Source organism: Pedobacter sp. SYSU D00535 (assembly GCF_017355855.1).
GTDB lineage: Bacteria > Bacteroidota > Bacteroidia > Sphingobacteriales > Sphingobacteriaceae > Desertivirga.
Genome location: NZ_JAFEWD010000004.1, coordinates 115,344 through 230,686, shown reverse-complemented (window position 1 = coordinate 230,686; position 115,343 = coordinate 115,344). Strand labels below are relative to the sequence as shown.

Annotated in this window: 105 protein-coding genes and 1 tRNA gene (1 of these 106 only partly in view); 60 read left to right on the top strand and 46 right to left on the bottom strand. The window is 43.2% G+C overall.

Going from position 1 to position 115,343, the window contains the following annotated elements:
- Nucleotides 1–16, bottom strand: partial view of a serine hydrolase gene (locus tag J4N23_RS11560; protein ID WP_207427425.1) — the start only. 1,727 nt of this gene lie to the left of the window's left edge; the window shows 16 of its 1,743 coding nt (coding positions 1–16); its start codon is at nucleotides 14–16; its stop codon lies beyond the left edge, outside the window.
- A gap of 320 nt (nucleotides 17–336) precedes the next feature.
- Nucleotides 337–1,506, bottom strand: coding sequence for an acyltransferase (locus J4N23_RS11555; RefSeq protein WP_207427424.1), 1,170 nt, complete (start codon nucleotides 1,504–1,506; stop codon nucleotides 337–339).
- Nucleotides 1,507–1,636: 130 nt separating this feature from the next.
- Between J4N23_RS11555 and J4N23_RS11550 the strand changes: the two genes are divergently transcribed.
- Together J4N23_RS11550 and J4N23_RS11545 are read left to right on the top strand one after the other, a co-directional pair.
- Complete coding sequence (locus tag J4N23_RS11550) at nucleotides 1,637–2,677, top strand: hypothetical protein (RefSeq protein ID WP_207427423.1); 1,041 nt, start codon at nucleotides 1,637–1,639, stop codon at nucleotides 2,675–2,677.
- 27 nt (nucleotides 2,678–2,704) lie between these two features.
- A complete protein-coding gene (locus tag J4N23_RS11545) occupies nucleotides 2,705–3,442 on the top strand; it encodes an MBL fold metallo-hydrolase (protein ID WP_207427421.1) in 738 nt (245 codons plus the stop codon).
- Nucleotides 3,443–3,452: 10 nt separating this feature from the next.
- Here J4N23_RS11545 and J4N23_RS11540 read toward each other — a convergent pair whose 3' ends face one another.
- Nucleotides 3,453–4,346: an aldo/keto reductase gene (locus J4N23_RS11540; protein ID WP_207427419.1), complete on the bottom strand. Its 894-nt coding sequence runs from the start codon at nucleotides 4,344–4,346 to the stop codon at nucleotides 3,453–3,455.
- A gap of 97 nt (nucleotides 4,347–4,443) precedes the next feature.
- On the opposite strand from J4N23_RS11540, the gene J4N23_RS11535 reads away from it, so the two are divergent.
- The 5 genes from J4N23_RS11535 (at nucleotide 4,444) to J4N23_RS11515 (ending at nucleotide 11,547) form a co-directional block, all read left to right on the top strand.
- Entirely contained in the window at nucleotides 4,444–5,049 is a 606-nt protein-coding gene (locus tag J4N23_RS11535) for a TetR/AcrR family transcriptional regulator (RefSeq protein WP_207427417.1), read from the top strand.
- 223 nt (nucleotides 5,050–5,272) lie between these two features.
- The gene (locus tag J4N23_RS11530) at nucleotides 5,273–5,854 is read left to right on the top strand and encodes a TetR/AcrR family transcriptional regulator (RefSeq protein ID WP_207427415.1); all 582 of its coding nucleotides are present in this window, start codon (nucleotides 5,273–5,275) and stop codon (nucleotides 5,852–5,854) included.
- Between the two features lie 17 nt (nucleotides 5,855–5,871).
- Nucleotides 5,872–7,239, top strand: coding sequence for a TolC family protein (locus J4N23_RS11525; RefSeq protein ID WP_207427413.1), 1,368 nt, complete (start codon nucleotides 5,872–5,874; stop codon nucleotides 7,237–7,239).
- Between the two features lie 8 nt (nucleotides 7,240–7,247).
- Complete coding sequence (locus J4N23_RS11520; RefSeq protein WP_207427411.1) at nucleotides 7,248–8,312, top strand: efflux RND transporter periplasmic adaptor subunit; 1,065 nt, start codon at nucleotides 7,248–7,250, stop codon at nucleotides 8,310–8,312.
- A gap of 67 nt (nucleotides 8,313–8,379) precedes the next feature.
- Nucleotides 8,380–11,547 carry an efflux RND transporter permease subunit gene (locus J4N23_RS11515; protein ID WP_207427409.1) on the top strand — a complete coding sequence of 1,056 codons (3,168 nt, stop codon included), beginning with the start codon at nucleotides 8,380–8,382 and terminating at the stop codon, nucleotides 11,545–11,547.
- Between the two features lie 222 nt (nucleotides 11,548–11,769).
- On the opposite strand, the gene J4N23_RS11510 is transcribed toward J4N23_RS11515, so the two are convergent.
- The 3 genes from J4N23_RS11510 to J4N23_RS11500 form a co-directional block, all read right to left on the bottom strand.
- The gene (locus tag J4N23_RS11510) at nucleotides 11,770–14,667 is read right to left on the bottom strand and encodes a sugar-binding domain-containing protein (RefSeq protein WP_207427407.1); all 2,898 of its coding nucleotides are present in this window, start codon (nucleotides 14,665–14,667) and stop codon (nucleotides 11,770–11,772) included.
- Nucleotides 14,668–14,745: 78 nt separating this feature from the next.
- The gene (gene map, locus J4N23_RS11505) at nucleotides 14,746–15,510 is read right to left on the bottom strand and encodes a type I methionyl aminopeptidase (protein WP_207427405.1); all 765 of its coding nucleotides are present in this window, start codon (nucleotides 15,508–15,510) and stop codon (nucleotides 14,746–14,748) included.
- A gap of 63 nt (nucleotides 15,511–15,573) precedes the next feature.
- A complete protein-coding gene (locus J4N23_RS11500) occupies nucleotides 15,574–17,592 on the bottom strand; it encodes an ATP-binding protein (protein WP_207427404.1) in 2,019 nt (672 codons plus the stop codon).
- A 300-nt stretch (nucleotides 17,593–17,892) separates the two neighbouring features.
- On the opposite strand from J4N23_RS11500, the gene J4N23_RS11495 reads away from it, so the two are divergent.
- The 8 genes from J4N23_RS11495 (at nucleotide 17,893) to J4N23_RS11460 (ending at nucleotide 26,747) form a co-directional block, all read left to right on the top strand.
- A complete protein-coding gene (locus J4N23_RS11495; RefSeq protein ID WP_207427403.1) occupies nucleotides 17,893–19,512 on the top strand; it encodes a peptidase domain-containing ABC transporter in 1,620 nt (539 codons plus the stop codon).
- A gap of 2 nt (nucleotides 19,513–19,514) precedes the next feature.
- Nucleotides 19,515–20,861, top strand: coding sequence for an HlyD family secretion protein (locus J4N23_RS11490; protein WP_207427402.1), 1,347 nt, complete (start codon nucleotides 19,515–19,517; stop codon nucleotides 20,859–20,861).
- Entirely contained in the window at nucleotides 20,851–22,254 is a 1,404-nt protein-coding gene (locus J4N23_RS11485) for a TolC family protein (protein WP_207427401.1), read from the top strand. The genes J4N23_RS11490 and J4N23_RS11485 overlap by 11 nt, the downstream gene beginning before the upstream one ends.
- 249 nt (nucleotides 22,255–22,503) lie before the next feature.
- A complete protein-coding gene (gene asnS, locus J4N23_RS11480; RefSeq protein WP_207427400.1) occupies nucleotides 22,504–23,949 on the top strand; it encodes an asparagine--tRNA ligase in 1,446 nt (481 codons plus the stop codon).
- Between the two features lie 50 nt (nucleotides 23,950–23,999).
- Entirely contained in the window at nucleotides 24,000–24,251 is a 252-nt protein-coding gene (locus J4N23_RS11475) for a KTSC domain-containing protein (protein ID WP_207427399.1), read from the top strand.
- Between the two features lie 10 nt (nucleotides 24,252–24,261).
- The gene (locus J4N23_RS11470; RefSeq protein WP_207427395.1) at nucleotides 24,262–25,317 is read left to right on the top strand and encodes a 2Fe-2S iron-sulfur cluster-binding protein; all 1,056 of its coding nucleotides are present in this window, start codon (nucleotides 24,262–24,264) and stop codon (nucleotides 25,315–25,317) included.
- Nucleotides 25,318–25,356: 39 nt separating this feature from the next.
- Nucleotides 25,357–25,977: an L-threonylcarbamoyladenylate synthase gene (locus tag J4N23_RS11465; RefSeq protein WP_207427393.1), complete on the top strand. Its 621-nt coding sequence runs from the start codon at nucleotides 25,357–25,359 to the stop codon at nucleotides 25,975–25,977.
- Between the two features lie 263 nt (nucleotides 25,978–26,240).
- Nucleotides 26,241–26,747, top strand: a complete 507-nt coding sequence (locus J4N23_RS11460) for a 2'-5' RNA ligase family protein (protein WP_207427391.1) — start codon at nucleotides 26,241–26,243, stop codon at nucleotides 26,745–26,747.
- A 254-nt stretch (nucleotides 26,748–27,001) separates the two neighbouring features.
- Here J4N23_RS11460 and J4N23_RS11455 read toward each other — a convergent pair whose 3' ends face one another.
- Nucleotides 27,002–27,619 (bottom strand): hypothetical protein, encoded by a 618-nt coding sequence (locus J4N23_RS11455; protein ID WP_207427390.1) that lies wholly within the window; start codon nucleotides 27,617–27,619, stop codon nucleotides 27,002–27,004.
- A gap of 197 nt (nucleotides 27,620–27,816) precedes the next feature.
- Between J4N23_RS11455 and J4N23_RS11450 the strand changes: the two genes are divergently transcribed.
- From J4N23_RS11450 to J4N23_RS11440, 3 genes are all read left to right on the top strand, one after another.
- Complete coding sequence (locus J4N23_RS11450; protein ID WP_207427389.1) at nucleotides 27,817–29,673, top strand: LTA synthase family protein; 1,857 nt, start codon at nucleotides 27,817–27,819, stop codon at nucleotides 29,671–29,673.
- Nucleotides 29,674–29,942: 269 nt separating this feature from the next.
- Nucleotides 29,943–31,664: a lysine--tRNA ligase gene (gene lysS, locus J4N23_RS11445; protein ID WP_207427388.1), complete on the top strand. Its 1,722-nt coding sequence runs from the start codon at nucleotides 29,943–29,945 to the stop codon at nucleotides 31,662–31,664.
- 149 nt (nucleotides 31,665–31,813) lie between these two features.
- Nucleotides 31,814–32,029 carry a hypothetical protein gene (locus tag J4N23_RS11440; RefSeq protein ID WP_207427387.1) on the top strand — a complete coding sequence of 72 codons (216 nt, stop codon included), beginning with the start codon at nucleotides 31,814–31,816 and terminating at the stop codon, nucleotides 32,027–32,029.
- 109 nt (nucleotides 32,030–32,138) lie between these two features.
- On the opposite strand, the gene J4N23_RS11435 is transcribed toward J4N23_RS11440, so the two are convergent.
- A complete protein-coding gene (locus tag J4N23_RS11435) occupies nucleotides 32,139–32,699 on the bottom strand; it encodes a lipopolysaccharide assembly protein LapB (protein WP_207427386.1) in 561 nt (186 codons plus the stop codon).
- A gap of 71 nt (nucleotides 32,700–32,770) precedes the next feature.
- On the opposite strand from J4N23_RS11435, the gene ung reads away from it, so the two are divergent.
- Nucleotides 32,771–33,445, top strand: coding sequence for a uracil-DNA glycosylase (ung, locus tag J4N23_RS11430; protein ID WP_207427385.1), 675 nt, complete (start codon nucleotides 32,771–32,773; stop codon nucleotides 33,443–33,445).
- A 14-nt stretch (nucleotides 33,446–33,459) separates the two neighbouring features.
- Here the strand turns inward: ung and J4N23_RS11425 are convergent, their stop codons facing one another.
- Nucleotides 33,460–33,933 carry an Lrp/AsnC family transcriptional regulator gene (locus J4N23_RS11425; protein ID WP_207427383.1) on the bottom strand — a complete coding sequence of 158 codons (474 nt, stop codon included), beginning with the start codon at nucleotides 33,931–33,933 and terminating at the stop codon, nucleotides 33,460–33,462.
- Nucleotides 33,934–34,031: 98 nt separating this feature from the next.
- Between J4N23_RS11425 and J4N23_RS11420 the strand changes: the two genes are divergently transcribed.
- Entirely contained in the window at nucleotides 34,032–35,900 is a 1,869-nt protein-coding gene (locus J4N23_RS11420; RefSeq protein WP_207427381.1) for an Nramp family divalent metal transporter, read from the top strand.
- Here J4N23_RS11420 and J4N23_RS11415 read toward each other — a convergent pair.
- Nucleotides 35,875–36,372 carry a thioredoxin family protein gene (locus J4N23_RS11415; protein WP_207427377.1) on the bottom strand — a complete coding sequence of 166 codons (498 nt, stop codon included), beginning with the start codon at nucleotides 36,370–36,372 and terminating at the stop codon, nucleotides 35,875–35,877. The two genes, J4N23_RS11420 and J4N23_RS11415, sit on opposite strands and share 26 nt — an antisense overlap.
- On the bottom strand, nucleotides 36,369–38,591 hold the full coding sequence (locus J4N23_RS21105) for a TonB-dependent receptor (RefSeq protein WP_207427376.1): 2,223 nt from the start codon (nucleotides 38,589–38,591) through the stop codon (nucleotides 36,369–36,371). Before J4N23_RS21105 ends, J4N23_RS11415 begins: the two co-directional genes overlap by 4 nt.
- Nucleotides 38,592–38,662: 71 nt before the next feature.
- On the opposite strand from J4N23_RS21105, the gene J4N23_RS11405 reads away from it, so the two are divergent.
- Together J4N23_RS11405 and smpB are read left to right on the top strand one after the other, a co-directional pair.
- Nucleotides 38,663–39,337, top strand: coding sequence for a metal-dependent transcriptional regulator (locus J4N23_RS11405; protein ID WP_242689196.1), 675 nt, complete (start codon nucleotides 38,663–38,665; stop codon nucleotides 39,335–39,337).
- Between the two features lie 34 nt (nucleotides 39,338–39,371).
- Complete coding sequence (smpB, locus tag J4N23_RS11400) at nucleotides 39,372–39,821, top strand: SsrA-binding protein SmpB (protein WP_207427375.1); 450 nt, start codon at nucleotides 39,372–39,374, stop codon at nucleotides 39,819–39,821.
- Nucleotides 39,822–39,825: 4 nt separating this feature from the next.
- On the opposite strand, the gene J4N23_RS11395 is transcribed toward smpB, so the two are convergent.
- Entirely contained in the window at nucleotides 39,826–40,485 is a 660-nt protein-coding gene (locus J4N23_RS11395; RefSeq protein ID WP_207427374.1) for a protein-L-isoaspartate(D-aspartate) O-methyltransferase, read from the bottom strand.
- 136 nt (nucleotides 40,486–40,621) lie between these two features.
- Here J4N23_RS11395 and J4N23_RS11390 point away from each other — a divergent pair, with 136 nt between their 5' ends.
- Nucleotides 40,622–41,359, top strand: a complete 738-nt coding sequence (locus J4N23_RS11390) for a hypothetical protein (protein WP_207427372.1) — start codon at nucleotides 40,622–40,624, stop codon at nucleotides 41,357–41,359.
- Nucleotides 41,360–41,367: 8 nt separating this feature from the next.
- Here J4N23_RS11390 and priA read toward each other — a convergent pair whose 3' ends face one another.
- The gene (priA, locus tag J4N23_RS11385; protein ID WP_207427371.1) at nucleotides 41,368–43,848 is read right to left on the bottom strand and encodes a primosomal protein N'; all 2,481 of its coding nucleotides are present in this window, start codon (nucleotides 43,846–43,848) and stop codon (nucleotides 41,368–41,370) included.
- Nucleotides 43,848–44,231 (bottom strand): DUF423 domain-containing protein, encoded by a 384-nt coding sequence (locus J4N23_RS11380; protein WP_207427370.1) that lies wholly within the window; start codon nucleotides 44,229–44,231, stop codon nucleotides 43,848–43,850. Before J4N23_RS11380 ends, priA begins: the two co-directional genes overlap by 1 nt.
- Nucleotides 44,232–44,309: 78 nt before the next feature.
- Between J4N23_RS11380 and J4N23_RS11375 the strand changes: the two genes are divergently transcribed.
- The gene (locus J4N23_RS11375) at nucleotides 44,310–46,934 is read left to right on the top strand and encodes a hypothetical protein (protein ID WP_207427369.1); all 2,625 of its coding nucleotides are present in this window, start codon (nucleotides 44,310–44,312) and stop codon (nucleotides 46,932–46,934) included.
- The gene (locus J4N23_RS11370) at nucleotides 46,931–48,409 is read left to right on the top strand and encodes a DUF5723 family protein (RefSeq protein ID WP_207427368.1); all 1,479 of its coding nucleotides are present in this window, start codon (nucleotides 46,931–46,933) and stop codon (nucleotides 48,407–48,409) included. Before J4N23_RS11375 ends, J4N23_RS11370 begins: the two co-directional genes overlap by 4 nt.
- Before the next feature lie 6 nt (nucleotides 48,410–48,415).
- On the opposite strand, the gene tsaB is transcribed toward J4N23_RS11370, so the two are convergent.
- From tsaB to rpmH, 4 genes are all read right to left on the bottom strand, one after another.
- The gene (gene tsaB, locus J4N23_RS11365) at nucleotides 48,416–49,102 is read right to left on the bottom strand and encodes a tRNA (adenosine(37)-N6)-threonylcarbamoyltransferase complex dimerization subunit type 1 TsaB (RefSeq protein WP_207427367.1); all 687 of its coding nucleotides are present in this window, start codon (nucleotides 49,100–49,102) and stop codon (nucleotides 48,416–48,418) included.
- Nucleotides 49,103–49,145: 43 nt separating this feature from the next.
- Nucleotides 49,146–49,391, bottom strand: coding sequence for a membrane protein insertion efficiency factor YidD (gene yidD, locus J4N23_RS11360; RefSeq protein WP_207427364.1), 246 nt, complete (start codon nucleotides 49,389–49,391; stop codon nucleotides 49,146–49,148).
- Entirely contained in the window at nucleotides 49,372–49,764 is a 393-nt protein-coding gene (locus J4N23_RS11355) for a ribonuclease P protein component (protein ID WP_207427362.1), read from the bottom strand. Before J4N23_RS11355 ends, yidD begins: the two co-directional genes overlap by 20 nt.
- A gap of 69 nt (nucleotides 49,765–49,833) precedes the next feature.
- On the bottom strand, nucleotides 49,834–49,992 hold the full coding sequence (rpmH, locus tag J4N23_RS11350) for a 50S ribosomal protein L34 (RefSeq protein ID WP_013632808.1): 159 nt from the start codon (nucleotides 49,990–49,992) through the stop codon (nucleotides 49,834–49,836).
- A 172-nt stretch (nucleotides 49,993–50,164) separates the two neighbouring features.
- Here rpmH and J4N23_RS11345 point away from each other — a divergent pair, with 172 nt between their 5' ends.
- The 4 genes from J4N23_RS11345 (at nucleotide 50,165) to purE (ending at nucleotide 52,978) form a co-directional block, all read left to right on the top strand.
- Nucleotides 50,165–50,761 carry an NADH-quinone oxidoreductase subunit A gene (locus J4N23_RS11345; RefSeq protein WP_207427361.1) on the top strand — a complete coding sequence of 199 codons (597 nt, stop codon included), beginning with the start codon at nucleotides 50,165–50,167 and terminating at the stop codon, nucleotides 50,759–50,761.
- Entirely contained in the window at nucleotides 50,751–51,236 is a 486-nt protein-coding gene (locus tag J4N23_RS11340) for an NADH-quinone oxidoreductase subunit B (RefSeq protein ID WP_207427360.1), read from the top strand. Before J4N23_RS11345 ends, J4N23_RS11340 begins: the two co-directional genes overlap by 11 nt.
- A gap of 67 nt (nucleotides 51,237–51,303) precedes the next feature.
- The gene (locus J4N23_RS11335; protein ID WP_207427359.1) at nucleotides 51,304–52,443 is read left to right on the top strand and encodes a 5-(carboxyamino)imidazole ribonucleotide synthase; all 1,140 of its coding nucleotides are present in this window, start codon (nucleotides 51,304–51,306) and stop codon (nucleotides 52,441–52,443) included.
- A gap of 43 nt (nucleotides 52,444–52,486) precedes the next feature.
- Nucleotides 52,487–52,978 (top strand): 5-(carboxyamino)imidazole ribonucleotide mutase, encoded by a 492-nt coding sequence (gene purE, locus J4N23_RS11330; RefSeq protein ID WP_207427358.1) that lies wholly within the window; start codon nucleotides 52,487–52,489, stop codon nucleotides 52,976–52,978.
- A gap of 53 nt (nucleotides 52,979–53,031) precedes the next feature.
- Here purE and J4N23_RS11325 read toward each other — a convergent pair whose 3' ends face one another.
- Nucleotides 53,032–53,595 carry a YqgE/AlgH family protein gene (locus J4N23_RS11325; protein ID WP_207427356.1) on the bottom strand — a complete coding sequence of 188 codons (564 nt, stop codon included), beginning with the start codon at nucleotides 53,593–53,595 and terminating at the stop codon, nucleotides 53,032–53,034.
- A 94-nt stretch (nucleotides 53,596–53,689) separates the two neighbouring features.
- Here J4N23_RS11325 and pdxH point away from each other — a divergent pair, with 94 nt between their 5' ends.
- The 3 genes from pdxH to J4N23_RS11310 all read left to right on the top strand — a co-directional run bounded on the left by pdxH (nucleotide 53,690) and on the right by J4N23_RS11310 (nucleotide 56,056).
- Nucleotides 53,690–54,343, top strand: coding sequence for a pyridoxamine 5'-phosphate oxidase (pdxH, locus tag J4N23_RS11320; protein WP_207427355.1), 654 nt, complete (start codon nucleotides 53,690–53,692; stop codon nucleotides 54,341–54,343).
- Between the two features lies 1 nt (nucleotide 54,344).
- Nucleotides 54,345–54,839 carry an NADH-quinone oxidoreductase subunit C gene (locus J4N23_RS11315; protein WP_207427354.1) on the top strand — a complete coding sequence of 165 codons (495 nt, stop codon included), beginning with the start codon at nucleotides 54,345–54,347 and terminating at the stop codon, nucleotides 54,837–54,839.
- Between the two features lie 92 nt (nucleotides 54,840–54,931).
- Nucleotides 54,932–56,056, top strand: a complete 1,125-nt coding sequence (locus J4N23_RS11310) for an NADH-quinone oxidoreductase subunit D (RefSeq protein ID WP_370527268.1) — start codon at nucleotides 54,932–54,934, stop codon at nucleotides 56,054–56,056.
- A gap of 95 nt (nucleotides 56,057–56,151) precedes the next feature.
- On the opposite strand, the gene J4N23_RS11305 is transcribed toward J4N23_RS11310, so the two are convergent.
- Both J4N23_RS11305 and J4N23_RS11300 read right to left on the bottom strand, forming a co-directional pair.
- Nucleotides 56,152–57,252 carry a S1C family serine protease gene (locus tag J4N23_RS11305; RefSeq protein WP_207427350.1) on the bottom strand — a complete coding sequence of 367 codons (1,101 nt, stop codon included), beginning with the start codon at nucleotides 57,250–57,252 and terminating at the stop codon, nucleotides 56,152–56,154.
- A gap of 13 nt (nucleotides 57,253–57,265) precedes the next feature.
- Nucleotides 57,266–57,832, bottom strand: coding sequence for a sigma-70 family RNA polymerase sigma factor (locus J4N23_RS11300; protein WP_207427349.1), 567 nt, complete (start codon nucleotides 57,830–57,832; stop codon nucleotides 57,266–57,268).
- A 146-nt stretch (nucleotides 57,833–57,978) separates the two neighbouring features.
- On the opposite strand from J4N23_RS11300, the gene J4N23_RS11295 reads away from it, so the two are divergent.
- On the top strand, nucleotides 57,979–58,194 hold the full coding sequence (locus tag J4N23_RS11295) for a hypothetical protein (protein WP_207427348.1): 216 nt from the start codon (nucleotides 57,979–57,981) through the stop codon (nucleotides 58,192–58,194).
- 142 nt (nucleotides 58,195–58,336) lie between these two features.
- On the opposite strand, the gene J4N23_RS11290 is transcribed toward J4N23_RS11295, so the two are convergent.
- From J4N23_RS11290 to J4N23_RS11275, 4 genes are read right to left on the bottom strand one after another with little or no spacing between them, the layout of a single operon-like run.
- The gene (locus J4N23_RS11290) at nucleotides 58,337–61,720 is read right to left on the bottom strand and encodes an efflux RND transporter permease subunit (protein ID WP_207427347.1); all 3,384 of its coding nucleotides are present in this window, start codon (nucleotides 61,718–61,720) and stop codon (nucleotides 58,337–58,339) included.
- 35 nt (nucleotides 61,721–61,755) lie between these two features.
- The gene (locus J4N23_RS11285) at nucleotides 61,756–62,844 is read right to left on the bottom strand and encodes an efflux RND transporter periplasmic adaptor subunit (RefSeq protein WP_207427346.1); all 1,089 of its coding nucleotides are present in this window, start codon (nucleotides 62,842–62,844) and stop codon (nucleotides 61,756–61,758) included.
- Between the two features lie 21 nt (nucleotides 62,845–62,865).
- The gene (locus tag J4N23_RS11280; RefSeq protein WP_207427345.1) at nucleotides 62,866–64,266 is read right to left on the bottom strand and encodes a TolC family protein; all 1,401 of its coding nucleotides are present in this window, start codon (nucleotides 64,264–64,266) and stop codon (nucleotides 62,866–62,868) included.
- Nucleotides 64,267–64,278: 12 nt separating this feature from the next.
- A complete protein-coding gene (locus J4N23_RS11275; protein WP_207427343.1) occupies nucleotides 64,279–64,893 on the bottom strand; it encodes a TetR/AcrR family transcriptional regulator in 615 nt (204 codons plus the stop codon).
- Nucleotides 64,894–65,040: 147 nt separating this feature from the next.
- On the opposite strand from J4N23_RS11275, the gene purB reads away from it, so the two are divergent.
- Complete coding sequence (gene purB / locus J4N23_RS11270; RefSeq protein WP_207427341.1) at nucleotides 65,041–66,390, top strand: adenylosuccinate lyase; 1,350 nt, start codon at nucleotides 65,041–65,043, stop codon at nucleotides 66,388–66,390.
- A 92-nt stretch (nucleotides 66,391–66,482) separates the two neighbouring features.
- The gene (locus J4N23_RS11265; protein WP_207427667.1) at nucleotides 66,483–67,034 is read left to right on the top strand and encodes a NifU family protein; all 552 of its coding nucleotides are present in this window, start codon (nucleotides 66,483–66,485) and stop codon (nucleotides 67,032–67,034) included.
- 74 nt (nucleotides 67,035–67,108) lie between these two features.
- On the opposite strand, the gene J4N23_RS11260 is transcribed toward J4N23_RS11265, so the two are convergent.
- The 5 genes from J4N23_RS11260 to rlmB form a co-directional block, all read right to left on the bottom strand.
- Nucleotides 67,109–67,903 carry an inositol monophosphatase family protein gene (locus tag J4N23_RS11260; RefSeq protein WP_207427339.1) on the bottom strand — a complete coding sequence of 265 codons (795 nt, stop codon included), beginning with the start codon at nucleotides 67,901–67,903 and terminating at the stop codon, nucleotides 67,109–67,111.
- A gap of 1 nt (nucleotide 67,904) precedes the next feature.
- Nucleotides 67,905–69,065 carry a prolipoprotein diacylglyceryl transferase gene (locus J4N23_RS11255; protein WP_207427337.1) on the bottom strand — a complete coding sequence of 387 codons (1,161 nt, stop codon included), beginning with the start codon at nucleotides 69,063–69,065 and terminating at the stop codon, nucleotides 67,905–67,907.
- A 34-nt stretch (nucleotides 69,066–69,099) separates the two neighbouring features.
- Nucleotides 69,100–70,419 carry a tRNA (N(6)-L-threonylcarbamoyladenosine(37)-C(2))-methylthiotransferase MtaB gene (mtaB, locus tag J4N23_RS11250; protein ID WP_207427336.1) on the bottom strand — a complete coding sequence of 440 codons (1,320 nt, stop codon included), beginning with the start codon at nucleotides 70,417–70,419 and terminating at the stop codon, nucleotides 69,100–69,102.
- 265 nt (nucleotides 70,420–70,684) lie between these two features.
- On the bottom strand, nucleotides 70,685–71,251 hold the full coding sequence (locus tag J4N23_RS11245) for a UbiX family flavin prenyltransferase (protein ID WP_207427331.1): 567 nt from the start codon (nucleotides 71,249–71,251) through the stop codon (nucleotides 70,685–70,687).
- Between the two features lie 22 nt (nucleotides 71,252–71,273).
- Complete coding sequence (gene rlmB / locus J4N23_RS11240; protein WP_207427329.1) at nucleotides 71,274–72,053, bottom strand: 23S rRNA (guanosine(2251)-2'-O)-methyltransferase RlmB; 780 nt, start codon at nucleotides 72,051–72,053, stop codon at nucleotides 71,274–71,276.
- 266 nt (nucleotides 72,054–72,319) lie between these two features.
- Here rlmB and dnaB point away from each other — a divergent pair, with 266 nt between their 5' ends.
- The gene (gene dnaB / locus J4N23_RS11235) at nucleotides 72,320–73,909 is read left to right on the top strand and encodes a replicative DNA helicase (protein WP_207427328.1); all 1,590 of its coding nucleotides are present in this window, start codon (nucleotides 72,320–72,322) and stop codon (nucleotides 73,907–73,909) included.
- Between the two features lie 54 nt (nucleotides 73,910–73,963).
- Here dnaB and chrA read toward each other — a convergent pair whose 3' ends face one another.
- Complete coding sequence (gene chrA / locus J4N23_RS11230) at nucleotides 73,964–75,163, bottom strand: chromate efflux transporter (RefSeq protein ID WP_242689194.1); 1,200 nt, start codon at nucleotides 75,161–75,163, stop codon at nucleotides 73,964–73,966.
- Between the two features lie 2 nt (nucleotides 75,164–75,165).
- Nucleotides 75,166–75,501: a tetratricopeptide repeat protein gene (locus J4N23_RS11225; protein ID WP_207427327.1), complete on the bottom strand. Its 336-nt coding sequence runs from the start codon at nucleotides 75,499–75,501 to the stop codon at nucleotides 75,166–75,168.
- Between the two features lie 430 nt (nucleotides 75,502–75,931).
- Here J4N23_RS11225 and J4N23_RS11220 point away from each other — a divergent pair, with 430 nt between their 5' ends.
- Both J4N23_RS11220 and J4N23_RS11215 read left to right on the top strand, forming a co-directional pair.
- A complete protein-coding gene (locus J4N23_RS11220; RefSeq protein ID WP_207427326.1) occupies nucleotides 75,932–76,528 on the top strand; it encodes a bifunctional nuclease family protein in 597 nt (198 codons plus the stop codon).
- Between the two features lie 111 nt (nucleotides 76,529–76,639).
- Entirely contained in the window at nucleotides 76,640–77,899 is a 1,260-nt protein-coding gene (locus J4N23_RS11215) for a nucleoside permease (protein WP_207427324.1), read from the top strand.
- A gap of 82 nt (nucleotides 77,900–77,981) precedes the next feature.
- On the opposite strand, the gene J4N23_RS11210 is transcribed toward J4N23_RS11215, so the two are convergent.
- The gene (locus J4N23_RS11210) at nucleotides 77,982–79,268 is read right to left on the bottom strand and encodes a citrate synthase (protein WP_207427323.1); all 1,287 of its coding nucleotides are present in this window, start codon (nucleotides 79,266–79,268) and stop codon (nucleotides 77,982–77,984) included.
- A gap of 221 nt (nucleotides 79,269–79,489) precedes the next feature.
- Complete coding sequence (locus J4N23_RS11205) at nucleotides 79,490–80,002, bottom strand: outer membrane beta-barrel protein (protein ID WP_207427320.1); 513 nt, start codon at nucleotides 80,000–80,002, stop codon at nucleotides 79,490–79,492.
- A 635-nt stretch (nucleotides 80,003–80,637) separates the two neighbouring features.
- Here J4N23_RS11205 and J4N23_RS11200 point away from each other — a divergent pair.
- From J4N23_RS11200 to J4N23_RS11160, 10 genes are all read left to right on the top strand, one after another.
- Nucleotides 80,638–81,030 (top strand): two-component system response regulator, encoded by a 393-nt coding sequence (locus J4N23_RS11200; RefSeq protein WP_207427319.1) that lies wholly within the window; start codon nucleotides 80,638–80,640, stop codon nucleotides 81,028–81,030.
- A complete protein-coding gene (locus J4N23_RS11195; RefSeq protein ID WP_207427318.1) occupies nucleotides 81,008–82,096 on the top strand; it encodes a sugar transferase in 1,089 nt (362 codons plus the stop codon). Before J4N23_RS11200 ends, J4N23_RS11195 begins: the two co-directional genes overlap by 23 nt.
- Before the next feature lie 7 nt (nucleotides 82,097–82,103).
- The gene (locus tag J4N23_RS11190; protein ID WP_207427314.1) at nucleotides 82,104–82,781 is read left to right on the top strand and encodes a TolC family protein; all 678 of its coding nucleotides are present in this window, start codon (nucleotides 82,104–82,106) and stop codon (nucleotides 82,779–82,781) included.
- Between the two features lies 1 nt (nucleotide 82,782).
- On the top strand, nucleotides 82,783–85,026 hold the full coding sequence (locus J4N23_RS11185) for an AAA family ATPase (protein WP_207427313.1): 2,244 nt from the start codon (nucleotides 82,783–82,785) through the stop codon (nucleotides 85,024–85,026).
- On the top strand, nucleotides 85,019–86,233 hold the full coding sequence (locus J4N23_RS11180; protein ID WP_207427311.1) for a glycosyltransferase: 1,215 nt from the start codon (nucleotides 85,019–85,021) through the stop codon (nucleotides 86,231–86,233). The genes J4N23_RS11185 and J4N23_RS11180 overlap by 8 nt, the downstream gene beginning before the upstream one ends.
- 1 nt (nucleotide 86,234) lies before the next feature.
- Nucleotides 86,235–86,363, top strand: a complete 129-nt coding sequence (locus J4N23_RS21100) for a hypothetical protein (protein ID WP_255534811.1) — start codon at nucleotides 86,235–86,237, stop codon at nucleotides 86,361–86,363.
- Nucleotides 86,363–87,886 carry an O-antigen ligase family protein gene (locus J4N23_RS11175; RefSeq protein ID WP_370527263.1) on the top strand — a complete coding sequence of 508 codons (1,524 nt, stop codon included), beginning with the start codon at nucleotides 86,363–86,365 and terminating at the stop codon, nucleotides 87,884–87,886. Before J4N23_RS21100 ends, J4N23_RS11175 begins: the two co-directional genes overlap by 1 nt.
- Nucleotides 87,887–88,176: 290 nt before the next feature.
- Nucleotides 88,177–88,794 carry a DapH/DapD/GlmU-related protein gene (locus J4N23_RS11170; protein WP_207427309.1) on the top strand — a complete coding sequence of 206 codons (618 nt, stop codon included), beginning with the start codon at nucleotides 88,177–88,179 and terminating at the stop codon, nucleotides 88,792–88,794.
- On the top strand, nucleotides 88,794–89,993 hold the full coding sequence (locus tag J4N23_RS11165; RefSeq protein ID WP_207427308.1) for a glycosyltransferase: 1,200 nt from the start codon (nucleotides 88,794–88,796) through the stop codon (nucleotides 89,991–89,993). The genes J4N23_RS11170 and J4N23_RS11165 overlap by 1 nt, the downstream gene beginning before the upstream one ends.
- A 15-nt stretch (nucleotides 89,994–90,008) precedes the next feature.
- Nucleotides 90,009–90,743, top strand: a complete 735-nt coding sequence (locus J4N23_RS11160) for a bifunctional 2-polyprenyl-6-hydroxyphenol methylase/3-demethylubiquinol 3-O-methyltransferase UbiG (RefSeq protein WP_207427307.1) — start codon at nucleotides 90,009–90,011, stop codon at nucleotides 90,741–90,743.
- A gap of 70 nt (nucleotides 90,744–90,813) precedes the next feature.
- Here the strand turns inward: J4N23_RS11160 and J4N23_RS11155 are convergent, their stop codons facing one another.
- Both J4N23_RS11155 and J4N23_RS11150 read right to left on the bottom strand, forming a co-directional pair.
- A complete protein-coding gene (locus J4N23_RS11155) occupies nucleotides 90,814–91,593 on the bottom strand; it encodes a glycosyltransferase (RefSeq protein ID WP_207427306.1) in 780 nt (259 codons plus the stop codon).
- A 1-nt stretch (nucleotide 91,594) separates the two neighbouring features.
- Entirely contained in the window at nucleotides 91,595–92,380 is a 786-nt protein-coding gene (locus J4N23_RS11150) for a glycosyltransferase (RefSeq protein WP_207427304.1), read from the bottom strand.
- Between the two features lie 366 nt (nucleotides 92,381–92,746).
- On the opposite strand from J4N23_RS11150, the gene J4N23_RS11145 reads away from it, so the two are divergent.
- On the top strand, nucleotides 92,747–93,427 hold the full coding sequence (locus J4N23_RS11145) for an outer membrane beta-barrel protein (RefSeq protein ID WP_207427302.1): 681 nt from the start codon (nucleotides 92,747–92,749) through the stop codon (nucleotides 93,425–93,427).
- Nucleotides 93,428–93,547: 120 nt separating this feature from the next.
- Nucleotides 93,548–94,081: a hypothetical protein gene (locus J4N23_RS11140; protein WP_207427301.1), complete on the top strand. Its 534-nt coding sequence runs from the start codon at nucleotides 93,548–93,550 to the stop codon at nucleotides 94,079–94,081.
- Here the strand turns inward: J4N23_RS11140 and J4N23_RS11135 are convergent.
- The gene (locus J4N23_RS11135) at nucleotides 94,078–96,432 is read right to left on the bottom strand and encodes a BamA/TamA family outer membrane protein (protein ID WP_207427298.1); all 2,355 of its coding nucleotides are present in this window, start codon (nucleotides 96,430–96,432) and stop codon (nucleotides 94,078–94,080) included. The two genes, J4N23_RS11140 and J4N23_RS11135, sit on opposite strands and share 4 nt — an antisense overlap.
- On the opposite strand from J4N23_RS11135, the gene J4N23_RS11130 reads away from it, so the two are divergent.
- The 3 genes from J4N23_RS11130 (at nucleotide 96,423) to J4N23_RS11120 (ending at nucleotide 97,500) form a co-directional block, all read left to right on the top strand.
- Nucleotides 96,423–97,190, top strand: a complete 768-nt coding sequence (locus tag J4N23_RS11130; RefSeq protein WP_207427296.1) for an RNA methyltransferase — start codon at nucleotides 96,423–96,425, stop codon at nucleotides 97,188–97,190. The two genes, J4N23_RS11135 and J4N23_RS11130, sit on opposite strands and share 10 nt — an antisense overlap.
- Before the next feature lie 31 nt (nucleotides 97,191–97,221).
- Nucleotides 97,222–97,292, top strand: a tRNA-Cys gene (locus tag J4N23_RS11125).
- A gap of 28 nt (nucleotides 97,293–97,320) precedes the next feature.
- Nucleotides 97,321–97,500 carry a spore protein gene (locus J4N23_RS11120; RefSeq protein WP_207427294.1) on the top strand — a complete coding sequence of 60 codons (180 nt, stop codon included), beginning with the start codon at nucleotides 97,321–97,323 and terminating at the stop codon, nucleotides 97,498–97,500.
- A gap of 142 nt (nucleotides 97,501–97,642) precedes the next feature.
- Here the strand turns inward: J4N23_RS11120 and J4N23_RS11115 are convergent, their stop codons facing one another.
- Both J4N23_RS11115 and J4N23_RS11110 read right to left on the bottom strand, forming a co-directional pair.
- A complete protein-coding gene (locus tag J4N23_RS11115; RefSeq protein ID WP_207427292.1) occupies nucleotides 97,643–98,293 on the bottom strand; it encodes an outer membrane lipoprotein carrier protein LolA in 651 nt (216 codons plus the stop codon).
- Between the two features lie 20 nt (nucleotides 98,294–98,313).
- Nucleotides 98,314–100,977 (bottom strand): DNA translocase FtsK, encoded by a 2,664-nt coding sequence (locus J4N23_RS11110; RefSeq protein WP_207427291.1) that lies wholly within the window; start codon nucleotides 100,975–100,977, stop codon nucleotides 98,314–98,316.
- Nucleotides 100,978–101,102: 125 nt separating this feature from the next.
- Between J4N23_RS11110 and J4N23_RS11105 the strand changes: the two genes are divergently transcribed.
- A complete protein-coding gene (locus J4N23_RS11105; RefSeq protein WP_207427290.1) occupies nucleotides 101,103–101,756 on the top strand; it encodes an ankyrin repeat domain-containing protein in 654 nt (217 codons plus the stop codon).
- Here J4N23_RS11105 and J4N23_RS11100 read toward each other — a convergent pair.
- The 3 genes from J4N23_RS11100 to pyrF are packed head-to-tail and all read right to left on the bottom strand — an operon-like array spanning nucleotide 101,753 to nucleotide 104,145.
- Nucleotides 101,753–101,974 carry a PspC family transcriptional regulator gene (locus J4N23_RS11100; RefSeq protein ID WP_207427289.1) on the bottom strand — a complete coding sequence of 74 codons (222 nt, stop codon included), beginning with the start codon at nucleotides 101,972–101,974 and terminating at the stop codon, nucleotides 101,753–101,755. The genes J4N23_RS11105 and J4N23_RS11100 overlap by 4 nt on opposite strands.
- 1 nt (nucleotide 101,975) lies before the next feature.
- The gene (locus J4N23_RS11095) at nucleotides 101,976–103,259 is read right to left on the bottom strand and encodes a DUF2851 family protein (RefSeq protein WP_207427288.1); all 1,284 of its coding nucleotides are present in this window, start codon (nucleotides 103,257–103,259) and stop codon (nucleotides 101,976–101,978) included.
- Nucleotides 103,260–103,317: 58 nt separating this feature from the next.
- Nucleotides 103,318–104,145, bottom strand: coding sequence for an orotidine-5'-phosphate decarboxylase (pyrF, locus tag J4N23_RS11090; protein ID WP_207427282.1), 828 nt, complete (start codon nucleotides 104,143–104,145; stop codon nucleotides 103,318–103,320).
- Between the two features lie 226 nt (nucleotides 104,146–104,371).
- On the opposite strand from pyrF, the gene rho reads away from it, so the two are divergent.
- Together rho and pssA are read left to right on the top strand one after the other, a co-directional pair.
- Nucleotides 104,372–105,988 carry a transcription termination factor Rho gene (rho, locus tag J4N23_RS11085; protein WP_207427280.1) on the top strand — a complete coding sequence of 539 codons (1,617 nt, stop codon included), beginning with the start codon at nucleotides 104,372–104,374 and terminating at the stop codon, nucleotides 105,986–105,988.
- 53 nt (nucleotides 105,989–106,041) lie between these two features.
- Nucleotides 106,042–106,767 carry a CDP-diacylglycerol--serine O-phosphatidyltransferase gene (gene pssA / locus J4N23_RS11080; protein ID WP_207427278.1) on the top strand — a complete coding sequence of 242 codons (726 nt, stop codon included), beginning with the start codon at nucleotides 106,042–106,044 and terminating at the stop codon, nucleotides 106,765–106,767.
- A gap of 229 nt (nucleotides 106,768–106,996) precedes the next feature.
- On the opposite strand, the gene J4N23_RS11075 is transcribed toward pssA, so the two are convergent.
- The gene (locus J4N23_RS11075; RefSeq protein ID WP_207427277.1) at nucleotides 106,997–107,371 is read right to left on the bottom strand and encodes an Hpt domain-containing protein; all 375 of its coding nucleotides are present in this window, start codon (nucleotides 107,369–107,371) and stop codon (nucleotides 106,997–106,999) included.
- A gap of 9 nt (nucleotides 107,372–107,380) precedes the next feature.
- Nucleotides 107,381–107,875, bottom strand: a complete 495-nt coding sequence (folK, locus tag J4N23_RS11070; protein WP_207427276.1) for a 2-amino-4-hydroxy-6-hydroxymethyldihydropteridine diphosphokinase — start codon at nucleotides 107,873–107,875, stop codon at nucleotides 107,381–107,383.
- Nucleotides 107,876–107,938: 63 nt separating this feature from the next.
- Here folK and sppA point away from each other — a divergent pair, with 63 nt between their 5' ends.
- Nucleotides 107,939–109,705: a signal peptide peptidase SppA gene (gene sppA, locus J4N23_RS11065; RefSeq protein WP_207427275.1), complete on the top strand. Its 1,767-nt coding sequence runs from the start codon at nucleotides 107,939–107,941 to the stop codon at nucleotides 109,703–109,705.
- A gap of 34 nt (nucleotides 109,706–109,739) precedes the next feature.
- On the opposite strand, the gene J4N23_RS11060 is transcribed toward sppA, so the two are convergent.
- A complete protein-coding gene (locus J4N23_RS11060) occupies nucleotides 109,740–110,810 on the bottom strand; it encodes an AI-2E family transporter (RefSeq protein WP_207427274.1) in 1,071 nt (356 codons plus the stop codon).
- A 102-nt stretch (nucleotides 110,811–110,912) separates the two neighbouring features.
- Between J4N23_RS11060 and J4N23_RS11055 the strand changes: the two genes are divergently transcribed.
- From J4N23_RS11055 to J4N23_RS11045, 3 genes are all read left to right on the top strand, one after another.
- Nucleotides 110,913–112,589 carry a DNA polymerase/3'-5' exonuclease PolX gene (locus J4N23_RS11055; RefSeq protein ID WP_207427273.1) on the top strand — a complete coding sequence of 559 codons (1,677 nt, stop codon included), beginning with the start codon at nucleotides 110,913–110,915 and terminating at the stop codon, nucleotides 112,587–112,589.
- Between the two features lies 1 nt (nucleotide 112,590).
- Nucleotides 112,591–113,556 (top strand): glycosyltransferase family 9 protein, encoded by a 966-nt coding sequence (locus J4N23_RS11050; RefSeq protein WP_207427272.1) that lies wholly within the window; start codon nucleotides 112,591–112,593, stop codon nucleotides 113,554–113,556.
- An 87-nt stretch (nucleotides 113,557–113,643) separates the two neighbouring features.
- A complete protein-coding gene (locus J4N23_RS11045) occupies nucleotides 113,644–114,156 on the top strand; it encodes a histidine phosphatase family protein (RefSeq protein WP_207427270.1) in 513 nt (170 codons plus the stop codon).
- On the opposite strand, the gene dprA is transcribed toward J4N23_RS11045, so the two are convergent.
- Nucleotides 114,141–115,232: a DNA-processing protein DprA gene (gene dprA, locus J4N23_RS11040; RefSeq protein ID WP_207427269.1), complete on the bottom strand. Its 1,092-nt coding sequence runs from the start codon at nucleotides 115,230–115,232 to the stop codon at nucleotides 114,141–114,143. The genes J4N23_RS11045 and dprA overlap by 16 nt on opposite strands.
- Nucleotides 115,233–115,343: the final 111 nt, after the last annotated feature.

Below are 115,343 nucleotides of genomic sequence, written 5' to 3'. Positions count from 1 at the left end.
ATAAGCTAGTTTTCATTATTGAATGTTTAAATTTTCCAGTTTCGAAAACCTGCCCTTACTCTACTATCCCCGCAAGGAGTTGAAACCGACGGTGTTTCTGTAGATGATTTCCCGCCGAAAATTCCATAAGGATGGTTAGAGATAAAACTCAGAATCTAAAAACGATGGGTGGGATTAGTAGGCTTGCTTATTAGGTGAAAAGAAAAAACATGCTCTTCCGAAAAAGAGGCATGTTTTTTTCATAGGTAAGATAGAAGGGTCCTGATCTGCAACGCTTTTTTGCAGCGATGGTTTTATAAAATTTAAATTAGTTTGAGCTCAGGTATACATGGATGATTATGACGCTTTGGTAGCCTTTTCGAAAAAGTTTATCCGGGCAAAGCGGGCTTTTCGGCTGTAAGGTACATTGGGTGCAATTCTGCTTCGTAAATAGATCCGATTTACTACAGCTATTAATCTTTTTTCGAAAAATCGATAAAAATAGATGCTTGAGACGCAGACAAAGACAAGGGTCGCCAGGATATAAAAGTCTCCGTTATTCAGACCAAAAAGCAGATAAATCTTCCGGGCGATGGGTATTAACAACAGCGCATGGATGAGATAGCAGGAATAGGAAGCGTCGCCGAGTTCCGTAAAAAAACGAGGGATTTTTAAACCCTGTTGCGACTCCAATAGTACAACCCCTGCAAGAAACAGGGCAGAAGGAACACCCCAAACCATCACTCTTATTAAAGCTGCGGCTGCATCTGATGAAACATATTCTGCATCGCCCACTCCAAAGTACCCGGTAAAAATGGTACCAATCATCAGGCAAAAACCTGAAAGCATGGCTGCTTTAGCTAGAAACCTTATTTTGGCTTCGCTCATGATGTTTGATGCTGAACGATATAAAAGACCAACCAAAATACCCAGTGCAAATTCTATCAGCAGAGGTGAGAACAGAAAACTAAGCATTGGATGTTGCGGCTCGAAGAAGTAGCCGATACCCGAGCAGATAAAGAGCACCATGAGCAGATACGTATAAATGCGTTTCGCTGCGAATACCAGTAACAGGGCAATAAGAAAATAAAAATAGATCTCCAGCGAAAGGGACCAACCAACAGGGATAATGGGAAAGACAAAGGCACTGTCAAAAATGGGAAAGAAAAAAAGCGTTTTCATCACCTTTTCAAAGCTGTAATAATTCCCCTTTATTAATTGTAGAACGATAGAAAAAACGGATAGCACCCAGTAAAGCGGGATGATACGCAACACTCTTTTCATCGCAAAGTCTTTCCAGTCCCGACTTGTAACATACGAGGGGGTGACTATGGTCATGATAAAACCACTGATAATATAGAACAGATCCAGACCGATGGCGCCCCAGTTTTCCAGAAAAAAGAACTTAGACTGAGAGGGACTAAAGTCTGATGCGGAATCGATGATATGGACGTAAACGACGAGAAGTACCGCAACAGCGCGTAAAAATTGAATGGAATCAATTTTTTTGTTGTGAGAAGCATTCATAGGACCCTTGAAAATGTAAAAAATTAAAACATCGAGGAGCTTTTTTTGTACTACAATGGATTCAACAATAAATAGAAGCTTTTGTTGTTTTATTTAATTTTTTTTCATCCTAAACATCATTTTTAAGCCTATGACGTTTTTTACACTTATTCATGTTTCCGAAACAGAGGAGAGTATCCACAACACCTTCGTTACGGACACCAGAAAACAGATCTCCCTCTATCTTTCCTGCGCAATCCAACTCTCGAAAAGTGTAAAAAAACAGGGATTTAAGCTGGTGGTATTAACAAACAACAAAGCTTATCTGGAGAGTTTAATAGACGACGCTGACCTATCCATTACAGAGTTAAGGTTCCTGTCGGTAGTACCCTCTGGTATTATGTTTTTTTCTGCTCATTTCAAGCTTCAGGTATTTAACTATTTGAGTAAGCTGCAAGACGACTACGTAGCACTTGTTGATTCGGATATTGTTTGCATTAACCAACTTCCGGAAAGTTTGAAAAAAGCGATTTTGGAAAAAACTCCGTTGTACTACGACATTACGAAACAGGTAGTACCAGCCTACGGTCAGGCAACTATTATTGCAAATAAACAAAGATTGGATACTTCGAGCGATTCCGCCTTTTGGGCAGGTGGTGAGTTTATTGCAGGACCGCCAGCGTTTTTCAGCAGGCTTGATAAAGAAATAAACCAATTAACAGATTCCTATTTCGCCAACTATAAAAACTTCCATCACCAAGGCGACGAAATGCTGACGACAATAGCCATTGAGAAGCTAAAAAAATCTGAAGAGATTCTAGATGCGGGCAGCTTAAATATTATTGGCCGCTTTTGGAGTGTTAAGCCCAAACACGAGCAAGCAAGAATTAATAATTACAGTGGTCACTTTCTTTTGCATTTACCATCCGACAAGCCGTTTATTTTCCGGCACAGTAAAACGAAAAGCGAAAGTGATTTCTTAGAAAGCTATAAAAAGTATTTGATCAGGAAAAAGACCTTCCGGTTTTTATTCGGATCCTTCATTCCAGTGGCCAAAGTAATACTGAAAAAAGTGACCAGGCTACGGAAAGATTTGACTCAGGAGGAAAAACTTGTAATTTCGGGACAAGCTCCTGTTCAGCTGCAGGAAGCTGCATCGGCACCTTTGGTTTCTTCAGCGCAGGACAATTAAAATAACTTTAAGCCCAAAACAATTGGGATGAACGAAACAACTTTAACCGTTATTGGCAGCGGCGATGCTTTTGGAAGCGGCGGGAGATTTAACACCTGTTTTCACGTAGCCAGCTCCTCCTACAAGTTTCTAATCGATTGTGGTGCGACCAGCCTGCCAGGCTTGAAACGGCAAGATCTGAGTGTTGATGATGTTGATCTAATCATCATAACACATTTCCATGGAGATCACTACGGTGGTCTCCCTTTTTTCTTGCTGGAATGTGCCATTTATCAGCGTACTTCCCCATTGACCATTGTCAGTCCAACCGGCTGCCGGGATAGGATTAGTGCTTTACTGGAGCTGCTCTACCCGGGCACTGCAGTGCTGGAGAAACTGGACCTTCGCTTCATAGAATTTCGGCAGGAGGAGACAATCGAACTCGAAGGTTTGAAAATCACTGCATTTCCGGTTGTTCATAACGAGGCTGCACAATCTCACGGGGTAAAAATAGAGCTGGACGACAAAATAATCAGTTATTCCGGGGATACCGAATGGACAGACAACTTGGTGGCTCTTTCGCGAAACGCAGACATGTTCATTTGTGAGTGCAATTTTTTCAACTATCAGGTGAAGGGACATTTAAACTACCAGGTACTTTCTGAGAAACTATCCCTTCTTAACTACAAGAAAATCCTGCTTACCCACTTTGACACAGAAATGCTTAACAAACTGGATCAGGTACAGCTCGACTGCGCATCTGACGGTCAAAAAATTCTTATATAACGTTGGCTATTCAGCGGTGGTCTGCATAATAGTTTCGCCGGACGCCTTTCTGCAACAGCTCCAGCTCCTCTCCAGTTAACGGTGCTGCATTCATCGCGCCAACTACCTCTTCCAGCTGCTCCAAAGTCCTCATTCCTACCACTACTGATGTAACAGCAGGATTAGCCAGGGTATATAAAAGTGCTGTTTGAGTATTAGTTCGAGATTGGGAAAGGTGCTTTATCAGCTCTGCAGCTGCACGCACCTCCCCTTCTGACCGGTCGAGATATTGTTTCGCTGGTTTGTTAATCAACAGGCCCTGTGCCACAGCTCCCCGCACCATCACCCCTACCTCGTTCTGCTTCAGCAGGTCCAGTGTCGCTTCTTCCGGCCGTCGGTCCAGCAGGCTGTATTGCGTCATCACACTAACGATATTTGAGCGCTGTACATATTCTCTGATCACCGTGGGACGGATGGACGAGATCCCATAAAAACGAATTTTGCCCTGCTGTTTTAAAAGTTCAAAGGCTTCTACCGTTTCATCTATCGGATCTTCCATAGTCCCCCCGTGGAGCTGATACAGATCGATATAATCCGTTTTCAGGCGGCGCAAACTCTGTTCTACCGCCCTTAAAATATACTCCTTCCTCGGATTCCAATCCCAGCCCTTACCGTCGGCCCTGACTTGATTGCCCACCTTTGTGGCGATGATAAGTTTATCACGATAAGGTTCGAGGCATTTTCCCAACTTCGCTTCATTGGCTCCATTCTCATAAAGGTCTGCAGTATCAAAGTAATTTACCCCCAAGTCGACCGCCCGGAGAAGAACCCTTCTGGCTTCTTCGAGACTTCCTGTTAAAGACATACATCCAAAACTGATCTTACCTACTTTGATATCGGATTTGCCTAAATGTGTATATTCCATATTTTCTTAACCAAAAGCTGTTTGATAAGTTTAAGCCCTGCTCACAAAGCTCTCCTAATATGATGCAAGCATCAATAGTATTTTTATTTTTGCAAGAATGGAAAATCAGGACAAAAAAAGAGAGTTAATCATCGAAGCCGCGTTAAAAAGGTTTGCTCATTTTGGCTTGGCAAAAACAACAATGACAGAAATTGCTTCAGATCTCTCCCTGTCCAAAGCCTTACTCTACTACTATTTTCCGGACAAAATTAATTTATACGCCGCTGTACTGGAGCGGATCATAGACCAGGTGGAAGCCGATATGAAACAGGATCTGGAGACCACCAGCGATAGCAAAGCCGCCCTTAACCGCTATCTTGAAAAGCGCCACTTTTACATTAAAAAATACTACAACATCTTTGAATTTCTTCGTCTATCGGGCCCCGACTTGGCTGGTGAACTGATTCCTGTCCTCGAAAAGGCAAAAAAGGCCGAAATCCAGCAGATCACCTTTTCAATTAAAAAAGGAAATGAAAAGGGGGAATTTACAGTTGCCGATCCTGAGCAAATGGCTTCCCTACTTTTTGACGCTTTCATTGGAATGCGGGTAGCCAGCTTCCATCAGAAAAAACAGTTTATGTTAGAAGATGCTGTTTTTGAAGAAGCGCTAGACCGGCAAAAACAGTTAGGAGAAATTTTTCTTAACGGACTGAAAAAAGCTTAAGCTCCCCCCCTCTTCCTTCTTAAAATCCTGCCTAGCCCCAGAATTTGAGCCTGACCATTTGCATCAGTCAAGCTGCTGTCATCTTGCTTTCACGTCCTATTAATTTTTTCGCAACTCTTGCACGAGAATTAAACTGTTTGTACCTTTGACTTATTAATTCATAAAGTCAGAAAGTTTAAAAGTAGAAAGGTTAAGAGTGATAGAGGCAGATAAAAAACGTGAATTGATTTTAGAGAAGGCCGTACTTCGCTTTGCACATTTTGGGATACAAAAAACAACGATGAATGAAATAGCGGAGGATCTGGCAGTTTCTAAACCGTCTCTCTACTATTATTTCCCCGATAAAACAAGCTTGGTAGTGGCCGTAACGGAGAAGATTCTGAGCGAATACTTCCAGCAATTAGAAAAAGAATTTGAAAGTACTTCAGACGTAAAAACTGCGCTTTTTGCGATGATCGAGCTGAGAAACAGCTTCTTCAAAAAGTACTTTATGTTGCACATCGGTCACCATGCAATAGATATAAACCTCGGGAACGAGGGGGTTCGGGCTTTAATACAGAAAGCCAGGGAACAGGAGACAGGACTTATAAGAAATCTTTTTGAAAAAGGAATTGAGAGAGGGGAAATCAAAACAGACGACGTAGTTGCAACTGCCACGCTCTTCCTCGACACCATGGTTGGTCTGAACATATGTATCATGGCCCAGCAGCAAAAACAACTGGTGCCCGACAGTAAAGGAGTTGACGACGTGTCGGAAAAGCAAAAAAGCTTAACTCAAATATTTCTTAACGGATTAAAAAACTAGACAAAGAATATATAGCGATGAATCGAATAAATTTTAAATCAATAAGAATAGCAGCAATGCTCATAGCGATCCTGTTTTCAGGCTTTGCGAATGCGCAAACTGTCAATCTTACATTAAAGGACGCCCTGAACTTCGCATTAGAAAACAATGCAGCGGTTAAGAAGGCACGGTTAGACATTGAAGGGGGAAAATACCGGACTGACGAGATCCGGGCTCAGGCGCTTCCACAAATAAATGGTAGTGCAAGTTTAACTGACAACTTAATTATCCAGAGAAATGCTATCCCAAATATTTTCGCGGGCAGACCTGATGAAGTGATTTTGGTAGCATTCGGACAGAAGTGGAACGCAAATGCAGCAGTTCAATTCAGTCAGCAATTGTTTAACCAGTCGGTATTTACCGGACTCAGGGCAGCGAAAGCAGGACAGAACTTCTACGAGCTAAATGCTGAAATCAGTGAGGAGACCTTACTGCAGAATGTAACAGCAGCTTATTATCAAATATTAATTACCCGGGAAAATCTGAGTGTGATTGATAGCAATATCAACTCTCTTAGCAAAATTGAGAAGACGGTAAGTAATCAGTATAGGAATGGCCTCGCCAGAAAAATTGATTTGGATCGGGTTCGGGTGAACTTAAATAATCTTCAAACCCAAAGGCAACAGGTTCAGAATGCAGTAACACTTGCGGAGAATGCACTCAAATACAATATGGGAATGGATGTGAATACGCAAATCACTATTCCTGAAGCAGCATTGTCTCAAATCAAGACAGATGTGAACTTACTTGCTTCAACCTTGAACCTTGAACAACTAAAAGAATATCAACTGGCAAAGCAACAGGAAGAACTTTTGGGATATCAAAAGAAAGCTTACCAGGCTGAATATTTTCCTTCTCTTTCTTTAACAAGTAATTACTTGTACAACGGGATCAGTAATAAACTGGATTTATTTGGAGGTAGTAACTCCACTGCCAGATGGGTAGATGCTGCTAGTATAGGCTTGAGCTTGCGAATTCCGATTTTCGATGGTAATGCCAGAAAATCAAGGGTTAGACAAGCAGAAGTTGATATCGAGCAGGCTAAAGAAGATACAAAAGATGCTGCAAATGCGCTGAAGTTGCAATTTGAGAATGCGAAACTTCAAATTCAGAACAGCATTAATACCATCAACGCGCAGCAGGAAAACGTGAAGTTAGCAGAAGACGTTTATGCAAGCACTCAGAACAACTACAGAAACGGATTGGCAACCTTAACAGATTTGCTCGATGCCGAGAACTCGTTGACAGAAGCGAAGAACAGCTACAACCAGGCTTTATTAAACTACCGACTGGCTGAGGTACAACTAATTAAATCTAACGGAAATATAAAATCATTATTGAACTAATAAATAAGATGAAAAAGAGAGGCCTAATAACAATATTATCAGTAATTGTTGTCCTGTTTCTAGTAGGATGGGTACTGAGTAACAACAAAAAGAAAAACGCGGCGGCCACAGCCGTTGTAGCTTCAGGTAATTCAGGTGCGGTAGCTGTAAATACTGAGAAAGTTGGCCGAACAGACATCAATCTGGATTTCAGCTCTAACGGCACTTTTGCTCCTAATCAGGACTTGACTCTTGCATCAGAAAACGCTGGCCGGGTGACACGTCTCCTGGTAGATGAAGGTTCAAGGGTTTCAAAAGGCCAGGTAGTTGCACGTATCGAAGCGGATCTGCTAAATGTGGATGTGGAAACGGCAAGAGCCACTTACCAAAATGCAGTAAGAGATTTAGAAAGATTTGAAAGCTCGTTTAAAACCGGCGGTGTAACTCAGCAACAGCTTGACAACGCTCGGTTAAACGTTCGCACATCAAAAGCTCGTTTAGATGCAGCAAGCATCCGATCAGGCGATGCTAACGTGAAAGCACCAATCTCCGGAATTGTGAACAAGCGATTTGTTGAGCAAGGTTCATACGTAAACGTTGGAGCCCAGCTTTTCGAAATTGTTGACGTGTCAAAATTAAAGCTGAAAGTTACAGCAAATGAGACCCAAGTGGTTAACCTTAAAATCGGCGACCGGGTGATGATTAAATCAAACGTGTTTCCTAACAGCTCCTTCAGTGGAAGAGTAAGCTTCATCGCTCCTAAAGCAGATGCAAGCTTAAACTTCCCTGTTGAAGTTGAAGTTAGCAACGGCTCTGCAGGACAATTGAAAGCGGGTATGTATGGTACCGCAGTGTTTGATTTCCCTCAGCAAAGCGCAGCGCTTACAGTTCCAAGAACAGCTTTTGTGGGTAGTGTAAACAGCAACAAGGTATATGTTCTGGAAGGAAATAAAGCCAAAGAGCGCAAGGTTACTGCAGGAAGGATTTTTGGCGAGCGCGTGGAAATCCTTGACGGACTTACTGAGGGTGAAACCGTAATTACCAGCGGACAAATTAACCTGGTAGACGGAACTGAAGTGCAGCCTGTAAAATAAGGTAAGGGGTAAGGTCAAAGGGGACGCTTTTAAATACAGAAGTTTCCCCCTATAAAGAAAAACAGAAATGAAAATAGCTGAAATATCGATAAAACGACCAACTATAGTAGTGGTACTTTTTACAGTACTCTCTTTGCTTGGCTTCATAAGCTACAAGTCGCTGAATTACGAGATGCTTCCGAAATTCTCTCCTTCAGTAGTATCTGTAGTCACAATATATCCCGGTGCTTCACCAAGTGAAGTGGAAAACACCGTGACTAAAAAAGTAGAGGACGCGGTTTCCTCTATGGAAAATATCAAAAAGATCACAGCAACTTCATACGAGAGTTTGTCCCTGGTAACCATTCAGTTGAAAACAGGAACAAACGTCGACATCTCGATGAACGATGCGCAAAGGAAAGTAAATTCGATCCTGGCAGAACTGCCGGATGATGTTGAAGCTCCTTCGGTAAATAAGTTCTCCCTTGATGATCTTCCGATCATTACTATGTCGGCTACTGCAAAGATGGATGATGCACAGTTCTTCGATCTGATCGAGAACCGCATCGTACCAACTATTTCACGTGTTGAAGGGGTAGCGCAGGTAAACATCATCGGAGGTCGTGAGCGTGAGATCCAGGTGAATATCGATGAGAACAAATTGGAAGCGTACGGACTGTCTCTACTGGCTGTTCAGCAAGCAATTCAAACCTCAAATCTGGACTTCCCTACCGGTAGTATCCGTACAGAAAACCGCGACATTCTTGTCCGTCTTTCTGGTAAATATGCGAGCATCGACGAATTGAGAAACTTGGTTGTATCTGATAAAAGCGGCGTACAGGTTCGTTTAGGAGATATTGCAGAAGTGCAAGACACACAAAAAGACGTTGAAAAAATTGCACGGGTTGACCGTCAGTCGGCTATTGCTTTGCAAATCATCAAACAGAGTGATGCCAACGCTGTAAAAGTGAGTGAAGGAGTTAAAACAAGCATTGCTAATCTGACAGGTGAATACAAAAATATTGCACTAAACCTGACAATCGCTAACGATAGCTCTGTTTACACGCTGGAGTCAGCGGATGCAGTTATTCACGACTTGTTCATAGCGGTTATCCTGGTTGCGTTCGTGATGCTTTTCTTCTTACACAGCTTAAGAAATGCAGCAATCGTAATGGTGGCTATTCCGGCTTCGTTGATCGCAACCTTTATCGGTATCAACATGCTGGGTTACACACTGAACCTGATGTCGCTGCTGGGACTATCTCTGGTGGTTGGTATCTTGGTCGATGACGCCATCGTGGTATTGGAAAACATTTACCGCCACATGGAGATGGGTAAAAACCGGGTGAAGGCTGCTTACGAGGCAACGAAAGAGATCGGGTTTACCGTTACCTCTATTACCCTGGTAATTGTGGTGGTGTTCTTTCCGATCGCTATCAGTACAGGGTTGGTATCCGACATTCTTCGCCAGTTCTGTATGGTGGTAATTATAGCTACCCTGCTTAGTTTGCTGGCTTCGTTTACCATTGTGCCACTGCTTTCCTCTCGTTTTGGAAAACTGGAGCACATCCAGGGAAAGAACTTCTTTGAGCGTATCATCCTGGCGTTTGAGAAACAACTCGATAGGTTTACAGCTTGGGTTACTGGCCTTCTGGAATGGTCACTAGCTCATAAAAAGACAGTAATTGGCGGAACCGTAGCACTTCTGTTCGCATCCTTCGCCCTCATTGGCGCTGGATACATTGGAACTGAGTTCTTCCCTAAGAGTGACCGTGGTGAGTTTATCGTTCAGATCGAGCTTCCTAAAGATGCTTCTATCGAACAGACTAACCTGATCACCTCTAAAGCAGAGCAGATCCTGAGTAGCAAACCGGAGATCACCCGTCTGATTACGACGGTAGGACAGTCAAGTGATGGTTCCGGGGCACAACAGGCACCGGCTTACTCATCAGAAATTACAGTAAGACTGGTGCCCGCTACCGAGCGTACTGACCGTTCAGATGTGTATGCGGCTAAGATCAAAAAAGAACTTGCCCAACAACTTGTGGGAGCTAAGGTAAAAACCACTCCGGTAAGTATCCTGGGTATGGCCGAGCGCTCGCCGGTAGAAGTAATTGTACGCGGTAGCGAGCTCGATAGTGTGATGAAATTTGCGGAAGTAGTAAAAGGGAAACTGGCGAAAATTGAGGGAACCACCGAGATTAAACTTTCCGTAGAAGGTGGTAACCCGGAGGTTCAGGTTCAGGTCGACAGAGATAAAATGTCTTCACTTGGACTAAATCTTCAAACTGTTGGTGCTACCATGCAGACTGCGTTTAACGGTAATACCAATTCAAAATTCCGTCAGGGTGAGTACGAGTATGATATCAACATCCGTTTAGACAACTTCAACCGTAAAAGCATTGAGGACGTGAAAGAGTTGACTTTCATCAATGCTTCAGGACAGAAGATCAAATTGGATCAGTTTGCAACAGTAACCGAAGGTTCAGGCCCTTCACAGCTGGAACGTCAGGATAAAACGACAAAGATCTCTGTGCAATCACAGGTGGTAGGTCGTCCATCCGGAACAGTATTTACTGAGCTTGACGCGCAGATCAAAGATCTTCCTCGTCCTGCCGGTGTAAACTACATCTTCGGTGGTGATATGGAAAACCAGTCAGAAGGTTTCGGAACCCTGGGAGTGGCGCTGATCATGTCTATCGTGTTGGTTTACCTGATCATGGTGGCATTATACAACAACTATGTGCACCCGTTTGTGGTATTGTTCTCTATTCCGCTTTCCATCATCGGGGCATTACTGGCGCTAGCATTGACTAACAACTCGCTGAACATCTTCACCATCCTGGGTCTGATCATGCTGATCGGTCTGGTGGCGAAGAACGCGATCATCCTGGTCGACTTTACCAACCAGCAGATTGCAGAAGGCAAGTCGGTACGTCAGGCGCTTATCAATGCTAACCACGCCCGTCTGCGTCCAATCCTCATGACTACCATCGCCATGGTGATCGGTATGCTTCCGATTGCGATTGCAAAAGGAGCCGGTGCAGAATGGAAAAACGGTCTGGCCTGGGTAATCATCGGTGGACTGGTGAGTTCGCTCTTCCTGACACTGATCGTGGTACCGGTAGTTTACGAGGCATTCGATAAGATCATCAAGAAGTTCAGCAAGAACAAAAAGAAAGACGACATCGAAGCGATGTTGTACGAAGAAACACCAGTTACCGAACCTAAAAAGGAATTGGAACTGGACTATTAAAAACAAACCTGTTGGTTTAGTTTGAGTGAAAGGGGGATGCCGGGGGGCTCCCCCTTTTTTATTTGGAAGCGACCGTTCTACTTTCATTCCAGCTGCAGTCCGGCTTTCCGCTCATACTGCTCGGCCTGTCCCAATCCCTCGCGAGGCCTTAGCCACGCGGTATCCGCTGCAATCCGGCTTAGATAAGACCTGAAGTAGAGTAAATCACCTTTTTATCCGCAGCTATATCTTATTCTGATTAGAATTTGGCTTCAATTCATCCGGACTGTCCTTTGTGTAATTCTTAACTTCCTCTTTAGATGGACTGACAAAGACATCCTTTACCACATCAAAACTTACTTGCGTGGAAGGATTGAATTTGGCTGAAGACATATAGTTCAACAAACTGTTGTAAAGCTGTTTCGCAGCTGGTTTATCTTTTAGATCAGGCCCCAGATCTGCGCTGGAAACAATCAGCTTTCCTTTCCCTACCGCAGCTTCGTAAATCAGTCCTAACCGACGGTTCAGAAACCACGTATCAATAGGTTGCACCAATGGCTTAAATCCAACAGGAAAATCTTCAAGTACCATCACCTGCGAGCGGTTCGCGATCTCCCACCACTGAAGATCACTGTGAAAATCAGTAGGAAAATCTGCGAAAGCAGGACTATCTTCTTGAATGAGCATACCGGTGACATGCGGCGGGCGCATTTTGAACCAGGAAGTATTCCAGAAAACCGGAAGAAAGTGCATAGCTACTTCTTTCCCTTTGATCACTTTCCCTGCAGCATTTAAGAATACTTTACCGCCTTTATTCAATATCGCCTTTGCTTTGTCATCCAGCGCGGTAGTGTAGTAAATGCCGCTGCTCTTCGATTGTACCGTTTCCGGATACACCCAAAAATCCCAATCGTTAACGCAATTGGTACCGTTCACAGCAACTTCCAGATTAAGCTTAGCTGCCTTCTCAACTGAATTCAGTGAAAGGGTAATTTTACCGACAGGAATACCGTTCGCATTTTCAATTTTTTCAGGTCTAAACTCACCCTCGCCGAACACCTTCCCGCTTTCGTCTTTGATAGTCCAGGTTAAAACGGGACGATCCAGAGCTACTGGTCCGGAATGGAAAATATCGATACCCGCCTCAAACTGTTCCGTACTTGAAAACACAAACTTCGGCAAACGGGCAAGAGGAACGGTCGAATTACAAAAACGTGCAAATTCCTTAGTCGTGATGTATCCCTTTTCGTCCCAAAATGCATCCAATAACCCTACCAGAGCAGTTCCCTGTCCGGGAAAGTCTTGTAATCCCAGCAATTGAAAACCACCATATCCGGGAGTGCGCAATGCTTTTTCAATCTCATTTTTATAGCATAATGCCTGTAGTTTACCTGAGGCCAAATGAAACGCCTGCGCCTGATCCTCCATCCCCCGGTCCTTCAAATCTTGCATAAAAAGCTCGAAGTTCTTTGCCCGGTAGGCACCTGTATATTTTTTGATCTCAGCAAAGTTTGGAAAAGCACACCACTGCCCCATCTCATGAGCAATAAAAGGCACTGAAAACCTGGCAATACCTGCGCTGTAATCTGACAGGGATTCCGGGCGTCTTGCCCAGTCCAACCCACGCACTCCTCCCCTTACCTGGAACTCTGCATTCGGCACCACCGGCCAGCTTCCTCCTACTGACATGCCGGTGTACACCCGGCGACTGTCTTTTTTCTTCCAGTAATTTACAAACTCGTTCAGGTATTTAACCTGATTCCCGGCCGGTTCATTTCCTGCCGAGAGCATGGTGAAGGAAGCGTAATTCCCATAATGCTTCATCATGCGGTCGGTTTCCTCGTAAAGATATTTGTCTACCGGCTGTCCCAGGCCCAGCTTCGGACCGTGGTTTGTCCAACTAGGGCCCTCGGGCTGCAAGTAAAAACCGATTTTGTCGGCTGCTATAAATGCCGCTTCCGGTGGGCACCAGGAATGAAAACGCATATGGTTTAAGCCGTGGGCTTTTGCTATTGCAAAGATGCGCTCCCAGCCTGCAACATCCATATCTGGATATCCAGTAAGCGGAAACTCACAATTATTAACCGTACCTCTGAGAAACACCGGGCGACCGTTCACCAAAAACCGATTCCCTTCAATCTTAAAGTCCCGCATCCCAAACTGTATTTCCTTCTTTTCCACAAGAGCCTTTTTCCCAGTAAGAGATATGCTAAGCTGATACAAGGCCGGGTTGAATTCATCCCAGGTCTGCATGGTGGACTCAAACGGAAGCTCAATAACAAGACGCTGCGTTGAATCAGGTTTTACCAACACACTGGCAGACACTACTTTGGTTTGATCCGTCGTTGTTGAATTGAAGCTTCTAGCTGAAATCAAGACCTTTCCGAAGAACTTGGAAGATTGCTGATTTATCAGGAGAAGCTCGACCCGAGCCTTCCGGTTCTTTACATCAGGATAGATCTGGACATCTTCGACAAAAATCTTTTCACCTGCTCTTAGCTCCATCTTCCCGATGACGCCGTTCCAGTTGCCCTGCGTATGATCCGTAATGCTATGAGAGTCAGGACCAACATTAATGTCCTTTATTCGGTTGTCGATTCGTAATGTGATCAGGTGCCTACCGGGGGTAAGCGCTCCCAGATCGAACTCATGAGGTGCAACCAAGCTGTTCTGCAAACCAACTTCCTGCCCATCCAACCACAGCCGCGTCTCAATATGACTTCTTTCCAGATACAGCACCAACCTTTTCCCGTTCATGCTTGCTGGAACTTCTACCTCTTTTTGGTACCACGCCGGACCGACATAATGTTTCAAGGGGCTTAGCCAGAAGGGAATGTGAATGTTTCCGGGTTGGCGATATTTGGCAAGACGGGGATTAAAATAAAAAGAGCTGTCATAAATAGAGCCGGTCCACTTAGTTTCGAGAGTGATATCGTCGCCTTTCAAGTTCTCATTCATCGAACCCGGCAACTTAATTTGGTCGTTCAGAGACTTCTGAAACCACTTTTCCTGGACACCCCGATCAGCCCGATCGATAGCGAACTTCCAGTTCCCCTTAAGGTCGATAGTTTGTGCCGAAGTTAACGCAGCAGAAAGTAGAAAAATAACAAGGGCAGCGGCAGCAGAAAGTTTATAATACATGGTTACCTGATTATTCAGGCAACAAATGTAGCAGGATTGGGAGGCAGAAGTGTCCTGCAGTCTCCTGTTGCCCGCGGACTAGTTCCAAATCCCGTTTAGTTCCGTAAGTATAATGGGGCGACCGCCAGTAACGACGATAGTATGTTCATGCTGAGCCACAAAGCCACCCTTATTACCCACCAGGGTCCATCCGTCGCTTTCTGTGTTAGCAATTGTTGAATCGGTAGAGATGAAAGTCTCAATAGCGACAACAGAATTTTTTCTGAAGCGAGCCGTGTTGAAACGATTGCGGTAGTTCGCTATTTCACTTGGTTCTTCATGCAGGCCGCGTCCAATTCCATGGCCGGTTAAGTTCTTGATCACCTTATAGCCCGCTTTCTTGGCTTCGGTCTCTATCAAGCCACCGATGTCCGCTATTTTCACGCCTCCTTTAATGCTGAAAATGGCTTTTTTTAGTATCTGCTTTGAAACTTCTATCAACCGTTCAGTTTCCGGCCTACCTTGTCCAATCAAAAAAGATCCACCGTTATCTGACCAGAAGCCGTCGAGCTCGGCAGATACGTCGATATTGATGAGGTCGCCTTCTTTTAGTATCTTCTGTGCTGAAGGAATCCCGTGAGCTACTTCACTATTTACGCTGATACAAGTCCAGCCTGGAAACCCATAGGTTAACGCTGGTGCCGATTTGGCTCCCAGTTGCGCCAGCAGTTGTCCACCAAATTCATCCAGTTCTTTAGTCGACATTCCAGGCCGCGCATGATTCCTCATTTCCCTCAGCGTATAAGCAACAGCTTCGCTTACTCTCTTCATTCCTTCCAGTTCTGATTCCTTAGAGATCGACATAAAAACATTTTTAAAGTTGAGGACTTCCAGCAAGAAAGACCTTTACCAAGGTAAAAATAAAAATTACTTTAAGCTAAAGCCCTGTTTCAGCGGAATGCTAAACCAAAATGTGCTTCCTTCTCCTACCTTGCTCAGCACACCAATGTCCCCCTGGTGCCTCTTAACGATCTCCGCCGAGATGTAAAGGCCGATTCCAAGGCCAGACATGCCGGGGTTCAACCCTTCTACGCGATAAAACCTGGAGAATATTTTTTCCTCCTGCCCTTCCGCGATTCCAATCCCGAAGTCTTTAACCCTAACCTTCACCTGCCCTTCTACCACTTCCGTACTTACCCGCACCTCGGTTGCTTTTGGAGAATACTTTATGGCATTAGTAAGAAAATTAATAACAACCTGTTCGATCCGTTGCCGGTCAGCAACTACTATCACCTCCTGCTTCTGTTCATAGAGAATTTTATGAGAGCCTGATGAATGCGCTACAATTTCTATTGCTTCTTCCAACACGTCTTCCAGCGGAAATTGCTCATAATTCAACTCCAGTTTACCGGCTTGGATTTTAGATACATCCAGTAAATCAGAAACCAATGAAGAGAGCCGATTTACCTGCTTCATTGTTTTATTGATAAACTCGTTGCTTCCGCTTTCTGCCTCCTTTCGAGACAGGATTTGAAGATAGCCGCTTATACTTGTTAAGGGTGTTTTTAACTCGTGACTAGCCAGCCCAATAAACTCATCTTTTTTCGCATTCAGGACCCGGACTTCCTCATAAAGCTTAGCATTATCAAGAGCTACTGCTGCCTGAGATGCAACTCCCAGTACTATCTTCTCGTGCTCCTCGGTAAAAACACCGGCTTTTTTATGCCCAAAGAATAGTCCACCGATCACCGTTCCTGACTTTGAGGTAACAGGCACTGCTAAATAACTCACTACAGGAAGATGCCCTTTAGGCATACCGTGATGCGGAGGATTTTTTCCATAACGAGGGTCTTTCGTTATATCGTCCACTCTTACTACTCCTTCGCCGCTGAAGGTTGGGTGAAAAACAGCGGTATTGCGAGGAGCACCAAAAGATTCAAAAGCCTCTTTAGGGGCTCCCGATAAGGTATAGAGCAGAAAACTCTCGCCCTCAGGATTTGTACTGGTATAAAAGAACGCTCCAAAATTAGCTCCCGTTAACTTGGTAGTCGCATCAGTTACCTTTTGCAAAATACCGTTCAGGTCGAGGCTCTCTGAGATCGAAATACCGATTGAATTTAAAACTTCCAACCGTTCCGCATTTCTGCGCAGCATCTCTTCCGCGTGTTTTTGCGGCGTGATATCCATCACTTCAACTACCGTAGCAACAGGAACGCCGTTTTCGAAAATAGGACTTGCGGCGCAAGACACCGGGAAAGGAGTCCCGTCTTTCCTAAAAAAAAGATCTTCATGAGCCCGAATCTCAAAATTTTGCGGTAGCGCACGATCGAGTGGACAATCTTTCATTGGATATTCCCGCCCATCAGGGTAATGATGGTGAATCATATAATGCAACTGGCGGGAACTTATCTCTTCAAATGTGTATCCGAACATCTGTTCCGCAGCTTTGTTCATGAAAGTACAGTAACCTTCAGCGTTCATCATAAATAAGGCAGAGGTTGCATTATCTGTGATAGTTTTGATAAGCTTATTCTGCGTGCTGAGGGCAATGTCCGCTTCTTTGCCCTTGGTGATATCAATCACGAGTCCCTCATAATAGATACGGTCATCTACCTTTCTGGATCTCGCTCTCGCCAATACCCATCGGGTAGAGTTATCATGCGTCTTTACCCGATATTCAATTTCGTAGGGTAGGTTTTTGTCAATCTGCGCTTTCCGCTTCTCATTCGCTTTAGCCAAATCTTCTTCCTTGATGTTCTTCAAAAAATCATCCAGGGGAATACCGTTCTCATCGTAATCAAGACCATAAAGCGTACATAGAATTTTGTCTGCATATACAATCCGGCTACTATAATCAAGAAGGTATGTACCCACAAGACCTTGACCGAGGCCTTCTTCCAGGTCCTGCAGGCGTCTCAATTCATCACTGATATTAAATTTTTCCAAAAAAATACTCCTTAATTATATTGTGTTTAACGCCATTCACTTAAACTCAAACTCATCCCGCAGAGAATTGTAAGATACAAGTTAACACCTTCGATTGTTATGATTGTTTTCATTCTGCACATAACAGTATGACGTATATCAGAGCAAAGATACTGTATCATAACAAAAACATTTTAGAATATTGATAATAGCATTACTATCACACTAAATAGCAATGCTTATTTTTGCAAAAATTTAAGAGGCGTGGCAAACCAGTATTCAATAAGGGAAGCAACTAGAAAGCTCTTCCAATTAATAAATTTGGAACGAAAAGAAATAACAAGTGTTTACATCTATGCTGTAGTAAGCGGGATAATTCTACTGTCCCTACCTCTCGGCATCCAAGCCATCATTAACCTTGTATTTGGAGGAACTGTCAGCACTTCGCTCATTGTTTTGATTGTTCTGGTAGTGATTGGAGTTTTACTTAACGGGATCCTTCAAATAGCACAGATGCGTGCCAGTGAACGCATCCAACAGCGAATCTTCACCCGGCTAACTTTTGCCTACGCATATCGAATCCCGCGGCTCAACTTATTAAGCATCGACAAGTATTACTTGCCGGAGCTTGTAAACCGTTTTTTTGACACCGCCAGTCTCCAAAAAGGCTTATCAAAACTTTTACTTGATTTTCCTGCAGCCAGTATCCAGGTCTTGTTTGGGCTGATATTACTTAGTTTCTATCACTCCATTTTTATTGCATTCGGATTTCTACTGGCCGTACTTGTGATCATGATCTTTTACGTGACAAGTCCGAAGGGATTAAGGACAAGCATCAGAGAATCGGACTATAAATACGATGTGGCACATTGGCTGGAGGAAATCTCCAGAAGTATTAAGACTTTTAAGTTTTACCAGCATAACGACCTACACCTGAAAAAGACCGACAAACTGGTAAACGGCTATCTACACTCCAGAGATGAGCATTTTTCAGTTCTGGTTTTTCAATACCGCATCGTTATTGCCTTCAAAGTCCTCATTACCGCAGGAATGCTGATCATCGGATCGCTGCTATTTATAAATCAGCAAATTAACCTCGGCCAGTTTATAGCGGCAGAAATTATCATTATTACCATTATTAACTCCGTTGAGAAGTTAATTGTTAGTCTTGAGGTCTTGTATGATGTACTCACCTCGCTGGAAAAAATCAATAAGGTACTCGAAAAGCCACAGGACTCTGAAGAAGGCTTGATCAACGAAGACAATTGGTCGCATACTCCTGGTATCGCTGTAAAGCTCACCAATGTTACTTTTGGATACGATAAAGCAAATCCGATAATTAGAAATCTCGACCTTGACATCAAATCCGGGGAAAAAGTGTGCATCACCGGATCTGAAGGTTCAGGAAAATCGACACTGCTCACACTGCTAAGCGGCACCCTGCAAAACTTCACCGGTAACATCCTTTACAACGGAGTTCCGCTGAAGAGCCTAAAACCTCAGGTTCTTCATAAAAATGTGGCCATGTACCTGACGGAAGAAGAGCTCTTTGGAGCAACTTTGCTAGAAAATATCACGGTGGGCAAAAACAACCCCGACTTAGGCGAGCTGAATAAAGTTTGTGATTTGGTAGGGCTCACCGAGTTTATCAATATGCAACAGCAGGGACTAGGCATTGTGCTGGATCCGCAAGGGAAAAAGCTCTCATACAATACCACACAAAAGATTCTACTAGCACGATGCTTATTCATGAAACCATCGTTACTGCTTTTAGAAGACGGATGGATGGGACTTGAGGCAGAATCAAAAAATAAAATTATAGACTTCCTCACTTCCGAAAAAAATCCTTGTACAGTGGTGGCAATTAGCAACGATGCGGTTTTTGCTAGTAAATGCGACAGAGTAATTAGAATGAAAGATGGTTCTGTAACTAATAGCTAAAGATGTTTTTAGACAGCAAAACACAAACGGATAAGTTGAAAGAGTTCGACTCCTTCAATAAAGTTATAAGCAATGAGCCTTCTAGGAAATGGAGAAAATATTTACTCGTAGCTCTTTGCATCCTCGCGATTATCCTTCTATTACCTTGGACGCAAAACATCCAATCGCCGGGAATTGTGTCTACGCTACAACCCAACCAACGTCCGCAGCAGATTAACAGCGTTATTGCGGGGCGAATTGTAAAATGGCATATTCAGGATGGTCAAGTCGTAAAAAAGGGCGATACGCTGCTGCAGTTAGCAGAGGTGAAAGAAGAATATCTGGATTCCTCTCTACTTGACAGGGTAGACGAACAGATCAGGGCAAAAAGTGCGTCGATTGATTTTTACAGACAGAAAGCCAATACCACCGAACAGCAACAGCAGGCGCTGCTCCTCGCTATGAAACTGAAGATTCAGCAGTTGCAGAACAAGTATCGCCAATACAGGCTTCAGGTGCAATCGGATAGCATCAGCTTTATTGCTGCAAGAAATCAGTTAAGAATTGCCACTGAGCAGCTAGATCGCCAGAAGGAATTGTATGAGGCAGGATTAAAGTCGCTCACAGAACTCGAGCAACGTCAGCAGTACTTTCAGGATGCGCAAGCCAAGAAAATCAGTGCAGAAAACAAATTCTACAGTAGCAAAAACGAGTTGATAAATATCCGTTTAGATTTATCAGCCACGGAGCAGGAATACGCTGAAAAAATTTCCAAAACAACAGGAGAACGATTTTCCGCCTTGTCGCAGGTGTCGACAACCGAAAGTGAAGTGGCTAAACTTCGCAACCAGTACACCAATTACAAACAACGTCGGGGCTTTTATGTGATCACCGCTCCGCAGTCGGGGCAGGTACTCCGCACGGTTAAATCCGGGATCGGAGAAGTAGTGAAGGACGGGGAGCAGCTAATGCAGATTGTACCAACGCAGTTCGAGCCTGCAGTAGAAATGTTTATCTCCCCCGTTGACATGCCGCTTATTAAACCCGGCCAGCGGGTTCGATTGCAGTTTGATGGTTTTCCCGCAATTGTGTTTTCCGGGTGGCCCCAGGCTTCTTATGGAACTTTCGGAGGAAAAATTGCAACGGTGGATCCTTCCATCAACCCCAACGGTAAATTCCGAATTTGGGTGGTTCCCGATGGGGAAAAGCCATGGCCGCAACAGCTACGGTACGGCGGCGGAACTCAGGGAATCGCACTGTTAAAAGACGTTCCAATTATTTATGAGTTATGGCGACAACTGAACGGCTTCCCTCCTGAATATTATAAGGGTCCAAGTGAAACCGAAAAAAAAGAGAAGAATGAGAAATAGTGTTCTGCTAAGTCTCTTGTTTATTCTGCTGGCCGGCAGTTCAAATGCCCAGGTAACTTCTGATACACTTAGCTGGGAAGGTTTTATTGCCATCATACGCAAAAACCATCCGGTCAGTCAGCAAGCCCAACTACTGGAACGTCTTGCCAGGGCGAGAAAGTTGCAGGCCCTTGGCAACTTTGATCCAAAACTAAGTCTGGATTACGATAGAAAACTGTTCGACGGTACAGAGTACTACACCTTTACAACGCCTGAGGTGAAGCTACCTCTCTGGTTTGGGCTTGAATTGAAAGCGAATTATACTGAAGCTGAGGGTGCTTACATCAACCCGCAGAACAAAGTACCGAAAGAAGGACTCAGCTACGCCGGCGTGAGCATTCCGCTGGGTAAGGGACTCTTGATGGACCGACGACGAGCCTCTCTACGCCAGGCCCGGATATTTGCAGAAGCGAGCGAAAACGAACAACGTGCTATTTTGAACGACTTGTATATGCAAGCTGGGGAAAGCTACATCAACTGGCAGAACAATTACCGCATCTTTAAAATCTACGAGGGTACACTGGAGCTGGCAAAGGTGCGTTTTGAGGCGGTAAAAAGAGGTTTCAGAGGCGGTGATCGTCCGGCTATTGACACTATTGAAGCCCTTACGGTTTTGCAGCAGCGCGAATTGCAGCTACAGGAAGCGAGCCTCGAATTACAAAACGCCTTGTACGAGCTTAGCACCTTCTTATGGTTGGAAAACAACACAGCGGTCGACCCGGAAAAACTATCTATAAGGCCTCAAAACACGCTCGTTCTTCCTCTTACAGCGGATACAGACATCACTAATAATCCCAAGCTCCTGAGTTATGAATTTAAATTACGTGACCTGGCGATAGAAAGAAGACTTAAAGCTGAAAGCTTAAGACCTGAACTAAATTTACAGCTGGGCCTCTTGAACAAGGGAAGAACGCCGCTACGAAATCTGAATGCAGATTACTGGAACAATAATAATAAGATTGGATTGCAGTTTGCCTTTCCTCTGACGCTTTCAACCGCCAGAGGCGAGTTAGCTGAGGCCAAAATCAAAATTCAGAATACGCAATTGGAGCAGACACTGGCAAGGAATGAGCTTGAAAATAAGGCGCGACAAAATATTGCTGAGCTGACCAACCTTCAAAATCAACTACAAATCTTAAGGCAGTCCTATACGGCTAATGAGCAATTGCTGAAGGGAGAAGAAATGCGTTTTCGCCTGGGAGAAAGCTCACTGTTCCTGGTAAATTCGAGAGAAAGTAAACTACTTGAACTCAATGAGAAGATCCTGGCAACCGAGGCCAAAATCAAAAAGGCACAGTTGAAGGTGCTTTGGCTCTCGGGCGAGCTGCCTGAGAAATTGGAATCTTTACCGTAGACCAGGGGCGAGCTGCGGGAAAAGGGTAACTGGAATACTGGCGGGCTAATCTAAACCTGATAGAGCGGATACCGGCCAGGCGGGGAAGGCCTGCAGGCGTATGAGCGATAGCAGGACTGCAGGTCGATTGAAATACATCCGTTCGTTTTCAAAAAAATATGCCCCCACCTCCTATTTATTCATTTGCTGATAATAAAATTGAAATGACGCTGGGATTTGTATTTTTGCCCAGATAAACACTTGTAAAAAATGGGTAGAATTAAAATTAAAGATTTACTAAACGCCACAGAGTTTGGACAGGAGGTTACAGTTAAAGGATGGGTTAAAACCTTTCGTAACAATCAGTTTATTGCTATTAATGACGGTTCTACCATAAATAATATTCAGGCTGTAGTTGATTTTACCACTACTGACGAGGCTTTACTAAAACGCATTACTACTGGCGCCGCTGTTTCTGTTACAGGAGAGTTGGTGGAGTCGCTGGGTAAAGGTCAGCGGGTAGAAATAAAAGTACGGGAACTGGAAATTTTGGGCGACAGTGACCCGGAGAAATTCCCTCTTCAGCCAAAAAAACACAGTTTGGAGTTTTTGCGTGAGATTGCGCACCTGCGTTTCCGCACAAGCACCTTCAATGCCGTGTTTAAAGTAAGACATGCCCTCGCTTTCGCGGTTCACAAGTTTTTCAACGACCGCGGATTTGTTTACATGCACACACCTATCGTGACGGGATCAGATGCTGAAGGTGCTGGTGAAATGTTCCGTGTGACCACATTAGATCTGGACAACATCCCACGCAATGAAGACGGTTCGATCAATTTCAAAGAGGACTTTTTTGGAAAATCGACCAATTTGACGGTATCTGGCCAGTTAGAAGGCGAGCTGGCAGCGATGGCTTTTGGTGAGATTTATACCTTCGGTCCGACCTTCAGAGCTGAAAACTCCAATACCACCCGCCACCTTGCAGAGTTCTGGATGATAGAGCCGGAAATGGCATTCTACGACCTGAACGATAACATGAATTTGGCGGAGGACTTATTGAAATATCTGATCCGTTACGCCTTAGATAACTGTAGTGATGAGCTGGAATTCCTGAAAGCACGTTTGCTGGAGGAGGAGAAGCAGAAGCCACAGAATGAGCGTTCTGACCTGGATTTGATCGCTAAGCTAAACTTCTGCCTGGAGAATTCCTTTGAGCGGCTGACTTATACGGAAGCTATCAATATTCTGAAAAACTCAAAGCCGAACCAGAAAAAGCAGTTCAAGTATTTGATTGAGAACTGGGGTGCAGATCTTCAATCGGAGCACGAACGTTACCTGGTTGAGAAGCACTTTAAGAAGCCGGTAATTTTGACCGACTATCCAGCAGAGATCAAGGCATTTTATATGCGCCAGAACGAGGTGGATGCTGAAGGCAGAAAAACGGTAAGGGCAATGGACATTCTTTTCCCGGGTATTGGTGAGATTGTGGGCGGTTCACAGCGGGAAGAACGGCTGGAACTGCTGGAACAACGCATGCGCGAAATGCACATCCCGGTGGAAGAGATGAGCTGGTTCTTAGATACCCGCAGATTCGGCTCCGCTCCGCACGCAGGTTTTGGGTTAGGATTTGAACGTCTGGTACTTTTCGTAACCGGAATGACAAATATCCGCGACGTAATTCCTTTCCCTCGGACACCAAAGAATGCGGAATTTTAGTGTTAAAAAAAGATAAACAAAAAGCTCCTGAGGGAGCTTTTTCTGTTTAGATGCGAAGAGGAAAGTTGAATAGTAGCAACCGACTGGAAACTCCTGCTTCCGGCACAACCGTTTATATCGACTACTCGGAAAAGCTAAGGGTGTTGGAGGTAGAGTTCCGCGGCTCCAGAATCTACCATTACTTGAATGTGGAGCCGCAAATGTGGGAAAGGTACAAACTTGAGGTGCTGAACGGCGGGTCGTCCGGAACTTTTGTAAATACACAAATTAAGCCTCTGTATGAATACGTAGAACTTGCCTAATGGGTCGTTTATGACAGAAAACAACGTACTTCAACTTAAGATAGTCGCCGTTAAACAAGAAACGGCCCTGGCTAAAACGTATACTCTGGAGCCCCTAACCGGCTTGTCGCCGCGACACCGGCCAGGACAGTTCCTTACGTTCCTGCTTAATATCAGAGGTCAGGAGATCCGGCGTTCCTACTCGATTCTCAGCCTGCCTGGGGAGCCATTAAAAATTACGGTAAAAAAAGTAGTGAATGGACAAGTATCCCGCTATATTCTTGACACCTGGGAGATGAACTCGGTAGTGCAGGCACTTAGTCCTGCGGGACGGTTCACGCCGGAGCCTATCCCTAACGCTCAACGAGATATCTTCTGTTTTGCTGCCGGTAGCGGGATTATCCCGATACTTCCTCAGATCCGTTATCTTTTGGAGGAAGAGCCACAGTCAGTAATTCATCTTATTTACAGCAATCACAACGAAGCAGACACTCTCTTTTTAGATGAAATTGAAGATTTGGCGAAGCGGTACCAGCAGCTGGAACTGGTCTTTCTATTTTCAGATCCCGTACTGCGACTTGCAGAACAGGGCAGATTGAGCAACCTGAGTACGGAAGTTTTGCTAGATCGACTCTTGCGCTTCGACAGGAACAATTCCCTGTTTCTTTTGTGTGGACCATTCAGTTATATGCGAATGCTACGGTTCACCATTGGTTTGATGGGTTTCAAGAAAGAGAACATTTTGAAGGAGAACTACCTCCCCGAAATTATGCGGGCCGGCAATGTGCAGTTGAAAAGGTTTCCCGATGCATTGGCGCATTTTAGCATGAACGGAACGAAAACGGAGGTGCAAGTAAAATCGGGCCAAAGTCTTTTGGATGCCGGACTTGCTGCAGGTTTGAATCTTCCTTATAGTTGCAAAGGTGGAGTTTGTGGCAATTGTGCCGCTGTTTGTCGCGGAGGAGAGGTATACATGAGCATAAACGAAGTATTAACAGAAGCCGAACTAAAAAAAGGATGGGTACTTACCTGCACCGGCTTTCCAGCGCAGAGCCCGGTTACAATTAATTTTCAGGACGTTTGGTAAAAAGACAAAACTTTAGAAAGCAAATTTAATTTTTATATCATGCTGTTGAAGATTTACGAGAACAATCCAAGTGAAAAAGCCATTCAGCAAGTTGTTGAGGTGCTTAAAAAGGGAGGGGTTATAATTTACCCTACAGATACCATCTATGGTTTAGGTTGTGACATCACAAATCAGAAAGCTATCGAGAAGATTTGTCAAATCCGAGGCATCAAGCCCGAAAAAGCAAATTTCTCTTTCGTTTGCTACGACCTTAGTCACATTGCTGACTACGTAAAACCTATAGATACATCGGTCTTCCGCCTATTGAAAAAGGCCTTACCCGGCCCTTTCACGTTTATTTTTGAAGCGACGAACAAAGTACCGAAGCTGTTAAGCTCGAACAAGAAAACAGTAGGAATACGTGTTCCGGATAATGAAATCGCTAGAGAAATTGTCCGCCAGCTCGGCAATCCCATCCTGTCTACCTCTATTCACGATGAAGATGAAATCATGGAGTACTCTACCGATCCGGAACTTATTCATGAGAAATACAAGGGGCAGGTAGACATAGTAATCGATGGAGGTTACGGAGGGAATATGCCGTCTACCGTGGTAGACTGCACTACCGGTGACTTTAATATCATCCGACAAGGTAAAGGAAACCTCGAAGAATTAGTTTGATGGATGGAGGATGTTAATACGTCAGTTTTGACATCCTCTAGCCTTGTATAAAATCCCAATCTTCCCTGGCGACGAAAATAATTACTAAACTAAAATCTAAACTTATGACATCAAAAAGCTTCCCGACCAATCTTATCGCTGTTTTAGTATTCTTAGCCCTTCTGATTCATATCGCCAAAGAAGGTTTTCTATTCGGCCAGTGGCTTAGAGCTTTATAGTTTACTGCAAATCTGTTTAGGTTATAAGTTTTGAGCCTTTCGGTTATGCAAGTTCCGTTGATCCTTACACTTACGCTGGACGATCAAAGCTTTGTTCACCTAAACGCTCTTCGTAAAAAGTATTTTCCTCCGGAAAGGAACTATCTGGACGCACATTTAACGCTGTTTCATAACTTACCCTACTCTCAACTAGCCGAAATTGAAGGTAGACTTGAACAACTCAGTCAACAACAAGAGGTGTTCAGTTTAACTGCTAGCGAAGTACTATTTCTGGGGCGCGGGGTAGCTTTCAAACTGGAAAGTACGATTCTTCAGTTAATGCACAAGCAATTGCAAAACGCCTGGCATCCGTACCTGATACCTCAAGACAAGCAAAAGCTATGGCCCCATGTGACAATTCAGAATAAGGTATCCCCAGAGGCTGCCAGAAACCTTCAACAGACCTTAACGTCCTCTTTCAAGCCTTTCACCATTCAGGCAGAAGGTTTTTCCTTATGGAAATATTTATCCGGCCCTTGGGAACTTTACAGGCAGTTCCCCTTCCTGTCTTAACCCTTGTTTCAGAATTTCCTGATCGATGTTAAAACATATTTTAGTTGTCCTCGGACGCTGTTGAATTTATCCTTGACTATAAAGGCTATAATATTTGTGCTCTTCGCAAAAGACACTTGAAAATGTTCTTAGGGAAACTGTTGGAGAAGGCCGGGGTGCTATTTGAAAGAACTGAGGTTTAGAGAATTGTATTGCTGCAGAGGGAAGCACTAACAGACTGGCCTGCTACCCGCCTGTTAGTGCTCCAGTTGAATCTACTTGATTTCTTGGTATTCAATTTTTAGATCGCTACCAAAAGGAGTAGTCCCTCTCCACTTTCCTTTAACCTCTACTTCTTTGCCGGTATTTTGGTTTACCAAAGTAGCCTTGTAGGTAAGTGTATATTTTTTAATTTTCAAACTAGAGTTAACAGTAATTCTGGTGTAAGGGGTATAACTTAGGGTGTTGACCTGTGTTTTTCCCGATGGCAGCTCAACCACGCCCGGCTCATACAGCCATTTACTTGAGCCAACTGCAACCTGATTGTCGGACAGAAGTTGGACCGGTACCGAAACTTTTACGGAATCAAGATCAAATTCAGGAAATGCCATTGAATCGCTACTAGAGAAGTGCGATGTTTCTTTAATCTCTTCAAAAGAGTCGAAAAATGTCGTCCCGTGGGCATTACTCTTATTTTCAACAGTGACAGGCTTTTGAAGGATCGTTATAATCTCCTCGCCATCGCCCTCCTCCATCGAGTAGCTAATCGCTTTAAGAATAAAAACTTCTGGTTGCTTCTCTTTACTGTCGTTTGGTTCGTCAAAGCCGTCTGAGCTCTTCTTGCAGGAGGTAATCACAGAGACTAAAAGGAATAGGTAAAGTATTTTTTTCATGTTCAGGTGTATTTAAGTTATAGTTAAAGGTAGAAAAAATTTCGTTCCCGTAAATTTATTGATGTGGGTTTCTCCAACCTACTGACCTCCTCCATTTAAATCACCACAACCTTTCTTTCATCCCACCGTATTGCAGATTACATTATTTTTCAGAAGTTTGCACTGCCGTGTCCTGCGGTTTTGAGTTTAGAATGAATATGTTAACTAACCTGGTAAATCCTGTCAGGTACTTTGTATTTTGGCTGCTCTTCTTCCTTCTGGAGCGATTCACGTTCCTCTTGTTTTTTATAGGGAGATTAAAAAGCTTGTCGTTGCCCGAGATTGCCAAGAGCTTTGTGTACGGTTTATGGCTAGATGCTTCTATGGCTGCCTACATCTGCAGCATTCCATTATTAGTATTCCTTGTCCTTTTGCTCTTCCCACAACTACGAATAAGTAAGAAACTAGTTAAAGGTTACACGGTCTTTTGGGTGGTCTTCGTATCGCTAGTAGCGGTAATCAACGTAAATATTTACAAAGAATGGGGTTCACTTATTAGCTATCGGGCATTCGAATTCGCCTTCAGTTCTCCGGGAGAAGCGCTCGCGAGCAGTCTTTCTTCTCCACCGATTCCCTCCATCCTCGTACTGACCTTAATGCTTCTTGCTGGTTTCGGCCTGTCGCGCTCACTGGTTCGATACGAGATGTTCAGAGAAGGTTTCAAGTGGTACAAGCTTCCGCTGATTGTCGGCCTGGCAGCAGCAAATGTAGTAGCAATCAGGGGTGGACTTCAGCTTACCCCTATCAATGAAAGCATGGCGTATTATTCGGATAGTCAGGATTTGAATTATGCATCCGTGAATCCCCAATGGTCTTTTTTTCAGTCAGTACAAATGTCCTTATCGGCGAATAAGTACCCATACAACTATTTGAAGGAGGCAGAGGCTACTGCGTTGGTTAAGGAACTGTATACTAAACGCTCAGGAGGGTCGGAACAAATACTAAAGACGAACCGACCCAATGTAGTATTAATAGTAATGGAAGGCTTTACTGCTGACGTCGTGGAGAGCTTGGGTGGCGAAAAGGGCGTAGACCCCTCGTTGGAGAAACTGAAACAGGAAGGTGTGTTTTTCAGCAATATCTACGCTTCGGGAAGCAGAACTGACAAAGGTCTGGTAGCGATACTCAGCGCCTTCCCTTCACAAACGCGTCCAAGTATCATTAAGGAAAGCTCCAAGCATAAAAACCTGCCATCACTGTATAAAAGCTTCAATCAGCTGGGATATAAAACATCCTTTTATTATGGAGGTGAAAGCCAGTTTACCAATATGAAATCGTATTTGTATAATAATGGTTGCGAGACGCTGGTAGACAAGTCGAATTTCGAAGAGCACGAATTGAGCTCTAAGTGGGGTGCTTATGACGACCGGGTCTTTGCTAAATTATTGAATGGCCTGAACAAAGAAAAGCAGCCTTTCTTCTCTACCATTCTTACACTAACGAATCACGAGCCCTTCGACCTACCTGTTCGCCCTCACTTTGAAGGGGATGATTTGGTAAACAAATACAAAAGCACTGCCTACTATGCTGATTCATGCATCGGCGACTTTGTTGAGAAAGCTAAGAAACAGAGTTGGTATGACAATACTGTTTTCATTGCTGTTGCCGATCACGGTCACCGCTTGCCCCGAGATATTCAAATTCATGATGCTGCCCGGTACCGCATCCCCTTACTGTTTTTTGGTGGCGCAATAAAAGAGGAGTACAAAGGAATTACGGTAGATAAAATTGGGAGCCAGACGGATATAGCGGCAACGCTATTCACACAAATAGGACTCCGCTTTCCACAACTTTGGTCGAAGAACTTGCTGGATCCGAAAGCGCAAGACTTTGCCTTTTACAACTGGGATAATGGATTTGGAATGGTCGATCCTACACAGGCCATTACCTTCGAGGCAGTAAGCGGTAAGGTAGTCTTCCGTAAAAACAAAGTCTCCAAAGAGATCGACAACCGGTTGCTTAAAAACGCCAAGGCCTATATGCAGAAGGTGTTCCAGCAGTATATGGCATATTAGCGCTGGAAGTGGCACATTCGTCGGTGCTTCCCCTGCTGTAAAATAGACCTGACAGGCGCGGATACCGGCCCTGAGCTTAAGGCCTGCAGGCGTATGAGCAGATGGCAGGACTGGCCCTGATGCGAGAGTTGGCGTTCTTCTCCATATTCATTCAAGTACTCCTTGTCACCAACGAGGCCTCAAATCATTCCTTGATTGTTCTGCGCGAAATAGTACTTTTGCAGAAATTACTTAAAGTAATAATTTCAGGTTAAAATCAGCATATAAACATGAGCATTGGACTGTCGGAACAGGAAATTTTGCGCCGTGAGGCGTTGAAGCAGCTTCGGGAATTAGGTATTGAACCTTATCCTGCAGAGGCTTTCGAGGTAAATGTAACTGCCAAAGATATTAAGGAAAATTACGAGCGCGATAAAACCAACTACAAGAATATCAGCATCGCGGGTCGTATTATGAGCCGTCGGATCATGGGCAGTGCTTCTTTTGTGGAGCTGCAGGACGCGACTGGTCGTATCCAGATTTATTTCAAGCGCGACGATCTTTGCCCAGGTGAAGATAAGACCTTATATAACACCGTATTTAAGAAACTGCTGGATATTGGCGATTACCTAGGCATTAAAGGATACGTTTTCACCACGCAGACAGGCGAAATTTCTATTCACGCAGCCGAATTTACTGTGCTTGCAAAATCATTAAAGCCACTTCCGATTGTGAAGCGGGATGAGGAAGGTCACGTATACGACGGTTTCACAGATCCGGAATTGCGTTACCGCCAGCGCTATGTTGACTTAACCGTTAATCCTAACCTGAAGCAGATCTTTATCAATCGTTCAAGGGTAATCAATACGATGCGCAATTACTTCGACAGTCAAGGCTGGATGGAAGTAGAAACGCCGATCTTGCAACCAATACACGGAGGGGCCGCTGCCAGACCTTTCAAAACGCATCATAACACCCTCGATATGCCGCTTTACCTGCGTATTGCGAACGAGCTTTATCTGAAACGCTTGATTGTAGCGGGTTTTGATGGCGTGTACGAATTCGGTAAGATGTTCCGCAACGAGGGCATGGACCGCACGCACAACCCAGAGTTTACCTCGATGGAAATTTATGTTGCCTACAGAGACTATGTGTGGATGATGGGAATGGTAGAAGAGTGTTTGGAGAAAGTAGCTGTAGCTATCCACGGCACTCCTAAAGTTCCAGTAGGGCAACACGTGATCGATTTTGCCGGACCTTACGAGAAGCTGTCGATGTTCGAGTCGATCCAAAAATATACCGGCATTGATGTTTCTGCAATGGACGAAGCTGGCCTGAGAACAGTTTGTGCTGATCTGGGAATTCAAGTCGATGCTTCCATGGGCAAGGGCAAACTGATTGACGAGATCTTCGGAGAGAAAGTAGAAGCGAATCTGATTCAGCCCACTTACATCACGGATTACCCTGTAGAAATGACGCCGCTGGCTAAGAAACACCGGAGCAAAGAAGGGCTGGTAGAGCGTTTTGAGCTGTTTGTTAACGGGAAAGAGATTGCCAATGCTTATTCTGAACTGAATGATCCCCTGGATCAGCGTGCTCGTCTGGAAGATCAGCTTTTATTGGCTAATCGCGGTGATGAAGAGGCGATGGCGATGGATGAAGATTTCTTACGTGCATTAGAATACGGGATGCCTCCTACTGCCGGGCTTGGCATCGGTATTGACCGCCTTGTTATGCTAATGACTAACCAAAGCACTATTCAGGAAGTGCTATTCTTCCCTCAGATGCGTCCGGAAAAGAGACTGAAGGTAGCTTCGGTAGACGACTTTAAGGCGATCGGGGTTCCGGCCGAGTGGGTTCCGGTATTAATTAAGATGGGATTCAATACCATTGAAGAACTGAAGGCTGCAAATCCGAACAAGGTATTCAATGACCTTGGCGGGATGAGAAAGAAATTGAAGCTTGATATCACTGTTCCAGCCAAGGAAGATGTGATGTTATGGTTTGAATAAGGAGCATCCATAAAATTTTAAGGCTCGTCTTTCACAGGCGGGCCTTTTTGTATTTCAGGGTACTAACCTTATTAACAAAACCTTAATCAACTGCACATCTTCGCTTTACACTCCCCCATTACCTTTATATTGAAAATAGTATTGTGATTATGAAACTATCTAGCATTGAAATAACAGAAAACGAATACTTGATTAAATTGAATAAAGAGGACTTCGATTTATCATTCATCAACAACCTACTAAAACGAATTCAAGCAGAAGGTTTATTTGCTTCATTTCGTACAGCTGCAGACGATGAAGACATCATCACCCGCAGAAGAGAGGCTGAAAGAAGTGAATACTTCGATCATCTTGACGACAAATAAAATCCGGTCCGGTCAGACTGGCAAAGAATGACATCTTCTGAACTGATAATCATACAAATAAAAAAAGCTCCGTATTGGAGCTTTTTTTATGTTCATCTTGCTTTGAATTCTATCTGCCTCTGAAGCCGCCGCCGCCGCGCTGTTGAACAACGGTGCGATCCATCTGGCTCATCTGCCCTTGCATCATCTTGATCTGCTCTGCTAGAAGCTTGTTTTTATCCGCCTTCTTAGCTTCCTGCAAATACATAGTAGCTTCACGTTTGTTCCGTTTCGCCATGGCTATTCCAGCAAGGCTAAGTTTCGCAAGTGCAATGTTGTGATCCATTGTCATTCCCAAAGACAGAGCTTTCTTGAAGTACTTCTCAGACTGCATGGGCGCTCTGCGTGACTCGATCAATCCTAACAACAAATGGTAATAACCTTGTTGTGGCTTAATCAGTTCCTTTTCGTAATTCTTAATTTTTGACAACCACTGTTCAGCCATATCCATATTTTCTTTACGGAGATAAAACTGAGCTATAAGCATTTTTTCGTTAAAGAAAAACGTTACAAACACGAGAATGGAAAGCAGTATAACCAGGATCCCCCAGCCCCAATGACCGAAAACGATCAGCGCAATTGCTGATCCCAGAAGGGCGAATCCAAGAATTAACCTTACGATATTTGGCATCTTAAAAAATCTTTATTTTGTGAGCGCAAATATCTGCTTATTTAGCCGCTTAAACAAGAAAACCGCGAATTATGGCAATTCAACTAGAAGAATCATGGCAGAGTGTTTTAGGAGAGGAATTCGAAAAAGACTACATGAAAAGACTCGGGAATTTTCTGCAAGCGGAGAAAGATTCGGGAAAAACCGTTTACCCTCCAGGAAACTTGATTTTCAATGCATTCAATCATACTCCCTTTGATCAGGTGAAAGCTGTAATTATCGGACAGGACCCCTATCACGGCCCCAACCAAGCTTTCGGACTTGCTTTTGCGGTTCAAAAAGGTGTTACTGTACCTCCTTCGCTGCGGAATATCTATAAAGAACTTGCTGCAGATATTCCCGGGTTCAAAATTCCTACTCACGGCGATTTAACGAAGTGGGCAGATCAGGGAGTACTTTTACTCAACGCGACGCTGACGGTAAGAGCAACCGAGGCAGGTTCTCATCAAAAGAAAGGATGGGAGCAGTTCACGGATGCAGCAATTCAAAAACTAGCTAAGCAGCGGGAAGGAATTGTATTTCTTCTTTGGGGAAGGTTTGCCCAAACAAAAGCAGCTTTTATCAATGCCGATAGGCATCATATTTTAACTGCCCCTCACCCCTCACCGCTCGCCAGGGGCTTCGAAGGATGCCGGCATTTTTCGGCAACCAACAAATTCTTACTAGAGCAAGGGAAAAAAGAAATAGACTGGCAAATAGAAGGCTGAGCTTCCTGATACTTCTATTCGTATTCTAAGGGCATTACCGGATCCTTTTTGCTAGTGGAAAGGATCATCATGGTTTGAAAAGTTTTAACTACACTGATGTTGCTGATCTTCTCCATAATCAATTTCTCATAAGCCTTAATATCTTTCACATGAACCTTGAGGATAAAATCACACCCGCCGGTTACGTGGTGACACTCCACCACTTCCTTGATATCCTTTACTTCGTCGGCAAAAGTTTGTATGGTGTTGCTCTTGTGAAAGTCAAGCTGCACCTGAATGAAGGTTTTGATACCAAGGCCTAGCTCCTCTTCGTCAATTACTGCGTGGTAGTTTTTAATAATTCCTGCATTTTCCAACTTCCTGACACGCTCGAGAGTTGGGGCTGGAGAAAGTCCGATTTCTACCGACAGCTGCAAATTGGTAATCCGACCGTTTTGCTGGAGAATCTTTAATATTTGTAAATCTATCTTGTCAGGTTGAAAAGGCATAACTGAAAATATCAGCCAATTTAAAACAAATTAAATACTTCTGTTATTTTTAGACTAACCTAATTTAATTATTAGATTTGTAAAACAGGGTAAAATTCATGGCATCAACTAAATACAGCGAGTCATTAGAAGAAGTTCATTCTTCGGTCAGCACCTCCGGGAAAAAAGGTTGGCGGAAGCTTCTTGCTTTTATTGGCCCGGCTTATCTGATTAGCGTCGGCTACATGGACCCTGGCAACTGGGCAACTGACATTGCGGGAGGCAGTCAATTTGGTTATCGGTTGATTTGGGTGCTGCTCATGTCAAATTTGATTGCCTTGCTTCTGCAATCGTTAAGCACTCGACTGGGTATCGTGAAAGGTTTGGACCTGGCCCAAGCTTCACGAAACGCCTTTCCCCGCTGGGCCAACTTTCCGCTATACATCCTGGCTCAAATTGCCATTATCGCCTGCGATCTTGCTGAGATCATTGGAATGGCCATCGGTTTAAATTTGCTTTTTGATCTACCACTTATTTGGGGTATCTCCATTACTATTTTAGATACATTCCTGCTGTTATTCCTGCTCAATAAGGGAATGAGAATGATGGAAAGCTTCATTGTATCGATGGTCTTTATAGTCGGTTTATCTTTTCTGGCAGAAATGTTCATCATTAAACCGGAACTGTCCGAAGTGGTAAGAGGCTTCGAACCTTCATTTCTATCCGGAAATGCTCTTTATATTGCCATCGGTATAATTGGAGCCACTGTAATGCCGCATAATCTCTACCTGCACTCGTCACTCGTACAAACGCGTAAAATAGACAGGAGCAGCAAGGGGATTAAGGAAGCTCTTAAGTATAATTTTATCGACACTGCAGTGGCATTAAACCTCGCCTTCTTTGTGAACGCATCCATTTTGATATTAGCGGCTACAGCCTTCTATAAAAATGGCTATTTCGAGGTGGCGGAAATCCAGGATGCTCACAAATTGCTGGAAGGAATTTTTGGATCGCTTGCTCCTGCCCTTTTTGCTATTGCATTGATAGCATCCGGCCAAAGTTCTACCATAACGGGAACACTTGCCGGCCAGATAGTGATGGAAGGACATCTTAACCTGAGGATCGCTCCCTGGATGAGAAGACTGATCACGAGACTCCTGGCAATCACTCCGGCTTTTTTTACTATACTTTATTTCGGAGAGGACGCCCTGGGAGAGTTATTAGTTTTGAGCCAGGTGGTACTGAGTTTACAACTCGGTTTTGCCGTTATTCCACTCATTCACTTTACCAGTGATAAGAAACTGATGGGTGAATTTGCGATCAAACCCTGGGTCAAAATCGTGGCCTGGATCAGCGCTTTTATCATCGTGGGACTGAATGTAAAGCTTGTATTTGAAGAAGTTTATGGGTGGATGAGTACATCAAACAGCTGGTGGCTGTATGCCCTGGTTCTTCCCGTTATCGTAGCTGTGGGCCTACTGCTTGTCTATGTAATCGTTGTACCCTTAATTCAGCAGTCGCAGCGCTCTACCTCTCACATTCCTCATGGAAGTGCTATCGAAATTGCTGCGATAGCAAATATTGCTTATAAAAGGATCGGCATCCCTGTTGATTTCTCTAAGAAAGACAAAGAGACAATTCATCATGCGCTTGTTCAGGGCGGCAAAGACGCTGAATATTTCTTCATCCACATTGTCGAAACGGCTGGCGCCCGCTATCACAAAGAAGGTGTAATGGATTTTGAGACGCAGAGCGATGTTCAGAACGTTGAGAAATACAAAGAAAATATCGAAAAGCTCGGATACAAAGGCACTGTGCTCATTGGTTTCGGAAAAGCGGCTTCGGAGATTGCAGCACTAAGCAAAAAAAACCAGCTTGATCTCTTAGTCATGGGAGCTCACGGCCATTCCGGGTTAAAGGATTTGGTTTTTGGAGCAACGCTTGATGAGGTTCGCCACCGGGTTAAGATCCCGGTACTAATCGTTTAGAAGATGATATAGCTTTAAGCACTTTCAGTAAATACGCTGGCTCTATAAAGCCTTTCTCTTGAAAAAGAACTTCTGACCCGGCATCGAGCACACAAATAGAAGGAAAGCTTAGTCCCCCATCTATTTCTCCTATCAACTCAGCAAGGGAGTGGAAACCCGTATTTAATCCGTGCGGAATATATTTATAGGTCCTGCTTCCAAACTTCACCTCCCGTTTTTCCTCCGCATTAAAAAAGATCATTTGAAAGTTCTCATTCAGTGCCTTTACCAGGTCTGGATCTTTGAAGGTGGTTTTCTTCATGAGCTGGCAGTATTTGCACCAATCAGTATAGATGAAGACGACCAAAGGTTTTTCCCTATTCTTCAGGCAATTGTTAATACCAACGATATCCTTCAACTGCAGTTGAGCGGACGCTTGGTTACAAACACCAAGGCTCAACATTAGTAATCCTATTAGCCACCGGAGGTTCATTTCTTAATGGTCAAGCGCATCCCGAAAAATCCCCGTAGTCCCTGATTGGGCGCGTAGACATAAGTAGTGTCGAATTCCTCCCCGAAAGGATCGTCACTACCTGCAATTAAAAAAGGAGCACTCCGATTGGGAGTCCAGTTGAGCAAGTTCTTTAAACCACCATAAATCTCGAATCCTCGGTGGCTCGCAAACGTGAGCTGAATATTTTGCAAACTCCAGATAGGAGAAGTGGTTCTCCGAGGATCATTCTCCAAGACAGGCAAGCGCATAGGACCGTAAATGTTACCGGTGTAATCAACAGAAAAGCCGGTTTTTTTTATAGGAACAGTGACGGCCCAGGTTCCCATCCAGGGCTCTGTCAACATTTGTCGCTGCCGTATTCTATCTCCAAAAGTACTTTCAACTGTAAATACATCCATTAATGTAAATCCTGAAAGGATCTTTACTCCCCCACTCGACGAAAATTCAAGGTTCGCGCTCAGTCCGTTGGAAACTGCAAATCCATCCAGGTTGTCGTAAATAATCTTGTCCGGATGGCTTTCGTAGTCGGCGATAATGCGGTTATTGAAGTAGGTATACCAACCAGAAAAGTCGAAGGTGATCGCGTCATTATTTTTAGTGTAGATCTTTTTAATGTAGTTCAAGTTGACGTTATAGCTTTTCTCAGGCCGCAAGTCCTCCAGTATCTCCACTGTTCGGGCACCAGTAAGTGCCGCGTGGTCCTCAGTAAACAAATTCACTACTCTAAAGCCAGTACCGGCGTTGAGGCGAATCAGGTTCTCATCATTCAGCTTCCATTTCCAGGCAAAACGAGGAGTAAGAATATCGCCGTGGCGAGAGTTATGATCGTAACGCAGTCCAGCAAGCACACTATGCTCAGCGCTCAGTGAAATTTCATCCTGCACAAATACCCCGGGCAGCCACACCTTGTCGGGTTGATAAAGTTCGCCGCCGGTTGCAGGCGTGTTGTCGTCGTATAGGGTGTAACGCACCGCGGCGCCGACTAACAAGTCGTGGTTATGGATCTTCTTATCGAGCGTAAGCTGAGAAAATGCAACGTGCTGTTTGGCTTGATAACTAGTGAGCCCGTAAACCGAGTTCTGATCATGATGGTTATACGAGAAAGAGAACAGGAGTTTCTCCTTCACCGGGAGCTGGTAGTTTCCAAGCAGCTCCCACCTCTTGGTATAAATACTTTCACCATAGACTGTGCTCCCGCCTCGGAAGGCTGGTTTCCAATTCATCTCGCCGCCCCAGCGATCTTCGTAAAAGTAGCGTCCCGCGAGGGAGAAGAGCCGGTTATTATCCCGATTGAACGACCATTTCTGAAAGGCTGAGATCCGATGCTGCAGGGTAACATCAGTAAAATTATCTCTATTTCTATCTTCGGGGTTTTGGTAGTTGAAGTAATTCAATCCACTCAAGACGTTAGCCTTGCCTGCTTTAAACTTGAAGCCTAGATCGGTATTAATCTCGTTCCAAGTAGTCGAAAAGACATCTGCAGAAAAAACTGGTGCAGTAGAGGGCTTTTTAGTTATGATGTTAATCAGGCCGCCTACCGCTTCTGAACCATACAAGGAAGATGCCGGGCCCTTCACCACCTCCATCCGTTCGACAAGGGAATTGGGAATACCTGATAAGCCATAAACAGTCGACAAACTACTGACAATAGGCATTCCATCTATTAGGACCATAGTGTACGGCCCTTCTAATCCGTTGATATGAATATCGCCGGTATTACAAATATTACAATTGATTTGGGGGCGAACACCGTTCACATTTTGCAAGGCCTCAAAGATGGAGGGAGTGGGATTTTTACGAAAAAAAGCGGGACTGTAAACCTCCACTGGAACTGCGCTTTCAAGGCGGTTTACTTCCTTTAAGGTTCCGGAAACCACTACTTCATTTAAATTTTTTGCATCTGATTTTAGCTCAAACTCCAACTTGATACTATCTCCCTCACTTATCAAGAGGGTTTTCGAGGCAGGTAAAAACCCGAGGGCTGATACACGAAAGGTGTGCTTTCCTGTAGTGATCCCCCTAATTTGAAAGCGGCCGGCGGAATCTGTAGAACTCGCATATTGCTGATTCTCAATTTTAATTGTAGCAAAAGGCACAGGAGATTCCACCGATTTTACAGATCCGTGAACTGTTGCAGTCTGGGCAGTTCCGTGGAAAGCGTACAGAATTAGAAAAAGCAAAAATTGAAACGAACGCATATCGAATTATTCTACCAAAACTAACAAAACATCCTGAATTAGGTTTATCTAACATTTATAAATCTCTTTTTTTGCGTAATTTTATCGCCATGCTGTCTTTCACAGAGGAAAATTATCTTAAGGCATTACTTCACATCACCATTGAAGTGGAGCACAAGAACGCGGCGGGAACGAATGAACTGGCTGGTTATTTAGGAGTTAAACCCGCAACAGCGACGGACATGCTAAGGAAGTTGAAAGAAAAGCAATTGATTTCCTACGAAAAGTATGGCAAAATTTCCCTTTCAGACACGGGAAGAAAAAAAGCGATAGAAATTCTGAGGAAACACCGGCTATGGGAAACGTTCCTGTATGAAAAGCTGGAATTTACCTGGGACGAGGTTCACGAAGTGGCAGAGCAGTTGGAACATATCCAATCGCAGAAACTGGTAGACAAGCTTGATAAATTTCTGGGGTTTCCGGAATACGACCCTCACGGAGATGCCATACCGACGGCGAGCGGAGAACTAAAGCCTTCCTACAAAAAAACGCTGTCTGAAGCTGCTGAAGGCACTACTTGTCGGATGGTAGCTGTAAAAGATAATACGGTAGCATTCTTAAAGTACGTAAGTCAGCTGGAACTCGGTATTAATACCCACATTGATGTTCTTTCCAGGCAACCCTACGATGGTTCGATGGAAATTGCAATCAATGGGAAGAACATCACTATCTCACAAAAATTTGCCGAGAATATTCTGATTGTTTAAAACATTAGGAGACCGGTGGCATTTAGAAAACACAATGGCAAACGATTTAAACATAAGAAATAAGAAGGCCTACTTCGAATACCATATACTGGAGAAGTTTGTAGCAGGAATCCAGCTACTCGGAACGGAAATAAAATCTATCCGACAAGGAAAAGCGAACTTGAACGATGCTTTTTGTGCTTTTTTGGGCGAGCAGTTGTACGTCAGGAACATGCACATTGCGGAGTATTCGCACGGCTCCTTCTACAACCACGAACAAAAGCGAGACAGAGTGCTTCTGTTGCATAAAAAAGAATTAAAGAAACTTCGCGACAAGAGTGAAGAGAAAGGCTTTACTATTGTGCCGCTCGCGCTTTTTGTTAATGAACGCGGCTTTGCCAAGTTGGAGATTGCATTGGCACAGGGAAAGAAAACCTTCGACAAGCGCGAGACCATTAAAGAACGGGAAAGCAAGATTGAGCTGGACCGGGTAATGAAGCGATAGAAATCTACCAAGCCTGATCGCCAACGAGAGGCACAAAGCGAAAGGTATCGAGCTCTATGCGCTCATAATCCGTTTCACTGACTCTTAAAATGGTCATCATCTTTTGAGTTTTTTCATCTCCTACCGGGATAACGCACGTACCTCCTATTTTCAATTGTTTAAGTAAGGTTTCAGGAACGAAAGGGGCGCCTGCGGTTACAAGGATTTTATCGTAAGGTGCGTGTTCGGGAATCCCCCTTGATCCATCTCCAAGGAAAAAATTTGGCTGATAACCCATCTTACCCAGAAACAATTTGGCTCGTTCAAAGAGCTTATCCTGGCGTTCAATCGTGTACACGGTAGCCCCCAATTCCAGGAGAATACAGGTCTGGTAACCCGAACCTGTCCCTATTTCCAACACCTTATCACCCTTGTGAATATGTAGCAGTTGAGTTTGATAAGCCACGGTATAGGGTTGCGAAATTGTCTGCCCCTCTCCTATCGGGAAGGCAATGTCTTTATAGGCCTGCGTCCAAAAAGTTTCGTCAAAAAAGAAGTGTCGCGGCACCCGCTCGATTGCATCAAGAACCTGTTTATCCTCAATTTTCTTCACGTCCCGCAGCTCTGCCACCAGCTTTTTGCGAGCACCTTTTTCACGATAATTATCAACAAACTTGTAGGCCATTTCAAAACAAAAATACGCTTCCTTTAGTACTTTAAACACAATAAATCGTCCCCTGCCCGTATGGCATTAGGAATGAGCATAAAAAAATTGCAGGAGAAAAATAAGTTTACGTTCTTTATGGCGTAAACAACGATAGATGAAACGCGGTCTAAGTTTATTTCTATTTCTTCTACTTTCCATACTTGCGCAAGCTCAGATTGTCCGTATTGACACGGTGTACCGACCCTCAAAAGCTAAACGATTAACCATAAGTACACAACCGCTTTATTCGTATACCATCGGTCTTAAAGCTTTCAGTTTAGAGGAATTCCCAAAGATCCTGAACCAAACTAACCCCGAAGAATTTAGAAAAAGGTATTTCAACGGTTTGATTTTGAAGTACAACGACAACCAGGTAAGCTATCGAATCTCAGGAAACTATAGCTTTTTCGATACGAGCTTTGATAACGAGTGTGCAGGGTGCCAGGAAGCAACAGGAAAAGTTGAAGATAATAACTTACGGGTAGGATTTGAACGCAATTTCGTTTACGGTCTAGTCCAGCCATATTTTGGAACTGACATAGGGTATAGGAGAAATACGTTTAAAGGACAGGTAACATCTAAAGATCCCGCTAATTTCGAGTCATACGAGGTACGTAGCCTAAAAAACGGATTTGCTTTTGCTCCGCTCCTTGGGATAAAGTTCAACGTAATTAATCATTTTACTCTGGCTGCAGAAACAAGCTTCAGCTTTCTTTACAGTTACGAAAAGCAGAACAGAACCACCTCTGGTGCTGACCGCTCACCTTCTTTCAACGACTACAGGAAATGGGAGTTTCTGTTTCGTCCGGTAAATATGCTGTCCCTACAGTATAATTTCGGATTGAACTACTAGGACTAGGACTAGTAAGGATCGACGTCTATCTGAACAAAAGCTCCTTTATTAAGCTTTGATGCTTCAAACTTCTGCAAGAGCTCCCTTAGTCCTTCTTTCACTTTAGCCACGGAGATGCCGTTACGCTCCAACTTCAAATAAATAGTGCGGATATAATAATTTCTGATCCTGCCTACTAAAGGTTCCTCCGGACCCAGGATTCGAGATCCAAAGCTTTGTCTAAGATCACCAGCGAAGCGCAGCGCTATTTCGCTAAGCTGCAAGGGATCTTTATGTTTAATATCTAGCTTAATAAAGCGATAAACGGGCGGATATTGAAAATTTTTACGCTCCAGCAACTCGGTAGCATACAAACTTGAATAATCGTTTCTGATGACCTGATCCAATACTTTATGCTGGGTATTGTGGGCTTGAATAATAACTTTTCCAGGCCTGTCCCTTCTCCCGGCCCTTCCTGCTACTTGAGACAGAAGCTGGAAACTTCGCTCGAAGGCACGAAAATCGGGATAGTTTAGTAAGCTGTCGGCACTGATAATGCCGATCACAGTCACCTTGCCAAAATCGAGTCCCTTAGCTACCATTTGCGTCCCTACTAAAATATCAATCTTCTGATCTTCAAAATCAGCCAATAGTTGCTGAAAGCTATTTTTACTACGAGTCGTATCCAGGTCCATCCTTGCAACACGGGCATCGGGAAAGATATACTGCAGATCGTCTTCAATCTTCTCAGTACCAAAGCCTTTTTGCTCAATATGAACGGAACCACAGGCGGGACAAACGCTCAGCGTCTCCTGTTTGTAGCCGCAATAGTGGCAATGTAGCTTTCCGGTGCTCTTGTGAAAGGTTAAGCTTACATCGCAATTGATACATTTTGGCAGATAGCCACAAGTACGGCAAATCAAGACAGGTGTGTATCCCCGCCGGTTTTGGAATAGGATAATCTGCTCCTTCCGATCCAGGGCCATTTGCATTTCGGCTACCAGCACACTGGTAAAATGCCCTTGTATTGTCTTTTTGCTTGTTTCTTCCCCAATATTCACGACGTTGATTTCCGGTAACTGAGAGCTGCCGTACCGCTCTTTAAGTTCTGCAAAGCCGTACTTTCCCGTGTTAGCGTTCAGATAGCTTTCTAATGAGGGAGTTGCAGAACCAAGCAGAACTTTTGCCTGATGCAGGTGAGCAAGATAAACAGAAGTATCGCGGGCATGATAACGTGGAGCAGGGTCAAACTGCTTGTACGAGGTTTCATGTTCCTCATCAACCACAATCAAACCTAAACCTGAAAAGGGAAGAAAAACAGCCGACCGCGCACCCAACACGATATCGTATTCCTGCTTCAATACTTTGTTCCAGACTTCGGCCCTTTCGTTATCGCTGAATTTAGAATGGTAAATTCCTATTCTATTTCCAAAATACAATCGCAGTCTTTCGATAAGCTGAGTGGTTAATGCAATCTCGGGCAGCAAATAAAGGACTTGGCGCCCTTTCGCTAAGGCTTCTTCTATCAACCGAATATACAATTGGGTTTTCCCTGAAGAGGTAAATCCGTGCAACAGCGCTACATCTTTCTCCTCGAACTGCCTCCGAAGGCTATCCAGCGCCTCCTCCTGAGCAGCACTAAGGGTGAAATTTTGCAGTTCCAGAATCTCCGATTCGCCAAGCCGGCTTACTACCCGTTCCTCCTGCAGAAATATCTCCTTGTCCAGCAAAGCCTTTATTGCAGACGGGCCGCAGCCGCACTCCTCCTGAATCTCCGACCGGGTTAGCTCCCCGTTTTGCTTGCTTAACTTCAAGAATGCAAGGAAAGCGTCGAGCTGTTTTGGAGCACGCTCTAACGCCTCAAATAGTTCCTTTCGGGCTTCAGCTGCTTCATAAAGAGGATTAATACGGAGGAACGACTTCTTCCGTGGCTTATAACGCTCCACCACCTCCTCCGAAATATGAATTACCCCTTTTTCAAACAGGGATTTCAAAAGCGGAAACACTGTTTTTTGACCCAGCAGCTTCGCTATATCACTCACCTTCAGTTCTGGCTGAATTTCAAGTGCATCAACTATCAAAAACTCTTTGTCGCTTAGCTCAGCCTTATCAACAAGCACATCCTTTAGTAATAGCACCTTCGTTTCACTGGCCAACTTTAGAGCTGAAGGAAGAGCTGCCTGCATCACATCTCCTACATTGCACATGTAATAATCCGCGATCCAATGCCATAGCTGCAATTGCTTTTCGTTAACAATTGGCTCGTTATCGAGGACATCTAAAATATATTTAGCCTCGTAAAGCTCAGGAGGCGTTGTGCTGATCGCGTTGATTATGGCAGTGTAAATCCGGCTTTTGCCAAATTGAACGACCACTCGTTTCCCAATACCTACTCGCTCGGCCATTTCATTTGGCACCCGGTAGGTATAAGTTTTAGAGATCGCCAGTGGCAGAATTACCTCTACGAAATAAGTCACCCGCCCGCCTTTGCCATAGTTTAATTCAAGCATTATTTACTTCTGATAGCCTCTACAAATAAACTGATCCAGCCTATGATGAAGAACATCCCTCCCAGTGGCGTTATCGGACCAAGAAAAGAAGCCTGCAGACCGGTAATTTCGCGGGTTGAAAGAAGATATAAGGAACCTGAGAAAAATAGGATCCCGATGAGGAAACACCAGAAAGTAAGTCCAGGTGCCTTACTTGCGCGTCCGGGAAAAATTGACAAGAACAGTAAGCCAAGAACATGATAGAAATGATAGTCGACGGCAGTCTTCCAATTTTCTAAAGCAGAGGACGAAATCTGACCTTTCAGTCCATGAGCTCCAAACGCTCCCAGAATTACAGCCAGGGCTGCGAAAAAACAGGCAGTAGCAAGAATTTTCTTGTTCATAAATGTCCGCAAAGATGCTAAAATAACAATCGTGCTTAAGATTTCTTTGGCATTAAAAGGTTAATTTTGTAGTATCTGATGAGAAAAGCAATAATCTTAACTTTAGTATTATTTGGGGTGGTGGTTGCGATGGCAGTGATGTACTTTTCAGAAATATCAGCAAAAGCGAATAATCTGGAGAAAGTACTAAAACAAGTTCCCGCCGACGCCGCCCTGGTACTAAATTTTAGTAACGACGAGTCTTTCTACGATATTTTTAAAGATTACGAGCTTTTCGATGCTATTATAGGAGAAAGCAGAGCTGGGGAAATTCAGCAACTCCAGGAATTGATTCTCCGACAACCGGATCTCAGGGAACTTAGTGGCGACAATCAGATCTTTGTGTCTTTCCACCCTAACGAAGCCGACTCAGTCGATCTGCTTTTTTCAATGAACCTGAAAGGAGAGCAATCTCCGGCAGAGATCCAGGAGTTGCTAAAAGAACTTAAAGGAGTAAGGTTAGCGAAGGAGGATGCAGGCTTTTTTTCGCTGCAACTGGGCACAGTTGATAAAAAGTTCTACTTTTTTGTCAACAAGGGCGTTGCGTTAGGCAGCTACTCAAAGGAGCTGTTGCAGGAAAGTTTAAATCAGGAAGGAAAAAAACTGGAAGCCGACTTTATTGGGGAGATTAACAAGACAGTTAGCAGAAATCAAAACTCGCCAGTAAATCTGTTCGTCAACCACGCAACGCTTTCTGATTTCGCTTCGAGTTTCACCCGAGGAAAACCTGTAGGAAATTCTTCTCTGCTACTTAAACTTAAAGGAATATCTTCTTTAAACATGAATTTTAAGAGTGATGCCCTCATGTTTAGCGGGATAAGCACAGTAGACACCAGCTCCCTGAATTATATGAATCTCTATCTAAATCAGCAGCCGGTGAAAAATGACATCAAGAACCTTGTTCCTGACGACGCCTCCAACTTCATCGCCTTCGGTTTTTCAGACCAAAATCGGTTCCAGAATAGCTTAAGGTCGTATCTAAATAAAAAGAAAGACCTCAGCAAATTGCAGTCGCAATTGACGAGCATAAAGTCAAAGGATGGTGTCGATCTTGAGAAAGATTTGAAACCCCTCCTTGGAAACGAGTTTATCGTTGTTGAACGTGCCGATAGGGAGAAATTTGCAATCATTAAACTCAAAAACGGAAGATCCGTGAACTTTACACTGCAACTGATCAGCACTTCATTGGGTTCCTCCATGAGTCAGTTGAATCACTCCAATATATTTTATTACTATTTCGGCGACCCTCTTAAAGCGTTTTCTCGTCCTTTTTTTGCCGTAAGGGACAATTATCTCATTTTATCGGCCAGTCCCGGCGTAGTGCAGAGTTATCTTAGCGATTACGAAAAGCAACGTTTCCTGATCAAAACACCGGAGTTCGCCCAGTACAATCAGCTGGTAGCTAACAAGAGCAATATCCTCTACTTCATCAATACAAAAAATTCGAAAAAAGCTTTCGCGGCAAATTTAAAGCCCGCCTACTCAAAACTTTTTTCCGACAAGAATTACAAACTTCAGAACTTCTACGGTCTGTCCTACCAATGGAGCGCAGACGGTGATCACTTCTTCTCGAACCTCTATCTGAACTACAAGCCGAACGAAACAGCGAAAAAGGACGCCGACTGGTCGGTCAATCTGAACGGCCGGCTTGTTATTAGTCCGCAACTAGTACAGGGCGATTCGGGGAACTTAATTCTCGTACAAGACAACTCGAATACTTTGCAGGCAATATCGCCGGAAGGCAAAAAACAGTGGTCCATTTCACTCAAGGACAAGGTTTTAGGCAGTCTCCAACAACTCAATGATCGATCGATCATATTTAACACAAGTAATCGGCTTTATCGCCTTCTCCCTAATGGCCAACCCTTTGAAGGTTTCCCTGTAAATTTGCCTTTTAATGCCTCTTTTGGCGGCACACTTACCACCTCTGATCCGAGCAGCGCCTCTTTATTTATTCCTGCTGGAAACGTAGTTATGGCCTACAATACGCGGGGAGAACCGATAGAAGGATGGAATAAGTCGGTTGACTCGAGGATCTTGTTTGACTTGAAAACGGTGGAGATAGGAAACGTGAAGTATCTTATCGCCGGCACTACGACCGGAAGAATCTACTTCTACAATCAAAACGGGACCTTGATCTCAAAAACAACAGCTTCATCCTCTGGAGGACTAAAAAACCCAATCTTCATAAAAACCGGTACAACTTCCGCCGATACTAGAGTTATCACTACCGATGCGACCGGAGCGCTTCTGAGCATTTCCCCGAATGGGCAAATGGAAAAAGTGTCCCTTGGCACATATACCAGCAATCACTATTTCGAAAGCCGAAATGTAGCTGGGGATGAGCAGCCGGAGTTAATACTTGTAGACAAAAATCACTTGAATGTTATGACGGCGGAGGGGAATCCAATTTTCAATTACGAGTTCCCCGCGGAAGTCAAATCAAGACCCCAGTTTTTCAACACTAACCAATATTTCTACCAGATTGGAATTTCATTAAGCCAAGAGAATAAACTATTTTTATTCAATGATGATGGGAGTTTGGTAAAAGGCTTCCCTGCCGAAGGGACCGGCTTATTTTCTGTCGGTACAATTAAAGGCAACGGGATCAAATATCTCCTAAGCACAAAGAAAGACAACAAGCTATACGCCTTTAAATTGTGAGAATAAAAGTTAAGATTGGGATCTGTTGCCTGATGCTTTTTGCTGCCGGTACCCTTAAAGCCCAGCAATTGGGCTTGTACAATACAGGTACCTTGTATGATGCATTCGAGAACCCCTCCCACCGAACTTTTGTAACAGACAGCAGCCGCCGTATTGCCTTCAACTTTTTCATCCCTAATGGAGGGCTTTCCATCTCTGCAAAGGGACCGGCAAAGACAACCATCGAAAAAATGCTTCAGGAAAGAGAGATTGATGCGCGAAGTGTCGATATTAACAGTCCTGAAAAAAACAGGATTTTCACCAGCGAGAACACCTACCTACTGATGCTGAGAAAACATTTAGCCACGCAATACAACAAAGAACTCGGCCTCTCCTGGCAAGTAAAAGCAGAAGGTAGTACAAACATTAGCAATGGCACTTTCGCCATTTTTCACAACTACCGACTTTTCGATCCGACTAAAGAAAATGAAAACATCTTTAACAACAGCGGGCAGGCTATAGCGTACCACCAATTTAGCCTTAGCTATCGCGAGAATTACAACAGGAAATTAGCATTTGGAGCAAAGCTGAGCTACCTCAGCGGGATTGCGTACAGTAAATTATCTATAGACAAATCAGAAATTAGTGTTGACACGGTTGCGAAAAGCTTCAATGCCTCTGTCAGAGGCTTTTATAAATCCAATTTCATCTTCACTGATGCTCGCGCGATTCCCTACAAGCCTGGCTTCCGCAATCCAGGTCTGGCAATAACATTAAGTGCCAATTACCGAACAAGAAGTGGCTGGTATTTTATGGGAAATCTCAAGGATCTGGGCGCTATTCGCTGGACGAAAAACTCGTATTTCTATAATTTCAACACCAACGTTAGTATAACCAACGCTTCGTCAGCAGGCGCTACAAAGAGATTCCAGGAAGAAATCAAGAGGAAAGTTTTCGACGATCCGGACACCTCTGCAATCAACACATTTATTAATGGGAAAGCAGAAATCCTTGTCAACAGAAGCTTCAATAACTACCACCCCAACCTCATCATATCCAAAAACATCTTCTTCCCCGGCGGCAATGCGACGCTGATAAACACGTATAAGTTGAACAATTTTGGCTTCAGCCTGCTAACTGGCTACAACTTCCAACAGGTTTTTATGCTGGGAGGACAGTTCTTATTCAGAAGCCCCAATTTTGATTTCTTCATGGGAAGCGATCAGCTTTTTAACACCTACAGGGCAGCAAGGGGGCTTTCGAATCCTGATCAAAGCATGGGAGGCGGGTCTTTAGGTGCTTCAGCATATCTGGGAATGTCTATGAAATTTGGGCGGATTCTAGAAAGAGATCAGAATGCTAACACCATTTATGGCGTCAAGAACGTAGAATTTCAGGGGCTGTTCAACCGGATTTTCACAAAGAAAACCGAGGAAGAGAAAAAGGATAAAAAACAGGCTAAAGAAAAGAAAAAGAAGGGACAAGAAACGGAGTAGTCCCGCTTACTGAGCTTTAGGCTTTCCTGCGATAAAATCCTTCAGATAATAGGGCTCGAAATAAGCAACGTCCTCAAACTGCGCCAACTTGAATTTCTCGTAAGCCATGGCCGTTGCATGAGCAGCTGAATTATTAAAATCATTCACAAATATCGAGTTAGGATGATCTCCCAACATTTCGCGACATTTTTCTGCCCCGTCACCAAAGAAAACCACTTTTCTGGTTGCGAGGATGTCCGCAAAAGATTCTCCATCTATGATCTTAGCCTCGACAGCTGCTATTTCCTCCAATGCTTTGTCAAATAACGCGGTATACACCTCCATTCTCCTTGCATCGATCATCGGACAAAGAAGAACGTCTTTATCTTCAAATTGCTTCACCAGTCCTGCTGCCATTACCTTTAAAGTACTCAAAGCCACAAGGGGAATGTCTAGTGCATAACACAATCCTTTTGCTGTCGAAACCCCGATGCGCAATCCAGTATAAGACCCTGGTCCCATACATACTGCCACCGCATCAAGATCTTTAGCGGTATAGCCTGCTGATTTCAATACTTCCTCAATAAAAACCGTTATATGACTAGCATGTATATTGCGTTCTGTCTGTTCCTTAACCGCCAGCAGCAAGCCATCTTGGGCCAACGCTACAGAACATGAAGTAGTGGAAGTTTCTATTTGTAAGATCAGTGCCATTGTGGGGCAAAGATGCAAATAAGGAGGAATGAAAGGAAATTATTTATGGAACAGGGTCATGACCATGTCCTCCCCAGGGGTGACAGCGACCGATTCGTTTGATAGTCAACCAGCCGCCCTTAAAGGGGCCATGTTTCTTAATAGCTTCGATTCCGTATTGAGAACAGGTTGGCGTATATCGGCAGGATGCACCGAGAATTGGAGAAAGCAAATATTGGTAAAGCCGGATTAAAATCAGGAAGACAGCACTGATCGCCCACATAATACCGTCAACTATCGCTTTGAGCATTTGCCTTTACCAATTGCTTGAGAGCCGCCATAAGCTTCTTCTCAATAAATTTGAAACTACCTATCTCTTTACCAACGTAATTGATAGAAAAAACAAGTTGAAGCTGATTATCCCGAAGAAAGGCATAAAGAGCCTCTTCCTTATTAAGTCTATAGGCCTCGCGTATTCTGCGTTTGATTAAATTGCGATCGACCGCCCGCTTGAACTTCCGCTTGGAAACCCCAATAACCACTTGGCTGTTTAAAGATTCAGGGAGAACCTCTGGCAGATAAACTATGCGGAAAGGGTATAAAAGAAAAGAAGAACCATTATGAAAAAGCCTTTCTAAAAGCTTTTTACTACATAATCGTTCTTCTTTTTTAAATGTATACATTATTGATTGAACTAAGCTTTACTGCAATTTACCTGCAGCCCACTATAATGTGGAACGCCTGCAATCAAATTATGCTTTATGACGACGCTCGTCAGATACAGTTAATCTTTTTCTGCCTTTGGCTCTTCTTGACGCTAATACCCTTCTACCGTTTGCAGTGGCCATACGCTCTCTGAAACCATGCTTATTTCTTCTTTTTCTCTGAGAAGGCTGGAATGTTCTTTTCATGACTTTATATCAAAATTGTAGCTTTTAAAAACAAGAGTGCAAATATAGGGGCATTTTTATTAATATCCAAAGCACCTTTTAATATTACTCAAATTATTTCAGTAATTGTAAGAGACATGTCTTTTTCGTCCCGGAGAAACCGCCTACAATAATTTTCCATAAATTTGCAGGCATGGAGCAGGTTTCACAGCTTACAGAGTTTGGAAAGGTGTTTATCTATTTAATAATAGGCATCATATTGGTGTCGGTAACCCTGTTTATTTCAAAACTTCTTGCCGTTAACAAGCCCACACCTCTTAAATTAAGCTCCTACGAATGTGGGGAAGAACCAACCGGAAACTCGTGGGTACAGTTTAACACCCGTTTTTACGTAATTGCTCTTGTCTTCCTGCTATTTGATGTAGAGATGGTGTTCATTTTTCCGTGGACAACTGTATTTGGGCAGAAAAGTCTGCTGGCAGCAACACCGTCCTGGGGATGGCTAACCCTTACTGAAATGTTCATTTTTGTGGGAATACTTTTACTCGGACTCGTTTATGTTTGGGTTCGGGGAGACCTGGACTGGATAAAACCGGAGCAAAAATTACCTACTGTAGATACAGCTATACCAAGATCACTATATGAACGTATAAACAATGAGGTATACGCAGTGAGACCTTCTCAGGCTACCGCTGCCGATGAAACAATTTCAGCGGCATCAGCAACGTCAACCACAGCGCCAAAACCTGCGTTTAAACCCACCTTCAGAAAGCAGCAAAATGAGTCTTGATAAAATGCAACAAGATGGTGGCGTAATTGTCACCAAATTAGATGATCTTTTAAATTGGGCCAGACTGTCGTCACTTTGGCCTGTTAGCTTTGGTATAGCCTGTTGCGCCATCGAAATGATGGGTTCTTATGCATCGAATTTCGATTTCGATCGACTTGGTGTGTTCCCCCGACCTTCTCCCCGACAAGCAGATGTGATTATCATTGCGGGCACAGTTACTTTCAAGATGGCAGAGCGAATCAAGACGCTTTATGAGCAGATGCCAGAGCCGAAATATGTAATTTCAATGGGATCCTGCTCCAATTGTGGAGGTCCTTATTGGCAGCACGGCTACCACGTAGTAAAAGGCGTAGACAGAATTATTCCCGTAGATGTCTACGTGCAAGGCTGCCCGCCGAGGCCCGAATCTTTAATCGGATCGATCCTCGAACTTCAGAAAAAGATCCAGGAAGAGAGCTTATTGACAAGCAAATAGGACGAGAGGGGCAAATCAAGGCCCCTCTCGTCTTATAAATTCCTTAGTTTTACGTAAACTTGTACCGATGAAAGCATTTTATGGCGATTTACGTTTAGGCATTCTAGGAGGCGGACAATTAGGGCGCATGCTGATCCAGGAAGCTATCAATTATAACGTAAGTGTACGCGTTCTTGACCCTGACCCTGACGCCCCTTGCAAAAATCTCTGCGACAAATTCACCGAAGGATCCCTCACCGATTACGAGACCGTTTATAACTTCGGGAAGCAAGTTGACCTCCTTACAATTGAAATTGAAAAGGTAAATGTGGACGCACTTCAAAAACTAGAGGAAGAAGGCGTCGTTGTATATCCTCAGCCAAGGGTAATCCGACTGATCCAGGATAAGGGCTTACAGAAGGAGTTCTTCAAGCAAAACAATATTCCTACAGCACCTTATCAGCTGATATCTTCGAAAGAAGCACTTAAAGACGCAGCATTACAATATCCCTATATCCAAAAGTTGAGGAAAGATGGCTACGATGGCCGAGGTGTATACAAGATCCAATCCGCTGCTGACCTTGAAGGCGCCTTTGAGGCTCCCAGCATTATTGAGGAATGGATAGATTTCGAAAAAGAAATCTCAGTAATTGTGGCAAGAAATGAGCATGGCGAAACAAAAGCGTTCCCATGTGTAGAAATGGAATTTAATCCCGACGCTAATCTGGTAGAGTTTCTTATTTCACCATCCAGTCTGTCTGCTGATTTGGAAAGGCAGGCGGAATTGCTCGCTCTTCAGGTAGCAGAGACGTTCAAAATCACAGGATTGCTAGCGGTGGAGATGTTTTTAACGAAAGACGGAAAGCTGCTGGTAAACGAAATTGCTCCTCGTCCACATAATTCAGGACACCAGACCATCGAAGGCAATTACACTTCTCAATTTGATCAGCACCTCAGGGCAATCTTTAATCTGCCTCTTGGTGACACTCGGACCATCGGGCATGCAGTGATGGTTAATCTTTTGGGCGAAAAGGGCTATGAGGGTTTAGCTGACTATCAGGGAATCAAAGATATTTTAAAACTTGAGGGGGTGTATGTACATCTCTATGGTAAAAAATTCACCAAGCCATTTAGAAAAATGGGGCACGTTACCATTGTGGACGAGGATCGTGAAAGTGCGATTTCAAAAGCGAGATATGTGCAGAAAAAATTGAAGGTAATCGTTTAGCCGATTCATCTTTACAATCAAATCCAAAAAATTCAACTGTCAAATGATTAAAGTAGGCATAATAATGGGCAGCAAGTCAGATTTACCTGTCATGCAGGATGCTGCCGATATATTGAAAGAGATGGGGGTAGCATATGAAATAACCGTAGTATCTGCCCACCGTACTCCGGAAAGAATGTTTAATTACGCTAAGACCGCAGCAGAGCGAGGTCTAAAGGTAATTATTGCAGGTGCTGGCGGCGCCGCCCATCTTCCGGGAATGGTTGCTTCTATCACTCACTTGCCCGTTATCGGAGTACCGGTAAAATCATCCAACTCTATCGATGGCTGGGACTCCATTCTTTCCATCCTCCAAATGCCTAATGGCATTCCTGTAGCTACAGTGGCCTTAAATGCTGCAAAAAATGCGGGACTGCTGGCTGCTCAAATTTTGGGAACTGCAGATGAAGTGATTGCAAAGAATCTTTTAAACTATAAAGAGGATTTGAAAAAGAAAATAGAGGAAACTGCGAGGGAATTGGAAGGAAACCATTAGTAGATTCGTTGAAATGTGAATGGTCATGATTCACATTTCAACTTATTACATACTTAGTTCCATAAGGGATTCTCCGGAAAGTTCGCAATATGAGCGTACTTAGGCCCAAGGCCGATTACAATATCTCTCCACAAGTTTTCCTCCTCATCAGTAAATAAAAAAGTAGGATTATACTTATTCGTTACCAGCCACGAGTTTTGTTCCAGTTCCCGGTCCAGTTGCCCAACATCCCAGCCTGAGTATCCTACAAAAAAACGAATCTCACTTTCGTCTATCTGATTATTATTGATCAAAAGTTTCAACGTCTCAAAATTGCCTCCCCAGTAAATATCCTTCGCTATTTCAGTACCACTGTTCATTCTGTCAAAACAACGATGAACAAAATGGAGGGCATCAGTACCCACAGGGCCACCAACATAAATGGGATAATTAGCTTCAGGACATTCAGTAATAATATCCCTTAGCAAAAAATCGCTTTTCTGGTTTAGCACATAGCCCACCGTCCCTTCCTCGTTATGTTCAGCAAGCAAAACCACCGAACGTTTGAAATTGGGATCCAGCATGAAGGGCTCCGAAATTAATAAACTACCTGTTGTTGGTTTGATCTGATTTAGCATAAATTCTTTAACAATCCCTTTCTAATATATGTTTTTACAATGATCTGAGATGTGAATGCCGTTTAAAATATTTCTATTAGTAAGTTTGCAGTAAATGGCCTTAAGTAAAGAAACAATCCAAAATCTACGGCAGGAATACAAAGCTGCCCGACTGAGTGAAAACGAAGTCGCACCCGACCCAATCAGTCAATTTGCGAAGTGGTTTACTGAAGCAATGGATGGGGGCATTTTTGAACCTAATGCCATGACTGTAGCTACAGCAACCCCTGATGGAAAACCCTCAGCCAGGATAATGTTGATGAAGGGCTTTGATGAGAGCGGCTTTACATTCTACACGAATTACCTGAGCCGAAAAGGTAGAGAGCTCAATAAAAATCCGAATGCCGCTCTACTATTCTTCTGGGGGGAGCTGGAGAGACAAGTTCGAATTGAAGGGCATATTGAAAAGGTAAGTAAAGAAGACTCAGAAAGATACTTCCACTCGCGGCCTAAACAAAGCCAATTGGGTGCCCTTGCCTCTCAGCAAAGCCAGGAAGTTGGCAGCAGAGAAGTGCTGGAGAGCGCTCTGGAGCGCCTACAAACAGAGTATCAGGATAAGGAAGTGCCAAAACCATCGCACTGGGGAGGATATATTGTGAAACCGCAAATAGTTGAATTCTGGCAAGGCGGGCCCGGAAGGTTACACGACCGGATTGTTTATAAGAAAACGAATAAGAACACCTGGAAAATTGTACGCCTAGCTCCCTGATATGAGTTTTGAGGAAATAAAAGATATACTAATAGAAAAATTTGGGGCAGAAGTTATTGTCAGGGAGGAACTGCATGTCAATCAGCCTACGTTAGTTATTCTGCCCGAAAAGATCGCCGAGGTTTGCCTCGAGCTCCGGAATAATGAGAAGACATATTTCGACTACCTGGATTGTTTATCAGGTATTGATTATGGAGTCGAGGAAAATATGTTTGGCGTTGCTTACCATCTCACATCAATCCCGTATAAGCACAAGCTGGCACTTAAGGTAGTTAGGTACCACGATAGAAGTCGCGAAGAACTTCCCTCCATCCCTTCTGTAAGTTCAGTTTGGCGCACTGCCGAGTGGCACGAAAGAGAAGCATTTGACCTGGTAGGCATTCATTTTGAGAATCATCCTGATTTAAGAAGGGTTCTTTTGCCCGACGACTGGGAGGGTTACCCACTTAGAAAAGACTACAAGGCCCAGGAATATTACCACGGAATAAAAGTTTAATAGTTTTAATGGAGACTTTAACATCGGCAGTTACAGGCAAAACATATAAGACTCGGTATGAGAAATTGATCGCTGAGGCTCAGTCGACAGAAATGATTCTAAACATGGGCCCTCAGCACCCTTCCACGCATGGGGTGCTACGCCTGGAGCTGATAACAGATGGAGAGATCGTAAAGGAGGTAATTCCGCACATGGGCTATCTGCACCGGTGCTTCGAGAAGCATGCGGAGAACCTCACCTACCAGCAAACTATTCCCTTTGCCGACCGCATGGACTACCTGGCTTCGATGACCAACGCTCATACATGGGTGATGGGAGTTGAAAAAATGCTAGGTATCGAAAAGGAGATCCCAAGAAGGATAGAATATATTAGGGTATTAGTGTCGGAGCTAAACCGCATTGGTTCTCATCTGATTGCTTTGGGAACCTATGGTATAGACGTTGGGGCTTTCACTCCCTTTTTGTGGTGCTTCCGCGATAGAGAGCATATCATGAACATGCTGGAATGGGCCTCAGGTTCGAGGATGCTCTACAATTACATATGGGTAGGTGGTTTATTTTACGACCTTCCGGTTGGATTTGAAGAACGGTGCCGGGAATTTGTGAACTACTTCAAGCCGAAGATGGGCGAATTGAATGAGTTGCTGACAGACAATCAGATCTTTATCTCCAGGACTGCGAATGTAGGGATATTACCGTTGGATGTTGCAATTAGCTACGGATGTTCCGGACCAATGTTAAGAGCTTCGGGTTTAAAATGGGATCTGCGAAGAGTTGATGGCTATTCGGTATATCCGGAACTGGAGTTCGACGTACCGATAGGAAAAGGCGAAATGGGCACCACTGGCGATTGCTGGGACAGGTTCAAGGTGAGAGTGGACGAAATCGAGCAAAGCCTTGTCATTATTGAGCAGTGTTTGGATCGCCTACAGTCAGACCTCAAACGAACCCCCGATTTCGACCCAAGGGCGAAACTTCCTAAGAAGATCATTCCGAAAGCACAGGAGTTCTACTTCCGGGCAGAAAGTCCTCGGGGAGAGCTTGGATACTACTTTATAACAGACGGAAAGAGTGAAATCCCGAAAAGGGTAAAGGCGAGAGCTCCCAGTTTTCATAACCTTTCTGTTATCTCCGAAATCAGCAGAGGTATACTGATTGCAGATGTGGTCGCGATTATCGGCTCTATCGATATTGTATTAGGAGAACTGGACAGGTAAAATCGCGGTTGATCGACATCAAGGTAAAACAACCTTCAACAAAAAAAGAGCCTTTCTGCAATCAGAAAGGCTCTCTAAAAACTTGAAACATTTTTCTAGTATACCTTCACTACAAAAACGTAGTCCTGAATCTTCTCAATTTGATCTGCTCTGCTTAAACCCGCCAACGAGCTCTTTTTATTTGAGCTTATCCCTGATCTAACCTCCTCTGGCAGATCCTCCAACACTTCCAGGAGGTATTTAGATTTTACTGCGAAAGATGCTCCATCTGCGTTATCTTGCTTTCCGCTAATAATTCCTATTACATTACCCTTGTTATCTAGAAGTGGACTTCCGCTGTTTCCACCATTAACAGAAATATCAATTTGATACTGAACCGTATCGCCCTTGTAGCCGGTATTCGAACTCACATAGCCTGTCCCTAAAACCACATCTTCCCTCGGGTAACCCAAGGTAAATACATTTTCACCTAAGCGAGAAGACTGCTTTTTGAAGGTGTAAGGCAAGGATCTCAATGGCGAAAAGTTAAGATCTACCACCTGAAGAACGGCAATATCATATTGAGGATGGCCGTAAACCTTCTTCGCTTTATACGAATTTCCGTTTTTGTCCTGGATATATATTGAATCAGCGCCATCGATAACATGATTGTTTGTTACAATGTATCCACTTGCAGTTAAGGCAAAGCCGGTTCCTGTATAAGTGCTTGGAGCAGCAGGGCCTTTACGGGCAGATCCTGCATTAATATCCTTCATTAGCTCATTCTTTGAGCGCTGAATTTTCCTATCCACCTCTTTACTCATCTCCCTGCGAAGAGCATTATAGCCAGATGCAATAGAGTTTGTTTTCGCGAAATATCCTGTGGTTAGCAAGGTAGCAAAGACTGCTACAACAGCTACAGATGCAGCTACGGCCGCATTCATACGGTACTTAGTCCAAAGTGTGCGAATAATGGTAGACTTAGGGATAACTTCTTCCCGGATGGCCGCAACATCAAGTTGCTCATGAATGGCGTTCATCTCAGACAGCAGCCTTTTCTTTTCACCAAACTCATGCAGCGTTTCCAAAAAGGGTTTGTGAACTACTACTTCTTGGTCCAACACCGGATCAGAGGCCCTCAACTCTTCAAAAGCTGTTTTCTCTTCAGCTGTCATCTCTCCCCTCAAATAAGCCTCAATACGTTCTGTCATTTTCATTTCAATGCGTTAATTAAACCTGAAAGAACAATTTCTTCAAACGCTGCAGACATTTGTACTTCTGATTTTTTGCATTATCAGCGTTGGTATAACCAAACTTTGCACAGATCTCCTGCATCGATTTGCTATTGATATAAAAGTCCTCAATAATAGTTTTACAAGGTTCACCCAGCCGATGCAGAGACGCCTCCATTTGCTTGAACTGCAGATCTCGCTCTTCGTGTTTCTCCAAATCGTGCTCCACAGGGATAATATCTTCGTAATCTCGGATATTCCCACTATTTCTGCTCATCTGACTTAAACGTTTCAACCAGAGTCTCCGGCATACTGAATAAATGAATGTCTTCAGTTTACTGTTCAGCTCGAAGTTGCCACCCTTCACCTTGTCATAAAGAACTATTATAGACTCCTGAAAAACGTCTTTTGCATCATCCTCCGTTCCGCTGTTCATTACAACTAGTTGCAGAATCATCGGGAAATGTGCCTTGTAAATTTTTTCCAGGACATCTTTTGAGCCATTCAGAATACCCAATATAACTTCACTATCCGTTGGTACTGACCTTTTTATCTCGTTGCTCACTATTTAATACGCTATCGTGGTAATTGTAACCCAATGATAAGTAAAAAAAAAATTAAAAATTTTATCAAACCAGAGGTTACCTTTTTAAATGCTGGGTATTAATCAGTAAATATTATTTGTTTAATCATTAAACTTTAACCCAAAAAATGAAAAATCTATTCAAATTCGGTTTCGCTGCTTTAGCTATCTCTTTGTCAGTTGCAGCTTGTTCAGGTAACAAATCAGAAGGTGCTGGTGATTCTTCAGCTGTTGATTCTGCTGCTGTTGATACTGCAATGACTGTAGATACTGCTGCTGCTGCTACTACTGATACTGCTGCTGCAGGTGCTACTGATACTGCTGCTGCTCCAGCTGCTCACTAATTAGAAAGCAAAACTTGAAATAAAAAGCTGCCCTGTGGGCGGCTTTTTTTAGTTTCTCCCCTTCCATAACACTATCCTACTCTCGATAAATAAAAAAGTCTGCCCCCAGAAGGAAGCAGACCCGATTGTAAAATTGCGAATTTTATTTCGGCGAGCGCCTGAACCAACTTTTCACCCGTTTTGAATTTCTGTCGGACACTACATACATACACGGAACCAAGATCAGTGTAAGGAATGTTGCAAAGCTCAAACCGAAAATCATGGTCCATGAAAGTGGCCCCCAAAAGGCTACGTTATCTCCTCCAAAGTACAAGTGAGGGTTAAACTCGCTGAAGAGTTTTGCAAAATCGATATTCAAACCAACAGCGAGAGGAATCAATCCCAGCATTGTGGCGGTGGCAGTAAGCAATACCGGAGTCATCCTTGTTTTTCCGGCTTCGATGGCAGCCTCTTTTACACTCATCCCCTGCTGCACCATCAAATCAGTAAACTCTACAAGTAGAATTCCATTTCTAACAACTATTCCCGCAAGGGCAATAATCCCTACTCCTGACATTACAATAGACATTTCCATTTGGAAGATAATGATTCCCAACAATACCCCAATCACACTGAACAAAATCTCACTTAGGATAATCAGCGGCTTACTAACGGAGTTGAATTGCAACACCAGAATGATGAGAATTAAACCAAAGGCATACATTAAGGCAGAGCCCAGGAATGCGGCAGTTTCCATCTGCTCTTCCTGCTCCCCGGCCATCTTAATTTCTACTCCATCCGGTGCATTAAATTGATCGATTTCCGATTGAATTGCTGCAACTACTTCGTTGGGGTTGTAATCACCCAAAACATTGGAAGAAAGGATAATAATTCGCTTTTGCTGCTTCCTCTTGATACCGCCGTACGTGTTGACGTAGTCAATTTCGGAAAATGCTGAAAGTGGTACCTGACGAATTTGCCCTCCTAACGCCATATCCCGATAGGTAACCTTTAAATTTCTCAAGGCCTGTAGATTGTTGCGCTGATCTTCCTGAGCCCGGACGTTAATCTCATAATCCTCGTCATCATCTCTAAACTTAGACACTTCCTTTCCAAATACCGCTGTGCGAAGTTCTAAACCTACCTGTCCACTTGAAATTCCTTCCCGGTTTGCTCTTTCGCGATCTACATCAAAAATGATCTCAGGTTTGTTGTTCATGAAATCCGACTTCAGCTCCTCCACTCCTGCAATTTGTTTCGCATCAAGGTATTTTTTCAATCTGTCAGACGCCTTCACTATAGAATCCAGGTTATCACCTGTGATTTCAATAGAAATAGGTTTTGCCGTTGGTGGGCCGGACTGTTCCTTGGTAACGGTTATTTCAGCTCCTGGAATACCTTTCACTGCATTTCGGATTTTATCCAGATATAAGGAAGTACTTTCTCCGTCACGTTTTCCAAAAGAGACAAAAGCAACCGTCACCTTTCCCCTGTTAGGATATTCTCCCTGATCTTCATCTTGTGGATCTGTTACCCCCACTGTAACGTTCGATATGATGGAAGAGACGATCTTATTATCACGGCCGACTACCTTCGTCACACGATCTTCCACCTTTTTAACCACTTCATTTGTATAGGCCTGGTCAGTTCCAACAGGCAACTGAACATATACGTAGATGAAGTTGGGATCAGCTTCAGGGAAAAATACAACCTTTGGAGGTACTACTGAAGTCAGTATAATGGAGAAGAAGAACAGACCAACCGTACTGAGAATCATAGTTCTCGGGCGATCAAGGGCCCAGGTGAGAACTCGTACGTATCTGTTTTGAAATCGAGGCCAAATTTTCTCCTGGAAATTCTTCACCGCCCCTGATAAGTAGAAATGGTTTAGCAGATAAAGCAATGCCAGGAATACAACGAAATTCCCCATTCCAAAACTAAACAGGTAAGACACAGCCGCGATCCCAAGGAAGACCAGCAAAGTCCTTTTAACAGACCTGTTAAGTGTAGGCTTTGCATGCTCATGCTCGTCATGAGGGTGCATAAAATCGACTGCAAATACTGGGTTGATGATATATGCAACCAAAAGGGAAGCCAACAAGGTAATGATGAGCGTAACCGGAAGGAAGAACATGAATTCCCCGATGATCCCGGGCCAAAACAGCAGCGGAACAAAGGGAGCCAACGTTGTTAACGTACCGGAAAGCACTGGCAAAAACACCTCTCCGGCGGCCATCTTCGCGGCCTTCACGATAGGCACTTTTCCATTATCAAAAATACGGTGCGTATTTTCAATTACAACGATCGCGTCATCCACCACAATGCCCAATCCAAGCAAGAAGGAGAAGAGCACAATCATGTTCATAGTGAAGCTGAAGCCAAACAACGCACCTAGGGCAGGCATAGTTAGGAAAGCCACAAACATGGACAGCGGGACTGACAAAGCCACAAACAGCGCATTCGTAACGCCCATGAAGAACATCAGAATCACGGTTACCAGGATAAATCCAATGATGATCGTGTTGATCAGGTCATGCAGGGTAACGCGTGTCTGATCAGACTGATCGCCCGTAAGGGTAATATTTAAGTTCTTTGGCAATGTTGTGCCATGCATTTCTGCGATCAAAGCATTGATTTTATCGGAAGCCTCAATGAGGTTCTCGCCGCTTCGTTTCTTAACGTTGAGAGTGATTACGTTCTTTCCATACAAGCGAGCGTAACTGTTCTGCTCCTTAAAAGAATCCCTTACATCTGCGATATCCCGTAAATAAACAGATCCGCCCGTAGGGGTCTTGACTACTACCCCTCCTATCTCCTCTGCCGTTTTAAACTCCTTTTTAACGTTCAATGTCCGCCTTACTCCATCCATTTTCACCGTTCCACCGGAGATGGTCATGTTTTCATACCGCACCGCGTTTTCAATATCCATGAAAGATATCTGCGCAGCATTCATCTTCTGCAGATCCACATTGATTTGAATCTCTGGCTCAAGAGCGCCCACGATGTCTACACCAGATATTTCCTTCATGCTTTCAATCCTGTCGGAAAGGTCGTCAGCGTATTTTTTAAGCGTCTTCAGATCATAGTCGCCTGAAATATTGACGAACATGATGGGTATATCCGAAAGGTTAATATCGAGGATATTAGGATCGGTCGGAAGGTCATTGGGAAGGTCGGGGCGAGCTTTGTCTACCGCGTCCTTTACGCGCTGCTTCGCATCCGCGATCTCCACGTCGGTATTAAACTCTGCCGTAATCATAGAGAAATCCTGGTATGAGTTGGAGGTGATTTTCTTCAACCCCTTTATACCTCTAAGCTCCTTTTCAATCTGCTTAGTCACGAGGTTCTCCATGTTCTCGGGAGAAGTACCCGGGTAGACTGTCTGTATGAATATTTTGGGAATGATAATCTCCGGAAAGTTCTCCTTCGGCAGATTATTATAAGCGTTGATGCCTAATAGGGTAACAATAAGCGTCAGCACATAAATGGCCATCTTATTATCTATCGCCCAACTGGATGGTTTAAATTCTTTGAATACGTCTTTCATCGTTTCTTAGTTTGTGATGAGGGGAGATAATATTGTTACTGGAACCGAACAGGCTCGCCTGGATTTAGGTCTTGAAAACCTACAGTAATCACTTTATCTCCACGTTTTAATCCCGTCAGTACTTCGGCCTGTCCATCGGCAACTTTCCCGGTAGTGATATCAGTGCGCTTTGCCTTTCCATTTTCGGCGACCCACACAAATTCACCACTTTCAGATTTTTGAACCGCATTGATAGGCACTGAAATCGCCAGAGGCGCGATATAATCAGCAATCTTCAGGACAGCCAGCATGTTTGGTCTGTACGTACTCTTCGAAGGAAGTTTCACCTCTACATCAAAGCTGCGGGAAACAGGATCAATAACCTTTGAAGCGAAGGTCACTTTGGTGCTGATATTGTCCGGAACATCTGGCAAACTCACGTTCACTTCATCACCTGTATTCACTCTTCCGGCATACGACTCAGCAACTTCTGCCTTTACCCTTAGGTTAGCAGCATTTACCACTGTAATACCAGGCATACCCGGGGAAACAGCCTGGCCTAACTTTAGATCCATCTGATCTATTGTACCGGAAATAGGCGAATTAATTTTATACATTCCTAATTGCGAACGCACCATTCGGATTTGATCTTCTACTGCTTCTTTTTGGGTTTGAGCGTTTAGATACTGCACTTCGGTACCGATCTTTTGATCCCAGAGATTTTTTTGTCTCTGATAAAGCGTGTTAGCAAGTTTGTACTGTGTTTGCAGTTGAGCCAGGTTTTGGCGAAGCACCTTGTCATCCAACTGAGCGAGTACCTGTCCTTTGCTAACCCTTTGTCCTACCTTTACATAGATGGCAGTGATTACTCCGGGAGTTTCGGGACTTACCTGAACATTTTGCTGTGCATCTACCTTGCCCTGCACCTCTACATAACTCTTAAACACTGCCGGTACTACTTCGACCACCGAAACATCTTTTACCTCCTGCACCGATTTTACCCCCACCTCTTTTTCGAGCTGAGCTATTTTTGCATTCAGTTCATTCCGCTCTTTCTTCAAATTCTCCAGTTCCGCTTTTTTATCCTTTGGCTTTGCACAAGCTGCTAAAAGAACGATTGCAGTCAGATAAATTAAATTCTTCATAATATATGTTGTGATGAATGGTTATTGGATTCGCCCGTAGGCATTATCTAAATCTACTTTACTTACCAGTACGTCATACAATGCCTGGATATAATTATTTTCTGCCTGTTCCAGCTCGGTCTGAGCCTGCGTTACTTCAATGCTGGAACCAACGCCTTCCTGGTATTTGATCCTTGAAACCCGTAAAACTTCCCTGGCAAGTTCCATGTTGGCTTTCTGGTTGTTAAGAGCTCTCATACTATTCTGATAGGTGGTGCGCGCTTGCTGCTGCTGCAAGAGAAAGCCATTTTTCGCCATGTTGAGCATGTTGTCTGTTTTCTGAACAGAAATCTTTGCCTGTCGAACCTGGTTTAAGCGTTGAAAGCCTGAAAATATAGGCACGTTTAACTGCAGACCGATGTAGACTGAAGGCAGATTCATGTCAAACAAGTCGCCGAACCTGGCTGCCTGATAGGCGTTTCCGGCGCTGCCAATTGCCGCGAGGCTAGGAAGGGCCTGGGATTTGATCCTATCGAGATCAAGCTGATTCAACCTTCTCTGAGTTTCAAGTAAACTATACTCGATACGATTTCTATAGGCTGTAGTGTCAACCACAAGCCCATCATTCAACTCTAAAGAAATATTATCGATTTTATCTTTCACTGCCAGCGAATAAGTAACCGGCATTCCTATCTGGAATTTTAGTAATTGAATAGAAAGCTCGAGTAAGTTGCTTGTATTCTCCCGTGTTGTTACCAGATTATTATACACTACTCTCAACCGGTCTAAATCAATCTTCTCAACAAAACCTTGCTTATTAAGCTCGGTAGTTTCCTTAAGTTGTTGACTAAGTTGAGCCAAGTTTGCGTCTAATAGCCTGAGTTGTTCGTTACTCACCAAAACCTGATAGTAAGCCTTGGTCACCGCTATAGTCGTTGCTATTTTTGTACGGCTATAGTTCTTCTGACTCAGCTCCTTAAATGTTTTAGAAGCGCGCAAGCCGACCAGGTAGGTGCCGTTAAAAAGCAATTGGCTTACATTTACGTTGTAGTTGGCATTATACTTTTGCTGGAAGCCGATCAAACTCATCGGATCATCGTCAGGCTCAGGAATGGTCCCATTTTCCGTCCGTACCTTCTGATCATATAGGTATTTCTGAAACATGTAGGTTAAGTTCGGGAACGGTATTTGAGGAATCTTCAAATAATCCATAAACTGGGCACTTCCACTCACCTGCGGCAAGCCGATGCCTATTGTTTCCTTGACCCTATAGTTGGCGCTTTCTATATCCAGACGAGCGTTCTTAAGGGAGTCCTGATTCTCATAGGCATACTCAAGGCATTCCTGCAAATTGAATCTAAAGGTTTTATTCTGGGGATTCTCCTGCCCCTGCACTTGCAGCGCAGCGAGAATTATGAGCGTGATAAGTAAGGGGATTCTCATAAAATTTAGTAATTATTCTTCTGTTATTTGCTTGTATTTGTTTACCAGCTTATGCCCTTTCAGATTGCATAAGCCGTATAGATAATGTTCGGTCACTTCGGTCAAAACTTCCGAAAGGTTATACTTCCCGGGCATAAAAGCTACCTGATTGAAAACCAAGTCTACCTGCTCCATCCGCATGATGGCCATAATTTCCATGTTGATTTCTTTTCTGAAATATCCTTCTGCAATACCCCGCTCCATGTTCCGCATGACGCAACTTTTCATGTATTGAAAACGATAATCCTTGAACAGCTGCCAGGTAGCCGGATGATATTTGTTCATATCAAAAAAGATCATGGGATTGATCTTAGACAGCATTTCCCGCAGATGTGTTACAACTAAAAATATCTCGTGCACTGCATTTTCAGACTCTGTCTCATTCCTGTCCATCACACAAGTTTCTCTACTTAACATTTCGGCAATCACCATATGCACGATCTCGTTCTTATCCTTAAAATGCTGATAGATAGTTTTTTTAGATATACCGAGGTGTTTAGCGATATCGTCCATCGTAATCCGCTTTATTCCGTACTGGCAGAAAAGCGTCTCGGTCTCCTTCAAAATTCTATCCTTTAGTTCGGTCATTCTTTTTCTTGATCAATACGAAGCAAAACTATGGAAACTTTTTTCTTATCCAAAGTTTCCTGAAAAAAATTAACATCTACTTAATAGCTTTTCCTGCTATACGCGATCGACCCGAAAAATGTAACTTTGCGGCCAAAGTTAATTTGTATGAGCTTATCACCCTTATATGCTATTTCTCCGGTTGACGGACGCTACCGAAAAACTACTCACGAGCTTGCTGCTTACTTCTCGGAGGCCGCTTTAATTGAATTCCGAGTTTACGTAGAGATTGAATACTTTATTGCTTTATGTGAGCTGCCCCTACCGCAACTGCAAAACTTCCCGAAGGAGAAGTTTGCTGACCTGAGGAAAATCTACGAACGTTTCCATGAAGACGATGCACAACGCATTAAGGATATTGAGAGCATTACCAACCACGATGTAAAGGCTGTTGAGTATTTCATAAAGGAAAAATTTGACGAGCTTGGTCTTGCTGATCACAAGGAGTTCATTCACTTCGGACTAACCTCTCAGGATATAAACAATACCTCAATCCCCCATTCTTTCAAGCTGGCGGTTGAAAAATCGTACCTGCCTGCCTTGCATGATTTAATTGCCGACTTAAAGAAACTGGCTGAGGAGTGGAAACACATCCCAATGCTCGCACATACACATGGGCAACCTGCATCTCCGACTAAGCTGGGCAAAGAGATTCTGGTATTTGTTGAACGCTTGGAAGCGCAGGTACAACTCTTAAATCACATTCCTTATTCAGCTAAGTTCGGCGGGGCAACAGGAAACTTCAACGCGCATGCAATTGCCTACCCTCAAATAGATTGGGTGATCTTCGGAAACGAATTCGTGAACAATCGCTTGAAATTGTCCCGGTCTCAATACACCACCCAAATTGAGCATTACGATAATTTCGCCGCTCATTGTGATGCATTAAAGCGAATTAATAACATTCTAATCGATTTAGACCGCGACATGTGGACATACATCTCCATGAACTACTTTAAACAGAAGATTAAAGCAGGCGAAGTAGGTTCATCAGCTATGCCACACAAGGTTAACCCAATCGACTTTGAGAATTCGGAAGGAAATCTAGGTTTGGCGAACGCCCTGTTCGAGCACCTGGCGGCTAAACTCCCTATTTCACGTCTCCAGCGCGACCTGACCGATTCTACTGTCCTCAGAAATATTGGTGTTCCCTTAGCTCATACACTTATCGCGATAAAATCTACGAAGAAAGGACTTGGCAAGCTATTATTGAACGAGGACGCCATTCGACAAGATCTGGAGGATAACTGGCCGGTAGTTGCAGAAGCAATTCAGACCATTCTCAGAAGGGAAGCCTATCCGAACCCGTATGAAGCGCTGAAAGAATTGACCCGCACTAATCAGAAGGTGAATGCCGATACGATTGCTTCCTTTGTGGAAACGTTGGACGTTTCTGATGAGGTTAAACAGGAGATCAGAAGGATTAGTCCGTCCACTTACACGGGAATCGTCGGATAATTAATTGTCTAAAACCTGTCAAAACTTAATGACGGGGTTTACACCGATTTAATTCTTGGTACTTTTGTAATTCAAATACTTTACGTATGGCTATCAACATTAATGTATATACCGAGTCGACACCCAATCCAGCGACTATGAAGTTCTTGGTGAACAAGCTTCTGATCAATGGAAGTGTGGATTTTCCGACTAAAGAAAGTGCGGAGGCCTCTCCGTTCGCTAAAGAACTATTCAAATTTAACTTCGTTAATGGTGTCTTTTTCGCCAGCAACTTCGTGACTATTACTAAAAGTGAAGACGCGAACTGGGCAGACATCGAGCAAATTTTAAAAGAATTTGTAAAGGGAGCTGTCGAGTCTGAATTAAAAGTTCAGGAAAAAGCGCAGGAAGAAGCTCCTGCATTCGAAGGATCGGAACAAGAAATAAAAATTCAGCAAATTCTGCACGACTATGTTCGCCCTGCCGTTGAACAAGACGGTGGAGCAATCAGCTATAAATCGTTCGAAAACGGAATTGTAACGGTTGAACTAAGAGGTTCCTGCAGTGGCTGCCCTTCTTCAACCTACACGTTGAAGGCTGGTATTGAAAATCTGTTAAAGAGAATGGTTCCTGAAGTACAGGAAGTAGTTTCTGAGGCTTTGTAAGTTTTTCATTCTGATATAAAAAGGAAAAGCCGCCCAATCTGAGCGGCTTTTCTTATATCCTCGCTACCGAAGTTTTAGCTCTGGAAGTTTCTTTGGATTACTTCCTTCATTGCCTCTCCCACTTTTCCGTTGCTCGCTATCACCTCCCTCGATTGAAAGAATTCGTCTTCGCCAGAAAAATTAAAGGCTGAGCCTCCTGCCTCCCTTACAATGACTACACCGGCAGCAATATCATACAGATTAATATTATACTCGAAATAACCATCAAAGCGGCCGCATGCTACATAAGCCATATCTACAGCCGCTGATCCCATCCTTCTTATTCCATGGCACTTCTGCATCAGCTCGCGCACTACATTAAGGTATTGATTTTCTTTTTCGAAGTTAAAGTACGGGAAGCCCGTCGCTAGCAGCGTTTGTGAGAGTTCTGTATGAGCCGTCACCTTTATAGGCTTACCGTTCACATACGAACCTCCATCTTTCCAGGCATAAAAACACTCGTCCAAATTTATTTCATAAACCACTCCAAGTACAAGCTCTTTATTCTGCTCCAGGGCGATACTTACTGAAAAGATAGGTAGACCATGAATAAAGTTGGTGGTGCCGTCTAGGGGATCAACGATCCAGTTATATACTTCACCCGTTTTATTGATCGTTTCCTCTTCGGTGATGTAACCCGCCTCTGGTAACAGCTCGGAAAGTCGTGCTACAATCTTTTCCTCTGCCGTTTTATCGACATAAGAAACCAAGTTGTTATATCCTTTAAACTCAATGCTGTCTCCGCTGAAGTTAGCCGCCTCATTTCTGATAAAGCCGCCTACTTCTTTAGCTAGTTCAATTACTTCTTTGGTTAAATGCTCTAAGTTCATGTTAAGATAGTGATGCTTGTTTGTCTTTGCGTACAGCCCAAATAATCCAGGAAATACCCGCAAGTATCATGATCGTTGAAATCAGTTCTGCCTGGGTAAAGGCCATACCAAATGCATGATAAAGAGAATTAACACGAATTTGTTCGATTAGAAAACGCTCTATCCCGGCAAAAATAAGATACAGGGCAAAGATGACGCCCGGAACTTGAATGCGTTTTCTCAAAGACCATAAAATGGCGAATAAGACCAGTCCCATGAGTACCTCATAAAAAGGTGTAGGATACACGCCAACAGGAAGAATATGGCAAAATTTACCTTCACAGCCCGGCATTGGGATTCCCTCGTTGATAACATTATGAGGATAACGAAACGACCATACCCAATCTGGCGCCCAGGCTAACCAATCCGGTTTTGGTTGGGTATTGGGAATTCCCCAGTCACCATCACCCGACATATGACAGCCGATCCGTCCTACCGCATAGGCCAGCATCATCCCCGGGCCACCCACGTCCAGCATATGGACCGGTTTGATACCGTTTTTATAAGCAATATAAAGTACCGCAGCACCACCGCAGATCAAACCTCCGTAAAAGGTCAGACCGCTAAAAGACAATAAGCCTTCGATAGGATCTTTAGCAAAATCATCCCAATACTCCAGATTATGAAAAATCTTCGCTCCAAGAAAACCCCAGATCGCTGCCCAAACGATCATGGTGCTCATCAACTGATAGGGATGAACAGTCTCCTCAACTATTTTCGGCTTAGCAAGCTCCTGCTTTTTCTTGTCCGCATAAGTCATATACGCGAAAACGGCAGCTAAAATTAGTCCTCCAAAGAAGTTTCCCTTTGTAGACAAAATAGCTCCTTGCGGATCATTAACAAAGGCGCTGTAATTTAAAATAGCGTACAGGAATTTATAGCCTACCAGAAAACCGAAAAGCGCGTTCAACGCAAGTTCCCCAGCTGAAGCAGGTTCGCCAACCTTCACTTTTTGTTTGGTAGGATGAAGGATCCCCTGGGCCTCCTTGCGCTTCAATTCAGCAGAAAATGCCCAATAACCCGCTACAAAAGCCAGCGCCACAAAGAAACCAAAAGTTTGTATTGGTAAGGGGATATTAACTCCCGTAAGGTATTCTATGAGATAGGATAAAGTTGGAAACATGCGCTAAAGATACCTATTGAATTTGAAAATGGAATTAATGCGAAAGAACTTCTGCGGCTTCCGTCACCTCCACTTCCCCTTCTGCAGATATCGCCACAAGCTTTACATTCCGCAACTCGTTCACCAAAACCGGATCATACTTTGCCCTCACTTTTACATAGTTTGGTGTAAATCCGTGCATATATCCCTCTTTCTGATCCGCTTCAAACAACACCTCGCTGTCCTTCCCTAGTTGCGTTTCATAAAAAGCCCGGCGCTTTTTGTCCGATAGAATATGTAACATCTTACTTCTGTCCGCCCTTTGTGAACCAGGAACAGAACCGCTCATCTCGGCTGCGGGCGTATTATCACGCTCCGAGTAAGTGAATACATGCAAATAAGAAATATTAAGTTCGTTCAGGAAATTGTAGGTATCGATAAAATCCTCTCGTGTCTCCCCCGGAAAACCGACAATCACGTCAACACCTATACAGCAATCGGGCATCACCTCCTTAATTTTCGCTACCCGTTCGGCGTACAACTCCCTACGGTAGCGACGGCGCATCAAACCTAAAATCTTGTTAGAACCCGACTGTAAAGGAATATGAAAATGGGGCACAAACCGTTTTGACTGCGCCACAAACTCAATGATTTCATTGGTCAACAAATTCGGCTCGATAGAGGAAATACGGATCCGTTCAATCCCATCCACCCCATCAAGGGCTTTCACCAGGTCAATAAATTTATCTTCCCGGTTTCCATTCCGGATCCCAAAATCACCAATGTTTACTCCGGTAAGCACGATCTCTTTCACACCTGAAGCAGCAATTTCTTCAGCTTGCTTCACTACACTTTCAATCGTATCACTCCGGCTAGAACCACGAGCCAGTGGGATGGTGCAAAACGTACAAGAATAGTCGCAGCCGTCCTGAACCTTCAAAAAAGTCCTGGTTCTGTCTCCATACGAATAAGATGCAACAAATTGATTCGCCTCCGAAATTGGCTGGTTATAGACTAAAGCCTTGGGTTGCTTCGTAAAGTCTTTCACGTAGTCAATCAGCTGAAACTTCTCCGCAGCTCCCAGCACCACATCTACTCCTGGAATTTCAGAAATTTCTTTGGGCTTCAACTGTGCATAGCAGCCCACAATCATGATATAAGCATTCGGCGAGTACTTCAAAGCTTCCTTCACCACCTTTCGGCATTTCTTATCCGCGTTGTCTGTTACAGAGCAGGTATTTATCAGGTAAACGTCTGCTTTCTCAGTAAATTCAACAGTTTCGAAGCCCGCAGCGGCAAATTGCCTGCCGATAGTGGATGTTTCAGAATAATTAAGCTTACAGCCTAAAGTATAAAATGCTACCTTCCTGCTCATAATCAGCGCAAAGATAGCTTTTTGAGAGATTAGTTTGGTCAGAGAATAGTGATTTGAAGCAAGTGCAAAGAGGTGTTAGAGAAGGGCGTTTTAGATGATTGGAAAACAGCGACACCACAACTATCACCGGCAGTCCCGCTGTTCGCTGCAAGTCCTCGTTCCGCCTTGCTCACGCCCTTCGCTCACTGCGGGCTTTCCGCTGCCATCGGGTTTAGATAACAACGACAGTATTTCAAACACCCAATAAGCTGCTGCTAATCCTGGGCTATTCTTCCTCACCCCAGCGGTAGCTTTCGCTTTCCAAGCCGATCAGGTCGATTACCCTATTTACAACCGTAGCAGCCACCTCTTCTATCGTTTGCGGTTTACTGTAGAAAGAAGGCACTGCCGGACAAATAATGCCGCCTGCCTCTGTTACCACTTTCATGTTGTTAATATGGATCAAGTTAAAGGGTGTATCACGAACTACCAGGATCAGCTTCCTTCTTTCTTTTAGAATGACATCCGCAGCCCTGGTTGTAAGGTCGTTTGAAATCCCTGCTGCAATCCTGCCCAAAGTCCCCATTGAACAGGGAATAATTATCATCGTATCATATTTGGCTGATCCGGAGGCAAAGGGAGCCATAAAGTCCATCTTATCATAGAATTGAAAAGAGAAAGACCTATAATCCGCATTGTCCAATTCATACTCCCACACCTGTTTCGCGTTGTCCGACATGACCACACCTACCGCGCTGATCTGCGAAGACAACTGCTCCAATTTCTCCAGCAGCAACTTCGCGTAAACCGAGCCGCTGGCCCCTGTAATTGCAACTATTATTTTCCGTGGCATAGAAATAAATCAAGGACAGTGATCAGAAGCCTTCAGAACCAATTCCCCGCTGCCGTACTGCTTCGTACAAAATAATCCCCGCGGACACAGATACGTTCAAGGAGGATATCTCCCCATACATAGGAATTTTAGCAAGATGATCCGCTATGCGTATCAACTCATTCGATATCCCATCCTCCTCAGATCCCATAATCACAGCAGTTGGAAGTTTATAATCGGGCTTGTACAAGTAATCATTCGTCTTCTCCGTGCAAGCTACCAGCTGCAAACCCGACTCCTGCAAGAACCTTGCTGTTTTTTGCAAACTTTCGTGCCGGCACACAGGAATCTTAAAAAGAGCACCCGCCGATGTTTTAATGGCATCCGGATTGATCTGAGCAGAGCCTTTGGCAGGAATAACGATCGCATGCACTCCTGCACACTCGGCAGTGCGGGCGATAGCACCTAAATTCCGCACGTCTGTTACTCCATCCAACATCAACACAAATGGGGTTTCTCCTCTTTCATAAATCTGTGGGATAATGTTCTCAATTTTCTCGTAAGTCACCGGCGATATTACACCAATTACTCCCTGATGGTTCTTTGGAGTAATCCGGTTCAGCTTCTCTACCGGCACCAACTGATAACTCAACTCCTGCTCTTTCAACAGGCTTTTGAGTTCCAAAAACAAACCTCCGCCCAAGCCCCGCTGCACATAAATAGCTTCGATATCCTTTCCGCTTTTTATCGCTTCTATAACTGCCCGGATGCCAAAAACCATCTGATTAGATTCTCGCTTCGTCCGTTGAGGGTTAGTGTTCATTAGTAAAAAAATTAGCAGGGCAAAGTACCGATATTTTAGTCAATAAATAGGTTTACACATAACAAATTGTTTTGTTTTTAACAGCGACTAAAGTTATCAACACTCGCCAAATCGAAGTTGCATACAGCTTTTTCAGGTAGTTAACAAGTTATCCACAATCAATTGTTAAGATAAAATCTGTTTTTCAACAGCTAGGCGAAAGTGTAAATGACGTTCTGTTCACAAAGATTTTTCTCAGATGAGAGGCTTATCTTTACTTTTGCTGTATGAGCTTAGAAAAGGAAAACGATTACAATCCCGCAAGGAGAAGTTCGCAAGGAAATGAGAGACGGACCCGGTTGAACAATCTCGTAAGCGGACTGGGAAAGCTTCCTCCACAAGCCGTGGACCTGGAAGAGGCAGTGCTGGGAGCTTTGATGTTGGAGAAAGACGCCCTTTCAGCTGTAATTGACATTCTAAAACCTGAAGTTTTTTACAAAGAAAGCCATCAACGGATTTTTGAGGCGATTCACACACTTTTTCAAAAATCTTCACCCATTGATATCCTCACGGTAACCTCTCAGCTGAGAGCGCAGGGGCATTTGGAAATGGTTGGTGGCGCTTATTATATCACCGAGCTTACTAACCGGGTAGTTTCTGCAGCCAATATTGAATACCACGCCCGAATTATCTCTCAAAAATACATTCAGCGTGAACTAATCCGGATTTCTACTGAAATCATCAACAGTGCTTACGAAGACACCACCGATATTTTCGATCTGCTGGACCACGCCGAGAAAAACTTGTTTGACATCGCTCAGAACAACCTGCGTCGCGACTCTCGGAAAATGGACGATATCGTACGGGAGTCTTTGGAAGCGTTAGAGAAACTAAGGGATCGTGTGGACGGCTTAACAGGGGTTCCCTCCGGATTTACCGCACTCGATCGTATGACCTCCGGCTGGCAGGCATCCGACCTGGTGATCATCGCTGCTCGTCCAGCGATGGGTAAAACGGCCTTCGTACTTAGCTGCGCCAGAAACGCAGCCGTTCAGTTTGGAAAGCCGGTGGTAGTGTTCTCATTAGAGATGTCCTCGGTGCAGCTAGTAAATCGTCTGATTTCCGGGGAAGCCGAGATTGAACAGGAAAAGCTTAGAAAAGGAAATTTACAAGAGTGGGAATGGCAGCAGCTGCACTCAAAGATTGGTACGCTGACCGAAGCTCCCCTGTTTATTGACGACACCCCAGCTCTTAATATTTTTGAGTTCCGTGCTAAATGCCGGAGACTTAAGGCGCAATACGATATCCAAATGATCATCATCGACTACCTTCAGTTGATGCACGGTAAAGGCGAAGGAAAAGGCGGTGGAAACCGTGAGCAGGAGATTGGTAGTATTTCCAGAGCCTTGAAGTCGGTAGCGAAAGAACTAAACGTGCCAGTACTGGCGCTTTCACAGTTAAGTCGTGCGGTGGAAAGTCGTCCTGGAGCAAGTAAAAAGCCCATGCTCTCCGACTTGCGGGAGTCTGGTTCAATTGAGCAGGACGCGGATATGGTATTGTTCCTCTACCGTCCGGAATACTATGGACTAACCGAAGATGAGCAAGGAAGATCAACCGTTGGTGTGGGTGAAGTTATCATCGCAAAACACCGTAATGGTGAAACCGGAACTGTTCCACTGCGCTTTATTGGTAAATACGTGAAGTTTGCCGATTTGGAAGAAGACTTCAGCGGTGGAGCGGTACCAGGAGGCTTTGGTGGTGGCGGTGGAGACAATCCTTTTGCTGGACTTACTCCTTCTCAGGACTTTGAAAAACCAAGCAACTTCATCATTCGTCCTTCCCGGATGGACGACCTGGACGACGAGCCTCCGTTTTAATCGAGCATATATTTTGAATGAGCATTCCCTCCGGGTTTGCTCATTCCTCACCACCTACAGGTAAAGCCCAAGCAGAATACCGGCAATAATTAAAATGGGCGTCCTGATCGTTGTAAAATTCAGTATCAGGAAGGTACCGAGAACGATGGCGACAGACATCAGGTTTAAACCGATGGGCTGAAGCAGGAAAATAAAAGCTGCAATAATGAACCCTACCGCCACTGCATTTATCCCCGAAAGGGAATTTCGAATGTGAGCGATTTTTTTGAGATCATTCCAGAAGGGCACAAAGAACAAGACCAAGATTAAGCCGGGTAGATTTATCCCCAGAGTAGCTACAATACTTCCAATTATCTGACCTAAGATACCGTAGTTAGCATTTTTCATCGTCACCGTCCCTACAAAAGAGGTAAAAGAAAAAGTCGGTCCTGGTAAGGCCTGCTGCAAAGCGTAACCACTTAGAAACTCATTAGCTGAGAGATACTGCTTCATTTCCACGAATTCGGTAAACATTAGGGGCACCAGAACGTGTCCCCCACCGAAAATAATGATGCCGTTACGGTAGAAATTCTCAAAAAGACGGATTGGCAAGCTGAAGGGAGACGTTTGGTTGATCAAAGCTCCCAAAGCTGCGAACAATAGCAGGACTCCAAGAAAGTATAGTACTTTATTACGGTTGATGCTGGAAAAAAGCCTTACCCGGAGCTCGCTTTCCTCAGGGGTAGTGTCAAGGGCTGACGATATAATGCCTCCGAGCAGAATAAGGATTGGAAACACATAGGCATTCCGTAATATCAGCGTCACTACCACAGCCGACAAGGCGAGCCAGATAGTTATTTTGGTTTTCAGAACAGATTTTGCCAGTTTAAAGGCCGCGTACGCTACAATACCTACTGCAATAGGCTGTACGTAGCTCAGTACATGATCAAACCGGTCTTTCTCTCCCAGCATAGAGTAGATTATCCCAAAAAAACAAAGTGCAGCTGCAGACGGAGTAATCCAGATTACAAAAGTTAACAAGGCCAGCCAAAGACCGCCCACCTTATAGGCGATACCTACCAAAGTTTGAGTTGAAGAAGGGCCTGGCAGCACCTGGGTAAGGGCATGAAGTTCAAGTAGCTCCGTTTCTGAAATGTACCTTCTTCTTACCACAAAATCCTTCAACATAATGGCGATATGAGCCTGTGCTCCGCCAAAAGCTGTAAGGGTAAAGATGAATACATCTTTAATGAAAAGAAGTTTTCTTGGTGTCAAAGCTAGTCGTCTTCGTAATCTAAGCCCATAGCGGAGTTGTACACTGTTTGAAGCTCTGCATAAGCATGATTATCTCTTGCCGCCCGGGCTATCTGCATTCCTTTCTGATACGTCGAAATTGCGTCCTCCTTCCGATCAAGCTTCTCGTACAATTTCCCAAGATGGTAATAAGTGCCTACATACTCCTGATGGTTCTCTTTCAGATCCTCAAAATACTTAAGGGCACTGTCAGAATCGCCAGCCGATAAATATTCTGTGGCAAGTGCATATTTTAAAAACGGGTCGTTGGGTTCGTTGTTATAGAATTCCAATAGCTTCTGTAAACGCGTTCCGTTCATTTGATTTGTGTTAGCAAGTGTAATGAAACTGTTAGTCTGAGGGGCCGAAAATAGTTTTTTGTAAAAACCCCAAAGGTAAATTTTATGTAAGTTTGCAAAAAAGACGAAGCAATGAAAACATAAATAGACATTGCTGATGCCTTAAAAAACAAAAACAAAAGTAGCTTTTACCAATGACAATACAGAATTGGGCAAGCGTGACTGGTACTTTTGACATCTTTCCTGAGGGGCGCTGCAAGTGATTGGGCATGTCTTCTTAGTTTAGGCTGCAAGTACAATTTAGAAAACGATAATTAGATTGGAATTAAAACCAGGATCTGGTTCATTAGAGAAAAACGTGTTTGACAAGGATGGGAGTGGTTCCAAAATTGATAGAGCAATAAAAAGAATTTAAAGCAAAGGATAAAGTCGCTGAAGACTTGATGCTGTCATGAAGAAAATAAAATTAGACATAGTAGGATTATCATATAGTCAAACACAATCTGGTGCCTATGCACTGGTACTAGGAGAAGTGAACGGACGCAGGCGATTGCCAATTATCATAGGCGGTTTTGAAGCACAAGCTATTGCGATTGAAATTGAAAAGATGACTCCTAGTCGTCCCCTCACTCACGATTTGTTTAAGTCTTTCGCGCAAGCCTTTCAGATTAACATTGAAGAAGTAATCATCTACAATTTGGTTGACGGCATTTTTTACGCGAAGCTTATCTGTAATGACGGAAAAAAGTCTGTGGAGATCGACGCCCGCACTTCAGACGCCATTGCTTTAGCTGTACGCTTTGACTGCCCGATACATACCTATGAATTTATTTTGGCGACTGCAGGGATTATGATTGAAGGTAACGACTTTGTTTTTTTGGAGAACATTGAAGCTCCAACCGAAGAGAAAACACCGTCAGCTCAGGGCAGCTACTCATCTCTAAGTGATGAGGAGTTGAAAGAAAAGTTGCAGCAGGCCCTAGCAGAGGAAGCTTATGAAAAGGCCGCCAGCATAAGAGACGAACTATCGAAGAGAAAATCTTCTTAAATATTCCGAATGCGCCCTTGGGTAATAAGCAACTGAGTTCCTTAACTCTTCTGTTGTTTGTTGCTGCAAATATTTATACATTACTGCTTTAACACATAATCTGCGTACTATATGAGTATTAAATTCCGCTTAATAGCGATGAATTTTCTGCAATTTTTCATCTGGGGCTCCTGGTTAATTACTATCGGTGCATATTGGTTCCAAAACAAGCAGTGGTCGGGATCGGAGTTCGGCGCTATCTTTTCAACTATCGGCATTGCGTCAATCTTCATGCCCGCCATTACTGGTATCATTTCCGACCGTTTCGTCAATGCAGAAAAACTTTACGGTAGTTTACACTTATTAGCAGGCGCAGTATTATTCTGCATCCCTCTCGTAAATAATCCCTCCACTTTTTTTTGGGTGATCTTGTTGAATATGATCTGCTACATGCCCACCCTTTCCCTGTCCATAACCGTGGCCTACACGGCCCTTAGAAACAGTGGAAAAGATGTTATAAAAGATTATCCTCCTATCCGGATCTGGGGCACCATCGGCTTTATCGTTGCATTATGGGTAGTTAGTCTTACACACAACGAAACCTCTCCAAATCAATTTTATATTGCTAGTGCGGCCTCATTTCTACTCGGACTCTATTCGTTTACGCTACCCAAATGTCCTCCGTTGCTTAGTCGAACGGAAGGAAAATCGCTCGTAGACGTTCTTGGACTGAACGCTTTTTCATTATTTAAAGAAGCGCGGATCGCTGTATTTTTTATTTTTTCGATGCTACTCGGCGCCGCCCTTCAGTTGACAAATGCCTATGGGGATACGTTTCTTCATGACTTCAACAACGTCCCCGAATATCAAAACCTAATAGCCGTGCGCTATCCTGCCATTATCATGTCCATCTCTCAGATCTCAGAGACGCTGTTCATTCTTGCAATTCCTTTTTTCCTTAAGAAATTCGGCATAAAGAACGTGATGCTCTTCAGCATGCTGGCCTGGGTTTTACGCTTCGGACTTTTTGCTTTCGCTAACCCTGATGAACGGCTTTGGATGATTATTTTATCCTGCATTATCTACGGAATGGCTTTTGACTTTTTTAATATTTCCGGCTCACTTTTCGTAGAGACGCAAACCGACGCGAAGATCAGGGGGAGTGCTCAGGGCTTATTCATGATGATGGTGAACGGCTTTGGCGCCCTTTTTGGAAGTTTTACCAGCGGAGTATTGATTGAGCGCTTCTTTACACTTCCGGACGGGAGCAAAGAGTGGACTGCAATCTGGATCACTTTCGCCGCTTACGCGCTTGTTTTGGCTATAATTTTCCCATTTGTATTTAAATACAAGCATAACGCCGCTCTGAAATCAGCAATAGCGAATGCTTAGCGGCAACCGACAAAAGTGTTAATAACAAAAAAGCCCGTCGAGTGATCGACGGGCTTTTTATTTCTACGCTAGAGAGTCTAAATTATCTTTTCGCCATTTCTACAAAATCTCTGTCCACAGCACCTACATACACTTGTCTTGGACGTCCGATCGGTTCTTTATTTTCACGCATCTCTTTCCACTGTGCAATCCAACCAGGCAAGCGACCAAGAGCGAATAAAACAGTAAACATATCAGTTGGGAACCCTAGGGCCCTGTAAATGATACCAGAGTAAAAATCCACGTTAGGATAAAGTTTACGCTCAACGAAATAAGGATCGCTCAACGCTGCTTCTTCCAGCCTTTTTGCTATCTCTAACACCGGATCATTGATTCCGAGTTTTGCTAGAATGTCATCACAAGCTTTCTTGATAATCTTCGCCCGCGGGTCGAAGTTCTTATAAACCCGATGTCCAAATCCCATCAACCGGAAATTATCATTTTTATCTTTTGCTTTCGCGATCCACTTGTCAGTATCTCCCCCATCATCCTTGATCTTCTCCAGCATTTCAATAACGGCTTGATTGGCACCGCCATGAAGAGGCCCCCAAAGGGCAGAAATTCCGGCCGATATCGAGGCATAAAGATTACACTCCGAAGATCCGACGATACGAACGGTTGAAGTAGAACAGTTTTGCTCATGATCCGCATGCAGGATTAATAGCTTATTCATTGCATCTACAACTACCGGGTCAATATCTATTTCATGTGTCACCTGTCCAAAGGTCATATGCATGAAATTCGACACGTAATCCAACCTGTTTTGGGGATAAATGAAAGGCTCACCGAGCGACCCTTTGTGTATCCACGAAACGATTGTTGGCATTTTCGCCAGCAGCTTAAGAACAGTTAGATTTATATCATCCTGGGTAGGATTGGGATTCAAGCTCTCAGGAGAAAAAGCTGTTAAGGAACTTACCAATGAACAAAGCTGCCCCATTGGGTGTGCCTTCGACGGGAAACCGTCATAAAACTTTTTCATATCTTCATGCAGTAAAGCATGATAGCTTAACTCTCTCTGAAATTCGTCAAGTGCTGCCTGACTAGGTAAATCACCATAAATGAGCAGGTAAGCAACTTCTAGAAAAGAGCACTTTTCAGCTAATACCTCAATAGGGTAGCCTCTATATTTCAAAATTCCCTGCTCGCCGTCAAGATAGGTTATAGCACTTTTAGTACTACCCGTGTTTTTAAATCCGCTATCAATGGTAATGTATCCGGTTTGATCACGAAGCTTAGAAATATCGATCGCTTTCTCATTCTCAGTACCCGTTATTACCGGCAATTCGTAAGTTTTCTCGCCGAGGTTTATAGAAGCTGTTTCTGACATATATTTGGATGTTGCAACGCAAAAATAATCAAATCTGCCTTTTTTGAAATTTTATTTTCGATTAGCCGAGTAATTTTTGCTTTCGTTTATTTATTATGACCGAATTCTTATTTTTTCATCACAAACGAAGGGAATGTTTCGCATTTTTGTTACAAATGCCAATTTTTAAAACAAAAAAGTCCTGTTTCTTAGCAGGACTTTTAAAGTTTTTCAAAGGTCAACTAGCGACTAAGGTTAAAGCCGTAAGCAATTCGAAGAGCTACTTGACCCAGGTCATATTTAGAAAAGCGCTCATAACGCAGTCCAAGATCTAAACCATTATTGAAACCCAATCCAATCCCAGGAGACCATACGAAGCTGGTTGGTTGGTTATCATCAGTACCAAACCCTGCACCTATTTCCCCTGATAAATAGAAACGCTCTAGTGGAAAAACCTTGATACCGGCTTTTAAAGGAATAAATCCGATACTTCCGGCATCCTCACCTTCAGCTGAGAAATTGGTATAACCGATTGATGCAGTTCCTGAAACATTGCTGTAGAAATCTTTCTGAAGTTTTAAGTCGCCACCTACAGCAAAATTGAAAAACTCATGAGTTGGAATACCTAAACTCAAGCCGACGCCAAGACGAGTATCCTTAGAATCGCCATCGGATGTTTGAGCGCTTGAATTTGTAGAGAAAAAGAGAGCTACAACAGCTGCTGCTGTAGCTATAAATTTAATAGATCTTTTCATGTTGATTTCATTTAGTAACGTTTCCGTTAATAATTTTCATCCTCAACAAGCAAAACCTGAAAAAGTTGGGACTTGATTTTAGTCGCTTGTAATTTCAGGGTCAAGTTTACCTCGAGCATCTATGTCAAAATCTAAGCTCAAGTAGCTTGTTTACTTTTTTTCGCCTAACTATTTACCACACGCTATAGATCAAGCGGTAATATTCGGCGCTAGCAAGAGGCTCACTTTCAATTTTCGGCAAGCGCATGTAATATTCCTACCCCGACCGATGGTAGCCACTTGCAGAAAGACACTTTTAAGATAAGGCAAGACGCACCGCTTTTTACGGAAAGTTAAAAGGTTAAAACTGTGGGGTCATTTTTCCCCAACTCGTAGAAATTGCTTTACCGGGTTTGCAACTAGGATAAGAAAATTAGTCCGCAAACACATAAAAATAAGGATAGTTTCATTTTTTTTTCTTTTATACCCCTGAAAATGAGCCACCTTTCAATTATTGATATAAAATGGCATATGGCTTGCAACTTTAGGACCACCGGCTTAACAGCTTACACTAATATGAAACTCTTGTATTGCTTTTTCGTATCAGGGAGAGCCTCTGAAAGGACAAAGGTTTATAATTCTGGTCGATCTTGCGTATGAAGAAACAAATACTAATCGTAGATGATGAAGTTAGCATCTTAAAACTCTTGAATTTCGTACTGTCGAAGGACTATAATCTGGTTATAAAAAACAGCGGAGTAGAAGCCATCAGTTGGCTTGAACAAGGTAACGACCCAGCTCTCATCATCTCGGACTTAAACATGCCCTATTTTGATGGAAGTTCCTTCATTAGAAATTTAAAAATCAGCGGCTTTTATCGTGACACTCCTGTAATTCTTTTATCCGGAGCTGACGATTTGGATGAAAAAGTGAGGAGCTTGTCCATTAAAGTTGAAAGTTACATGCAAAAACCTTTCAACCCCACAGCCTTAAAATCAGTGATAAGTGATCTTTTAACACGTACAAATGACATTAGCGTCCCAAATTAATCTTTCACATCAAACCGGTGTACATGCAAAGATCGCATATACCGGCACTGAACTAAGAGATTTTGTCGTAACGGAGTTAGCTAGTCAATTTGATGTAGACCAGCACGAGCTTGACTTAAATAATCTGGAGCAGTACCTTAACGATCAATCTTTGCTAACCCTTCCTGACATCCTCATTATTGAGGCGGATAAAAAGGAGCAATGGGTATCCCTGATTTCCAAAATAAGGAAAAATCCGCTGCTTCAAGGGATGATCATTGTTGTGCTGTCCGTGTTTTCAAATAAGACATGGAAAGGAAAGGCAATGCAGTTGAAAATCCATGATTTTTATACATATCCCTTCCCTATTGAAGATCTTACTGAGCGATTAGGCTTCCTGGTAAAGTTCAAGCTAATAAAACCGAAGCTGGCGGAACTTTCGCAAACTGTTGACGTGCGATATCAAATGCCCTACTACAAGCGACTTTTTGACATTGCAGTTTCCGGCGGTGCCCTCCTTATGCTGTCACCTTTCTTTTTGATCATTGCTGCCCTGATTAGGCTTGAGTCAAAAGGACCGGTAATATACAAAAGTAAAAGAGTAGGCACGGGATACAAGGTCTTCAACTTTTACAAGTTCAGATCCATGCGGACTGGAGCAGATCAGGAGATAGCTAAACTTGCCGCCCTGAATCAATATACAGATACGGAAACGGGAAAATCTGCTTTCGTCAAGATCAAAGATGATCCGCGGATTACACGCATCGGAAAATTCATCAGAAATACGAGTATTGATGAGCTTCCTCAACTATTTAATGTTTTGAAGGGGGACATGTCACTGGTAGGCAATCGTCCCCTACCCCTGTATGAAGCAGAAATGTTGACATCCAATGAATGGACAACAAGGTTTTTAGGTCCCGCTGGACTAACAGGATTGTGGCAGATAAGTAAACGAGGGAAAGAGGAAATGTCTGAGCGGGAGCGTAAAAAGTTGGACAACTACTACGCCGCTAATTATTCTTTTTGGCTTGATCTAAAGATCATAATTGGAACTTTCCCTGCTCTTTTACAGAAAGAAAAGGTATAAAACGAAAATGAAATACAAATATAACGCTCTCATCATTGTTTTCTTTCTCGTCATATCAACCCGCTCCTTTTCTCAGGAAAGTATTATGGAGGACATCTCCTACCCTTTCCTAGAAAGATTGGTTGAGACGGCGAAGGAAAACTACCCAACTATTAAAGGGTTGGATTCAAGAATTAAAAGTGCAGAATACGGGGTAGTCCGAGCCAAACTGGGATGGCTTGCTCCACTTTCTGTTTCCTATGTTTACCAGCCAAACGCCGTTCTAAATATTGTGGAACCTAGCTTGTTTAGTGGTATTCAGATTGGATTTACCCTTAATATTGGATCCATAATCCAGAACCCCTGGAATGTAAAACAGGCAAAGGCTGAAACCAAGACGCTACAGTTTGAGAAAGAGGCTTATCTTCTGAACATTGAAGCGCAGGTAAAAACGCGCTATTATCAGTATGTTCAAAAGATGGCCACGTTGAAGCTTCGGTCGCGGGGCATGCTTGATGCCGAGAACATGTTGGGTGGAATGAAATTCAAATATGAAAAGAGCGAGATAACTTTTGGAGATTATAGTCAGGCTTTACTTGCCTTCTATGAACAAAATCAAACCAAACTTCAGGCAGAGAACGAGATGCTGGTAGCTAAAGCCAGCCTGGAAGAACTATTAGGTAAAAAATTAGAAGAAGTAAAGTAAGATGGAAATACAAAAATTTATCAACCTCCTACTGCGCCACAAGCTTACTCTCATCATTCTACCCGCTGTCGCAGTTATTATTACCTACTACATTGTCACGCATCTTCCGGATAGCTATCAGTCACAAGCACAAATATCCACAGGTATAGTTGACGAGACACAAAAATCATCTGTTGATTCAGACAACCAGAACCGGCAGGAAGCTCAAGTGCAACAGGAGTTCAGCAACCTGATCGAGATGATGAAAATGAAGAAGATCATAGATCAGGTTTCTTACAAGCTCATCATGCATGATCTGACTTCGAAGGAACCATTCCGGAAACATAGTAGTCTTCTGACAGAACTTGATCCAGCTGCAAAGAAACATGCTTATCAGGTCTACAAAAAGAAATATCAGAACAGAGAGGGCCTGAACTTGTGGAATGCGGATCAGAACGGCCTGCACAGGCTGCTTCGTTCTATGCGCTACGAGGAGGAAGCGATCAAGCAAAAGCTTTTGGTGTACCGTGCCGGTAATAGCGACTTTATCTATGTGGAGTTTTCTTCAGAAAACCCTGAACTGTCGGCCTTCGTCGCAAACGCTATTTGCGAAGAGTTTATCAAGTACTACACCGTCCTGGTAAAGGAAAACAAAAATAAAGCTAAAGATTTCTGGGCGAAGCTGTTGCAGGAAAAGTATCAGGCGATGAACGAAAAGATACTGGGCCTGAAGAATTACAAAATTCAAAATCGGGTGCTTAACCTTTACGAGCAATCGCGGATCCTTTACGGGCAGATTATTGAGTTTGAGGCTAAAAAGGTATTGGCAGAAAAAGATGTAATTGCAGCGAAGGGGGCACTTAAAAATATCGACGGCAAGTTTTCACCACAAGACAGGAGATATATCGAGGCTACTCAAACTCGTATCAATCAAGATATTCTGGATTCTAAGAGAAAGCTGATGCAATTAAGCGACCAGTATATTCAGAGCGGTTACGACCCTAGGTATAAGACGAGTATAGACTCGATGAAAAGAATCCTCACACTTGAGATTAACAATCTTTCTGATAAATACATTACCAATCCGCTCAATGCCAAACAAGATCTCGTCTCAAGAAAGATTATGCTTGAAATTCAGCACGATCTGGATCAGTACAGTTTACAACGATACGAGGAAGAGCTGGAAGAATTAAACAACCGGTTCGATCAATTAGTGCCCAACGAGGCAGTTGTTCAAACTTTCGAACGGGACATTGACATTACCAGCCGGGAATATTTGGAGATATTGAATAAGTATAACCTGACAAGCATGGAATCAGGTTATTCAATAAAATTAAAGCAGGTTCAGATGGCCATGCCAGGTTTAGCCCAGCCGTCCAAAAAGATGCTGCTTGTAATCCTGAGTGGGATGATCAGTTTTGTCTTCTGCTTTGTGATTATTTTCCTGTTGTTCTTCCTGGACAACTCTATTACCACACCAAAAGAATTGGCTCAGAGGACCAAATCTTCCGTACTCGGGTATCTTAATGCGCTTCCCGGAAATTTGCTGGATATCAATAATATTTGGAAAGGGCAGAACCAGGACAAGGAGATTGTGCTACTCAAAGAACAATTGCGATCGATCAGGTTTGAGCTGGAGAAGGAATTTAGCGGAAAGGAACGGATACTGGGAATCACCAGCTTGAGAGGGAATGAGGGAAAAACTTTTGTAACCCTCAATCTTGCTTATGCCTTCGCGATGATCGGCAAAAAAGTACTGTTGATTGATGGCAACTTCATCAGCCCGTCCATCAGCAAGACGGTAAACTCGAACTTATTCCTGGAAGATATCCTAAAAGAAAAAAATCAGGACAGTTTTTTGTCTGTCAAGGAAGCGCCGATTGTCGTTTTAAGCAATCGAGGAGGTGATAATTCTCTGCTTGAACTGAGTTCGGAGCAGAATATAAAAAATAAGCTAAAAGAACTTCAGGATCTGTTTGATATTATCATTATTGAAACATCTCCTCTTGATTCACTCAGCAAGGCCAAGGAGTGGTTTGTTTTCACGAATAAGGTATTAGGTGTGTTTGAAGCAGGACAAAGTATTAACGAATACAAACGCCAGAACATTAACTACCTGAAAGCTCTTTCGGATCAGTTTGCTGGTTGGGTTCTGAACAAAACCAAGAACGAGAAAGAAGCCAAAAAGAAAAAGAGCAAAACCTGGTTCTTCACTCGTAAAAAACAAACAATTGATTTACCTGAAAAAGAATTAGCAAATGTTTGATAGCTTAATTACCGGGTTATGGATCGCTATTCAGGTTATTATAGGATATAACCTAATTTTGCCTTTGGTTCTTTTCATATGGAACCTGCTTAAAGGAAAGGACCGTGACCAGGTAATTAAATCTGTCGGTGAGGAAAACGACTACGGGATAATCGTAACAGCCTATGAACAGACTGACTCCCTACCCGCTGTAGTAGAGTCACTGCTGAAGCTGAAATATGAAAACTTTCTGATCTACATCGTTGCTGATAAGTGCGATATTAGCAGGCTAAGTTTTGCAAGCGAAAAGGTGATCCTTCTACGACCTGAAGAAACCTTAGCAAGCAATACGCGTTCACACTTCTACGCGATTCGAAACTTTAGAAGGGCACATAACAGAATAACAATTATCGATAGCGATAACTTGGTACATCCTGACTATCTGAACGAACTGAATGTGTTCTTTGATCAGGGCTACAATGCAGTGCAGGGTGTCAGAGCTGCGAAAAACTTAAACACTACTCTCGCCTGCCTGGATGCCGCAAGAGATGTATATTACCACTTTTACGATGGCAAGATTCTTTATAACCTTGGATCATCAGCCACGCTAGCAGGTTCAGGAATGGCATTTTCGACATCTCTCTACCGTTCATGTCTGGAAGGCAGAGATGTATCAGGAGCCGGTTTCGACAAAGTGCTTCAATACGAAATCTTGAAGCAGGAAGCGAGGATTGCTTTCGCTGAACAGGCCATTGTTTACGATGAAAAAACGGCAAAATCAGATCAACTGGTCAACCAACGCTCCCGCTGGATTAATACGTGGTTTAAGTATTTCAAATTTGGATTTAATCTGATTGCTGAGGGCATCAAAAATTTCAGTACAAATCAAACTCTGTTTGGCCTGATTCTGCTTCGACCACCACTCTTCATATTTTTGATTCTTTCCGCATTTTTCGGCGCTATCAATCTCTTCATCGATCCCTTTATATCGCTCGTGTGGGTTGCTGCTTTTTTTGCCTTTGTACTTGGATTTGCGTTAGCGCTAATGTCTTCAAACACCGATAAGAGAATATATCGTTCGTTAATTAACATCCCCAGGTTTATGTTTTTCCAAGTACTTTCTCTATTAAGTGCCAGGAAAGCCAATCAGCGGTCTGTCGCTACACGACATTCAAGCCAGACCAAGATTGAAGAGATTATAGACTTGCAGGAGCAACCATTGAAGTAGCATGAGATTTGATCCCGAAGAAGAAGAAAAAGTTGACCAAGAAAAGATCAATAAGATAACCAGAAAGGTGGCTCTCGCGCTGGCAGTTGTAAGCACCTATTACTGGTTTATTAAAATAGTATTTCTATAGTGGAAAAGTTGCAACTACCTCTAGACAGCACGCCAACTCCTGAAAAAGGAAACAAAGTTCTATTGTTTCTGAAACGGATTACAATAACAGAGAAGTTACTGAATATGTATGGCGTAACGTTCCTCTTAGGAATCTGTTTAACCTTGGGATTCCTCACAGGAAAGTTTGGGCCAGCTCCTGGCATCCTGATACTAGCGCCATTTATTGGAATACCGATAGTGACAGCCGTTGTGGCCTATCCTCGATTTGGAATTGTGGTATTGCTGGTAATGGCCTTTTTTCTATTTGTACTCATGCGACTTGGGGTTCCTTTCCCTGCCGGCACATTGATGGATGCACTTCAGGCCTTACTGCTACTTGGCTTTTTTATAAACCAGAAAAGTAATCCAGACTGGAAGATGTTTAAGGACCCCTTATCCATCGTGATTCTCATCTGGATCGGTTATAACGTTCTACAGGTAGCTAACCCAGCGTCTGAATCACGAATGGCCTGGCTCTATACCATTCGTTCCATGGCGGTTGTAATGACGATGTACTTCGTTTTTATGTACCAGATAAAAACAATCAGCTTCCTGAAGTTTATTATCAAGCTTTGGCTTGGGCTCGCGCTCTTCTCGGCTCTGTACGCCTTCAAGCAAGAGCATATAGGCTTTTTTGGGTTTGAGTCAGCTAATTTCAACGATCCTGAGATCATTGGCCTTCTTTTTATCAACGGGCACTGGCGGGTTTTCTCGATATTCTCAGATCCGGTTGCCTTCGCTTACAACATGGCGATAAGTATTCTACTTTGCATCGGCTTAATGTTCGGTCCCATTTCAGCAACAAAGAAAAAGATACTAGGCGCTATGGTGATCTTCTTCTTTATGAATATGCTCTACTCCGGAACGCGGGGAGCATACGTATTGGTGCCTGTAGCGCTGGTACTGCTGGCGATACTCAATTTCAACAGACGAATTATGATCTTTAGTGCCGTCGCCGGATTTATGCTTGCTTTCATCATCTCGATTCCAACCAGCAACCAGACGCTCTACCGCTTTCAGTCAGCGTTTAAACCCTCAGACGACGCCTCCTTTAACGTGAGAAAAAATAATCAAAAGCGGATTCAGCCTTACATCCAGTCGCACCCCATGGGCGGTGGGTTGGGAGCTACAGGTGTTTGGGGACAACGTTTTGCTCCTCACTCCTTTCTTGCAAGTTTCCCGCCAGATAGCGGATATGTGCGCGTAGCGGTAGAATTAGGTTGGTTGGGATTGATCATCTTCTGCACCTTCATGTTTCTGGTACTAAAAACAGGGGTAGAAAACTTTTATAAAATAAAGGACCCATTCCTAAAATCAATAGCGCTATCCATGTTACTGATAGCTTTCGCTCTAAATATCGGAAACTATCCGCAGGAGGCCTTCGTGCAATTTCCAACGAGTATCTATTTCTACATGGTAGTCGCTATCATCAACGTTGCTCCAAAGCTCGACAAACAGCAATCGGCCGAGGAGATAACCAAGAACGAGCCGCAGTTTATCTGAGACTAGCAGCACTGATAAAACAAGTAATTCAAGAGGCGATAGCTGAATCGTTCGCTGCTAACACTGCCTGAAAGTTAAAAACAGAAGAGCTGATTTAACCAGAAATTAATTTTAACTAGTAACAATACATCTTCCATCACCGTATAACCTGCATTGCCAAGCTTACTGTGAATGTAAAAGCATGAGAAAGAATAGCTTAACAAGATGCATCAACAAAACAAGTGCTACCGCCGGTACCTGTAATTGGGATTAGACAAACGCTTTAGAAGTATGTTCTCTTAATTGTAACCATGAGTTTAGTAGAAAGTCTTAAATCACATCCGACACTTAAAAAGCTTGCACTACGTTTGTTAATGCCTAGGAACGAGCATCGTCCGAGATTGTGGGTAAAAGTTCTGCTCAACCCGTTCAAACATAGCCGCGGCCGCTCCTCAATCATTCGCAGAAATACCCGCCTGGATGTCTTCCCTTTCAACTCTTTTTCTCTTGGATCCTGTTCGGCAATAGAGGACTTTGCAACGATAAATAACGGCGTAGGAGACGTTTTAATAGGCGACAAAACCATTATTGGAATTGGAAATGTAATAATTGGTCCGGTGACCATCGGGAACAATGTTATGTTTGCACAAAACATTGTGGTCTCAGGCCTTAACCATGCCTATGAAGATATTAGCATACCCCCTAGCGAGCAGAAAGTAGTTACCTCTCCCATACACATCGCAGATAATGTTTGGATTGGCGCTAACAGTGTTATCACCGCTGGTACCTCCGTCGGCAAACATTCTGTAATTGGAGCAGGAAGCGTTGTAACCAAAGATGTGCCTGAATATTCGGTAGCCGTTGGAAACCCGGCCCGCATAATTAAAAAGTACAATTTCGAATCTAAACAGTGGGAGAAATTAGTATAATGGCAAGCTCTCCGAAAAATATTGTAATTCTCGGCTCCGGAAAGTTTGACGGCGAATACCCTTCTACGATATTTACCCTTGCCCGCTTGTTTGCTAAAGAACACAAAGTTCTCTACGTTGAATACCCCTTCACTATTAACGATTGCGTTAGCCTGAGAAACACGGAGCAATACAAAGTTCGCAAGCCTCATTTTACATGGAATGCTACTGGAATCATCAAAACGGATCTTCCCAATCTCGACATATTAATAACGCCGCCGGTTCTTTCTATAAACTTCCTCCCTGAAGGTGCTCTATACCGCAAGATTCTGAAGATTAACGAGTCGATTATCGCCAACAGAATAAGAAAAGTACTTAAAATGCGAGGGATAGAAGACTTCGTCTATATCAATTCATTTAACTTCCACTACCCTGGCATTGCCCAATTAATAAAGCCGAAACTAACGGTGTACCATTCTGTTGACCCCATAATTGTGCCTTACGACATGAAGCACGGTTATGTCTCGGAGAAGCAATTATTAGAAGAAAGCAACCTGGTTATCTGTACGAGCAAACATCTCTTTGAGGTAAACAAAAAGCATAACAAAAAGACATTTTTTATTCCCAATGCGGCCGATGTCAGCCATAGTCAAAAAGCACTTGCAGAAGATCTGATCATTCATCCGAGCATCAAAGAAATTAAAAAGCCAATCATTGGCTATGTGGGCAATATTGAACGACGAATTGATTTCGACCTACTAAAACCAGCTATTGAGAAAAACCCGGACAAATCCTTTGTTTTTGTAGGGCCTGTTGATGAAACCTTTCTCCCTCAATGGTTCGTCAATTCAGACAACGTGCATATGGTTGGAAAAGTGCCCTACCAGGACTTACCCTCGATATACAAAGGCATAGACGTAGCTCTTATCCCTTTTAAAACGGATGAAGTTAGTGCTACTATTTTCCCTCTGAAACTTTTTGAATATCTGGGAGCTGGGAAACCGGTTGTCGCGTCAAATTTTAACCCGGATCTGGAGAGCTGGACTGAAGGTACAGTAGCTTACTGCCCTGATACGGATTCATTTGAACAAGCTATTAAAGAGGCAATTAATACAGAAACTGTAGTAAAAGTAGAAAAGCGTCTGGCAGTAGCTGCAAAGAACACTTGGGACAAACGGGCGCAAGACTTTTTATCACTATTAGACATCAATTATAACTGATTTTATTATACCCATATGAAAGTAAGAAAACCGGCTTCGCGGAAAGACCTTTCGATCAGAAAAGAATTTAGAGTTCTGGATATTGGAGGAGGACACAACCCGCATCCGAGAGCGAATGTAGTTGTAGACAAGTACATTAATGATAACACGCATCGGGGACGGGACATTAGGGTTCTTCATAACCAGGAGTTTATCCACGCTGATGGCGAGCATCTCCCCTTTAAAGACAAGGAATTTGACTACGTTATTTGTTGTCACGTACTTGAACATGTAGAAAACCCAGAGCAGTTTGTGGCAGAACAATCGAGAGTTGCACCAAGAGGTTATATTGAGACGCCCTCGCTTTTAGGAGAGTTTTTAGCTCCAAAGGAATCTCATAAATGGGTACTACAGGAAATTGATAATAAAATCGTGTTGTATGAGAAAGAGAAGATAGACTTCCGACCCCAATATGATTTTGGAGATTTGTTTCTTTACTATCTTCCCAAAATATCCGTCGGATATAAGATTATCGAGCGCACGCAGCCCGACTTATTCACCCTTCGTCATGAATGGAAAGATAATATTGAGATTTTAGTGAACCCGGATAGCTCCTATTATCGGGAGTTTTTTACCAAGCCTTGGGATGAAAAGTTTTATGACAAAGTATTTCAACCACGTTCTTTAGGTCAGGAAGGTCTTGCTGCATTGTCAGCAATTGTAGAAATCACGGGTTCGGTGTTTAAAAGTAAGATTTTAAAACGTTCTTAGTTGATGAAATAGAAGACATAAAAAAAGAGAAAGGACTTCCTTTCTCTTTTTTTATGTCTTCTCCTCACCATTACCACTTTCTAAAGTGATAATCGAAATTGAACTTTATGTGACGATATAGATGCCGCATAGCAGTAACAAGCGGATTTCCCGCTTCTCTCCAATAATTCCTTTTCATCGTACTCGGCTCTGCCGCTGAATTGCTTTGATCGAATAATCCTTTAAAATCATTGTAATACAAAGCTTTAGGCTTTTTCTGAAGCACTGAAAACATCATGTGATATTCAGTTGCGTCACCTTTAATACCTTCTGGATATTTTCCGAATTTATCCAAAAAGTTGCTTCTTCGCAGGTGCGGATGATCGCTGTAGAAATAGTATTTTCGATACCCCCAGTACCAGGGCCAGGGACTAAACACCATTTCAGAAAAACCGTTTTTAAACGGTTTAAGGAACGGGTACTTGAAATAGGCGTAAAACCTAACCATATCAAGGTCACTCTGCTCCTCCAAAAAATACAAGGCATCCTTTAACTTTTCTTTAAATGGCGGCAAGGGGACAAAGTCTTCCTGCACGTATAAGGTAAGCGGCGTAATTACTGCTTGCTGCCCTTTGTTAAGATTATTTCCCAGGCCCCTGTTTTGCGGTGTCGTTATTAAACGAAACTGGTACTTCTCTTGGATCTCCTGCAACTTCTGCTGGTGTTCAACTTTACTTCCGTCATCAGAGACAACAATATCCTCAAATAAAAAACCTCCTTCTTTGAAGACTGACAGCAAACGTTCCAGAGAATTACTGCGATTATAATGAGTGATTAATAACGTAACCCCCTTAAAATAAACTTCTTCCATTTTACTTTAGTAAAAGAAATTGTACTGTATTTTTAACTAGTCTATACTTTTGATACAAGGCCCTTAAGACAAAAATTGGAAAGGTATTTTGCTGCTTCCAACGACTTCTTCTCATCGTACTTGGCTCTTCATCGTAATTCACCTGATCAAATAGATCACGGAACTTATCGTAAAACAGCCCTTTTGCCCCATGTTTTACGAAAGACAAGCACATTGAAAATTCCGTTAAATCCCCTTTTAATCCTTCCGGATACCTTCCAAACTTCTGGAAAAAGTTACTTCTCCGCAGATGCGGATGATCGCTATAAAAATAGAATTTTAAATGATCTATATACCAAAGATTTAGCTTAAAAATCATTTCAGAGAACCCTTTACCGTAAGGTCTGGTATACGGGTACCTAAAATAAGCATAAAACCTAATAATATCGAGGTCAGCATCCTTTTGCATAAATTGTAAGGCATTAGGAAACTCATCTCTAAAAGCCTCGAAAGGAATAAAATCTTCTTGCACGTAAAGGGTGAAAGGCTTGGTCACAGCGTCTTGTCCTTTATTTAGATTGTTTCCCAGGCCCAGGTTAACAGGAGTAGTAACTAGCTTAAACTGAAACCTCTCCTGCATCGCACAGATCCTGCTCAAGTGAGCTTTATTACTTCCATCATCAGACACAACTATCTCCCCAAACTCAAAACCTAGTCGCTGAAAAGCAGTAAGAAGGCGATGCAGTGAGGCACTCCTGTTATAATGGGTAATTAACAAACTAACATTAGGGTAGCTAAATTTGACCATTAGGAATGTAGCAGCTGTAGAGTAAAAAAGAACTGAGGTATACGCGTTTTACAACATTAAAGTTATGGCAAGCTTTGTTAGAAAGCAATTATGATTAGAAAGTTTGATTTATTTAATTGAAGATAACAAGGAGCTTAACTTCGACTAAAGTTCTTCAATTCATCAATTATAAACTTTAAAGTACATTTTTGTACTTTTTCTGGTACAAAAATTAGCTCCGTTTCTGCTGCCAAGCACTCAGGAACTACTTACTGACCTATTAACCAACTCGTTTTTAGCCTCTTGCCATTTCATACGGTTTATTGGCCTACAAATTGAATGTCTGGAGTACAAACACACTGAAAATTAACAAAAATGAAAATTACTATGAAAAAAATAGCTTTACTAGCAGTAGGGTTCCTGATGGCAGGATCATCTGCATTCGCACAAACAACAACTACAACAACTACAACTGGTCCATCTTGGGGTCTAAAAGTAGGCGTTAACTTGCCCAAATACAGCTTTCATGCGGAGGACGCAGAAAATCCCGAAACTAAAACAACTACAAACTTCCACGTTCGTGCTTTCGTCGACCTTCCTGTCGGCGCAATGTTTTCTATTCAGCCAGGAATTGGATTAGAAGGTAAAGGAGGGGAAGTAGGGCAAATCGGCGATGCTGAGATAAAAGACAACACTATGTGGATTGAAGTACCAGTAAACTTAGTTGGTAAAATTCCTTTGGGTGCCACCGGTAGCAACATTTTCTTAGGAGCAGGCCCGTATGCAGCGCTTGGTGTATCGGGTGAAAGAGTAACAGATACTAACAATGGCACCGATACCAGTCAGAAAATTAAATTTGGCGACGAACAAGGTGGTAGTTTAGCTACTGGTAATTTGAAATCGCTAGACCTAGGAGTTAACTTCATGGGAGGCGTGAGATTAGGTAGCGGATGGCTAGTTGGTGCACAATACGGACTTGGCTTAAATGACCTTCGTCCTAATGGGGAAGGTGGCGAAGGAAAATTGACTCAGCGAGTATGGTCATTCTCCCTTGGATACTCTTTTTAAAGGCTAAACATTAATCATTTCTCAACTCATCTACCTATAAAAAATCCGCCTCCGGGCGGATTTTTTTTATCATCAACTATCCTCTTTTTAAGCTATTTTTACTCTCTACAGCGTAACGGAATGCTTAAAATCTCGATCTTTCTTTTCTTTCTGGGATTGACTATCAGCGTGATGGCACAACCTGTTCTAATAAAGAACTTTATCGTTAAGGAAAGCTTGACCAAGAACGACAAGCTTGCCATAATAGCAGCCGACGAGAATGAAACGCCACTGGAAGAAATTGACGGTACTTTTACCTTTACAATTAATGGCTTTAAACAAGAACTACTCTTCCGTGACGGTGTTGCAGTTCCCCCTCAGCAAATAGATAAGTCAACTTTTGTCTACCTCAAACACCGAAATGATAGCACAAGCAGTGTGAAGTTGTATTACGTGATCAAAAAAAATGAGGGACTTAATCCAATAAAAGTCAGTTTGAAACTCCTTTTGCTTATCCCTCTTGCACTTGTCGTCATTGCAAGTATTTTCAAGAGGTTTCTACTTTTCGTAGCGGCTATCTTAATCGGTCTATTTTACTTTAGCACCAGCAAGGGACTTAGTATTTCTAGCTATCTCGACACTATTATTGAAGCGCTAAAGTCTTTTATGCCTTAGAATGGGAGACCAATTCCAAAGTTATATTGAACAAAGCGGTACTGATCTGGCCCATTCGTTCTTTCATATTGCTCCTTAAACTCTCTATCGTTGAAAAGATGTTTGATCACCCACTGATCAGAATTTTGAAACTGCGGATCTTTGACTTTGACTCCGGCGTCGAAGCGAAACACAAAATAGTCCAGGTCGAAACGAAGGCCCGCCCCTACGCCAATGGCAATTTGTTTAAATAACCTATCAAAACGCAGTTCACCGCCTGGCACTTCACTGATCGGCTTAAGCCTCCACACGTTGCCTGCGTCCGCGAAAGTTGCTCCCTTGAGTTTGGCACCGAAAAAACTATTAGCTATTTTAAACCTGTATTCTAGATTCGTTACTAATTTGATCTCCCCATACTGATCCAGAAAGGCAAGGTTTTTTCGAGCTTCAGCTGGCAAAAACGATCGATTGTAGTTTCCAGGCCCCAGTGTTCTTGCCTGCCAGGCCCTGATACCCGTGTTTCCTCCGGCAAAGAAGTTCCTCTCGAAAGGGAGCTCAGCCGCATTAGTATTACCAAAAGGAATCACAATACCCGGATTAAAGCGAGCAATAAATTGGCGTTCACCGCCAAGGTGACGATAAAGTCTGAAATCCAGGTCCGTCTTAGCGTATTGAAGATATGGAAGGCCTAAAAACGTCCTACTTCCCAAGCTATCTGTGCGGAAATTAAAAGCGTTGGCAATCAAAGAAACGGTATTGCCAGCCAGCTCGAACCCTCCTCGGAAATACGAGAAGCTTTCATAGCTGTTTAGGCGAGCTGCATTCAAGGTGTAGTTATATATACTTCCCAGGTTGAAAAACCGCCGGTCATTAGTTCTTACATATAGTACGTAGCCCGAATCCAACAAAGTTCGTTTCGTATCCGGGTCCAGGCGTCCATCTCTAAATTCAATGTTAAGAGGAGTTAAACTATGCAGCCGGTACCTTGTTTCCACCCAGTTGTAGGTGATGGAGTTAACAAAAAGTCGGTTGGAGAAAGCATTCGGCTGATCGAAAAGCTGCAAGCTGCTCGAAAACGTAGTATGCGGCACCCCGTTTTTACCGAGTGGGGGAATGTTAAAGGGCAACAAAAGCTTAGGAATAATGAAGTTGGCCCCAATTTGAAAATCCCGGTTAAACACCCTTGATCCAGTAGTCGCCCCCGTATTAAAAAGAATCCCGTATCTGAATCGGATATCTAACTGTTCCGCTCCGCCAAATAAATTGCGGTTCGTATAGGTGTTCCCCACGTTGAAACCGTTCCGCCCGGAATTAAAAGTATACTCGCCCTCTACTCTGTTACTCATCCTTTTGAGGGGAACAACGTCTATCGTCGCATTCAGTTTAAGACTGTCTGCACCTGTCTTCTCATAATCGATCCTGATAGTTTTAAAGACATTCAGATCATACAGTCGGTCGTACGTCAAGGCTGTACTCTCGATGTTGTATTTCTCCCCCTCCTCAATAAAAACGTAGCGAGTTACTGGGGCAGGATCGAATCGAAGTGAAAAATCTTTGAAAAAGTACTGAGAGTCTACTACAGCGGAGTCAGCCGAGCTAGTCAGCCTTCCATTGCTATCTCGTATGACAATACTTGTATTATTTATAGCGTAAATCGGGTGGGAGTTTCTGTTGGGAGGATTTTGAAGCAGCATCCTCAAATTAGCCTGATTCCCGCTTAAACCGGTATCTGTTTCAAAACGAACGTACTGCTGCAGATAATCATAATAGCCGTTTTTTTTCAGAAGGTAGAATATCTCCTGGCTTTCATTCTTTAGCGAGTCGTTATCAAACCGCATCCCTTTACTTATGCGAGTGAATTGGGACCGGTTTTGTTCATAAAGTTCTTTAACAACCGAATCGGCGATGTCATAAGTGTATTCGCGAATGGTGAACATAGGACCCATGTTCGCAACAAAGGTTATGAAGCCCTTCTTCTTTCGAACTTCAATGTTGCTGGTAACTTTGGCATTAAAAAAACCCTTATAAAACAAGAATTTCTGTATCTCTTTTGCAGAAAGCTCTACCAGGGGCGTGTCAAGTATGTGCGGAGCTTCTCCGATGTTTTTAATCCGATCTGTTCGGTACCTGCCATTTTTAGTATTAAAGAGATTATACAAGGCCAGATTCAGGCGTGAGTTAGGGCGTACCTGCTGCTGGATATACAAATAGGCCTGCTCTGTAAACTCCTTGTCAATGCCCTCCAAGCGTACTTTTTTCACCAAAGCCTGATCGTCCTCCAGGTACCTTGTAGCAGAGCAACCAGAGAAAATAACTAGTAAAAAGAGTATACTTGCAGCGGAGAAAAGACGAACAGAAAAATATGCTTTCAAAATCTCAAATCAGTTTTGTAAACGCATTACACCATAAAAAATACCGCAAGGAGCATAACTTATTCATTGCAGAAGGTACCAAGCTAATAACAGAATTTTTAGCATCTGATTATTCGATTGACACTGTTTTTTGCATTTCAGCTTCTCTGTCAAAGTTGGGCAAATTACCGCAAAAAGTAAAACTTTTCGAAGTTACGGAGGCCGAACTGAAGAAAATAAGTACCCTCACAAATCCACAAGATGCGCTGGCCCTTATTAAGATACCAGAAGAAACGAATGTAAGTGCTGAAAGTTTTAAGGGTAAATTTACTTTAATCCTCGACGGGGTACAGGATCCGGGGAACTTAGGCACCATTATACGTACTGCTGACTGGTTCGGTTTTAGTGAGCTCGTTTGCTCTGTTGACTCTGTTGAAGCTTATAATCCCAAAGTAGTCCAGGCAACCATGGGATCTCTTGCAAGAGTAAAAGTTTATTACCAGGATCTGAAGAAGCTATTGCAACCTACTAAACTACCTCTGTGGGGGGCACTGCTGGATGGAAGCAATATCTACGAAACAGATTTTGGCAATGAAGGAATTGTCATTTTAGGGAACGAAGGAAAAGGAATTTCAACGGAAGTTAAAGATTTGATTACAGCTGCAGTCACTATTCCCCGCTTCGGCGGAGCGGAATCTCTTAACGTTGGCGTGTCAGCTGCTATCTTTTGTTCCGAAATAAAAAGAAATTCAACAAAAATGTTTGGTAGAAAAGAATAATTGCTATTTTTGCACTCCTTAAAACAAATAAGGTCGGATGGCCGAGTGGCTAGGCAGAGGTCTGCAAAACCTCCTACAGCGGTTCGAATCCGCTTCCGACCTCAGGATTAAACTTATTAAAAAGAAAACCATGGGAGTTACACGTTTAAAAAGAAAAGACAGAAGAAATAAAACGGTTTCACGCCTGGAGGTTCAGTTCCTTAAACTTGGACGTAACCTGGAATCAGGAAGCCGTTCTAGAGAACCGAAGAACAGCCAGGTTGTAAAAAACAACGCAGTTCTGGATCAGATCGTAGCACAGTCGAAATAGTTATTTAAACTTACTGCATATAAATCCCTGTTACCCGTCGTAGCAGGGATTTTTATTTTCCAGAGGTTTCAACTTCTCAATCTGTGAATAAAAAAAGAGCGATAGAAATACTCCTATCGCTCTTTTTTACTGCCCTCTTTTTTTACCTCAGATCTACAACCTCTACCCCGGGATATTTTTTAGTATCAAACGCGAAGATTGAATCTGACACCTTCACATTTGGCGTAAAGCTCCTGATTGCATACGTATAACGATTACCGTTTTTATCAAAGATTACTGCCTTGTTAATTTGCTTAGTCACTTTATCTATATTCAACCTCACCTTAAAAAAAGATCGTTTGCTGTCTATAGGAGTTAAATCAATAACGTGCTGCGTCCTCCCTGCAACTTTAACATCTCCGGTATACAAGTACTTAAACCCCTTCTCATGAATGGTAAAGATTTTAGCAGGATTTAATGCATTTGGACTGTTATCAACCACATCCAGCTGTACTTCCTGGTCATCTTTCAAATACGTCCACTGATTCCGGCCGTCAGAAATGAGCTCTTGCTCTTTCATCACCACCTTATACTTATTAGCCTTCGACTTCGCGTAAAGCGTTCCAGTCTGCGTCTCAGTTAACTTTGCCTGAGGATTGTTCAGGGTAAAAGTAAAATCAGTTTTGATTACATCATATGCGCGGTACTTTTTACTAACTTCAGCTAAAATCGCCTTTGCCTTTGCATCTGTCTGTGCTAACACTCCCCCTACAGACCCGATCACCAACAAAGCACTCAAAACAAATTTTCTCATATCTACTCTCCGTTACTCTACTAATTGTTGTTCAAATTCTCTAAAAACTGCTCCAGCGAATACTCGTCTGGCAGCAATACCTCCCTGGCTTTACTTCCTTCAAATGGACCGACTACGCCGGCAGCCTCCAATTGATCTATCAGCCTCCCTGCCCGATTATATCCAAGCTTCAGCTTCCGCTGGATAAGCGAAGTAGAACCTTGCTGATGCATCACAATCAAGCGGGCTGCATCCTCAAACAGCGGATCACGATCGCTTGGGTCGAAGTCCTTAACACTTCCTCCTTCCCCATTTTCATCGATATACTCCGGCAACATCCAAGCGGACGAATATCCTCGCTGTTCGCCGATATAGTCCGAGATGCGTTCAACTTCAGGAGTATCGACAAAAGCGCATTGTAACCTGATCAGGTCGTTTCCTGTTGAGAAAAGCATGTCTCCCCTACCGATCAACTGGTCTGCGCCGCCTGAATCGAGAATGGTTCTGGAATCGATCTTTGAAAGAACTCTAAATGCCAGTCGCGCCGGGAAGTTTGCTTTGATTGTTCCGGTAATGATATTTACGGACGGACGCTGCGTTGCAATCACCAGGTGAATTCCGACCGCCCGAGCCAACTGAGCCAATCGCGCTATAGGAGTTTCTACCTCTTTACCCGCTGTCATCATTAAATCCGCAAACTCGTCGACTATCAGCACTATAAATGGTAAGAACCTGTGACCCTCCTCAGGGTTTAATTTGCGGTTGATAAATTTTGAATTATACTCCTTCAAGTTCCGAACCTGCGCATTTTTTAGCAAATCGTAACGTTGATCCATCTCGATACAAAGAGAATTGAGCGTATTGATAACCTTTTTGGTATCGGTGATAATCGCGTCCTCCTCTCCAGGAAGTTTCGCTAAAAAGTGTCTTTCAATTTTCCTGAAAAGAGTAAGCTCGACTTTCTTAGGATCTACTAGCACAAACTTGAGCTGTGAAGGATGAAGCTTATACAGCAGGGACACCAAAATGGAGTTGATACCAACCGATTTACCCTGCCCCGTGGCACCAGCAACCAAAAGGTGAGGCATTTTTGCTAAATCGGCAATATAGACCTCATTAGAAATGGTTTTACCAAGTGCAATAGGCAAATCCATGGTCGTATTTTGAAACTTATCTGTAGCAAGCACGGAGCGCATTGCCACCATCTCCGGATGTTGATTCGGAACCTCAATACCTATTGTACCCTTACCTGGCATGGGTGCGATAATACGAATACCCAGGGCAGCCAGGCTCAGCGCGATGTCGTCTTCCAGATTCTTAATTTTCGAAATCCGAATACCGGGGGCCGGTATTATTTCATACAGAGTTACGGTAGGCCCGATAGTAGCCTTAATTTTTTCAATCTCAATATTATAGTGATTGAGCGTCTCAACAATTTTATTTTTGTTTGCCTCCAGCTCTTCTGCATTAACCGAAATCTTATTTGTTCCGTAATTTTCAAGAAGATCAAGTGTTGGATACTTATAGGAAGAAAGATCAAGCTTCGGATCATACTGCCCAAACTGCTCTACTAAACTTTCTGCTGTTTTCTCCGCCTCTGATTTTGAGACACGCTGCACTGGCTCTTCTTTATCCTGAATCGGCGGCTCAATTGTCAGCTCCGGTTCGGGCCTTGTTTCCTGCTCCTTCGACACTCGATTTAGCTCAGGTTCAGCTTTGGAAACATCAAAAGTAACCGCAGTACCAGCCACTGCAGCGGCAATGGCAGGTGTATTTGGTAGCAAAACTTCCGGTTCTAGATCTGGTTCCAAAACAATGGGTAGTTTTACTCTTTCCTGCTTTATTGGCTCCGCGCTCTCTGGAGACAACTCCTCTACTTGCAGGTCCTGCTTGATAACGTTATTCCTTTTTAGCGGAAATTCAACAGGCTCTGACCTGAATTCCGATTCCAGCTCCAAATCCTCTTCTTCTACTGTTGCTCTAAACGGAGCCATTGGTTCTTCTACTTTTCTTTTCCTTTCCGGAAGTTTAAAGTCGATATTATAGGCAATGATAAGAGCCGTTAAACCAGCGAAGCCAATAAGGCCGGCAGTCCCGGCATTTCCTATTTGAGCTTGCAATAGCTGATTTGACCAGAACCCAAACTCCCCTTCAAGAAAATGAGGATAGTCAGATGCAAATCCATGGAAAAAACCAAGTGTAAGCGATAGAAACACCAACAGGAACAAAGAGTATCCCAGGGTTTTGGGTATTGAAAAGATCTTAACTTTAAATAGAAGTCGGTAGCCGATAATAAAGAATACACCTATGAAGATAAATGAGGTTATCCCGAACCACTCATAAATGAACTGATGGGACAACAGCGCGCCGAATTTCCCCAGCCAATTCTCGACCACAGGATTCGCAATGCCTGCTTTCTCTAACTCCTCGACTGTCTTAAAGAGATTACTCCATCCTCCGTTCGAATCGATAACATAGCTTTGATCCTCCTGCCAGGTAAATAAATAGGAGAAGAAAGCGACTAGAAAGTAAAGCGACAGGATCAAAAAGAAAAGGCCTGCGATTTTGATTACCCGTCCATCATTAAATGTAAACTTTGGTAAAACTTCGCCCCTTTCTTTTGTTACACGCTCACGTGCAGTTGGCCTAGCCCCCTGCTCTCCTCTAAAAGTATTGGTTTTAAACTGATTTGCTCTCAACGGCATCTACTGTGGACGGGTTTTAAACTCACAAATATAAGGTTATTAATATACGGAGAGTTAATTTGATTTGATTAAAGCTACAAATTTTACTTGCATAAGCGAGGCATTTTTCATTAATATTGTTCTACATGAGCACGGTAGAATTACTAGAGGAATATATTCAAACGGGCAATAATCTGGCCCTAACAAACCTTTTAAAAACTGATCCATCCCTTGCAAACTGCAGTACCAGTTTTAACATTTCTCCACTCATGCTCTCCTGTTACTACAAGAAACCGGAGATTGCCAGCACCCTGCTTTCCTACATTAAAGACCCAAATATCCATGAAGCAGCAGCAGTAGGTAAGTTTGATAGCGTAGCAAATATCATCTATCACTATCCCCAATCAATAAATGCATTTTCCTCCGACGGCTTTACGCCCCTTGGACTCGCAAGTTATTTTGGGAATGAGGAGGTGGCAAGATATCTGCTTCTTAAGGGTGCAGATCCCAACATTTCTTCACAAAACGGGTTCAGGGTATTCCCCTTGCACTCGTCGGTAGCAGCTAATTATACTGGGATTACAAAAATTTTGCTGGAGGCCGGAGCTGAAGTTAATGTAAGTCAGGCCTCTGGGCTAACACCGCTTCACTCTGCTGCCCATCTCGGCAATATCGAGGTTCTGATTTTGCTGCTGGAAGCGGGAGCAAATATTACTGCTAAAACGGATGACGGCAAAAGCCCGTCCGACATGGCACAAGCTGCAGGACACACCGACATCGCTTCTATCTTAGCTTATTAAAAGTCCCATATACGTGTGCGGATCCGTTTCATGTAGTTACGGATTCCCAGTACGAATGCTGCCAGGAAGTAAAAGATAAGAGGAAACCCTACTGCAAGGAAAGACGAGTAGATAAAAAACAATCGGATCTTGGAAATGGACATATTGTACCGCTCTCCGAGATAGGTGGAAACTCCGAAAGATCGCTTCTCAAAATATGCCAAAATTCGCTGTATCATATCAATCTGCATTTACAATCTTTGCTCCAATAGCACAAGTTAGGCATTTTTTCGTATCGCAATAAGACTTTTTTAACTGAATTAGTGCTTGCGACTTATCTGCATTACCCGCTCTGAGTCCTAATGCAATAAACTTCCTGGTTATTAAATTTGTTTCAAATGGCACGGATTCCAGTAATAAAACTGCCCGCTGTGCATACTCCTTGTTTTTCAAAAAACTTCCGTAACTATATAAAGTGACGGCTACAGAATTGATTAAAATATTATTTATTGACTCTTCGCCCAGTCGGGCTGATGCAGACCCGGTGGCTATACCAAAACGATAATGACTATTCCAATAATCATTCACCGGCAAGTCTCTAAATAGGTTTCGGATTTCTTTCACGTTTTCTACCTCAAGAATTTTGGAGAAAAGATGACTCGACTTTAGTACTAGTGCGGCGAACTGAGCCAGGCGTATAGTTGGAAAATTTTGGGGACGTAATCGAAGGAACTTCCAGAGATACTGCTCCAGTGGTTTCAAACCATACTTTTTGGCGAGAAATAAATACTCTGTTCGCAATTCGGCGGTATATTCATCTAAAGGAGCGTGGAGAAAACCCGATTGTCCAAATATTAAGGCTTCAATTTGATGGCTGTTGTCCTTATGCTTGGCTAGAATTTGCTGGGGAAGCGATTTAGCTAACAGCTCAAATGGAAGTGCATTGGTTTTAAACCCAAAGTTGCGGCTCAATAAGATGTAAAAAGTATCATCCCAGCTTCCTTTTACACTCTTCAGCACCTCAAAAGCAATTCGCGACTTCTCTTCAAGTCTTTCGATCAAAACTCTTGAGAGCCAGTTTTCAACATGAAGCTCTCCGACAACAGCCAGATTATTTTCGCAGGGAATCCATGACAAGTTCAGCATCAAATCCTTGTAACGATTCACAACGCCTGCAGCCAGATACTCTTTAAGAACCAAAACCGGGATCAAGGTTCCATCTGATCGGTAACAGTCCTGATCATGCTCGTACACCACATGGAGCACTGTATTATCATATGCCTTGTCGGAGCTATGGTTGTGGCGCTCCCAGTCGGACGAGTATTTATGAATTTCTACGGATCCCACCCATAAGGTTGAGCCAAGCCGCAGTTTGACGTTTTCAAAGTCCGGTCCTGCATTGCTGCTGTTATGAATTCCAACGGATATTACCTCCAGCGGTTCTCCTGATGAAAGAATAAGTGCTTTCTGATTGAACAAGCGAAATTTCCATACAAAATGGAGAAAGTCTTCGTTGAAATCCATTTTCTAATTTAAAAATAATTTCAAACACTTGTCTTACAGAAAGATGAAGACGGATGTACTAGAAAATCGCTTTCAGAGCCTCTGCCATTTCTGCTTGAACTTTCTTCGCTTCTTCGCGGGCCGCTTCTGCAAAATCACGTTCGGAAGAGGCATAAATAATGGCACGAGAAGAGTTAACAAGCAGCCCACAGTCCTTATTCATACCGAACTTACACACATCGGCTAGACTTCCCCCTTGGGCACCAACACCCGGTACTAATAAAAAATTATCCGGGGCGTGCTCCCGAATTTTTAGAAAAGCTTCTCCCCGCGTTGCACCGACTACAAACATTAATTGTTCAGGGCCCGCCCATTGATTCGCCCTTTTTAATACCGTTTCAAAAAGATGTTCTCCATCTGCCGAAGAGGTCAACTGAAAGTCCTGACTCCCACTGTTCGACGTAAGTGCCAGCAGGATCACCCATTTATCCTGAAACTTTAAAAAGGGAGTAACAGAGTCGGCACCCATATAAGGCGCTACAGTGATTGAATCAAAGCTCATTCCGGACGAATTACGATCGAAAAAAGCACTTGCATACATTTCAGAAGTGTTGCCTATGTCTCCACGCTTGGCATCAGCTATACTAAAAACGTCTTTGGGAAGGTGCTCCCAAGTTTTAATCAAACTTTCCCACCCCTTCACGCCTCTGCTTTCATAAAAAGCAGTGTTCAGCTTATAAGAAACGCAAAGATCCTTGGTTGCCTCAATAATCTGACGATTAAATTCAAAAATAGGGTCGTCAGCATCAAGCAAAAAACGTGGAATTTTGTTGATATCTGTATCTAGTCCTATACAAAGGAAAGACTGCTTCTGCCTGATTTGATCTATTAAAAATTTCCGGTTCATACTCTTAAGGAGTCAAAGTAACCAAAACCGGCAGGTGCATTAAAATTTTTTTTTAATTTTTGTTATTTTAAAATTATTGCAGTACAATTGTGGCGTTATCTCAAAATTTATCCTCGGGTTCAAAGGAAAAATCATTTACGTTTCTTGAACAACAACATTTTGATCTCTTTTCCTTATCGCGGGTAAACTCTTAGAACTTAAAAAATCCAAATAATATTTCAATTGAATGGTGGAAATTAATGAATTGAACGATAAGCTTGTGTCTGAGCTTCGTGCGATTGCAAAGTCTTTTGGCGTTCCAGACGCCGACAGCCTACGTAAACAAGAATTGATAAATAGAATTGTTGAACAACAAAATCTTATAAATGCTGCGCGTCAAGGTGCTGAAGTAACTGATAATGCAGAGGTTACTAACGATAGTGCAGACGCTGCTACCGAAGAAAAACCTAAAAAACGCACCCGCACTATAAAGACAAAGGCAGAAACGCCGAAACCAGCGGAGGTGCCTCTTGAGGATGCTACTCTTTTTGATCTGCCCGAGGCAGAGGAGGAAGAGCAGCCCGAGGCGGAGTTTGCAGAACAGACAGAAGGCAGTTCAGAGCAAACAGAAGAAGCACAGGAACGAGTTCAGGAGGGACGGCCTCGAATAGAGCGGAGAATTACCATTAACACGAACAGAGCGCAAGAAAAAGCTGCTGAAGCACAAGCTCCTGCTACTAACCTCGATTTTGATAATGTAATTGCCAACGAGGGAGTGCTTGAAATTATGCCTGATGGATACGGGTTTTTGAGGTCATCAGATTACAACTATCTGACCTCCCCTGATGATATTTATGTATCTCAGTCTCAAATTAAGCTTTTTGGTTTAAAAACAGGCGACACGGTACGTGGAAGCATACGTCCTCCAAAAGAGGGCGAAAAATACTTCCCGCTGGTTCGAGTGGAGGCTATTAACGGCAGAATTCCCGCGGAGGTGCGAGATCGGGTTCCTTTTGATTATCTGACACCTCTTTTCCCATCCGAGAGATTAAATCTTTTTGTTGATTCAGGAAATCAGTCGACGCGTATTATGGACCTGTTTACCCCCATCGGTAAAGGACAACGTGGACTGATTGTAGCTCAGCCGAAAACGGGTAAAACAATGTTACTAAAGGACGTTGCTAACGCGATCGCAAAAAACCATCCTGAAGTTTATCTTATTATCTTATTGATTGATGAGCGTCCGGAAGAGGTGACTGATATGGCGAGAAGCGTACGTGCCGAAGTGGTGTCGTCAACGTTTGATGAACCTGCCGAGCGACATGTCAAAATAGCGAATATTGTACTCGAGAAAGCAAAACGAATGGTAGAGTGTGGTCACGATGTAGTTATCCTTCTAGATTCCATTACTCGTTTAGCAAGAGCCTATAATACTGTTGCTCCGGCATCAGGAAAGATCTTATCAGGAGGTGTTGATGCCAACGCTTTGCACAAGCCTAAACGATTCTTCGGTGCTGCCCGTAATATCGAAGACGGCGGATCATTAACCATCCTTGCTACTGCCCTTATCGACACTGGCTCTAAAATGGATGAGGTGATCTTTGAAGAATTTAAAGGTACTGGAAATATGGAGCTGCAATTAGATAGAAAGATCGCTAACAAACGTATCTTCCCAGCTATCGACTTAACCGCCTCGAGTACACGGAGAGACGATCTGTTGCATGATAGAGAAACGCTTCAAAGAATTTGGATTCTTAGAAATCATCTTGCAGACATGAACTCTCAGGAGGCTATGGAGTTTTTACTTGGCCAGATGAGAGGTACAAAAAGCAACGAAGAGTTCTTAGTTTCGATGAATAGCTAAAGCAATGAGCATAGCGCGACATCAAGTTGCGCTATGCACTATGCACTTGCAACATGAAAAAACACATTCCAAATGCGATTACCTGCTTAAACCTATTAAGCGGCTGTATTGGTATCGTGCTAGCCTTTAACACGTCTTTAGCTACCACCACAAGAATGGATAATTTAGTATATGCGGGCTATGCTATTATCATAGCTGCAGTACTTGACTTCTTTGATGGTCTATTAGCGCGTTTGTTGCATGCCTACTCCGAAATTGGAAAGGAATTAGATTCTCTTGCGGATATGGTGAGCTTTGGTGTCCTGCCAGCCGTAATTGTTTATCACTTGTTTCTTGAGGCAGACCAAATTGCCGGATTAAGCACTTATTTAAACTATGCTGCATTTCTGATAGCTATCTTTTCCGCCCTGCGACTGGCAAAGTTTAATATCGACACTCGTCAGAGTGACAATTTTATCGGACTTCCCACGCCGGCAAATGCAATGCTGATTGCCTCACTTCCTCTAATAATTTCTGACGCTAGTTCTTTCTGGCGTGCTTATCTTCTTAACCCCTTCTTCTTATTTATATTTAGTTTGGGAATGAGCCTATTACTGGTAATGGAAGTTCCGCTAATCTCACTAAAATTCAGAAATTTAGATATCAAGGAAAATCTGTTACGTTACATTTTACTGCTTTCATCGGCTGTTCTGATTCTAATATTCAAATTTGCTGCCGTTCCCATAATTATATTTATCTATATCGTCCTCTCGATTGCCCAATTCAGACTTATAAGGTAGGGATCTGAGGAGGACTGCAACTTCTAAATACTAGTACAAGTTGTGACGCTTGGGTTAAAAGAAAAGCGCTAATGGAGAGGTCTCAAAGATCTGCAAAAGGAGGATTAGAAATAGGAAGCCTTAATATTCAGTAAAATCAAAAGGTATTGCTCGCGATCAGATTGATCGACCAGGAAAAAGAAAAGCAACTCGTTTAATAGAAAGTTTAGGAATTGAACTTAAGGCGTTTTTAAAGTTGCGCCTTAAGTTCTTCTCTTGCTTTATCAAGATCTTGATAAAGGTTGTTACACTTCTGTTTGATGTCGTAAAATTGACCTTCAATGGCTTCTACACCATCCTGGGTACGTGCCTTACGTTCTATCTCTGCCATTTGTTCTTTGGCCGATTCTAATCCCATAAAAGCCAGGGTAGGCTTAATTTTATGAGCCACATCGCCAACGCCTTTCCAGTCGGATGCCTTTACAGCTTCCTCCATCTGCTCCATGTACAAAGGGGTTTGCTCAATAAAGATATCTATCATCTCTATCATGAATTCAGCGCTCCCTCCGGCTATTTCACTTAAATAAGATAAGTCAATTCCTGAATTATTTGTTGCTTCTGCCATTTTTCAAATTTATATTTTTTCTACTGACAAGTTATCTGTAAGCTCTTCGCTTAAAACCCTAACCGTTTTTTTTAGCCGGGGATGAACAAGGTCAGGGGCCATTTCCAGCATTGGTTCTACCGCAAAACGGCGGTTGTGAAAATGCAAATGAGGAATTATTAATTCCGGTTCTTCGATAATTTGATCTCCGTAAAATAGAATATCAATATCAATTGTTCGTGACCCCCACTTTTCCTCTCTTTGTCGCCCCAGGTGCAGCTCGATTTCCTGGGTTATACGTAATATTTCCTTCGCGGTTTTAAGAGATTTAAAAAAAACAGCCTGATTTAAGTAAGCGGGCTCATCATTTTTACCCCATGGAGCAGTTTCGAAAACGGAAGAAACCTTTTCTACTTTTGCGATCTTCTCTGTCACTTCTGCTATGGCTCGTTGCAAAAAACGGCCGCGGTCGCCTAAGTTGCTTCCTAGTAACAAATAAACATCCTCCATAATTATCGCAAACAATTGTAACGTTTCAAAGATATCTATATCTAACGTATACTTGCACACAAAAAAGATTTAGAGTAGATGAAGCAATTTTTGAAAATGGTACTTGCATCTGTAGTAGGTATCGTTGTTTCTTTTTTAGTTTTGATAGTTATAACCGCAGTAATAATAGGGGCTGTGGTTTCAAAGGCCGGCAACGACCAGGTGGAGGTGAAACCAGGTTCAATCTTACATGTCAAGCTAGATTACCCTGTAGTAGAAAGAACCTCTAAATCGCCTTTTTCCAATTTAGAACTCGGGGATCTTGGCGGAGACAGAAGCCTCGGTCTGAACGACATTCTCCTAAGCTTAAAGCGAGCAAAAGCCGATGACAATATAAAAGGTATCTATCTGGATGTTTCAAGTATGCAGACAGGACTAGCGAGTATTGAGGAAATCCGGAATGGTTTGCTCGACTTCAAAAAATCCGGAAAGTTTATCATCGCCTATAGCGAAGTATACACAAAAACATCTTACTACCTCGCCACTGCGGCAGACAAGATCTATTTGAACCCGGAAGGACTTGTGGAGTTTACAGGATTCAGCTCAGAACTGATCTTTTTTAAGGGGATGTTAGATAAACTCAACATTGATCCTCAAATTATAAAAGTAGGAACCTACAAAAGCGCAGTGGAACCGTTCATCCTTGACAAGATGAGCGATGCAAATAGAGAACAGGTACATACTTTCCTTGGTTCCATGTACAATCATTACTTAGCCCGCATTTCAGCTAGCAGAAAGTTACCCCAAGATTCCCTTTATTCTATTGCCAACCAGCTTAAAGTACAGAATGCCACTGATGCTGTAAATTATAAACTTGTTGATGCCCTTCGTTACAAGGATCAAATTCTAGATGAACTACGAACAAAGACAGGAATTGAGAAAGATAAAGATGTAAAATCGGTAACGATTGAAGACTATAGCAAAAACAACAAGCCAGAAGAAGGAGACATGAACAGCCGAATTGCGGTAGTCTATGCGTCGGGGGAAATTACGGGTGGCGAAGGCGATGATGAGACAATTGGGTCGGAGCGAATTTCCAGAGCAATAAGAAAAGCTCGTACCGATGAGAAAGTCAAGGCGGTGGTACTCCGGGTGAATTCGCCGGGAGGTAGTGCACTTGCTTCGGATGTAATCTGGAGAGAAGTTGCACTTACAAAAAAAGTGAAACCTGTTATTGTATCTATGGGTGATGTAGCTGCTTCTGGAGGCTATTATATTGCATGTGCTGCCGATTCGATATTTGCCCAACCCAATACGATTACCGGCTCAATAGGAGTATTTGGAATTATACCAAACATGCAAGGCTTCTTCAACGAGAAGCTGGGGATAACCTTCGACAGGGTAAAGACAGGAGAACACGCAGATATCGCTACAGTTACGCGCCCACTTACCGATTACGAAAAGCTTATCATTCAAAAGGAAGTAAATAAGATCTACAATACTTTTACCCAAAAGGTTGCAACCGGCAGAAATAAGACGCAGACCTATGTGGACCAGATCGGCCAGGGCAGAGTTTGGAGCGGAGTAGATGCTGTCAGGATCGGTTTAGTGGACAGGATTGGCGGAATAGACCAGGCCATCGCTTCGGCGGCTAAGATGGCAAAAGTAAAGGACTATAAAATTGTATCTTACCCAATACAAAAAGACCCCTTCGAATCCCTTTTTGATAAGTCGAGCGACAAACTGAAAGAGCATTTTGCTAAGCAGGAACTAGGAGAACAATATCAATACTATCAGAAGCTTAAGTCGGCACTGAAGTTTACCGGACTGCAAGCACGAATTCCCTACGAAATAATTATAAAGTAAGATAAGCCGTAGCACCATAGCCTCTCTGGAGCTGCTACGGCTTATCTTTTTTAAACATCTTTTTCATTCTGGCAAAAAAGGTATTTTCCTTTTTCCCTTTCTCCTCCCCGATAAGAAAACCAAAAGGCTTCAGTGAATCGACATTATCACAAATAATTTTTGCAATTCCCAGTAGTGGGATAGCCATTACCAAGCCTGCAACGCCCCATACTGCATCACCCAATACCAAGGCGACGATGGTAAACAAGGGGTTGAGGTTAACTTCCGACCCTACTACCATTGGTTCAATGATATAGCTTTGGACAAACTGAACAAAGAGATAGGTACAAAAAACGCCTATCGCCATGCCACCCCCACCCCCTTGAGATAGAGCCATCAACACCGTTATCCCCGTTCCTAGCAGGTTGCCCACAAAAGGCACTATTTCCAGCATCCCGCAAAGGACTGCAAAGAAACCTGCGTTCCGGATACCAACGATTGAAAAACCAATGCCATACAAAATCCAAAGCATTACGATCATGATAGCCAGGCCAGAAAGATATTTATGGGCAACGCTGGTCGAATCGCGGATGATTGTCTCTGTCTTCTCCTGTTCATCGTCAGGTACAAGTTTTAAGATGAACTTTTTTAGGTGGGACCGGAAATACAAAAAAATGAAGATGTATACAATGCACAAAACGAAATCTACAGTAAAGCTCATCAAGCCGGCTAACACCTGAGACATACCGCTGGTAGAGCCGGTGGCCGGATTTAATAATTTTTGCTGCTGCTGCCCCGAAATCCCAAGTTTATAATTTAAAAAAGCTTTGATCTGATCTACAAACTGAGAAATTTGCTGCTTCATTTGATCCAGATCTTTCGCCAGACCCGAAATCTGCCAGCCTAATAAGAATATCAATCCGGCTACAACCGAAATTAACACCAGCAGAGAAATAAATGCAGCAGCAGGACGACTAACTCCGCGACTTTCTATCTTCTGACTCAACGGAAGCAAAAGCATAGAGATGATACCTGCAAGGGTAAAGGGAATAAGAAAAGCACGAGCAAAATATAACCCTCCGAAAAACAAGAAAAACAAGAATAGTATTTGAACCGATCGGTTCATAGTGGCTGCCTGCATTGAAATGAAATTATAGGAACTAACAGTAAAAGAATAGTAGTGTTTTTTGGCTAAGGAATGCCAGATACGTATTTTTGAAAGAATAACATGGATAATAAAGCCGTCTCCAAAAAGCTAAATTTGCTCAGTCAGCTTATTGAGTTGCACGAAATCAACCAGTTCAAGGCAAAGTCGCTAGCAGCAGCTGCCTATAAAATTGGAAAACTGCCCTATCCCATAGCCAAAAAACAGATCAAGGAAATTGAGCAGATCGATAGTATTGGAAAAAGCACTGCTGCGAAGATCGCTGAGCTTTTAGAAACTGGCACCATGCAAGAACTAGAAGAGCTGATGGCTGAAACACCAGAAGGAGTGGTTGAAATACTCGGAATAAAAGGTGTAGGGCCTAAAAAGGTGAACGTTATATGGAAGGATCTGGGCATCAACAGCGTCGGAGAACTTTTCTATGCATGCAATGAAAATCGTTTGATTGAGGCGAAGGGGTTTGGACTGAAAACCCAGGAGGAAATAAAAAAAGCTATTGAGTTTAAGATAGCAAGTAATGGAAGATTTCTGTATGCGCAGGTGCAGGAGGTAGCGCAATCAGTGTATGAGGAGCTGACTCAGGCCCTACCCGAAACTTCAGTTTCCTTTACAGGAGATTTTAGACGGAAGTGCGAAATAATTGACGGACTGGATCTTCTGGTGGTAGGACGTTTATCGGAAGCGATATCCAAACTAAAGGCTATTTCTTCCATCAATATAACATCTCAAGACGACGATTGCATACAAGCGGAACATACTACCGGTATAAAAATCATCATTAACTTCTGCGAAAAGGAGGAGTTAGGCTTTCACTTAGCCAGACTAACCGCATCTGAAAAGCATTGGACGCAATTACTGGAAAGACTACCCTCTCCTTACCTTCCTGTTGCAACTGAGGAAGAGATTTATAAGGCAGCCTCCCTCCCATACATAGAACCCGAACTTCGCGAAGGTTTAAACGAGTTTGAATTGGCGGCAAGTGGGAAGCTTCCTGAATTGATAGAGTGGAGAGATTTGAAAGGAACGCTGCATTGTCATAGTACCTGGAGTGATGGCATGCACTCCCTTGAAGAAATGGCGATCTATTGCCGGGATCAGCTTAAACTCGAATACATGGGAATTAGCGACCACTCACAGTCAGCTTTCTACGCGAAGGGTTTAAAAGCAGAACAGATACTTGCTCAACACGAAGAAATTGATCGACTCAACGCGAAGCTGGATAATTTTCGGATTTTTAAGGGAATTGAATCGGACATTCTATTCGACGGCTCACTTGACTATCCAGATGAAATCCTTGCTACTTTTGATTTTGTGATCGCCTCTATCCACTCTATGTTCAAAATGACTGAAGAAAAGGCAACAAACAGACTAATTTCAGCAATCGAAAATCCGCACACCACTATTCTAGGACATCCAACTGGCCGTATGCTTTTAACCCGAAACGGTTATCCAGTGGATTTCAGGAAAGTAATAGATGCCTGTGCAGCTAACCAGGTCGTTATTGAAATAAACTCCAATCCTCTTCGTTTGGATTTGGATTGGCGTTGGCATCAATACGCCCAGGAAAAAGGAGTTATGTTATCAATAAATCCTGATGCACATAGCCTTCCGGGATTTTTGGATACCCGCTATGGAGTGAATGTAGCTCGAAAAGGGGGCCTAACGGCCGCAAACTGTCTCAATGCATTAAACGTTACGGATATCGAAGCTCGTTTTAAACAAAAGAAAGGCGGCAACTAACTTGAAAATTCTAGTTATTCGTTTTAGCTCTATTGGTGATATCGTCCTCACGAGCCCTGTTGTTCGATGCCTAAAGCAGCAAATACCAGAGGCTGAAGTCCACTTTCTTACTAAAAGTACCTTTAAATCGGTTTTAAATGCCAATCCGTATATCGACAAGCTTCATGTCCTGGAAAAGACGCTATCAGCTACCATCGAAGAGCTAAGGAAAGAAGAATTTGACTACGTTATCGACCTCCACAATAACGTTCGAACCAAAGTACTTAAGTTCAGATTGGGGGTAAAGTCGTCTTCCTTCAATAAATTGAATATTGAGAAATGGTTGTTGGTTAATTTGAAGATCGACAGAATGCCGGAGAAGCACATCGTTGACCGTTACTTGGAGGCTGTAGCTTTTCTTGGAGTAAAAAACGATGGAAAAGGACTGGATTTCTTCTTTGAGAATGAACATCAGCTAGAAAAACTTCTACCAGCTACACACCACAACTATATCGCATTGGTCATTGGCGCACAGCACGCAACTAAGCGTCTTCCCTTGCCAAAGCTTGTGGAAATTTGCAAGGCGATGACCCGGCCGATAGTGCTTTTAGGAGGGAAAGACGACCATATAAATGGAGAAGAAATAGCAAAACTGGTCGGCAGCCATGTATTTAATGGCTGCGGAAAGTTTTCATTAGAAGAGTCCTCTTATATTGTAAAAATGGCCGATAGTGTAATCACTCATGATACCGGCCTCATGCACATTGCATCCGCTTTCAATAAGCCAATCGTGTCTGTTTGGGGAAACACGGTGCCTGAGCTGGGCATGTATCCGTACAAAGTAGATAGACATTCCCTTTTTGAAGTGAACGGCTTGAAATGCCGACCTTGCTCGAAAATTGGGTACAAGAAATGTCCCTTGGGGCACTTCAAGTGTATGAATGAACACCGTGCGGTTGACATAGCTGAAAAAGCGCAAAGTATTTAAGAAGGTCATTTCATATTTTATCAACAGAAACAAAAGACAATTCTATATTTGAAATACGGCCGATCAGGGTCGAAGAATTTACTGCTTATGAAACAAATTCTACTTGTCCGCCACGCAAAATCCGATTGGGAGAACCCTCAGCAGCCTGATTTTGAACGACCTCTGAATAAGCGGGGACAGGCGAATGCACCTGAGATGGCAAAACGACTGCTAAAAAAACACCTCATCCCACAGCACCTGGTGAGCAGTCCCGCAGTGAGGGCCATTACCACAGCTAAGTACTTTGCTGACATCCTTGGTTTCAGCGAAAAAGAAATTCAGAGAGAGCAAAAAATATATGAGGCTTCGGCTTCAGACCTGCTGGAGGTACTAAACAAACTGGATAACAAACACGACTTTGTCGCTTTGTTCGGCCACAACCCTGGGCTAACTACGCTTGCTGTCAGCCTAAGTGATAGTGACATTTATAACATTCCGACTTGCGGCATGTTGCTTATCGAATTTCCGTTTGACGATTGGAGCCTGATCAGCTACGGCACCGGAGTTAAAAAAATGTATGATTTCCCTAAAAACCCGGAAGAAAATCAGGCAAGCTTGTAAGTCTTTCCAGGCAAGCTTAGTATTATCCCTTGCATTTCCAGGGCAAGAATAGTCACCGCGAGTCTACTCTGCGGCCAGCCTGTTGCCAGCATAAGGTCGTCAATGGCTAAGACTCTCTGATCCGAGAGCACATCAACCACTACACGTTCGTCATCCGTAAGATTTAGACTTAAAGTAGCTTGCTTCGGCTGATCTGATCTGTTTAAATCCCAGCCAAGAAGATACCCCAGATCTTTGATCCCCGTGATTAAATTAGCCCTGTTTGTTTTGATTAGATGATTACAGCCTGCTGAATACTCATCATTAATTCTTCCCGGATAGGCAAAAACATCTCGATTGTAGGAGTTGGCCAGTTCCGCTGTTATCAAAGCTCCGCCCGTTATACTTGCCTCAACAATGATGGTGGCATCAGACATGCCGGCTACGATTCGATTCCTTTTTGGAAAATTCTCCCGATCCGGTACCGTTTCTGAAGGAAACTCCGTAAGTAAACCTCCGTTGGCAAGCATTTTTTCAGCCAGGCTCCGGTGTTGGGCCGGGTAAATTCGATCCAGTCCGTGTCCGACGACCCCGATGGTGCTCACCTCATTCTTCAAACAAGCTTTGTGGGCGATACCGTCGATGCCATGAGCCAGACCGCTAACAACGAGCACGTTCTGCGATTTTAAATCTTCCACCAGTTGCTGCGTAAGTTCTTTTCCGTAAGATGTCGCATTTCGTGTACCTACGATACTTACCACTTTTTGCTTGTTCAATTCTGTACTCCCCTTGTAATAGAGCAGTAGCGGCGCATCGCTGCAGTTCCGTAAACGTTTGGGATATTCCTCATCATCATAATAGAAAACGTTAATCTTATATCTATCTATAAAATCAAGTTCTTTTTCTGCACGAGCGAAAAAATCCTTTTGTTGAATACTCCTCGCTGTTTTTTCTCCTATACAAGGAATGGCGGTTAACTGAGCTATACTAGCAGAAAACACATCTTCAGGTGTGCCAAAATGCTTCAAAAGTAATCGGGAGTTTATCGAACCGACGCCAGGAATTAAGGTTAGGGCTATTTTATGTAGTAGCGACATAGAAATCTAAATATCGAAAAACGACAGTAGATTAAAAACTTTATGCACGCTTTTACAGTAGTTCTGTTAAGACGGCAGGAACGAAGTCCAAATTTAGAGGACAAGGAAATA

What these genes read in the sequence shown, in the direction of transcription:
- J4N23_RS11515 (WP_207427409.1), top strand. Translation starts at nt 8,380, where the DNA reads ATGAAAATAGCTGAAATATCGATAAAACGACCAACTATAGTAGTGGTA.
- J4N23_RS11060 (WP_207427274.1), bottom strand. Translation starts at nt 110,810, where the DNA reads ATGAACCGATCGGTTCAAATACTATTCTTGTTTTTCTTGTTTTTCGGA.
- mtaB (WP_207427336.1), bottom strand. Translation starts at nt 70,419, where the DNA reads ATGAGCAGGAAGGTAGCATTTTATACTTTAGGCTGTAAGCTTAATTAT.
- J4N23_RS11245 (WP_207427331.1), bottom strand. Translation starts at nt 71,251, where the DNA reads ATGCCACGGAAAATAATAGTTGCAATTACAGGGGCCAGCGGCTCGGTT.
- J4N23_RS11215 (WP_207427324.1), top strand. Translation starts at nt 76,640, where the DNA reads ATGAGTATTAAATTCCGCTTAATAGCGATGAATTTTCTGCAATTTTTC.
- J4N23_RS11185 (WP_207427313.1), top strand. Translation starts at nt 82,783, where the DNA reads ATGGAAATACAAAAATTTATCAACCTCCTACTGCGCCACAAGCTTACT.
- J4N23_RS11195 (WP_207427318.1), top strand. Translation starts at nt 81,008, where the DNA reads ATGACATTAGCGTCCCAAATTAATCTTTCACATCAAACCGGTGTACAT.
- J4N23_RS11525 (WP_207427413.1), top strand. Translation starts at nt 5,872, where the DNA reads ATGAATCGAATAAATTTTAAATCAATAAGAATAGCAGCAATGCTCATA.
- J4N23_RS11380 (WP_207427370.1), bottom strand. Translation starts at nt 44,231, where the DNA reads ATGAACAAGAAAATTCTTGCTACTGCCTGTTTTTTCGCAGCCCTGGCT.
- dnaB (WP_207427328.1), top strand. Translation starts at nt 72,320, where the DNA reads ATGAGCTTAGAAAAGGAAAACGATTACAATCCCGCAAGGAGAAGTTCG.
- ung (WP_207427385.1), top strand. Translation starts at nt 32,771, where the DNA reads ATGGCAATTCAACTAGAAGAATCATGGCAGAGTGTTTTAGGAGAGGAA.
- J4N23_RS11325 (WP_207427356.1), bottom strand. Translation starts at nt 53,595, where the DNA reads ATGCTAAATCAGATCAAACCAACAACAGGTAGTTTATTAATTTCGGAG.
- purE (WP_207427358.1), top strand. Translation starts at nt 52,487, where the DNA reads ATGATTAAAGTAGGCATAATAATGGGCAGCAAGTCAGATTTACCTGTC.
- J4N23_RS11120 (WP_207427294.1), top strand. Translation starts at nt 97,321, where the DNA reads ATGGGAGTTACACGTTTAAAAAGAAAAGACAGAAGAAATAAAACGGTT.
- J4N23_RS11490 (WP_207427402.1), top strand. Translation starts at nt 19,515, where the DNA reads ATGTTTTTAGACAGCAAAACACAAACGGATAAGTTGAAAGAGTTCGAC.
- J4N23_RS11335 (WP_207427359.1), top strand. Translation starts at nt 51,304, where the DNA reads ATGAAAGCATTTTATGGCGATTTACGTTTAGGCATTCTAGGAGGCGGA.
- J4N23_RS11545 (WP_207427421.1), top strand. Translation starts at nt 2,705, where the DNA reads ATGAACGAAACAACTTTAACCGTTATTGGCAGCGGCGATGCTTTTGGA.
- J4N23_RS11520 (WP_207427411.1), top strand. Translation starts at nt 7,248, where the DNA reads ATGAAAAAGAGAGGCCTAATAACAATATTATCAGTAATTGTTGTCCTG.
- J4N23_RS11180 (WP_207427311.1), top strand. Translation starts at nt 85,019, where the DNA reads ATGTTTGATAGCTTAATTACCGGGTTATGGATCGCTATTCAGGTTATT.
- J4N23_RS11145 (WP_207427302.1), top strand. Translation starts at nt 92,747, where the DNA reads ATGAAAAAAATAGCTTTACTAGCAGTAGGGTTCCTGATGGCAGGATCA.
- J4N23_RS11340 (WP_207427360.1), top strand. Translation starts at nt 50,751, where the DNA reads ATGAGTCTTGATAAAATGCAACAAGATGGTGGCGTAATTGTCACCAAA.
- J4N23_RS11110 (WP_207427291.1), bottom strand. Translation starts at nt 100,977, where the DNA reads ATGCCGTTGAGAGCAAATCAGTTTAAAACCAATACTTTTAGAGGAGAG.
- priA (WP_207427371.1), bottom strand. Translation starts at nt 43,848, where the DNA reads ATGCTTGAATTAAACTATGGCAAAGGCGGGCGGGTGACTTATTTCGTA.
- J4N23_RS11115 (WP_207427292.1), bottom strand. Translation starts at nt 98,293, where the DNA reads ATGAGAAAATTTGTTTTGAGTGCTTTGTTGGTGATCGGGTCTGTAGGG.
- J4N23_RS11460 (WP_207427391.1), top strand. Translation starts at nt 26,241, where the DNA reads ATGCAAGTTCCGTTGATCCTTACACTTACGCTGGACGATCAAAGCTTT.
- J4N23_RS11200 (WP_207427319.1), top strand. Translation starts at nt 80,638, where the DNA reads ATGAAGAAACAAATACTAATCGTAGATGATGAAGTTAGCATCTTAAAA.
- J4N23_RS11055 (WP_207427273.1), top strand. Translation starts at nt 110,913, where the DNA reads ATGGATAATAAAGCCGTCTCCAAAAAGCTAAATTTGCTCAGTCAGCTT.
- J4N23_RS11260 (WP_207427339.1), bottom strand. Translation starts at nt 67,903, where the DNA reads ATGAACTTAGAGCATTTAACCAAAGAAGTAATTGAACTAGCTAAAGAA.
- J4N23_RS11255 (WP_207427337.1), bottom strand. Translation starts at nt 69,065, where the DNA reads ATGTTTCCAACTTTATCCTATCTCATAGAATACCTTACGGGAGTTAAT.
- J4N23_RS11345 (WP_207427361.1), top strand. Translation starts at nt 50,165, where the DNA reads ATGGAGCAGGTTTCACAGCTTACAGAGTTTGGAAAGGTGTTTATCTAT.
- J4N23_RS11435 (WP_207427386.1), bottom strand. Translation starts at nt 32,699, where the DNA reads ATGCCAAATATCGTAAGGTTAATTCTTGGATTCGCCCTTCTGGGATCA.
- J4N23_RS11170 (WP_207427309.1), top strand. Translation starts at nt 88,177, where the DNA reads ATGAGTTTAGTAGAAAGTCTTAAATCACATCCGACACTTAAAAAGCTT.
- J4N23_RS21105 (WP_207427376.1), bottom strand. Translation starts at nt 38,591, where the DNA reads ATGCGTTCGTTTCAATTTTTGCTTTTTCTAATTCTGTACGCTTTCCAC.
- J4N23_RS11095 (WP_207427288.1), bottom strand. Translation starts at nt 103,259, where the DNA reads ATGGATTTCAACGAAGACTTTCTCCATTTTGTATGGAAATTTCGCTTG.
- sppA (WP_207427275.1), top strand. Translation starts at nt 107,939, where the DNA reads ATGAAGCAATTTTTGAAAATGGTACTTGCATCTGTAGTAGGTATCGTT.
- J4N23_RS11220 (WP_207427326.1), top strand. Translation starts at nt 75,932, where the DNA reads ATGAAGAAAATAAAATTAGACATAGTAGGATTATCATATAGTCAAACA.
- asnS (WP_207427400.1), top strand. Translation starts at nt 22,504, where the DNA reads ATGGGTAGAATTAAAATTAAAGATTTACTAAACGCCACAGAGTTTGGA.
- J4N23_RS11475 (WP_207427399.1), top strand. Translation starts at nt 24,000, where the DNA reads ATGCGAAGAGGAAAGTTGAATAGTAGCAACCGACTGGAAACTCCTGCT.
- J4N23_RS11310 (WP_370527268.1), top strand. Translation starts at nt 54,932, where the DNA reads ATGATTCTAAACATGGGCCCTCAGCACCCTTCCACGCATGGGGTGCTA.
- J4N23_RS11485 (WP_207427401.1), top strand. Translation starts at nt 20,851, where the DNA reads ATGAGAAATAGTGTTCTGCTAAGTCTCTTGTTTATTCTGCTGGCCGGC.
- J4N23_RS11045 (WP_207427270.1), top strand. Translation starts at nt 113,644, where the DNA reads ATGAAACAAATTCTACTTGTCCGCCACGCAAAATCCGATTGGGAGAAC.
- J4N23_RS11150 (WP_207427304.1), bottom strand. Translation starts at nt 92,380, where the DNA reads ATGGTCAAATTTAGCTACCCTAATGTTAGTTTGTTAATTACCCATTAT.
- J4N23_RS11075 (WP_207427277.1), bottom strand. Translation starts at nt 107,371, where the DNA reads ATGGCAGAAGCAACAAATAATTCAGGAATTGACTTATCTTATTTAAGT.
- J4N23_RS11470 (WP_207427395.1), top strand. Translation starts at nt 24,262, where the DNA reads ATGACAGAAAACAACGTACTTCAACTTAAGATAGTCGCCGTTAAACAA.
- pssA (WP_207427278.1), top strand. Translation starts at nt 106,042, where the DNA reads ATGAAAAAACACATTCCAAATGCGATTACCTGCTTAAACCTATTAAGC.
- J4N23_RS11290 (WP_207427347.1), bottom strand. Translation starts at nt 61,720, where the DNA reads ATGAAAGACGTATTCAAAGAATTTAAACCATCCAGTTGGGCGATAGAT.
- J4N23_RS11440 (WP_207427387.1), top strand. Translation starts at nt 31,814, where the DNA reads ATGAAACTATCTAGCATTGAAATAACAGAAAACGAATACTTGATTAAA.
- J4N23_RS11355 (WP_207427362.1), bottom strand. Translation starts at nt 49,764, where the DNA reads ATGTATACATTTAAAAAAGAAGAACGATTATGTAGTAAAAAGCTTTTA.
- pyrF (WP_207427282.1), bottom strand. Translation starts at nt 104,145, where the DNA reads ATGAACCGGAAATTTTTAATAGATCAAATCAGGCAGAAGCAGTCTTTC.
- J4N23_RS11100 (WP_207427289.1), bottom strand. Translation starts at nt 101,974, where the DNA reads ATGATACAGCGAATTTTGGCATATTTTGAGAAGCGATCTTTCGGAGTT.
- J4N23_RS11155 (WP_207427306.1), bottom strand. Translation starts at nt 91,593, where the DNA reads ATGGAAGAAGTTTATTTTAAGGGGGTTACGTTATTAATCACTCATTAT.
- J4N23_RS11415 (WP_207427377.1), bottom strand. Translation starts at nt 36,372, where the DNA reads ATGAACCTCCGGTGGCTAATAGGATTACTAATGTTGAGCCTTGGTGTT.
- J4N23_RS11295 (WP_207427348.1), top strand. Translation starts at nt 57,979, where the DNA reads ATGAAAAATCTATTCAAATTCGGTTTCGCTGCTTTAGCTATCTCTTTG.
- J4N23_RS11190 (WP_207427314.1), top strand. Translation starts at nt 82,104, where the DNA reads ATGAAATACAAATATAACGCTCTCATCATTGTTTTCTTTCTCGTCATA.
- J4N23_RS11275 (WP_207427343.1), bottom strand. Translation starts at nt 64,893, where the DNA reads ATGACCGAACTAAAGGATAGAATTTTGAAGGAGACCGAGACGCTTTTC.
- J4N23_RS11160 (WP_207427307.1), top strand. Translation starts at nt 90,009, where the DNA reads ATGAAAGTAAGAAAACCGGCTTCGCGGAAAGACCTTTCGATCAGAAAA.
- rlmB (WP_207427329.1), bottom strand. Translation starts at nt 72,053, where the DNA reads ATGAACACTAACCCTCAACGGACGAAGCGAGAATCTAATCAGATGGTT.
- J4N23_RS11225 (WP_207427327.1), bottom strand. Translation starts at nt 75,501, where the DNA reads ATGAACGGAACGCGTTTACAGAAGCTATTGGAATTCTATAACAACGAA.
- J4N23_RS11540 (WP_207427419.1), bottom strand. Translation starts at nt 4,346, where the DNA reads ATGGAATATACACATTTAGGCAAATCCGATATCAAAGTAGGTAAGATC.
- rho (WP_207427280.1), top strand. Translation starts at nt 104,372, where the DNA reads ATGGTGGAAATTAATGAATTGAACGATAAGCTTGTGTCTGAGCTTCGT.
- pdxH (WP_207427355.1), top strand. Translation starts at nt 53,690, where the DNA reads ATGGCCTTAAGTAAAGAAACAATCCAAAATCTACGGCAGGAATACAAA.
- smpB (WP_207427375.1), top strand. Translation starts at nt 39,372, where the DNA reads ATGGCAAACGATTTAAACATAAGAAATAAGAAGGCCTACTTCGAATAC.
- J4N23_RS11395 (WP_207427374.1), bottom strand. Translation starts at nt 40,485, where the DNA reads ATGGCCTACAAGTTTGTTGATAATTATCGTGAAAAAGGTGCTCGCAAA.
- tsaB (WP_207427367.1), bottom strand. Translation starts at nt 49,102, where the DNA reads ATGGCACTGATCTTACAAATAGAAACTTCCACTACTTCATGTTCTGTA.
- J4N23_RS21100 (WP_255534811.1), top strand. Translation starts at nt 86,235, where the DNA reads ATGAGATTTGATCCCGAAGAAGAAGAAAAAGTTGACCAAGAAAAGATC.
- J4N23_RS11305 (WP_207427350.1), bottom strand. Translation starts at nt 57,252, where the DNA reads ATGAAAATGACAGAACGTATTGAGGCTTATTTGAGGGGAGAGATGACA.
- J4N23_RS11210 (WP_207427323.1), bottom strand. Translation starts at nt 79,268, where the DNA reads ATGTCAGAAACAGCTTCTATAAACCTCGGCGAGAAAACTTACGAATTG.
- yidD (WP_207427364.1), bottom strand. Translation starts at nt 49,391, where the DNA reads ATGCTCAAAGCGATAGTTGACGGTATTATGTGGGCGATCAGTGCTGTC.
- J4N23_RS11555 (WP_207427424.1), bottom strand. Translation starts at nt 1,506, where the DNA reads ATGAATGCTTCTCACAACAAAAAAATTGATTCCATTCAATTTTTACGC.
- J4N23_RS11465 (WP_207427393.1), top strand. Translation starts at nt 25,357, where the DNA reads ATGCTGTTGAAGATTTACGAGAACAATCCAAGTGAAAAAGCCATTCAG.
- J4N23_RS11535 (WP_207427417.1), top strand. Translation starts at nt 4,444, where the DNA reads ATGGAAAATCAGGACAAAAAAAGAGAGTTAATCATCGAAGCCGCGTTA.
- J4N23_RS11205 (WP_207427320.1), bottom strand. Translation starts at nt 80,002, where the DNA reads ATGAAAAGATCTATTAAATTTATAGCTACAGCAGCAGCTGTTGTAGCT.
- J4N23_RS11165 (WP_207427308.1), top strand. Translation starts at nt 88,794, where the DNA reads ATGGCAAGCTCTCCGAAAAATATTGTAATTCTCGGCTCCGGAAAGTTT.
- lysS (WP_207427388.1), top strand. Translation starts at nt 29,943, where the DNA reads ATGAGCATTGGACTGTCGGAACAGGAAATTTTGCGCCGTGAGGCGTTG.
- J4N23_RS11455 (WP_207427390.1), bottom strand. Translation starts at nt 27,619, where the DNA reads ATGAAAAAAATACTTTACCTATTCCTTTTAGTCTCTGTGATTACCTCC.
- J4N23_RS11420 (WP_207427381.1), top strand. Translation starts at nt 34,032, where the DNA reads ATGGCATCAACTAAATACAGCGAGTCATTAGAAGAAGTTCATTCTTCG.
- J4N23_RS11450 (WP_207427389.1), top strand. Translation starts at nt 27,817, where the DNA reads ATGTTAACTAACCTGGTAAATCCTGTCAGGTACTTTGTATTTTGGCTG.
- J4N23_RS11315 (WP_207427354.1), top strand. Translation starts at nt 54,345, where the DNA reads ATGAGTTTTGAGGAAATAAAAGATATACTAATAGAAAAATTTGGGGCA.
- J4N23_RS11105 (WP_207427290.1), top strand. Translation starts at nt 101,103, where the DNA reads ATGAGCACGGTAGAATTACTAGAGGAATATATTCAAACGGGCAATAAT.
- rpmH (WP_013632808.1), bottom strand. Translation starts at nt 49,992, where the DNA reads ATGAAAAGAACATTCCAGCCTTCTCAGAGAAAAAGAAGAAATAAGCAT.
- J4N23_RS11285 (WP_207427346.1), bottom strand. Translation starts at nt 62,844, where the DNA reads ATGAAGAATTTAATTTATCTGACTGCAATCGTTCTTTTAGCAGCTTGT.
- J4N23_RS11510 (WP_207427407.1), bottom strand. Translation starts at nt 14,667, where the DNA reads ATGTATTATAAACTTTCTGCTGCCGCTGCCCTTGTTATTTTTCTACTT.
- J4N23_RS11390 (WP_207427372.1), top strand. Translation starts at nt 40,622, where the DNA reads ATGAAACGCGGTCTAAGTTTATTTCTATTTCTTCTACTTTCCATACTT.
- J4N23_RS11550 (WP_207427423.1), top strand. Translation starts at nt 1,637, where the DNA reads ATGACGTTTTTTACACTTATTCATGTTTCCGAAACAGAGGAGAGTATC.
- J4N23_RS11140 (WP_207427301.1), top strand. Translation starts at nt 93,548, where the DNA reads ATGCTTAAAATCTCGATCTTTCTTTTCTTTCTGGGATTGACTATCAGC.
- J4N23_RS11375 (WP_207427369.1), top strand. Translation starts at nt 44,310, where the DNA reads ATGAGAAAAGCAATAATCTTAACTTTAGTATTATTTGGGGTGGTGGTT.
- J4N23_RS11425 (WP_207427383.1), bottom strand. Translation starts at nt 33,933, where the DNA reads ATGCCTTTTCAACCTGACAAGATAGATTTACAAATATTAAAGATTCTC.
- dprA (WP_207427269.1), bottom strand. Translation starts at nt 115,232, where the DNA reads ATGTCGCTACTACATAAAATAGCCCTAACCTTAATTCCTGGCGTCGGT.
- map (WP_207427405.1), bottom strand. Translation starts at nt 15,510, where the DNA reads ATGTCGATCTCTAAGGAATCAGAACTGGAAGGAATGAAGAGAGTAAGC.
- purB (WP_207427341.1), top strand. Translation starts at nt 65,041, where the DNA reads ATGAGCTTATCACCCTTATATGCTATTTCTCCGGTTGACGGACGCTAC.
- J4N23_RS11130 (WP_207427296.1), top strand. Translation starts at nt 96,423, where the DNA reads ATGCTTTCAAAATCTCAAATCAGTTTTGTAAACGCATTACACCATAAA.
- J4N23_RS11280 (WP_207427345.1), bottom strand. Translation starts at nt 64,266, where the DNA reads ATGAGAATCCCCTTACTTATCACGCTCATAATTCTCGCTGCGCTGCAA.